General features: G+C 66.7%; 110 protein-coding genes and 1 pseudogene (2 of these 111 only partly in view). 59 read left to right on the top strand and 52 right to left on the bottom strand.

Going from position 1 to position 114138, the window contains the following annotated elements; genetic code table 11:
* Positions 1 to 477, bottom strand: the 5' portion of a protein-coding gene (locus tag IR212_RS13175) for a cyclase family protein (protein WP_194396341.1). The gene continues 222 nt to the left of window position 1, outside the view; 477 of the gene's 699 nt are visible here — the first part of the coding sequence; the start codon lies at positions 475 to 477; its stop codon lies beyond the left edge, outside the window.
* A gap of 239 nt (positions 478 to 716) precedes the next feature.
* Here IR212_RS13175 and IR212_RS13170 point away from each other — a divergent pair, with 239 nt between their 5' ends.
* Positions 717 to 1487, top strand: a complete 771-nt coding sequence (locus IR212_RS13170) for an SDR family NAD(P)-dependent oxidoreductase (protein WP_228479318.1) — start codon at positions 717 to 719, stop codon at positions 1485 to 1487.
* 64 nt (positions 1488 to 1551) lie between these two features.
* On the opposite strand, the gene IR212_RS13165 is transcribed toward IR212_RS13170, so the two are convergent.
* The 11 genes from IR212_RS13165 to IR212_RS13115 all read right to left on the bottom strand — a co-directional run bounded on the left by IR212_RS13165 (position 1552) and on the right by IR212_RS13115 (position 14862).
* Positions 1552 to 2811, bottom strand: a complete 1260-nt coding sequence (locus IR212_RS13165; protein WP_194396339.1) for an alpha/beta fold hydrolase — start codon at positions 2809 to 2811, stop codon at positions 1552 to 1554.
* A 10-nt stretch (positions 2812 to 2821) separates the two neighbouring features.
* Positions 2822 to 3805, bottom strand: a complete 984-nt coding sequence (locus IR212_RS13160; RefSeq protein ID WP_194396338.1) for an amidohydrolase family protein — start codon at positions 3803 to 3805, stop codon at positions 2822 to 2824.
* A 19-nt stretch (positions 3806 to 3824) separates the two neighbouring features.
* The gene (locus IR212_RS13155) at positions 3825 to 5252 is read right to left on the bottom strand and encodes an FAD-binding oxidoreductase (RefSeq protein WP_194396337.1); all 1428 of its coding nucleotides are present in this window, start codon (positions 5250 to 5252) and stop codon (positions 3825 to 3827) included.
* A 117-nt stretch (positions 5253 to 5369) separates the two neighbouring features.
* The gene (locus tag IR212_RS13150; protein WP_194396336.1) at positions 5370 to 7076 is read right to left on the bottom strand and encodes an ABC transporter substrate-binding protein; all 1707 of its coding nucleotides are present in this window, start codon (positions 7074 to 7076) and stop codon (positions 5370 to 5372) included.
* Positions 7073 to 8917 (bottom strand): ABC transporter ATP-binding protein, encoded by a 1845-nt coding sequence (locus tag IR212_RS13145; protein WP_228479317.1) that lies wholly within the window; start codon positions 8915 to 8917, stop codon positions 7073 to 7075. Before IR212_RS13145 ends, IR212_RS13150 begins: the two co-directional genes overlap by 4 nt.
* Positions 8914 to 9726 (bottom strand): ABC transporter permease, encoded by an 813-nt coding sequence (locus IR212_RS13140; protein WP_194396335.1) that lies wholly within the window; start codon positions 9724 to 9726, stop codon positions 8914 to 8916. The genes IR212_RS13145 and IR212_RS13140 overlap by 4 nt, the downstream gene beginning before the upstream one ends.
* Positions 9727 to 9776: 50 nt before the next feature.
* The gene (locus tag IR212_RS13135; RefSeq protein WP_194396334.1) at positions 9777 to 10802 is read right to left on the bottom strand and encodes an ABC transporter permease; all 1026 of its coding nucleotides are present in this window, start codon (positions 10800 to 10802) and stop codon (positions 9777 to 9779) included.
* Between the two features lie 392 nt (positions 10803 to 11194).
* Positions 11195 to 12163 (bottom strand): IS481 family transposase, encoded by a 969-nt coding sequence (locus IR212_RS13130; RefSeq protein WP_194396333.1) that lies wholly within the window; start codon positions 12161 to 12163, stop codon positions 11195 to 11197.
* A gap of 94 nt (positions 12164 to 12257) precedes the next feature.
* A complete protein-coding gene (locus IR212_RS13125) occupies positions 12258 to 13529 on the bottom strand; it encodes a CynX/NimT family MFS transporter (protein ID WP_194396332.1) in 1272 nt (423 codons plus the stop codon).
* A 74-nt stretch (positions 13530 to 13603) separates the two neighbouring features.
* Positions 13604 to 14494 carry an NAD-dependent epimerase/dehydratase family protein gene (locus IR212_RS13120; protein WP_194396331.1) on the bottom strand — a complete coding sequence of 297 codons (891 nt, stop codon included), beginning with the start codon at positions 14492 to 14494 and terminating at the stop codon, positions 13604 to 13606.
* Entirely contained in the window at positions 14491 to 14862 is a 372-nt protein-coding gene (locus tag IR212_RS13115) for a hypothetical protein (RefSeq protein WP_194396330.1), read from the bottom strand. The genes IR212_RS13120 and IR212_RS13115 overlap by 4 nt, the downstream gene beginning before the upstream one ends.
* A gap of 154 nt (positions 14863 to 15016) precedes the next feature.
* Between IR212_RS13115 and IR212_RS13110 the strand changes: the two genes are divergently transcribed.
* The 5 genes from IR212_RS13110 to IR212_RS13090 all read left to right on the top strand — a co-directional run bounded on the left by IR212_RS13110 (position 15017) and on the right by IR212_RS13090 (position 20167).
* Complete coding sequence (locus IR212_RS13110) at positions 15017 to 16633, top strand: aldehyde dehydrogenase (protein ID WP_194396329.1); 1617 nt, start codon at positions 15017 to 15019, stop codon at positions 16631 to 16633.
* 152 nt (positions 16634 to 16785) lie between these two features.
* Positions 16786 to 17772, top strand: coding sequence for a flavin reductase (locus IR212_RS13105; RefSeq protein WP_194396328.1), 987 nt, complete (start codon positions 16786 to 16788; stop codon positions 17770 to 17772).
* 52 nt (positions 17773 to 17824) lie between these two features.
* Complete coding sequence (locus tag IR212_RS13100) at positions 17825 to 18337, top strand: hypothetical protein (RefSeq protein WP_194396327.1); 513 nt, start codon at positions 17825 to 17827, stop codon at positions 18335 to 18337.
* The gene (locus IR212_RS13095) at positions 18334 to 19854 is read left to right on the top strand and encodes an FAD-binding protein (protein WP_337907601.1); all 1521 of its coding nucleotides are present in this window, start codon (positions 18334 to 18336) and stop codon (positions 19852 to 19854) included. The genes IR212_RS13100 and IR212_RS13095 overlap by 4 nt, the downstream gene beginning before the upstream one ends.
* Positions 19754 to 20167 (top strand): (R)-mandelonitrile lyase, encoded by a 414-nt coding sequence (locus tag IR212_RS13090; RefSeq protein ID WP_194396325.1) that lies wholly within the window; start codon positions 19754 to 19756, stop codon positions 20165 to 20167. The genes IR212_RS13095 and IR212_RS13090 overlap by 101 nt, the downstream gene beginning before the upstream one ends.
* A 48-nt stretch (positions 20168 to 20215) precedes the next feature.
* Here IR212_RS13090 and IR212_RS13085 read toward each other — a convergent pair whose 3' ends face one another.
* A complete protein-coding gene (locus IR212_RS13085; protein ID WP_194396324.1) occupies positions 20216 to 20710 on the bottom strand; it encodes a hypothetical protein in 495 nt (164 codons plus the stop codon).
* A gap of 239 nt (positions 20711 to 20949) precedes the next feature.
* Here IR212_RS13085 and IR212_RS13080 point away from each other — a divergent pair, with 239 nt between their 5' ends.
* The 7 genes from IR212_RS13080 (at position 20950) to IR212_RS13050 (ending at position 29408) form a co-directional block, all read left to right on the top strand.
* On the top strand, positions 20950 to 22002 hold the full coding sequence (locus tag IR212_RS13080) for an LLM class flavin-dependent oxidoreductase (protein ID WP_194396323.1): 1053 nt from the start codon (positions 20950 to 20952) through the stop codon (positions 22000 to 22002).
* A complete protein-coding gene (locus tag IR212_RS13075; RefSeq protein WP_194396322.1) occupies positions 21999 to 23648 on the top strand; it encodes an amidohydrolase in 1650 nt (549 codons plus the stop codon). Before IR212_RS13080 ends, IR212_RS13075 begins: the two co-directional genes overlap by 4 nt.
* A gap of 47 nt (positions 23649 to 23695) precedes the next feature.
* On the top strand, positions 23696 to 25273 hold the full coding sequence (locus IR212_RS13070; RefSeq protein WP_194396321.1) for a PucR family transcriptional regulator: 1578 nt from the start codon (positions 23696 to 23698) through the stop codon (positions 25271 to 25273).
* 79 nt (positions 25274 to 25352) lie between these two features.
* Positions 25353 to 26483 carry an amidohydrolase family protein gene (locus tag IR212_RS13065; protein ID WP_194396320.1) on the top strand — a complete coding sequence of 377 codons (1131 nt, stop codon included), beginning with the start codon at positions 25353 to 25355 and terminating at the stop codon, positions 26481 to 26483.
* A 2-nt stretch (positions 26484 to 26485) separates the two neighbouring features.
* Complete coding sequence (locus IR212_RS13060) at positions 26486 to 26884, top strand: metal-sulfur cluster assembly factor (RefSeq protein ID WP_194396319.1); 399 nt, start codon at positions 26486 to 26488, stop codon at positions 26882 to 26884.
* Positions 26885 to 27018: 134 nt separating this feature from the next.
* Complete coding sequence (locus tag IR212_RS13055) at positions 27019 to 28365, top strand: hypothetical protein (RefSeq protein WP_194396318.1); 1347 nt, start codon at positions 27019 to 27021, stop codon at positions 28363 to 28365.
* Entirely contained in the window at positions 28362 to 29408 is a 1047-nt protein-coding gene (locus tag IR212_RS13050; protein ID WP_194396317.1) for a zinc-dependent alcohol dehydrogenase, read from the top strand. The genes IR212_RS13055 and IR212_RS13050 overlap by 4 nt, the downstream gene beginning before the upstream one ends.
* An 86-nt stretch (positions 29409 to 29494) precedes the next feature.
* Here the strand turns inward: IR212_RS13050 and IR212_RS13045 are convergent, their stop codons facing one another.
* The gene (locus tag IR212_RS13045) at positions 29495 to 30196 is read right to left on the bottom strand and encodes an alpha/beta fold hydrolase (protein WP_194396316.1); all 702 of its coding nucleotides are present in this window, start codon (positions 30194 to 30196) and stop codon (positions 29495 to 29497) included.
* Positions 30197 to 30204: 8 nt separating this feature from the next.
* Positions 30205 to 30669 (bottom strand): nuclear transport factor 2 family protein, encoded by a 465-nt coding sequence (locus IR212_RS13040; RefSeq protein ID WP_194396315.1) that lies wholly within the window; start codon positions 30667 to 30669, stop codon positions 30205 to 30207.
* 258 nt (positions 30670 to 30927) lie between these two features.
* Here IR212_RS13040 and IR212_RS13035 point away from each other — a divergent pair, with 258 nt between their 5' ends.
* Positions 30928 to 31347, top strand: coding sequence for a Rid family hydrolase (locus tag IR212_RS13035; RefSeq protein WP_194396314.1), 420 nt, complete (start codon positions 30928 to 30930; stop codon positions 31345 to 31347).
* A 173-nt stretch (positions 31348 to 31520) separates the two neighbouring features.
* Here the strand turns inward: IR212_RS13035 and IR212_RS13030 are convergent, their stop codons facing one another.
* On the bottom strand, positions 31521 to 32459 hold the full coding sequence (locus IR212_RS13030) for an alpha/beta hydrolase (protein WP_228479566.1): 939 nt from the start codon (positions 32457 to 32459) through the stop codon (positions 31521 to 31523).
* 429 nt (positions 32460 to 32888) lie between these two features.
* Here IR212_RS13030 and IR212_RS13025 point away from each other — a divergent pair, with 429 nt between their 5' ends.
* Both IR212_RS13025 and IR212_RS13020 read left to right on the top strand, forming a co-directional pair.
* On the top strand, positions 32889 to 33764 hold the full coding sequence (locus IR212_RS13025) for an IclR family transcriptional regulator (RefSeq protein WP_194396312.1): 876 nt from the start codon (positions 32889 to 32891) through the stop codon (positions 33762 to 33764).
* A 75-nt stretch (positions 33765 to 33839) separates the two neighbouring features.
* Positions 33840 to 34376: a TetR/AcrR family transcriptional regulator gene (locus IR212_RS13020; RefSeq protein WP_194396311.1), complete on the top strand. Its 537-nt coding sequence runs from the start codon at positions 33840 to 33842 to the stop codon at positions 34374 to 34376.
* Between the two features lie 8 nt (positions 34377 to 34384).
* On the opposite strand, the gene IR212_RS13015 is transcribed toward IR212_RS13020, so the two are convergent.
* Positions 34385 to 35191, bottom strand: a complete 807-nt coding sequence (locus IR212_RS13015) for a 2-keto-4-pentenoate hydratase (RefSeq protein ID WP_194396310.1) — start codon at positions 35189 to 35191, stop codon at positions 34385 to 34387.
* A 185-nt stretch (positions 35192 to 35376) separates the two neighbouring features.
* Here IR212_RS13015 and IR212_RS13010 point away from each other — a divergent pair, with 185 nt between their 5' ends.
* From IR212_RS13010 to IR212_RS12955, 12 genes are all read left to right on the top strand, one after another.
* Positions 35377 to 36270 (top strand): VOC family protein, encoded by an 894-nt coding sequence (locus tag IR212_RS13010; protein WP_194396309.1) that lies wholly within the window; start codon positions 35377 to 35379, stop codon positions 36268 to 36270.
* 61 nt (positions 36271 to 36331) lie between these two features.
* Positions 36332 to 37240: an alpha/beta fold hydrolase gene (locus IR212_RS13005; RefSeq protein WP_194396308.1), complete on the top strand. Its 909-nt coding sequence runs from the start codon at positions 36332 to 36334 to the stop codon at positions 37238 to 37240.
* Complete coding sequence (locus tag IR212_RS13000; protein ID WP_194396307.1) at positions 37237 to 38190, top strand: acetaldehyde dehydrogenase (acetylating); 954 nt, start codon at positions 37237 to 37239, stop codon at positions 38188 to 38190. The genes IR212_RS13005 and IR212_RS13000 overlap by 4 nt, the downstream gene beginning before the upstream one ends.
* Before the next feature lies 1 nt (position 38191).
* Positions 38192 to 39208 carry a 4-hydroxy-2-oxovalerate aldolase gene (gene dmpG, locus IR212_RS12995; protein WP_194396306.1) on the top strand — a complete coding sequence of 339 codons (1017 nt, stop codon included), beginning with the start codon at positions 38192 to 38194 and terminating at the stop codon, positions 39206 to 39208.
* 167 nt (positions 39209 to 39375) lie between these two features.
* On the top strand, positions 39376 to 40362 hold the full coding sequence (locus IR212_RS12990) for an amidohydrolase family protein (RefSeq protein ID WP_194396305.1): 987 nt from the start codon (positions 39376 to 39378) through the stop codon (positions 40360 to 40362).
* Positions 40363 to 41424, top strand: a complete 1062-nt coding sequence (locus IR212_RS12985) for an amidohydrolase family protein (RefSeq protein ID WP_194396304.1) — start codon at positions 40363 to 40365, stop codon at positions 41422 to 41424. It abuts the gene before it with no gap.
* Between the two features lie 96 nt (positions 41425 to 41520).
* A complete protein-coding gene (locus tag IR212_RS12980) occupies positions 41521 to 42468 on the top strand; it encodes an alpha/beta fold hydrolase (RefSeq protein WP_194396303.1) in 948 nt (315 codons plus the stop codon).
* Between the two features lie 218 nt (positions 42469 to 42686).
* On the top strand, positions 42687 to 43694 hold the full coding sequence (locus tag IR212_RS12975) for an alpha/beta hydrolase (RefSeq protein WP_194396302.1): 1008 nt from the start codon (positions 42687 to 42689) through the stop codon (positions 43692 to 43694).
* A gap of 521 nt (positions 43695 to 44215) precedes the next feature.
* Complete coding sequence (locus IR212_RS12970; protein WP_194396301.1) at positions 44216 to 45193, top strand: ABC transporter permease; 978 nt, start codon at positions 44216 to 44218, stop codon at positions 45191 to 45193.
* Entirely contained in the window at positions 45190 to 46128 is a 939-nt protein-coding gene (locus IR212_RS12965) for an ABC transporter permease (RefSeq protein WP_194396300.1), read from the top strand. The genes IR212_RS12970 and IR212_RS12965 overlap by 4 nt, the downstream gene beginning before the upstream one ends.
* Positions 46125 to 47063: an ABC transporter ATP-binding protein gene (locus IR212_RS12960; RefSeq protein WP_228479315.1), complete on the top strand. Its 939-nt coding sequence runs from the start codon at positions 46125 to 46127 to the stop codon at positions 47061 to 47063. The genes IR212_RS12965 and IR212_RS12960 overlap by 4 nt, the downstream gene beginning before the upstream one ends.
* The gene (locus IR212_RS12955) at positions 47047 to 47868 is read left to right on the top strand and encodes an ABC transporter ATP-binding protein (protein WP_194396299.1); all 822 of its coding nucleotides are present in this window, start codon (positions 47047 to 47049) and stop codon (positions 47866 to 47868) included. Before IR212_RS12960 ends, IR212_RS12955 begins: the two co-directional genes overlap by 17 nt.
* An 81-nt stretch (positions 47869 to 47949) precedes the next feature.
* On the opposite strand, the gene IR212_RS12950 is transcribed toward IR212_RS12955, so the two are convergent.
* Positions 47950 to 49005 (bottom strand): alpha/beta hydrolase, encoded by a 1056-nt coding sequence (locus IR212_RS12950; protein WP_194396298.1) that lies wholly within the window; start codon positions 49003 to 49005, stop codon positions 47950 to 47952.
* A 247-nt stretch (positions 49006 to 49252) separates the two neighbouring features.
* Here IR212_RS12950 and IR212_RS12945 point away from each other — a divergent pair, with 247 nt between their 5' ends.
* On the top strand, positions 49253 to 50293 hold the full coding sequence (locus IR212_RS12945) for an aldo/keto reductase (RefSeq protein ID WP_194396297.1): 1041 nt from the start codon (positions 49253 to 49255) through the stop codon (positions 50291 to 50293).
* A 66-nt stretch (positions 50294 to 50359) separates the two neighbouring features.
* Here IR212_RS12945 and IR212_RS12940 read toward each other — a convergent pair whose 3' ends face one another.
* Entirely contained in the window at positions 50360 to 51418 is a 1059-nt protein-coding gene (locus IR212_RS12940) for an alpha/beta hydrolase (protein WP_194396296.1), read from the bottom strand.
* A gap of 69 nt (positions 51419 to 51487) precedes the next feature.
* Entirely contained in the window at positions 51488 to 53083 is a 1596-nt protein-coding gene (locus IR212_RS12935) for an ABC transporter substrate-binding protein (RefSeq protein WP_194396295.1), read from the bottom strand.
* A gap of 230 nt (positions 53084 to 53313) precedes the next feature.
* Here IR212_RS12935 and IR212_RS12930 point away from each other — a divergent pair, with 230 nt between their 5' ends.
* The 3 genes from IR212_RS12930 to IR212_RS12920 all read left to right on the top strand — a co-directional run bounded on the left by IR212_RS12930 (position 53314) and on the right by IR212_RS12920 (position 55822).
* Positions 53314 to 53874 (top strand): TetR/AcrR family transcriptional regulator, encoded by a 561-nt coding sequence (locus IR212_RS12930; RefSeq protein WP_194396294.1) that lies wholly within the window; start codon positions 53314 to 53316, stop codon positions 53872 to 53874.
* Positions 53875 to 53994: 120 nt separating this feature from the next.
* Positions 53995 to 54798 carry an aromatic ring-hydroxylating oxygenase subunit alpha gene (locus IR212_RS12925; protein WP_194396293.1) on the top strand — a complete coding sequence of 268 codons (804 nt, stop codon included), beginning with the start codon at positions 53995 to 53997 and terminating at the stop codon, positions 54796 to 54798.
* Positions 54799 to 54823: 25 nt separating this feature from the next.
* Entirely contained in the window at positions 54824 to 55822 is a 999-nt protein-coding gene (locus tag IR212_RS12920; RefSeq protein ID WP_194396292.1) for an SRPBCC family protein, read from the top strand.
* Between the two features lie 115 nt (positions 55823 to 55937).
* Here IR212_RS12920 and IR212_RS12915 read toward each other — a convergent pair whose 3' ends face one another.
* The 6 genes from IR212_RS12915 to IR212_RS12890 form a co-directional block, all read right to left on the bottom strand.
* A complete protein-coding gene (locus IR212_RS12915; protein WP_194396291.1) occupies positions 55938 to 57161 on the bottom strand; it encodes an NAD(P)/FAD-dependent oxidoreductase in 1224 nt (407 codons plus the stop codon).
* Between the two features lie 31 nt (positions 57162 to 57192).
* The gene (locus IR212_RS12910; RefSeq protein ID WP_194396290.1) at positions 57193 to 57570 is read right to left on the bottom strand and encodes a non-heme iron oxygenase ferredoxin subunit; all 378 of its coding nucleotides are present in this window, start codon (positions 57568 to 57570) and stop codon (positions 57193 to 57195) included.
* Between the two features lie 198 nt (positions 57571 to 57768).
* On the bottom strand, positions 57769 to 58290 hold the full coding sequence (locus IR212_RS12905) for a hypothetical protein (RefSeq protein WP_194396289.1): 522 nt from the start codon (positions 58288 to 58290) through the stop codon (positions 57769 to 57771).
* A 36-nt stretch (positions 58291 to 58326) separates the two neighbouring features.
* Positions 58327 to 59304, bottom strand: a complete 978-nt coding sequence (locus IR212_RS12900; RefSeq protein WP_194396288.1) for an aldo/keto reductase — start codon at positions 59302 to 59304, stop codon at positions 58327 to 58329.
* A 45-nt stretch (positions 59305 to 59349) separates the two neighbouring features.
* Positions 59350 to 59934 carry an aromatic-ring-hydroxylating dioxygenase subunit beta gene (locus IR212_RS12895; RefSeq protein ID WP_194396287.1) on the bottom strand — a complete coding sequence of 195 codons (585 nt, stop codon included), beginning with the start codon at positions 59932 to 59934 and terminating at the stop codon, positions 59350 to 59352.
* 29 nt (positions 59935 to 59963) lie between these two features.
* Complete coding sequence (locus IR212_RS12890; RefSeq protein WP_228479314.1) at positions 59964 to 61379, bottom strand: aromatic ring-hydroxylating oxygenase subunit alpha; 1416 nt, start codon at positions 61377 to 61379, stop codon at positions 59964 to 59966.
* Between the two features lie 234 nt (positions 61380 to 61613).
* Between IR212_RS12890 and IR212_RS12885 the strand changes: the two genes are divergently transcribed.
* From IR212_RS12885 to IR212_RS12875, 3 genes are all read left to right on the top strand, one after another.
* Positions 61614 to 61850 (top strand): winged helix-turn-helix domain-containing protein, encoded by a 237-nt coding sequence (locus IR212_RS12885; RefSeq protein ID WP_194396286.1) that lies wholly within the window; start codon positions 61614 to 61616, stop codon positions 61848 to 61850.
* Between the two features lie 751 nt (positions 61851 to 62601).
* The gene (locus IR212_RS12880) at positions 62602 to 62751 is read left to right on the top strand and encodes a hypothetical protein (RefSeq protein WP_194396285.1); all 150 of its coding nucleotides are present in this window, start codon (positions 62602 to 62604) and stop codon (positions 62749 to 62751) included.
* A gap of 214 nt (positions 62752 to 62965) precedes the next feature.
* Positions 62966 to 64402 carry an MFS transporter gene (locus IR212_RS12875; protein WP_337907600.1) on the top strand — a complete coding sequence of 479 codons (1437 nt, stop codon included), beginning with the start codon at positions 62966 to 62968 and terminating at the stop codon, positions 64400 to 64402.
* Positions 64403 to 64433: 31 nt separating this feature from the next.
* On the opposite strand, the gene IR212_RS12870 is transcribed toward IR212_RS12875, so the two are convergent.
* Complete coding sequence (locus tag IR212_RS12870; protein WP_194396284.1) at positions 64434 to 64850, bottom strand: SIP domain-containing protein; 417 nt, start codon at positions 64848 to 64850, stop codon at positions 64434 to 64436.
* 170 nt (positions 64851 to 65020) lie between these two features.
* On the bottom strand, positions 65021 to 67324 hold the full coding sequence (gene katG, locus IR212_RS12865) for a catalase/peroxidase HPI (protein ID WP_228479313.1): 2304 nt from the start codon (positions 67322 to 67324) through the stop codon (positions 65021 to 65023).
* 564 nt (positions 67325 to 67888) lie between these two features.
* Between katG and IR212_RS12860 the strand changes: the two genes are divergently transcribed.
* Positions 67889 to 68101, top strand: a complete 213-nt coding sequence (locus IR212_RS12860; protein ID WP_194396283.1) for a hypothetical protein — start codon at positions 67889 to 67891, stop codon at positions 68099 to 68101.
* Here the strand turns inward: IR212_RS12860 and IR212_RS12855 are convergent.
* A complete protein-coding gene (locus tag IR212_RS12855; protein ID WP_194396282.1) occupies positions 68095 to 68715 on the bottom strand; it encodes an LUD domain-containing protein in 621 nt (206 codons plus the stop codon). The two genes, IR212_RS12860 and IR212_RS12855, sit on opposite strands and share 7 nt — an antisense overlap.
* A gap of 105 nt (positions 68716 to 68820) precedes the next feature.
* Between IR212_RS12855 and IR212_RS12850 the strand changes: the two genes are divergently transcribed.
* On the top strand, positions 68821 to 69441 hold the full coding sequence (locus IR212_RS12850; protein ID WP_194396281.1) for a TetR/AcrR family transcriptional regulator: 621 nt from the start codon (positions 68821 to 68823) through the stop codon (positions 69439 to 69441).
* Positions 69442 to 69594: 153 nt separating this feature from the next.
* On the opposite strand, the gene IR212_RS12845 is transcribed toward IR212_RS12850, so the two are convergent.
* Positions 69595 to 70161, bottom strand: coding sequence for a CGNR zinc finger domain-containing protein (locus tag IR212_RS12845; RefSeq protein ID WP_194396280.1), 567 nt, complete (start codon positions 70159 to 70161; stop codon positions 69595 to 69597).
* A 305-nt stretch (positions 70162 to 70466) separates the two neighbouring features.
* On the opposite strand from IR212_RS12845, the gene IR212_RS12840 reads away from it, so the two are divergent.
* Genes IR212_RS12840 through IR212_RS12830 form a run of 3 tightly spaced genes read left to right on the top strand, consistent with a single transcriptional unit; the run spans position 70467 to position 73085 of the window.
* Positions 70467 to 71399, top strand: a complete 933-nt coding sequence (locus tag IR212_RS12840) for a transporter substrate-binding domain-containing protein (RefSeq protein ID WP_194396279.1) — start codon at positions 70467 to 70469, stop codon at positions 71397 to 71399.
* 14 nt (positions 71400 to 71413) lie between these two features.
* Positions 71414 to 72328 carry an amino acid ABC transporter permease gene (locus IR212_RS12835; protein WP_194396278.1) on the top strand — a complete coding sequence of 305 codons (915 nt, stop codon included), beginning with the start codon at positions 71414 to 71416 and terminating at the stop codon, positions 72326 to 72328.
* Positions 72321 to 73085: an amino acid ABC transporter ATP-binding protein gene (locus tag IR212_RS12830; protein WP_194396277.1), complete on the top strand. Its 765-nt coding sequence runs from the start codon at positions 72321 to 72323 to the stop codon at positions 73083 to 73085. The genes IR212_RS12835 and IR212_RS12830 overlap by 8 nt, the downstream gene beginning before the upstream one ends.
* 66 nt (positions 73086 to 73151) lie before the next feature.
* Here the strand turns inward: IR212_RS12830 and IR212_RS12825 are convergent, their stop codons facing one another.
* Genes IR212_RS12825 through IR212_RS12810 form a run of 4 tightly spaced genes read right to left on the bottom strand, consistent with a single transcriptional unit; the run spans position 73152 to position 76910 of the window.
* The gene (locus IR212_RS12825) at positions 73152 to 73952 is read right to left on the bottom strand and encodes a cyclase family protein (RefSeq protein ID WP_194396276.1); all 801 of its coding nucleotides are present in this window, start codon (positions 73950 to 73952) and stop codon (positions 73152 to 73154) included.
* Entirely contained in the window at positions 73949 to 74722 is a 774-nt protein-coding gene (locus IR212_RS12820) for an SDR family NAD(P)-dependent oxidoreductase (protein WP_194396275.1), read from the bottom strand. The genes IR212_RS12825 and IR212_RS12820 overlap by 4 nt, the downstream gene beginning before the upstream one ends.
* Positions 74719 to 75588, bottom strand: coding sequence for an NAD(P)-dependent oxidoreductase (locus IR212_RS12815; protein ID WP_194396274.1), 870 nt, complete (start codon positions 75586 to 75588; stop codon positions 74719 to 74721). The genes IR212_RS12820 and IR212_RS12815 overlap by 4 nt, the downstream gene beginning before the upstream one ends.
* Positions 75585 to 76910, bottom strand: coding sequence for a four-carbon acid sugar kinase family protein (locus tag IR212_RS12810; RefSeq protein WP_194396273.1), 1326 nt, complete (start codon positions 76908 to 76910; stop codon positions 75585 to 75587). The genes IR212_RS12815 and IR212_RS12810 overlap by 4 nt, the downstream gene beginning before the upstream one ends.
* A gap of 188 nt (positions 76911 to 77098) precedes the next feature.
* On the opposite strand from IR212_RS12810, the gene IR212_RS17130 reads away from it, so the two are divergent.
* From IR212_RS17130 to IR212_RS12800, 3 genes are all read left to right on the top strand, one after another.
* Positions 77099 to 78388: a flavin-containing monooxygenase gene (locus tag IR212_RS17130; protein ID WP_228479312.1), complete on the top strand. Its 1290-nt coding sequence runs from the start codon at positions 77099 to 77101 to the stop codon at positions 78386 to 78388.
* 19 nt (positions 78389 to 78407) lie between these two features.
* Entirely contained in the window at positions 78408 to 79679 is a 1272-nt protein-coding gene (locus IR212_RS12805; protein WP_228479311.1) for a Glu/Leu/Phe/Val family dehydrogenase, read from the top strand.
* Positions 79680 to 79751: 72 nt separating this feature from the next.
* Positions 79752 to 80183 (top strand): RidA family protein, encoded by a 432-nt coding sequence (locus IR212_RS12800; RefSeq protein WP_194396271.1) that lies wholly within the window; start codon positions 79752 to 79754, stop codon positions 80181 to 80183.
* A 3-nt stretch (positions 80184 to 80186) separates the two neighbouring features.
* Here IR212_RS12800 and IR212_RS17190 read toward each other — a convergent pair whose 3' ends face one another.
* On the bottom strand, positions 80187 to 80360 hold the full coding sequence (locus tag IR212_RS17190) for an SIP domain-containing protein (RefSeq protein WP_237684548.1): 174 nt from the start codon (positions 80358 to 80360) through the stop codon (positions 80187 to 80189).
* A 582-nt stretch (positions 80361 to 80942) separates the two neighbouring features.
* On the opposite strand from IR212_RS17190, the gene IR212_RS12790 reads away from it, so the two are divergent.
* From IR212_RS12790 to IR212_RS12770, 5 genes are all read left to right on the top strand, one after another.
* On the top strand, positions 80943 to 82214 hold the full coding sequence (locus IR212_RS12790; RefSeq protein ID WP_194396270.1) for an extracellular solute-binding protein: 1272 nt from the start codon (positions 80943 to 80945) through the stop codon (positions 82212 to 82214).
* 78 nt (positions 82215 to 82292) lie between these two features.
* Complete coding sequence (locus tag IR212_RS12785; protein WP_194396269.1) at positions 82293 to 83264, top strand: carbohydrate ABC transporter permease; 972 nt, start codon at positions 82293 to 82295, stop codon at positions 83262 to 83264.
* A gap of 1 nt (position 83265) precedes the next feature.
* Positions 83266 to 84102, top strand: a complete 837-nt coding sequence (locus tag IR212_RS12780; RefSeq protein ID WP_194396268.1) for a carbohydrate ABC transporter permease — start codon at positions 83266 to 83268, stop codon at positions 84100 to 84102.
* A 7-nt stretch (positions 84103 to 84109) separates the two neighbouring features.
* Complete coding sequence (locus tag IR212_RS12775) at positions 84110 to 85114, top strand: LacI family DNA-binding transcriptional regulator (RefSeq protein WP_194396267.1); 1005 nt, start codon at positions 84110 to 84112, stop codon at positions 85112 to 85114.
* Between the two features lie 17 nt (positions 85115 to 85131).
* A complete protein-coding gene (locus IR212_RS12770) occupies positions 85132 to 86691 on the top strand; it encodes a glycoside hydrolase family 43 protein (RefSeq protein WP_194396266.1) in 1560 nt (519 codons plus the stop codon).
* Between the two features lie 406 nt (positions 86692 to 87097).
* Here IR212_RS12770 and IR212_RS12765 read toward each other — a convergent pair whose 3' ends face one another.
* Positions 87098 to 88111 carry a LacI family DNA-binding transcriptional regulator gene (locus IR212_RS12765; RefSeq protein ID WP_194396265.1) on the bottom strand — a complete coding sequence of 338 codons (1014 nt, stop codon included), beginning with the start codon at positions 88109 to 88111 and terminating at the stop codon, positions 87098 to 87100.
* Between the two features lie 124 nt (positions 88112 to 88235).
* Between IR212_RS12765 and IR212_RS12760 the strand changes: the two genes are divergently transcribed.
* From IR212_RS12760 to IR212_RS12710, 11 genes are all read left to right on the top strand, one after another.
* Entirely contained in the window at positions 88236 to 89156 is a 921-nt protein-coding gene (locus tag IR212_RS12760) for a ribokinase (protein WP_194396264.1), read from the top strand.
* Positions 89157 to 89218: 62 nt separating this feature from the next.
* Complete coding sequence (locus IR212_RS12755; RefSeq protein ID WP_194396263.1) at positions 89219 to 90538, top strand: ABC transporter substrate-binding protein; 1320 nt, start codon at positions 89219 to 89221, stop codon at positions 90536 to 90538.
* An 8-nt stretch (positions 90539 to 90546) separates the two neighbouring features.
* Positions 90547 to 91494 (top strand): carbohydrate ABC transporter permease, encoded by a 948-nt coding sequence (locus IR212_RS12750; RefSeq protein ID WP_194396262.1) that lies wholly within the window; start codon positions 90547 to 90549, stop codon positions 91492 to 91494.
* Position 91495: 1 nt separating this feature from the next.
* Positions 91496 to 92407, top strand: coding sequence for a carbohydrate ABC transporter permease (locus IR212_RS12745; protein WP_194396261.1), 912 nt, complete (start codon positions 91496 to 91498; stop codon positions 92405 to 92407).
* Between the two features lies 1 nt (position 92408).
* Positions 92409 to 92900: a ribose 5-phosphate isomerase B gene (gene rpiB, locus IR212_RS12740; RefSeq protein ID WP_194396260.1), complete on the top strand. Its 492-nt coding sequence runs from the start codon at positions 92409 to 92411 to the stop codon at positions 92898 to 92900.
* Between the two features lie 62 nt (positions 92901 to 92962).
* A complete protein-coding gene (locus IR212_RS12735) occupies positions 92963 to 93739 on the top strand; it encodes an RraA family protein (RefSeq protein WP_194396259.1) in 777 nt (258 codons plus the stop codon).
* A 61-nt stretch (positions 93740 to 93800) separates the two neighbouring features.
* On the top strand, positions 93801 to 94793 hold the full coding sequence (locus tag IR212_RS12730; RefSeq protein WP_194396258.1) for a LacI family DNA-binding transcriptional regulator: 993 nt from the start codon (positions 93801 to 93803) through the stop codon (positions 94791 to 94793).
* Positions 94794 to 94830: 37 nt separating this feature from the next.
* A complete protein-coding gene (locus IR212_RS12725; protein ID WP_194396257.1) occupies positions 94831 to 95598 on the top strand; it encodes an SDR family oxidoreductase in 768 nt (255 codons plus the stop codon).
* Between the two features lie 49 nt (positions 95599 to 95647).
* Positions 95648 to 96661, top strand: a complete 1014-nt coding sequence (locus tag IR212_RS12720; RefSeq protein WP_194396256.1) for a sugar phosphate isomerase/epimerase family protein — start codon at positions 95648 to 95650, stop codon at positions 96659 to 96661.
* Between the two features lie 71 nt (positions 96662 to 96732).
* Positions 96733 to 98145, top strand: a complete 1413-nt coding sequence (locus tag IR212_RS12715) for an MFS transporter (protein ID WP_194396255.1) — start codon at positions 96733 to 96735, stop codon at positions 98143 to 98145.
* 24 nt (positions 98146 to 98169) lie between these two features.
* A complete protein-coding gene (locus IR212_RS12710) occupies positions 98170 to 99204 on the top strand; it encodes a zinc-dependent alcohol dehydrogenase family protein (protein WP_194396254.1) in 1035 nt (344 codons plus the stop codon).
* On the opposite strand, the gene IR212_RS17125 is transcribed toward IR212_RS12710, so the two are convergent.
* From IR212_RS17125 to IR212_RS12625, 16 genes and pseudogenes are all read right to left on the bottom strand, one after another.
* Complete coding sequence (locus tag IR212_RS17125) at positions 99194 to 99784, bottom strand: transposase (RefSeq protein ID WP_273542098.1); 591 nt, start codon at positions 99782 to 99784, stop codon at positions 99194 to 99196. The two genes, IR212_RS12710 and IR212_RS17125, sit on opposite strands and share 11 nt — an antisense overlap.
* A 401-nt stretch (positions 99785 to 100185) precedes the next feature.
* Positions 100186 to 100773 (bottom strand): hypothetical protein, encoded by a 588-nt coding sequence (locus IR212_RS12695; RefSeq protein WP_228479309.1) that lies wholly within the window; start codon positions 100771 to 100773, stop codon positions 100186 to 100188.
* Between the two features lie 8 nt (positions 100774 to 100781).
* Positions 100782 to 101228 carry a single-stranded DNA-binding protein gene (locus IR212_RS12690; protein ID WP_194396252.1) on the bottom strand — a complete coding sequence of 149 codons (447 nt, stop codon included), beginning with the start codon at positions 101226 to 101228 and terminating at the stop codon, positions 100782 to 100784.
* A 128-nt stretch (positions 101229 to 101356) separates the two neighbouring features.
* Positions 101357 to 103054 (bottom strand): type IV secretory system conjugative DNA transfer family protein, encoded by a 1698-nt coding sequence (locus IR212_RS12685; protein WP_228479308.1) that lies wholly within the window; start codon positions 103052 to 103054, stop codon positions 101357 to 101359.
* Between the two features lie 163 nt (positions 103055 to 103217).
* Positions 103218 to 104216 carry a DNA-processing protein DprA gene (gene dprA / locus IR212_RS12680; RefSeq protein ID WP_194396250.1) on the bottom strand — a complete coding sequence of 333 codons (999 nt, stop codon included), beginning with the start codon at positions 104214 to 104216 and terminating at the stop codon, positions 103218 to 103220.
* 44 nt (positions 104217 to 104260) lie between these two features.
* Positions 104261 to 105742 (bottom strand): ATP-binding protein, encoded by a 1482-nt coding sequence (locus IR212_RS12675; protein WP_194396249.1) that lies wholly within the window; start codon positions 105740 to 105742, stop codon positions 104261 to 104263.
* The gene (locus IR212_RS12670; protein ID WP_194396248.1) at positions 105739 to 106452 is read right to left on the bottom strand and encodes a hypothetical protein; all 714 of its coding nucleotides are present in this window, start codon (positions 106450 to 106452) and stop codon (positions 105739 to 105741) included. Before IR212_RS12670 ends, IR212_RS12675 begins: the two co-directional genes overlap by 4 nt.
* 89 nt (positions 106453 to 106541) lie before the next feature.
* Positions 106542 to 108006 (bottom strand): annotated as a pseudogene (locus tag IR212_RS12665) (SCO6880 family protein).
* Positions 108003 to 109316, bottom strand: a complete 1314-nt coding sequence (locus IR212_RS12660; RefSeq protein ID WP_194396247.1) for a TrbL/VirB6 family protein — start codon at positions 109314 to 109316, stop codon at positions 108003 to 108005. The pseudogene IR212_RS12665 and the gene IR212_RS12660 overlap by 4 nt, the downstream one beginning before the upstream one ends.
* Positions 109317 to 109343: 27 nt before the next feature.
* Positions 109344 to 109613, bottom strand: coding sequence for a DUF6112 family protein (locus IR212_RS12655; protein ID WP_194396246.1), 270 nt, complete (start codon positions 109611 to 109613; stop codon positions 109344 to 109346).
* A gap of 68 nt (positions 109614 to 109681) precedes the next feature.
* Entirely contained in the window at positions 109682 to 109954 is a 273-nt protein-coding gene (locus IR212_RS12650) for a DUF6112 family protein (RefSeq protein ID WP_194396245.1), read from the bottom strand.
* Complete coding sequence (locus tag IR212_RS12645) at positions 109951 to 111114, bottom strand: M23 family metallopeptidase (RefSeq protein ID WP_194396244.1); 1164 nt, start codon at positions 111112 to 111114, stop codon at positions 109951 to 109953. Before IR212_RS12645 ends, IR212_RS12650 begins: the two co-directional genes overlap by 4 nt.
* A gap of 4 nt (positions 111115 to 111118) precedes the next feature.
* The gene (locus IR212_RS12640; RefSeq protein WP_228479307.1) at positions 111119 to 111769 is read right to left on the bottom strand and encodes a hypothetical protein; all 651 of its coding nucleotides are present in this window, start codon (positions 111767 to 111769) and stop codon (positions 111119 to 111121) included.
* 66 nt (positions 111770 to 111835) lie between these two features.
* Positions 111836 to 112891 (bottom strand): ParB N-terminal domain-containing protein, encoded by a 1056-nt coding sequence (locus IR212_RS12635; RefSeq protein WP_194396243.1) that lies wholly within the window; start codon positions 112889 to 112891, stop codon positions 111836 to 111838.
* Positions 112888 to 113709: a hypothetical protein gene (locus tag IR212_RS12630; RefSeq protein ID WP_194396242.1), complete on the bottom strand. Its 822-nt coding sequence runs from the start codon at positions 113707 to 113709 to the stop codon at positions 112888 to 112890. Before IR212_RS12630 ends, IR212_RS12635 begins: the two co-directional genes overlap by 4 nt.
* 90 nt (positions 113710 to 113799) lie before the next feature.
* On the bottom strand, positions 113800 to 114138 hold the 3' portion of the coding sequence (locus tag IR212_RS12625) for a hypothetical protein (RefSeq protein WP_194396241.1). 69 nt of this gene lie beyond the right edge of the window; 339 of the gene's 408 nt are visible here — the last part of the coding sequence; its start codon lies off the right edge, out of view; it ends in the stop codon at positions 113800 to 113802.

Below are 114138 nucleotides of genomic sequence, written 5' to 3'. Positions count from 1 at the left end.
CGTGTCAAGGCCGAGGAACGTGATCCCGAGTTCGGCGAGGTGAGCGGCGGTCGCGGGGGACACCTGGGGCCACGGCTCCCAGTAGTCCGCCGTCCCGACCAGCCCGTCCCAGCCGGTCCGCAGGATGACTCGTCCGGCGGCGCGGATTCGATCGTCGTGAGCGGCGATGTCCTCGTGGGCGATCACACCGCCCGGACTGTCGACCGTCACGTCGAGGACGACGACGGGACCGATCATCGAGCGGAGCGGGAGCTTCTCGCTGGTGTCGCCCCCGCGGATGAAATGCGCGGGCGCGTCGACGTGGGTTCCCAGGTGGCTGAAGAGCTTCAGCTCCCACATCTCGAACCCGTCGGCCTCATGAGTGGAGATCGGCCGGAACCGTGGCACCGGCTCGCCCGGATACACCTCCATGCCATCGGGGACCGGCATCGAGAGGTCGATGATCCTTGCGGTTTTCAGCGTATCCGTGCTGATCATCGGCTCCTCGTTCGCTGGGTGGTCGGTCCGGTGGGTGGTCCTGGAAAAACCTAGGACAGCCGAGGGACAGGGACGATGGACAAACGCGCAAAGCGACACCGCTCCGAACGGCCAAACTGCCCGGCGGGTCATCCGCCGTCTGGCGATACCCCGCCGGCGCGGCGGAGTGCACAGTAAGAGAAGCCCGCCCGCGACGGCGTGACTCGCGTCGAAGCGAAGATCTGACGGAAGGACCACCGATGTCCACCAGCTCACCCCGGAGCGCCTTCATCACAGGAGCTGCATCAGGAATGGGGCGCGCGACCGCCCTCGAACTCGCGAGCCGTGGCACGCGCGTCACATTGTTCGACCTCAATGCCGCGGGTCTGGAGGAGACGAAAGCGCTCGTCGAGGTGACGTTGGGCGGCTCCGCTGTCGCCTACCCGGGAGATGTGACGTCGCTCGACGATCTCACGGCGGCCACTGCTGCTGGCGTGGAGGCGTTCGGCAGCCTGGATGCGGTGGCGGCGTGCGCCGGTATCGAGGTCATCAAGCCGTTCCTCGAGCAGAGCGTCGACGAGTGGACGCGGTGCCTCGACATCAACCTCACCGGCGTCATGCTGACCGCCCGGGCGGCGCTGCCCCACCTTCTCGACGCCGGGAAGGCCTCCATCGTCGCCGTCGCCAGCGATTGCGGGACGCACGGCTACCCGGACTGGTCGGCGTACTGCGCCGCCAAGCACGGTGTGGTGGGTCTCATCAAGTCGCTCGCGATGGAGTTCGGCGCGCGCGGCGTGCGCAGCAACGTCGTGACCCCGGGGTGGATCATCACGCCGATGCACGAGCGCATTCTCGAGGGCGTGTCGGAGGAGGAACGGAAGGAAGCCGCCAAGGGCAATCCGATGGGCCGCTTCGCACAGGCGTCCGAGGTGGCGACCGTTCTGGCGCATCTGCTCTCCGACGAGGCGAGCTACACGAATGGTCTGGTCTACCCCATCGACGGCGGAACCACCGCGGGCTATCTCGAATGATCGAGCGCTGATGGATGAGGGGCCCCACCGCTGAACGGTGTGGGCCCCTCTTCGTGCCTGTGTGTCAGTCGTGGGACACAGGATCGACCGGGGCCGGACCGCTGCCCTGGTAGGAGTCGGACTGCGTGATGACATTGCTCTGCCGGCGGTGGATCCGCCACCCCGCAGGCGTGCGCTTGTACTGCACGTCGTAGTAGCCGTGGTACAGCTGGGACGCCTGGTGGGTTCCGTACTCGCCGACACCGATCGACACCATCGGGATCCGGGCGGCCGCGCGGTCGCCCTCGATCGTGAAGTACGGGATGCCGAAGATGTGCTGCGTCCGCTCCGGAAAGGCCTTCGCGAATGCGATGAGAGCCTCGCGCCCCTGACCGGCGACCGGAACATCGTGCGGAGTGCGGGCGAAGTACGCGGGTGTGTACGAGCCGTCCTCCGTGAAGAGATCGGCCCAGGCCTCGACATCCTTCGTGTCGAATCGAACCGTGTAGCTCGCTTCGAGGTGCATCAGCTCCAGCCGATCAGACTGTTCTTGCGCGTCCATTCGTTCTCCTTTCGTACGGACAGGAGCGGGAAGCTCCGGGTCGGCTATTTTTGAGGTGCGCCGTTGCCCGACCTCAGTCGCGATGTCGTGCAGGCGATCGATCAGGGGGCCTGCGGCCGAGTAGAACAGCGAATGGTCGCAGTCGAACTCCGTGTGATCACGCACGCGGTCGAGCAGCGAGCGCTGGAATGAGGCGCCGAACGCGCGGTCGTCGCCGCAGACGATGTAGCTTGTCGGAACATGTCGCCACGCGGCCTTCGTCAGGCGCTCGTCGAAGGATGCAGCAGGCATGGGACGCATCCGTTCCCCGGCGCGGCAGGCTTGCTCGGGTGAGGAACGATGGAAGAAGCCCGCCGCGGCGCGGACGGGGTCGAGTGTGAACATGCCGTCCGGCAGGAACACATCCGCCGGAGTGACCTCGGGCGTCGCTGCCCGGGGATCGTCGACGATCTCGCCGATGTCTGGAAGCGGACCGGCGCAGATCACCAGGTGGTCGGCCGCTTCACCGCCCTGCGTGATCACGGCGCCGCCGTAGCTGTGGCCGACCACTACGACGCGTTCCCCCCGATGCTTCGCCGCCGCGATCTCCCTGCGAACGGCCTCCGCATCGTCGAAGAAGGAGGTGAACGGCAGATCGGGCGCGCTGACGACCCAGCCGCGCTCCTGGAGTGGACCGACCACCTCTTCCCAGCACCATGCGCCGTGGCACGACCCGTGGACCAGCACGAGCCGCACGGGAGGGGGTGGATCGACCGAGCCGACCATCTCGTGGACTCCTCTCACGGCAGCATCATCACCGACGGATGCCGGAGACCAGCGCATCCCAGTTCTTGTGAGCGATCAGCTCGATCTGGTCGGCGGGCAGTCCCGATTCCGTGAGGAACCGCCGGGCGCCGCCGTTGCGGGTCGCGCCATCAGCGCGGACCCATGGATAATCCGTGGCGAACATCACCCGATCGGCGCCCACGGCCTCGATGCTCCAGCGGAGCGCGCGGTGACTGCGGATGCCGCTGCCGGTGACATACACGTTCTCGCGCAGGTACCGCTCGATCGGCTTGCGCAGGCCGAGTTGAAGAGGGTCCGGCATCGACACCGGGTCGGCGAGCAGCACCGCGGCGTCCCCCCAGTGCCCGATGATCACCTGCAGGTCGGGATATCGGTCGAACAGGCCCGAGAAGATCAGGCGGAAGAGCTGGATGCCCGACTCGTAGTACCAGCCCACCCCCCAGATTTCGAACGCCTCGGTGACCGCCTGTACGCCGCGGTAGTACAGCGATTCCACCGCAGGGTGCGGCTGCCGCGGGTGCAGGTACAGCGGAACCCGCAACTCCGCCGCGGTGGCGAAGATGCCCTCGAATGCCGCGTGGTCGTGCATGCGGTCGCCCGCCGCGCGACCATTGAGAAGCGCGCCGACGAGGCCCTGCTCGCTCACCGCGCGACGCAGCTCCGCGGCCGCGGCATCCGGATCCGTGACCGGCAGCGCTGCGAACCCTTGGAAGCGATCGGGATGGGCGGCGACGGCATCCGCGATCACATCGTTGGTCGAGCGAGCCAGTTCCACCCCCAGCCGGGGCTCAAGATCCTGCATGCCCGGTGTACCGAGCGAGAGCACCTGCACATCGACGCCTTCGTCATCCATGCGACGCAGGCGCTCTTCCCCGATGTCGTTCAGCAGTGCGGCGATGTCATCGCCGTCGGCGCTCGTGATCGACAGTCCACCCCACGCATCCTGCAGGGCGGGCGTCGCCATGTGCTCTTCGAGAGCGACGAGCTTCATCGCGGGTCTCCTGCCGCGCTCATGGCACGATGTTGAAGTTGACGCGGAAGAAGTTCGTCGGGTCGTACTTCCGCTTGACCTCTCGGAGCCGGGCATACGACTCTTCGCCGTATGCCTTGCGAACCGCATCCTCATCGGCATATGTCGTGTAGTTGAGGTACTGGGTCTCGTCCGCGAAATGCGGCCGCAGCGTGTTCCAGTATTCGCGCGACCAGGTGATGTTCGCCTCGGCGTCGCCACCGTCCGGCCAGATGGTCTCGCATACCGCACGCCAGGGGGCGGTGCCTCGGGCCAGCGCGTTCGGCTCGGTTGCGGGGCGCGCCATGGCACCGCCCCAGTAGCCGAAGGAGATGAGCGTGTTCCGCGACGGCGTCTCGAGGAAGCCGGCGATCGTGGAGTCGATCAGCTCGGGAGTGAGCTCGGGCAGCACACCGTACGTGTGCACCATGCTGAGGCCGTGGTGGATCGTCTCGTCGTACTGCTTCTGCACGATGAGGTACGTGGTCGGCGCCACGTCGTCGAACAGCGGCCCGCCAAACGCCCGGATCGGGGCGAGGATCTCGTCGAGATCGCCCGAGCCGGTGTAGACGATCGACAGCGCGACGACGGGCACGTCGGTGGGCTCGCCGTCGTCGCCTGGCTGGAACCACACCAGCGCCTCGCTGTAGAGGTCGTCGGGCGTCGTCGGCGCCCACTCGTTGAACAGGCCGAAGAACTCGGCGGCCCGATCGATCGGGAATGCGATGGCACCCGCCTGGATGTTCTGGTCGAGGTCGAAGAGCTCGTACTCGAAGCTCACGGCGACTCCGAAGTTGGCGCCCGCGCCCCGTACGGCCCAGAAGAGGTCGGGATTGACGTCTCGGGATGCCGTGCGCAGCTGTCCGTCTGCGGTGACGAGCTGCACGGACCGCACCGTGTCTGCGGTATAGCCGTGACGGCGCGACAGGTAGCCGAAGCCGCCGTGCAGGGAGAGGCCGGCGACCCCGGTCGTGGAGTTCGTCCCGCCGACAGCGGCCAGGCCGAACGGTGCGCACTGGTGGTCGAGCTCACCCAGCAGGACACCGGCCTCGACGCGGGCGACCTTGTTCTCGGGGTCGATGAAGATGCCGCGCATCGGGGAGAGGTCGAGCACGATGCCGTCATCGACGGTGCTGTAGCCGGAGCTGGCGTGGCCTCCGCCACGGACCGCGAGTGGGATGCCGTTCTCGCGAGCGAAGTTCACGGTCGCGATGACGTCGGCGACTCCGGTCACCTGCACGATCGCGATCGGACGCTTGTCGATGTGCGAACTCCAGACGCGGCGGACGATCTCGTAGTCGGCGTCAGCGGGGACGATGACGCGGGATCCCGGGCGCGAGAGACCCGGAAACAGTGCCTTCTGCGGCAGCAGAGCGTCGCGGAGTGGTGCGAAGTCGACAGCGGTGAGGGCGGAAACGGCGGTGTTCATCTGGTCATGTTCTCTCGTGCAATGGCGGGATCCCTCGCCGCCGGTTCGCTGGGTGATCACGGAACCTGGATCAGGGGTCCGCGTGGCGGGTCCACGCAGACCCCTGATCCGGGTGTTCTACTCCTCGATCCAGGCGTTCTGGAAGGCGAAATTGTTCAGCGCGACGGACGAGCCCGCGGCGAGCAGGCCCCGGATGTTCGGGGCGACGGCATCGACCTCATTCGCGTTGCCCATGCCGATCGTCCCGCCCTCGTCGAACTGCTGCTGCTGCACCTGCGCCCACAGGTCCGCTGCCGCGGTCGGGTCGGTCTCCGCCATAGCCTGCGCAAGAAGCGTCGCAGACTCGGGATGCGTGTCCGGCCACTTGGTCAGGTCGGCGAGGGCACCGGGCGCGAAGAACGTCTGGTAGTGAGCGGTCAGCGACGGGTAGGCGAGCGTCGCCTCCTGGCCCATCGACAGTTCGCCGTAACCGGCGGCGGGGGTGAAGTACGTCGCCGGGTCGATCTGGTTCACCGTCACCTCGAGCCCCGCAGCGCGAGCCTGCTCCGCGAACAGGGTCGCCGCCTCCACGAACCCGGCGATCACCGGCGCCGTGGTGATCTCGATCGACGTGCCCTCCAGGCCGGCCTCCTCGATCAGCTCGCGGGCGCCCTCAGGGTCGTACTCGCGCTCGAGGTCGCTTGCGAAGTTCAGGGTTCCCACGCCGAGCAGATCGTTGCTCACGGTCGCGAAGCCACCGAAAGCGTTCTGCACGAGCGTCTCACGATCCACGAGCATGCGCAGCGCCTCGACGAGCCGCGGATCGGTGAACGGCTCCTCGTCGAGACGCACATAGATGAAGTGCGTGTTGCCGGAGGGCACATTCAGGATCTTGATCTGGTCGTTGTTCAGGTTCGCCGCGGCCAGGGAGAACGAGTAGTTCGGCACGACATCGAGCGCACCGCTGAGCAGTGCGTTGGAACGTGCGCCCTCATCGTCGAAGGAGACGAACGTGAGGCGGTCGAGGTACGGCTTCCCCTCGTCCCAGTAGTTCTCGTTCGCGACGAACTCCGTGCGCTCGCCCGGGGAGAACGATTCGAGCACGAAGGGGCCTGTGCCGATGGGGTCGGTGCCCAGATCTTCGAAGGCGATGCCGTTCTTCGAGATCGCGGCGCCTGAGAGCGTGAGCAGCGAGGGGAACTCCGCCACTCCGGTGGCGAGCGGGATCTCGACCGTCAGCGGGTCGACCGCACGCACGTTGGCGAAGTCGATGAGCGGAGCAGCGTATGGGTAGAAGTAGCTCTGCTCGCTGGCCCAGACGTTCTGAATCGTCCAGACCACGTCGTCGGCAGTGAACGGAGTGCCATCCTGCCAGAGCACGCCCTCCCGCAAGCTGATCGTCCAGAGCGTCGCGTCGGGGGTCGAGCTCGCGTCTGTGGCGAGGCCGGGGCCGTAGTCGATCTGGAATTCGGGCGTGCCGGGATCGGTCACGTCCTGAACGAACAGCCGCTCGTATACGGCCAGCGCCCGGGCGTGGTCGCCATAGTTGTTGGTGATCCCGGGGTTGATCGACTCAGCCGGCCCGCCCGAGATGAAGCCGACGCGAAGCTCGCCGCCCTCGACCGGCGTGCCGTCGCCGGAGCTGGCGAGGAACGGTGCAGCCGCCCCGGGTGTCGGGGCGGTACTCGCGCCGGAGGACGTGCAACCGGCCAGCAGCGCAGCGACGGCGGCGGCGGCGAGGGCCGCGCCCGCGAACCTGCCGGGGCGTCGACGGTGGACGACTTCTTGTTTCATCTTGCGAACCTCACTCTTGCTGTGGATGGGACGGGGACTGGTGCGGGTCATGCCGACGCCCGCGTTGTCGGATCGAGGGCCCGGACGATCTGCTCGTCCTTCCAGTGCCGCATGGTGGCCTGGATCGACGGAGCCGCTTCCAGCAGGGTGCGGGTGTAGGGATGCTGGGGATCACGAAGCACCTGTGACGCGCTGCCGTGCTCGGCGACGCTGCCGCCGCGCAGCACGAGCACCTCGTCGGCCACCGTCGCAACGACGCCCAGGTCGTGCGTGATGAACAGCAGGCTGAGACCCAGCTCGCCGCGCAGGTCGTTCAAGAGCTGGAGTACGGCGGCCTGCACCGAGACGTCGAGCGCCGAGGTGACTTCGTCGCACAGCAGCAGCTGCGGGTCTGCGGCGAGGCCTCGCGCGATGGCGACGCGCTGGCGCTCTCCGCCCGAGAGCTCGAGGGGATAGCGTCCGGCAAGACGCTGCGGCAGGCGAACCAGGTCGAGAAGCCGTGCCACTTCGTCAGAAGCCCGCTTGCCGCGCATCCCGCGCAGGAGTCGCAGCGTGCGGCCGATCGACTGTGCAACCGTGTGGCGCGGATTGAGCGCCTCGGCCGGATTCTGGAAGACCATCTGCACCATGCGGCGCTGTGCGACGGGGCGCTGATGAACCGCGGGGCGCATGGGTGTGCCGTCGAGCAGGATCTGCCCGCTGGCGTCTGAGTGGAGGCCGGCGATGGTTCGGGCGATCGTGGTCTTCCCGCTCCCCGACTCGCCGACCAGCGCTACCGACGCCCCGCGTTCGATGACGAAGTTGATGTCGCGGGCGACAGTGATCTTCTCACCTGCCGAACGGTGGTGTGCGGACAGTGCGGAGACCGCCAGCACCGGAACGCGCGCGGTGGGCGTATCGGCCGGTCGGTTCGCGAGTTCCAGCGGGATGTTCTCCACCGGCGGGGTCCGCTCCCACTCGAAGCACCGCACCGCTTCACCCGCCGGGACCAGGGTCAGCGCCGGCTTATCCGTCTCACACCGCTGGGTCTTCTGGCCGCAGCGAGGAGCGAAGTGGCAGCCGCTGGGGCGCTCGCCGACCGCGACCGACACACCAGGCAACGGCTGCAGGCGTCGGGGCGACACGTGATCGGGGATCGAGGCCAGCAGGCCGCGCGTATATGGGTGCCGTGGACGCGCGAGCACGTCCCGCGCAGGCCCGTCCTCGACGAGCTCTCCGGCGTACATGACGGCGAGTCGGTCGGCCACCTCGGCAGCCACGCCGAGATCGTGGGTCACGTAAATCATGGCGACACCCTTTTCGTCGCGGACACGACGCAGTTCGTCGAGGATCTTCGCCTGCGTGACGACGTCGAGACCGGTCGTCGGCTCGTCCAGCACGATCACCGCCGGATCGCACGCCAGCGCGGCCGCGATCGACACACGCTGCAGCTGGCCCCCCGACAGTTGATGCGGATAGCGTCGCTCGAAGGCCTGGGTCGACGGGAGTCCGACGGATGCAAGCAGTCGTTCGGCGAGTCCTCCGGTCGCAATCCCGTGCGCACGGGCTACGTCGCGCAGCGAGTCTCCGATGCGCAGCGCCGGATTGAGCGCCCGCTTAGGATCCTGTGGCACGTAGGCGATGACCGATCCACGGCTGGAGCGCATGGAGTCGTCCATGCGCATCGGCGTTCCCGCGATCTCGAGGCTTCCCGCGGTGATCGTGAGGCCGTCTCCGCAGTGGCCGAGGAGAGACAGGGCGACCGTCGTCTTCCCCGATCCCGATTCGCCGGCGAGCACCATGACCTCGCCTTCGTGGAGCCGGAGGTCGACGCCGTCGACGATCGCGGCGCCTTCCCGGTTTCGGATGACGAGACCTGCGAGGTCGAGGACGACAGGGCGTTCGGGGTTCAAAGTCTCGACCTTCCGAGGCTGCGGACATATGCCTCGCTCAGCAGGTTCACCGAGATGACGAGCAACGCGAGGAGGATGGAGGGAACGAGGACAGCCCAGACATTGGTGCCGATGTAGTCGCGGTTCTCGGCCACCAGCAGTCCCCAGTTCGCGGCAGGCGGCTGAGCCCCGAGTCCCAGGAAGTTCACGCTGGCCGAGAGGATCACGGCGCTCGAGAATCGAACGCCGAGGTCAGCGAAGACGACATGGGAGATATTCGGGAAGACCTCGCGGGCAGCCACCCAGATCCAGTTCTCGCCACGCGTCCACGCCGCCTCGATGTAGCTGCGCGTCGCGATCTCCATTGTCGCGGTACGCACAATGCGCGCCACGCCGGGGAACAGCACCAGCACCATGCCGAGCACGAGCACCCACGTCTCACTTCCCATGCCGCTGATGAGCACGAGGATCAGCAGGAGCGAGGGGATGGACATGATGATGTCGATCGTGCGCATCGTGACGGCCCCGAACAGGGGGTGCAGCAGGCCGGAGGCCATGCCTACCGCGACGCCGATAAGGTACGTCAGCACGATCGTGATCGAGACGACAGCGAGCACTGATGCACCGCCGTACAGGACCCGGCTCAGCACGTCGCGCCCGATGAAGTCGGTGCCGAGGGGGAAGGCAGCGCTCGGCGGCGCCCCCGGAATGCCGACCGGCGCATCGAGCGGGTAGGGGGCGACGAGCGGGCCGAGCACGGCGATCGCCACGATGAGCACGAGAAGGATCGTCCCGACGAGTCCCTCGCCCGAGCGCAGCGTGCGCGGCATCCGTACTCGGCGCCTCCGGTCGTCAAGCCGCGGTGGAGAGATCAGAGCGGTCATCGTCCGGCCGTCCTCAGCGTCGGGACCAGCAGCATCACCAGCAGGTCAGCGAGAATGTTGATGATGATGTACGTCGCTGCGAGGATGAGCGCGATGGCTTGCACCAGCGCGATGTCGCGTAGGGAGATGGCGTTGACGAGCGTCTGTCCGATGCCGGGATAGGCGAAGAGTGCCTCGACGACGATGATGCCGCCGACCAGATACTGCATCGACTGTGCGATGGCCTGTACTCCGGGCGCCAGGGAGTTGCGCAGTGCGTACGCGCGCACGACGCGACCTTCACGGATGCCCGAAAGACGGGCCATGGTGACGTACTCCTGGCGGAGCGACTCGATCACACCGGCGCGGATCTGCCGAGCCACGAATGCGACGAGCACTCCCAGGAGCGTGAGGATCGGCAGGATCAGCGCACTGGGATCGGCCAGCGGTCCTGCGGGGCCGACCATCGCGAGCGGCGGCAGCACGTGCAGCCAGGCGAAGAAGATCGCGATGAGGAACGTGCCGAGGACGAACTCAGGCAGCGATCCCAGAACGAGCATCGTCTGGGAGGCGACGCGATCACCGAGTCGGCCGGCGCGAAGTCCCATCCAGGTGCCAAGAGCGAGGCAGAGCGGGATGAGGATGACGAGAGTGGTCACGGCGAGGATCAGGCTGTTGGTCAGCGGCCCGGCGATCTGGTCGGCGACATACACGGTGTTGCCCTGTGCGAGGGCTGCGGTCGATACGCCGAGGTCCCCGGCGAGGGCGGCGGTGAACCAGTTCCACCAGCCCTCCAGCAGCGACTGGTCCAATCCGAGCCGGCTGCGCAACTCGGCGACCAGTTCGGGGGTGGCGTTGCGGCCGAGGATGATCTCGACGGCATCCCCAGGAAGGGCTCGTGTCGCCGCGTAAATCACAAACGACACGATCACGAGTGTCCCGAGGCCGGCGAGGACGCGGGTCACCAGGAACCGCACCACCGGATGCCGACGGAACGCGCGGAATCGGGAGGTCGGTGGCCGTTCCACGAGGAATGCGCTCACCGTATCGGGGGCGAGTGGAGCAGATTGCTGATCGATCACAGGGTCCTTCGGTGTGATGGGCGCGACGGAGTGGACCTCGGAAACACGCCGGAAACACTGCGCTGGAATCCGGTCTGGCCGGCCGAGTTCGGGTGAAGCGGCTCTGGCTGGCCAAGGTAGTGACCCGGTCCAGCGTCACGGTATGTTCGATTGGCCAAATCGGTCCGGACCACTCGGACACCTGTATCACTGGGCGGACCACCCGCGCTGGGTGGAAAGACTGGCATCGCCGATCACCGGGCGTCGGTGCAGAAGCGGCTCGCCCGGTGACCGTACACTGCCGGCGCACGACCGGACCGTCGGGTCATGCGCCTGGCTTCACCGGCCACGATCGACGAATCGTCGCGTGGGCCCTAGCTGTACTGACCTCGACCGTTGTTGATTCGGTCGATGGGGATGCCTCTGATGCCGAGGTGGTGCCTGTCTAGGTTGTAGTGGTCGAGCCAGGAGGGCAAGGTTGCTGCTCGTTCCGCGTTCGAGGTGAAGGCGCGGGCGTAGGCCCATTCGGTGGCGAGGGTACGGTTGAGTCGCTCGATCTTCCCGTTTGTCCAGGGGCAGTGCGGGCGGATGAACTTCTGGGTGATGTCGTGCGCTTCGAGCACGGCGCGGAACGCGTGGGAGCGGCGGTAGACGGTCGCGTTGTCGGTGATCACTCGCTCGACGCGGACGCCGACGGAGCGGTAGAAGCCGATCGCGCGCTCCAGGAACCCGGCGGTGGTGTTTGCGCGTTCGTCGGCGTGGATCTCTGCATACGCGACCCTCGAGTGGTCATCGATCGCGGCGTGGACGTAGTCGTAGCCGATCCCGCGTCCCCGGACCTCCTCGCTGCGGCCGTGCGCCCGCCAGCCGCCGCCATCAGGGATGCGGCCGAGCTTCTTCACGTCAACGTGGATCAGCGACCCGGGATGGTCGTGCTCGTAGCGATTCGCGGAGCGACGTGTCGCACGAATCACCGTCCCGGTCACCGGGTCCAGCTCGCGCAGCAGCGGCGTCCGATGCCGACGTAGCACCCTGCCGACCGTGGAAGCGTGCATCCCTAGCCTGCCGGCGATGAACACCGGGCCGCGGCGAGTGAGATGGCGCATGATCCGCACCCGCGCTTCCACACACGGTTTGGTTCGCGACGGATGCGACCTCGCGACGCTGGAGCGGTCCACGAGCCCCGCAGAGCCGTGCTCCCTGAACCGGCGCCACCACCGCCATGCCGCCGTCCGAGATATCCCCATCTCAGCCGCGACGTGCGCAACGGCACGCCCCGACTGGATGCGCTGGACCATGATCAACCTGCCGGCCGGAGTCAGCCGGGCATTAGCGTGGGACACGAGAAGCCTCCGTGTGCTCGAGCTGCAGAACTAGACAGCTCCAACTCGACACCGGAGGCTTCTCCTACGTCAACAACGATCCGGGTCAGTACACCTAGCGCGGCCCAGACTCGCCCGGAGCAACGAGAATGTGCCTCTCGCGGCTGGCGACAGCGCCCGCGATGAGCTGCGCCGTGAGAAGTGCGCACAAGGCCGCGATCGGTCCGACCCAGTCATCCGTCACGGCGTGCAGGGCTCCGAGGCTGAGCGGACCGAGGCTCGCCAGCAGGTACCCGAAGCCCTGCGCCATGGTCGACAGTTGTCCCGTGTGGTGCACGTCGGGCGAGCGCCACACGATGTAGCTGAGGCCTAGGCTGAGGGACGCGCCCTGGCCGATTCCGAGGAGAGCCATCCACAGATACGCGCCAGAGACCGCATGGGTAACGAGCCCCGCATACGCGGTCGCGGTCATCGCCCCCGCGAGGAGCATCGGCAGCCATACCGGGCGTATGCGCCGCGCGATGACAGGGGTGATCAGCGAAGCCACCGTGCCCGGGACAGCGGTGAACGCCAGCATCCAGCCGGCCTCGGCCGCCGTCATGCCGGCGTCCTGCAGGAGGGCTGGGAGCCAGGCCAGGGTCGCGTAGTACGCCGTCGACTGCGCGCCCATGAAGATCGTCACCGCAATCGCCGTGGGATCGGTCAGGAGAGCGCGGAACTCAGGCTCACCCGCCCCTCGCGGTGCCGCGACGCGACCCCGGCCGGTGTTGCCGGGACGCCGCAGCATCTGGGGCATCCAGACGACGGCGGCCACCGCGACGGGGATCGACCAGCACGCCAGCGCCGTTCTCCAGTCGCCGCCGGTGGCAGTTGCGAGCGGTACGGTCAGCCCGGACGCCAAGGCGGCGCCGACGAATAGGGCGGTCGAGTACAGCCCCATCATGAGCCCGGTCCGTTGCGGAAAACCTTCCTTCACCGCTGCGGGCATGATGACGTTGCTCACGGCGATCGCCGCGCCGACGAGCACTGTGCCGGCGAACAGGGCGAGGATCGACGGATGCAGGCGGAGAAGGATGCCGCCGAGCAGCACGAGCATGGCCAACCCCAGCAGCCGGTGCAGACCCGTGCGCCGGATGAGCGTCGGCGCAGCGAAGGCGAACAGTCCGAACGCGAGGACGGGGATCGACGTGAGTGCGCCCACGGCGATGGGCCCCACGCCGATGTGATCCTGGATGTCTGCGACCACCGGCCCGACCGAAGCCACACCGACGCGCAGATTGCTCGCCACGAGCAGAAGACCGGTGGCCAGCAACACTGGTCGGGCTGCCGGAGGCGTGCTGAGTCGGGAGGGTGGGGCCGATTCTTCAAGATGATCGACGGCGGACATGACTCCTTCAGTGCGGGGTGGATCGGTGAAACCCGGCGGCGGTGCCCCACGGACAGCGTGGGACACCGCGGCGCTCAGGACGCGTACACGGCGGTGTCCGCGATGTCGGCCAGCAGCGTGGGGCCGGTGGGTGCCCAGCCGGTGCGGGCGCGGGTCAGCGCACTCGACGTGGGATTGTGAAGCGTCGCGAACCGCGCCAGGGGACCGAAGTGCTCGGCCGCGGCCGCGAGGTCGAGAGATACCGTCGGCACCCCGGCGCGTGCACCGATCGCCTCGGCGATCCGGCGGAACGGCACGCCCTCCTCGCCGACGGCGTGCAGCACAGCCGGGGCCTCTTCGGTCTCGACGGCCGCGCGGTAGACACGCACGGCGTCGTCCTTGTGAACGGCAGGCCAGAGGAATTCGCCATCACCGACATAGGCCGAGCGGCCCGACGCCTGCGCGAGCGCCAGCAGTCGCGTCACGAAGCCGCGGACGTCGTCGGGTCCGTGCACCGACGGAGGAAGGCGAACGAGTGTGGCACCGACGCCCGATGCCCGCACGGCACCCGTCTCCTCTTCGCTGCCGACGCGCGGCGCGGCGGGATCGGCAAGATCGTCCTCTGTGCCGGCCGACGCGGCAGGCAGCGACGCCGTCGCACCCGTTGTGGCGAGGCGTCCTCCGGGGCTCAACGATTCCGCGAGAATCCGGATGGTGCGACGGTCGATCGCCACGGCCTCGGAGTAGTCGGCCAGATCGTGGCGGAATGCGAGGTGCAGTACGGCGTCGGACTCCGCGGCATGACGGCGGAGCACGTCGATGTCGTCGAGCCCGCCGTGGGCGACCGTCGCGCCGGCACGACGCACCGTTTCGGCGTCGGCATCGGTGTGAGCGAGGCCCGTCACCCTCCAGCCATTCTCGGAGAGCTCGGTGACCAGGCGGGATCCGACGTAGCCGCCCGCTCCGGTGACGAACGCCTTCTTCATGGCGCCACCGGCGACGACGTCGCGATGTTCGCCGCGTAGGAGCCTGCTGCGAAGATCCGGACGAACGCGCCGACATCCGGCGTCAGCCCGCGTGAAACGAGGTGATCGGCCACGGTCCGGACGAGAAGGTCGGCGAGTCCGGGCAGCAGCGCGGCGCGCTCGCCGGCCGGGTCTGGCGAACTGTCGAACACGATCGAGACGGAACGCTGATGCAGCGTCAGTTCCGACGGCGGGCGCACCTCGACCCCGAGATCGGTCGGGAGGAGTCCGAGATGGTCAGCCGTGACACGCGCGATGGGCGTCAGGGCATCGCGCAGGTCATCGAGGGATACGGTGTCGGGCGAATAGGTGATGGTGATCAGCGGCATGCGCGGGCGAATCCTGTTCTGTGGCCGTGCGGCGGGCAAGTCGACGCTAATCATCGGGGGACGCCCGCGCGTCATACATCGGGCCAGTCCTCCCCGTGTGCGGCGGGCCGCCTGGCGCGTTCCATGCGGACCTTATGGCGCATGGGCGGCAGCGATGTTCGGACAAGCGTCCATACGCCGCGTGCGGGCGTGCCGAGTAGTTTTCAAGTTCACTCCGGCATGCCGCATCTGGTGCGGCGCTACCCGTGCCGGGGCCCACCACGAAAGGGAGACGTTGAGCACCACGACCCTGCCGACATACGACATCTTCATCGATGGCGAGTACGTCACTCCGGCCGACGGCCGCTATCTCGACAGCATCAACCCGGCAACCGGGAAGGCCTGGTATCAGGTCGCCTCCGCTGGTGCTGTCGATGTCGATCGTGCCGTTCGCGCGGCGCGCGCCGCCCTGACCTCGCCCGCGTGGGCGGGGCTCACCCCATCCGCTCGGGGTCGCCTTCTTCGCCGCGTCGCAGACGGGCTTGCCGCCCGCGCCGAAGACCTCGCTCTGCTCGAGACCAACGACAACGGCAAACTCATCCGCGATACTCGTGCGCTGTATGGCAACCTCCCGCTGATCTGGGAGTACTTCGCCGGCTGGGCCGACAAGGTGAGCGGCGAGGTTGTGCCCACCGTGGGGACCAACCTCACATACCTCCGGCGCGAGCCGATCGGAGTCGTGGCGGCCATCGTGCCATGGAACGCCCCGATCAATCTGGCGAGCCACAAGATCGCCGCCGCGCTCGCAATGGGGAACACCGTGGTCGTCAAGCCCTCGGAGATCACGTCTGCGGGCATTCTCGAGATGATGAAGGTCCTCGATGAGGCCGGCGTTCCCCGCGGTGTCGTCAATGTCGTGACCGGCACGGGTGCCGATGTCGGTGAGGCGCTCGTCGCCCACCCGGGCGTCGATCTCATCGCGTTCACCGGTGGCACCGCCACCGGCACCGCGATCGCCAAGAAGGCGGCGGAACGTCACGTGCCGGTGCTGCTCGAACTCGGCGGCAAGTCTCCGAACATCGTCTTCGACGACGCGAACACGTCGAACGCCGCGAATGGCATCATCTCTGGGATCTTCGCCGCCGGCGGACAGGCGTGCACAGCAGGATCGCGCGTGTACCTGCACAACGCGGTATACGACGAGGTACTCGACAAGGTGAAGGCGCGGATGTCCGACATCCGCCTCGGTAATCCGCTCGCGGATGAGACGGAGATCGGACCGATCGCGTACGAGGCGCACATGAACCGAATCCTGGACTACATCCGCATCGGTCAGGAGGAGGGTGCCGACCTCACCTTCGGCGGCGGACGGGTCTCCGATGGCGAGCTGGGCTCAGGCTTCTACGTCGCGCCGACGATCTTTGAGAACGTCACCTCCCAGATGACGATCACGCGCGAGGAGATCTTCGGACCCGTCCTCTCGGTCATCCGTTTCGACAGCGACGAAGAGGTCGTCCGCCAGGCCAATGATTCTGCATTCGGGCTTGTCGCGGGGGTGTGGACGCAGAACGTCAACCGTGCGCATCGCATCGCTCACCAGCTCGATGCCGGCACGGTGTGGGTCAACACCTACCGCGCGCTGAGTCCGGTCGCACCCTTCGGGGGTTTCAAGGCGAGTGGCCACGGCAAGGAGGGCGGTGAGTCGGGTGTTCTCGAGATGACGCGCCTCAAGACCGTCTGGGTGAACCTCTCCGACGCGCCGACGAACGATCCCTTCATCATTCAGAAGTAGTCTCGACGACAGCGGAGGGACGGTGCATCGCGCACCGTCCCTCCGCTGTTTCGTCTGGCGGAACGGTTCTTGGCCATTCGTCCCAGTGTCTCGCGTCGGGATGCGATCCTTGTCCGTGGACGTCGCGGAAGGGCGGCTCTTACGGTGGGAACATGGCCGGTCAGGCGGTGTCGAAGCCCGCTTGGTCGGCCCTCAAGCACAGAGAAGGTGACAAGTTGAGCGATCCCCAGGAACAGTACCTCGAGGCCTATCTGCGGGCCTGGAACCTCGGCGAGATCGATGCGCTCGACAGCGTGGTGTCTCCGCACTACCGTCGGCGCAGCAACTCCGGGGGCGAGTCGACCCTCCATGAGCTCAAGGAATCCATCGCCACCACGCGCGCGGCTTTCCCCGACCTCAACACCGCGATCGAGAGCGTGGTTCGCGAGGAAGCACGTCTCGTTATCAGCTGGTCGAGCACCGGGACTCACCGCGGCGAGTTCCTCGGCGTACCCGCCACCGCCCGATCGGTCGACGTGTCGGGCATCTCGATCCTTCGCTTCGAAGACGGGCTCGTCACGGAAGAGCGTGCCTCATGGAACCCCGTCGAGCTCCTCCGGGCCGTCGGCTATTCGTCGCTCGGCAAGACGGCTGTTGACGACCTGTCACAGGTAGCCGAGTTGTCCGACGCTGTGCGTGCGGTGCATCGCAAGTTCATCACCGGCGTGACCGTGGTCACGACGATCGCGGACGGTCAGCCCAAAGGCCTGGCGCTCAACGCGTTCGTGAGTGTGTCACTGAACCCGCCGCTCATCATGGTGTGCATCGCCACCAAATCCTCCACGCATGCCGCGCTGATGGCGGCCGACCATCTGGCGGTGAACATCCTTTCCAACGAGCAGGTGGACGTCGCCGGGGCGTTCGCCCGGTCGGGTGGCGACAAGTTCCAGGGCATCACCTGGTCGCCCGGTTCCACCGGTGCGCCTGTCCTGGCGGGTGCTGCCGGAGTGTTCGAAGCCCGCATCCACGAGCGGGTTCATGCCTCCACACACACGATGTTCATCGCGGAGGTCGTCGCGGCTCGCGCGAGTGAGGAAGAACCGCTGGTGTACAAGGGTGGCGCGATGTTCGACTCGTCGGCGCTCGTCCGCGTCAGCTGACCGACACCCTCCCGACTACCCGAAGGAGCCGCATCCCATGGTCCGTTCGTCTTTGCTCACCGCCGAACTCTGCGATGCTGCGTTCGAACTCGTGCGGCCGGCGATCGAACAGCATTTCGCTGCTGACGGCCTGTTCGAGTCGCCGTTCGGTGAGCTGGTCGTGCTCGACCCTACCCGTGAGTACAGTGCGGAGTACGCCGGCGGTGCAGAGGATCCCCTGTTCAAGCGGGACGTGGTGCTCTGGAGTCGTTCCTTCGGCGACCGCGCAGCGTGGGAGTTCGAATACGATGTGGTCGCGCGATCGAAGGCGTATATCTCGTTCAAGTACCGCCTGCCCTCGCAGACAGTAGTGCGCGACCTTCCGTACCTGCTCGAGCCGGGAATGACCAAGTACGGCGGTGGCTCGATCGACGAGTCAGGGCGGCTGGTCGTCGCGTGCGCCGGCGCCGAGCAGTCTCATCTGGACGTCTACGTGTGCGATCTCATGCTGGCAGCCATCCGCGCGCTCACCCTCTCGGCGCAGCATGAGGTCGACGCCCAGGACGACGTGCACACGATGCCGTGATCGCTGCGTCACGCCTCCCGCCGGCTCGCAGCGGCGGCGACCAACACGGAACTGCGCGTGTGCTGCGTCACGGGGAGCCAGGCTACGCAGCGCACCCCTGGGGGCGTGAAGGTTCGCTGGCGATCGTCAGCTGCCGTTCGGCGAACGATGTCGTGTCGGCGGTGAACCTCGCAAAGAGCGCGGGTGTCCGGCTTGTCGCGCCGGGATCCGGCTATCGTCGCGGTGACGGCGAGGCGCAAGGCAGCATTCTCGTGGATCTCCGACCACTCAACGGGGTTCGTCGCTCACACGATCGTCGCGTTCTTTCGGTGCGCGCTGGTGCGGTCGTCGCGTCGGTGCAGGCTGCTGCTGCCCGTAGCGGGCGCGGCGCGGTGACGGGGATCAGCGCCCGCGGAGGAATGGCGACACTACTGAGCGGCGATCTCGGGTTCCTTACGGCACGCCACGGATGGAGTTGCGACGGCGTCCTCTCCGCCGAGGTCGTCACGGCTTCCGGGCGGATCGTGCGGGCTTCGCCAGAGGAGAACGCAGACCTTTTCTGGGCGGTGCGCGGCGCGGCGTCCGACGTCGGCATCGTGACCGCGATCGATGTCGCGACTCACGCCGTCGGCAAGACCGTACTCGCGGGGGAGATGATCTGGTCAGGCGCACGCGCGGTGCGCGACGCGCTGCGCATGCTCCGGGACTTCGAGCAGGTGTGCTCATCTGATCTGTCCTTCTTCCTCACGCTGGAGACGGCTCGCCCCCATGGTCGAACCGGACGGGCAGGTGAGGTGGCGCTGCGAGCGATCGTTTGCCACGTCGGCGCCCGTGGCGCGGCGGAAGCTGAGCTTGCGGCGCTCCGTGCGCTGTCCTCCCCATGGAGGGACACGGTCGACTCGATCACGTTCCCCCGCGCCCATGAGATCTACGACGCGATGGTGGCCGACCACGGCCCCTTCAGCGTCGGAGACGACGAGATCGTTCGCGCGCTGAGCGACGAAGTCATCGACCTGCTGCTCGACGAAGCTGCTGTTCTCGGCGAGCAGGACGCGTCGACCGCGCGGATGCTGCAGCTCTCTCCCGCGCACAAGGGCATCAACGAGCACCGTGGGTTCGGCGGGCCGCTCGCGGTGCGCTCCGGTGGGCAATGGGACGTGTGTGCGGTTGCGATGTACGCGCTGCCAGAGCGTTCCGCCTCGGAGCAGGCCTGGGTCGCGAAGGTGTGTGCCGCGGTGCGCGGCAGTCGGGACGGAGTCGGGTCGCCGGTCGCCGCCAGCTGGGCCGGCGATCTCGGTGAGCGACGCGCGCGAGCCCTGTTCACTGACACGTACGATGCGCTCGCACGAGTGAAAGCCCACTGGGATCCGACCAACGTGTTTCGTTCGAATGCCAACATCATCCCTGCGCGTCGCGCGGGGCGGAAGGAAGGTCAATATGAAGGTCATCCGCAGCGGACAGCGTCCGACACAGGTCTCACGCCCGACGTGGTTCACGGGCGATGTGAGCTGGGACCGAGTGGATGCGTTCCCGCCTGAAGCGCGCATCGAAGCCGCATACGTGCACTTCGCCCCCGGCGCGCGCACGGCCTGGCACACTCACGAGCTGGGTCAGTCGATCTGGGTGACCGAGGGCGAGGGGCTCTGCCAGCGTGACGGCCAGCCGATAGAGCGGATCTTCCCGGGCGACTGCGTGTACTTCGAGCCCGGTGAGCGGCACTGGCACGGCGCCGCACCGGATCGCCTCATGGTGCACCTGGCCATCAAGCCGACAGACGCCGATGGTGTCACGTTCGAGCTCGACGACCTGGTCACCGATGAGGAGTACGGCGGTCCTCGCGCAGGCGCGTGAAGAGTGAGTGCGCGTGGCCGGAGGCCCGCGCACTCACTGGTGCGCTGTTCAGGCCTGCGTCCGCACCCCGATGAAGCGCGCAGCGGCCGCGGTCCAGTCGCCGGACAGCGTCGACGCCGTGCGCGCCGTCTGACCCGCGCGGCGCCGGTGCTCCGACTCGAGAACCTCGACGTCGTCGAGGTCGTGCACGATCAGGCGCGAGAACGTGGAATTCTCCAAAGCGAGAAGTCGTGCCCGACGCCACCGCGGGTCGCTCAAGAGGAGGGGGGCATGCTCCTGCGCGAACCATTCATCGAACTCGTCGCACCGCTGCGAAGGAACCGGGAAAGCGATCACGAAGATCGCTGTGCCTTCGACGGGCTCGCCGGCGTCGAGCAACACCGTGCCGTCGAACGACTGCACGGAGACATCGGCAGCCGCCGGCTCCACGTGAGACACGCGAATTCCACGGCCGGACTCGTCGATCAGCCGGTAGTCGAGATCGACCGACCCTTCGATGGCGCGGGTCAGGTCGACGTACAAGTGTGGTCGCGAACTCGTCATGGGGGCAGGCTACGGGCGGCTCGCCGGCCGCGCCCATGGACCGATGCCCCACGCATGCGCGTGCCCCTGGTGATCTGGCCAACGTCCCGTTCGCCTGTCCAATCGACCGTCGGCATCCACATACTCATGGCCAATGCGCCCGGCGGAACCGTCATCTAGCGTCGTCCCAGTTGCTCCGGCGAGATGCGTGATCCGCCCCATCGACCGGCGCCGCCGAACCCGCTTCGCAAAGGACCGACATGGACTTCTCGATCTTCTTCTCATCGCAGCGCATTCACGAGCCGAAGGACTACTCGCGCACGCTCCTCGACGAGAAGCGCGACGAGGCGGTCCTCGCCGACAAGCTCGGGTACAAGCGAATCTGGGTGCCCGAGCATCACCTCATCCACTTCATGCAGACGCCGAACGCGCTCATGTTCGCCCAGCACGTCGGACACGGGCTGGACATCCGCGTCGGCACGATGGCCATTCTGCTGACCACCCGGCACCCCCTCATCTCGGCGGCTGAGATCGCGATGGCAGACAACTCGCTGGGCGGGCGGCTCGACGTCGGCGTGGGGCGCGGTGCCTACGAGTACGAGTTCGAGCGACTGGGCGTGCCCTACTCGGAGAACAAGGAGCGATTCGCCGAGGCGCTGGAGGTTCTTGAGCAGATCTGGGCGGACCCCAACTACAACGTCACGCACCACGGCAAGTACTACGACATCGACAACGCAGCGGTGTGGCCGCATCCGGTGCAGACGCCGCATCCGCCGTTCTGGATGACCGCGATGACCAGCCCCACCATCGAGTGGGCGGCCGAACGCGGCTACAACGTCTCCAACTGGCCGTTCATCCGGCCGATGTCGGCGGTCGAAGAGACGGCGGCCACATTCCACCGCGGTCGCGCCAAGCGCGCCGACGGCGGCGTGGACCAGCAGCTGACGATCCTCCGCGGCGTGGCGCCGAGCTATGACGAGGCGGCGATCGAGAAGCGGGTCGACGAGGCGCTCATCAACCACCGGATCAACCAGCGCCTGCACTACTTCACCCAGACCGCTGACCCGCGCGGCTATGTCGCTCCCGAGCCCCTCGAGAAGGAGCCCTCGCGTGCGGAGGTGCGCGAGAACCTCATCTTCGGCACCCCTGAGGAATGCCTCCGCAAGGTTCAGGCGTACGCCGACCTCGGGGTCACCGAGCTCATGCTCATGTTCGACTTCGGTCCGACCCACGAAGAGGTCATGGAAGGAATGGAGCTCTTCGCGAAGGAAGTCATGGCGCCGTTCAACGCGACCGTAGGCGCTGCCGCGTGATTGCCGGGACTTCGCACATCGATGGCGTCCTCGGCGACGTCCGCACCATCGACTCGGCGAGCTCCACAGCTCGCGCTGTGAGCATCTCGGACGGACGTGTTTCCGGTGTCGCCGGCGCCGATCCTCGTGGGCGGGTGCTCGACTTCGGCGGGCGCGTGGTCATGCCGGCGTTCGTCGATCCGCATGCGCACACCGAGGTCTCGTCGCTGGCTTTGTCGACCATGGTCGATTGTCGCGTACCCCGGTGCCGCACCGTCGCCGATGTGCTCGACGCGCTTCGCGACGGGCTGCGCGACTTCCCGACCGGACAGGGCTACTGGCTGACCGCGCAGGCCAACCTCTTCTTCAACCAGAAGCTCGCCGACGGTCGCTATCCGACGAAGGAAGAGCTGGACTCCGTCTCTCGCACCGTCCCGATCATCATCCACGCCGGCGGGCACACGTCGTTGCTGAACTCGGCCGCGATCGAGGTCTCCGACCTCGGCCGATTCACCGGGAACGCCGCCGGCGCGATGGGCGGCGCGATCGTCGAGATCGGCTCCGACGGCACGCCGACCGGGCTGGTCAGCGAGATCGACTCCATGCTTCCCATCGTGGCACCCCCGTTCGACATGGCCGACGTCCTCCAGACCGGCGTCGAGCAGATGTTCACGCGGTTCGGCGTCAGCGTCGTCGGCGACATCGCGGGTTCCATCGACGGCGTGCAGGCATACGCCGGACTCGTAGCCGACGGTCGCATCCCTCAGCGCGTGCTGACGTTCCTCTGCGCCCCGGGAACCGTCTCCTTCGAGGATGCCTTCCGCGGGGATGACAATCTCGAGCGCCCTTCTGACCGGTTCCGAGTCGCTGGGGTGAAGGTCTTCGCCGACGGCGGGTTCTCCTCCAAGAACGCCGCGACCTGGGTCGCCTATCGCAAAGAGGTGGCCATCCGCCCGGGCTCGCGGGGGAGGATCAACCTGACGAGTGCGCGCGTCGCGACGCTCGTCCGTGAAGCCGCGCAGGCCGGACTCGACCTCGCCGTGCACGGCAATGGCGAGCGGGCGCAGGACGCGATCATCCGAGGCGTCCTCAAGTCAGGAGTGCGAAACGGGCCGAGGGTCCGCATCGAACATCTCGGCAATCTGCTCACGCGTCCCGAGGCGGTCGATGCATGGCTGGAGTCGGGAGTGATCCCCATGCCGCAGCCGGGCTTCCTCTACAACTTCGGCGACTACTTCCCGGTCTATCTCGGAAAGACGGCCGAGCGCGGACGCTTCCCCTTCAAGAGCCTGCACGCGCGTGGTCTCGAACTCAACGGCAGTTCGGATGTCTACACGGGCGCTGAAGAGCGGCAGACCAACCCGTTCTTCGGGATGTGGTGCTCGCTGAAGCGCACGAGCTTCTCGGGAGCGGTCATCGAAGCCGAGGAAGCCATCGACCTGGACACCGCGGTGCGAATGCATACGATCAACGCCGCGCGCTCCCTCGGGCTGGGGGATCAGTACGGCTCCGTCGAGGTCGGCAAGCAGGCCGACCTGATCGTCCTCGACCGCGATCCGTGGAAGACGGACGCGGCAGATCTGCCCGACATCAAAGTCGACCACATGATCGTCGGAGGGCGACTGGCCTACTCGCGCGAAGGAGCCGAATCGCCGTCGGTCACGTGAGCGGACCGAGGACTTTGGCTCGCTGCACGCAAAGGTGATAGTGAAGCGTGACCATCCTGCAGGAACTTCTCGACCATCCCGACTTCGGCGCCACCGTCGTCGCGGGGCATGAGTTCATGGCCGGTCGCCGTGAGGCGCGAGCCGTCACGATGACGGAATTGCTCGACCCTACCCCGTGGCTTCGGGGCGGCGAGCTGGTGCTGACCACGGGAATGACGCTGATCTCGGCCACTCCCGACGAGCAGGCCGGGTTCATCAGACGCCTCGCCGGCATCAGCTGCAACGCCCTCGGCTACAGCGGCGTCGATGGCAAACCCCCGCCTGAGCCTCTCCTGTCCGCGGCGAGCGCAGCCGGCATTCCCGTATTCACGCTCGACTACGACGTTCCTCTGAGCGAGGTGACGATGTTCGTGACCTCGCGCGTGATCGATCAGCACTACTCCCGCGTGCGAGCCGGTATGGAAGTGCACCGTCGGATCATGCGCGAGGTCGCACGCAATGCGAGTCTCAGCGCGATCCTCAAGGTGGTGGTGGACGCCGTGCCGGGGATCTCGCTCAGCGTGCTCGACTGGTTCGGCCGCGTCGTCGCCAAGCGTGGCGATCGCGTCGTGACACTTCCGAACGCGGAACTGAGTGTCTGTCGCGATTCGCCCACGTTGCCAGGTGTGTACCGCGATCTGGACCTGTCCGGCGTTCACACTCGGGTGTGGACGCTGGCGATCGACGGGGAGGCGGAGGGCTTCTTCGCGTGCACCGGGGCAGACACCCTCGACGAGATCGATCAGCTCACCCTCGAGCATGCGATCGCCGGCGCGGTCTTCGTGCTCTCGCGCGACATGTCCAGTCGGCGGTTGCGGCGGGCGGCCGCGAGCGACTTCGTGCTTCGTCTGAAGCGCGGCACGATAAACCAGAAGCGGTTCGCAGAGAGAGTGGGCGAGTCGGGGATGAGCGCGGACGCCCCGCTGACCGTGCTGAGCATCGTGACCGCGAACGGCGTGCCCGTCTCCGAGCTGTGCCGACTCGTCGAGGACAACCTGCCGCCGCAGTCGATCATCGGAATCGAGGACTCATCGGTGATCGCGGTCGTGGGGGATTCTCCCGCCATCGCGAACGAGCTCCACTCGACTCTCGTCGGCGTGGTCGGCCGGGCACGCGTGGGCGTGAGCTCGGGGCGGCCCGGAATGGCCGGACTCGCGGCGAGCATCCGTGAAGCTCAGGCTGCTGCGAGCATGACGACCCTCAACTCGGGCGTGTTCGGTCTCGAGGACGTGCCCGTTCCGGCGATGTTCGGGTCGGAGCATCCTGAACTGCGCAATCTCGTCGTCCATCGCACCATCGGACCGCTCCTCGAGGCCGACGCCCGGGAGTCGTCGCATCTGGTGGACACACTCCGTGCCTTCATCGAGCACGGCTGTCGTCCAGGGCCCGCGTCGGCGAGCCTGTATATCCATCGGCACACCCTCGCGTACCGGCTGAGCAAGATCACCAAGCTCACAGGGCGCGATCCGCGCGCCGGTGAGAACCTCCTCGAGTATTCGCTCGCCCTGGCGTTGTACGCCGAGACGTCGCCGCCGTCGGGTAACCGTCCGTCGGCGGCGGCTGTCCGAACTTCCCCGATCTCGTAGGCCCTTTGTCTAGTGTGCGGTCGCTGCGCCGCTGGACAGGATGAATGAAACAGCGCGACTAGAGCAGGAGTGTTCTCGAATGGCATATAAAGACGTGTTCGTCGTCGACTCGGTGATCCACGCGCTCGACAACCGGCGGGTGGATTCCGCCAGTACTCCCGAGACCGTGAAGTACGTTCAGCCGGTTGTCGAAGGCGACTACTACTACGAGCTCGGCGTCATGCCCCAGGAGTATCAGCGAGGTGAGTGGTTTCACTCGCTGCCCGACCCCGAGACGGTGATCTCGGCGGTGTTCCCTGAGAGCTACACCGACATCGGCGTCTTCCACGGAGTCCCGATGCCCGGCATCTTCAAGGGCTACTCGCCGATCGAGATCGGCTACGAGGTCAAGCGCCGGTACCCGAACCGCACGCTGCTGTACGGTCCCATCAGCACCTTCGACGGTCCGTCGGCAACGATCGACGAGATCGACCGTCAGCACGAGCTGTACGGCCTCTCCGGGATCAAGTTCTACCCGACAGACTTCATCGACGGGGAGTTCAAGTCGATGTCGCTGGCCGACAAGGACGAACTTTATCCCGTGCTGCAGCACATCGAGGATCTCGGCATCAAGACGGTGGCCGTGCACAAGGCAGCGCCTCTCGGGGTCACTCCGATGGATCCCTACCGCGTCGGAGACATCGACTACGCGGCGCGCGACTTCCCGAACCTGAAGTTCGAGGTCGTCCACGGCGGCATGGCCTTTCTCGACGAGTGCGCCTTCCAGATCGCGCGCTACCCCAACGTCTACATCAACATGGAGTCGACCGCGCACTACGCGCTCGGCCAGAAGCGCAAGTTCGCGCAGATCATGGGCGAGCTGCTGCTCATGGGCGGGGAGGACAAAGTGCTGTTCGCGACTGGCTGCACCTTCACCCACGGGCGCCCGGTGATCGAAGCCTTCATGGAGTTCGAGATGCCGGCCGACATGGTCGACGGCGGGTACCCGGAGTTCACGGACGAGATCAAGCGCAAGATCATCGGCCAGAACATGCTCGACATCCACGGGATCGACGTCGAGGAGCGCCGTGCGCTGCTCGCCGACGACGACGTGGAGCAGGAGCGCCGTAATGGCCTGCGTGCGCCGTGGAGCACGGTCACCGGCGGCACCCGCGACGGCGATCCCGCTCCTCTCGTCGGACCGGGAACCGCACCTCTCCTGCCGGTGTGATCATGAGCGACCTGATGGAGCGGCGGCGGGCGGAGGTGCGTGTCGCGATCAACGACATCAAGGATCCGTGCAGCGTCGCCGCAGCGGTTCCCACCGGACTCAACGACATGGGACTCGTGGAGAAGATCGACATCGCAGACGACGGCCACGTCAGCGTCGAACTCACGGTGACCGCCCCGCATTGCATGTACGTGGGGCACTTCATCCTTTACGTCACTGAGCACGTCGAGAAGCTTCCCTGGGTGAACGGCGTCGATGTGAGCTTCGACCACCTCCTCGCATGGGATGAGTCGCGGATGGCAGAGCACGCACGCGAACTCATGCACGCGAAGCATCGCAAGCGCCTCCCGTTGGTTTTCGACAGCACTCCTGGCGGTGCGGCGGCGATGGACGTGTCCTGACGATCGAGCCACTGCGCGGGCGGCTCGTCGTCGGCATCATCCATTACGACGCGTCCGTGCCATGTTCCCGTCCCTTCGCTGGTCCACCGTTCGGTGACCAGAAGCATTTTGAGAAGAGAGAAGAAGTTGTGAGTTTGGATCAGAGTGAGAATCTGGCGGATGCGATCGCGCAGGCGGAGTATTTGGCGGATCAGCCGGAGTTCCTGCATTTGTATGCGAAGACGAATGTGCCGGGTTATCAGGGGTATGGGGAGACCAAGCCTGGTGACAAGGTGATGATCGCGATTGATTCGACGGTGCATCTGGCGGCGCCGTTGGCGATCGCGAAGGTGTTGCGGGAGCGGGGGGCGAAGGTCGACATCATCATCGCTGATGGTGGGGTGGATCGTCCGATCACGGAGACCGATGAGCTGGATGCGAACATTCGCCGGGAGCCGTGGAAGGGCCATGAGGACACGTATCGGCCGCGCCGGTATCTGGAGATGCCGTGGGTGCGCAAGGTGGTCGAGTGGCGCAACTATGACCTGCTGATCCAGGGGCGGGCGTTCCCGATCGCGGCGGACTTCCGGTGGGAGGGGCATGCGTGGCAGTTGGAGGAGCAGTTCCTCGACAAGTCGAACAACTTCCCGCGGCCGTTGCATGACCTGATCAACCAGAAGGCGTGGGATCCGGTGTGGTCGCGCGGCAAGGGCGCGAAGGTGCGGATCACCGACAAGGAGGGCACCGACTTCTCGTACACGCTGCTGCCGGACTACTGGACCACGGAGGGCACCTGGTTCGCGGAGGACCCGTGCATCGGGCATCTGATGTATCACCCGGGTCCGCCGATCAACGCGCTGCAGGACGCGGAGGGTGTGATCAAGGGCACGCTCACGCACTTCTCCAAGCCGTTCCCGCAGCTGACCGCGACGCTCGAGGCGGGGAAGATCACCCGGGTCGAGGGGGGCGGCGCGTACGGCGAGGGGTGGCGTGCGCTGCTGGAGGAGACCGAGGAGCTGCAGTACGACCAGTTCCCCGGGAAGGGGCTGTTCTGGCTGTGGGAGGTCGCCGTGGGCACGAACCCGTGGGTGCGGCGCCCGTCGCGGATCGACATGGTCTCCACCGGCGGCACGGAGTGGGAACGGTACCGGTCCGGGGTGATCCACCTCGGGTTCGGGACCGCGGGCCCGTCGGAGGCGGAGAACAAGGCCGGTGAGCTGGGCTGGCCGTACGGGCACGTGCACATGCACCTGATGTGGCCGACCGTGGAGATCACCCACGACGACGGCACCGTCGAGGTCCCGATCCGGGACGGTCGCCTCGCCGCGCTGGACGACCCCGAGGTCCGCGCGCTGGCCGCCGAGTACGGCGACCCCGAAGAACTCCTCGACCGCCAATGGGAACCCCAGATCCCCGGCATCAGCATCCCCGGCGACTACACCGCCTACGCCCAGAACCCCGCCCCCTGGCACCTCGGCACCCACACGCAGGACGAAAAGTGAGAGCGATCCTGCACCACTCCCTCGGGGGAGAGGTCACGATCGGGGAGATCGAGGCGCCCGTCCCCGGCGCGCACGACGTGATCGTGCGGCCGAAGGCGGTGCAGATCGGAACCGATTCGACGCGCACGATGGTCGTCGGATCACCGCGCGTGAAGCCGGAGGACTGGGTCTTCCCGCATGTCTCCGGCCGTCGTGCGGCAGGCATCGTGGAGGCGGTCGGTTCTGAGGTCACGCGCTTCGAGGTGGGAGACCGGGTCATCATCAAGAGCCCGATCACCTGCAACGCCTGCGAATGGTGCCAGCGCGGCATCAGCAACATGTGCCCGAACAATAAGCTCTACGGCAACGACGTCGGTTCACGCGGTGCGCTGGCGGAACTCACATCGGCGCCGGAGTGGAGCATGGTGCGGTTGCACGACGACATCTCGTTCGTCGAGGCAACCCTCCTTCCTGATGTGGCTCTGATGGTGCACATGTACGAGCGTGCCCAGGTGATTCCGGGATTCACCACTGTGATCTACGGGACAGGGCGTGTCGGACTGTGTGCCGTCCTTGCTGCCAAGGCGTTCGGCGCATCCCGGATCGTGGCTGTGGACACCCGCCAGACATCGCTCGACCTCGCCCGCAAACTCGGCGCCACCGACACGATTCTCGCGGGCGCGGGGGACACGGTCGCGTCGCTGTACGAGATCCTGCCGGACGGGGCCGAGGTCGTGGTCGAGCTCGCCGGTCACGCGAGCGTCATCGCACAGGCCTTCTCATCCGCTGCGCGGCGGGGGCGCATCATGGTGCTCTCCGGGCTGATGGGGCTCGACCTCTCGATGCCGGACTGGTTCGGCTCGGTGATCGAGCGGGAGGTGGATATCCGGGGCATCTACGGGCTTGTGAACGACGACTACCTCCACGCGATGCGGATGGTCAGCGCCGGCCTCATCGACCTGCAGGCGCAGACCATCGTGGAGTACGAGTTCGATGATTTCGCCTCTGCGTTCGCCGCGTCGGGGTCGCCGACCGACATCGATCTGCACGTGGTCGTGTCCTGACGCCGGCTCTGCACTGAGATCACAGAGAGCGGATGCTGCGGCCCTCGGGCACGGCATCCGCTCTCTGTTTGCCGAGGTCGGCCCGTTCAGCGACTGGCGACCTCAGCCGCGATCTCCTCGAGTCGCCTCACGAGACCGTCCGTGGCCGAGTAGTACATCGAGTGATCGCAATCGAGCTCGATGACATCGCGCACGCGCGCGGCGAGAACGCGCTGGAAGTCGGTGGCGAACGAACGGTCGTCGGTGGCCACGATGTAGCTCGAGGGTACGTGCCGCCAGGCTGCTTCCGTGAGGGGCTCTTCGAAGCAGAGGACTGGTTGCGGGCGCAGTCGCTCGACCGCGCGACGGGCCAGGTCGGGGTCGGTGCGCTGCAGGAAAGAGGCGGCGGCGTGCTGCGGGTCCATCGACAGCACGGTGTTGTTCTCGAGCATCACGGCCGCGCGAAGCGCCTCGGGTGTGATCGTACGCTCGTCGTCCGTCGGCTCGCCGACGTCGGGGACCGCGGCCGCCGCGTACACGAGATGATCCGCCTCCGCGCCGCCTTGTGTGATCGGACCGCCCCCGTAGCTGTGACCGACGAGAATCACCCGTTCGCCACGCTCTCTCGCTGCGGCGACAGCGTCGCGCACCACGCGCGCATCCTCATGCATCGAGGTGAAGGGCAGCTCAGGGGCGGTCACCAGCCAGCCGTGCGCCTCGAGGCGCGGAGCAACCGTCTCCCAGGTCCACGCACCGTGGCAGGCGCCGTGGACGAGCACGAAGCGGATTCGGACGTCGCTTGTCGTCATCGTCGCCCTCAGACCGTCGGCAGTGCGGGCACCGCGTCGCCGCGATAGTGCTCCTGGAGCGTGACGGTGTAGCTGACGCGGTGCGAGATCCGCCACCCCTGCGGGGTGCGGGCGTATCTGACGTCGTAATAGCCGTGGTAGAGCATCGTGCGAGTTGCGCCGTCCTGGTCCTGCATGACGACAGAGATGGAGGGCACGCGGCCGACTGCGATGTCGCCGTCCACCGTGAGGATGGGCAGTCCGAGCGAGTGCCACGTCGTGCCGTCGTGCTCGATGCAGAGCCGGATGAGCTCGTCGCGGCCGGTTGCCAGCGGATCGCCGGGACTCCGGCGGAAGAAGCCGCCCTGGTAGGAGCCGTCGGCGGTGAACAAGTCGGCCCACGCCTCGGCGGAGCGGCTGTCGAACAGCGCGGAGTACCTGGCCTCGAGCTGCATCAGCTCGACGAGATCGGTGTTCGTGCGCGTGAGGTCCACGCGGATCTCCTTTCAGAGAGCGGCAGGTTTGCGGCTCACGCTAGTCGGAGGACCACGCGGTGCGGACGCGACAATCGGCCCAAGTGACGCGGATGGCTTCGCCGTTCGTCGATACCGATCGGTTCGGAGGGGAGGCGCCCGATGCTGACGGGACCGCGAGTCGGACCGGCGATGTGGTTCGGGAGCGGGCTGCACGCTAGCGTCGCGATGCCGGCGGAGCACCGTTCGGGTGCTTCCACGACCAGGAGGTCTTGTCTCATGTCCGAACCGCAGTACATCGATCCGCAGAGCGGCGGTGGTGCCCGACTCGGCGCCGCCTACGGGTACTCCAAGGCAGTGCGCGTGGGGGACCTTATCTTCACCGCTGGGCAGGGGGGGTATTCCGACCCCGACGGAAAGGTGTTCCCGGAGTCGCTTGAGGACGAGATCGCCCAGTGCTTCGACAACATCGGCGGGATCCTCGAGGCGTCCGGCTCCAACTGGCCGAGTGTCATCTCGGTCCGCGCCTTCCATGGCGGCGAGGACGGGTTCACCGATGAAGCGGACGGATTGGTGGGTGCGCAACTCCTCCAGCGCATGGAGGGCCGGCGTCCCACGTGGACAGGCGTCGGGGCGCAGCTCGCCGGTCGGATGCGCATCGAGATTGAGGTCGTCGCCGTCGCCACCCGCCCTGCCTGAGCGGCGCGAGCCTGGCCGGAGGCCTCACGATCATCCGTGCCCGGCCCGCACTGTGCCGGGGCTCACAACCGCGGCGAGGGCAACGAGTCCGCCCGCGGACGCGAGCAGAGTGATGGCGGCCAGCATCCGGCGGCAGAGGTGAACTCCTCCCGACCGGTGCCGGCCGCCATCCCTCAAGCCAGGTCGCGCACGCGTTCGACGATCGCGTCCCACAGCTCGGTTCCGGGGTCGCCGAGGGCGAAGTGATTGGCATCCGCGAAGAAGACGAGCGTGACCTCGTCGCCGGCTTGCTCGGCTTGCGCAGCGAACTCTCGGATGACGTCCGGCGGAGTAGGGTCGCTCTCCCCGTTGATCATCGTGCGTGCCACGCCGACCGGGCCCATGCGCGCGGGTGAGATCTGGGGGAGTATCTCGGCCAGCGCCTCATCGGAATCCGTGCCGCTCAACGCGTAGAGCAGGTCTTGGATGGGCGGGTACACGTCGCGGACGAGGTCGTAGAACCGCTGAAGATCGGGGATGGGCGACAGCTCGACAACCCCCCGGATCGCAAGCGGATCGGCCTGGTAGACCGGGCTCGAGTGGGCGAGGTTGTGGCGTGCGCCGATCCAGGCTGCGAGGTGCGCGCCGGCGGAGTGGCCCACGACGACGACCCGGCTGAGATCGAGTGGGAAGTCCTTCGCCAGCTCGCGAACGTGGTCGACGGCCGCAGCGACATCGAGGAACGTGCCTGGGAAGCCGCCTCCAGTGTTGCCGATTCGGCGGTACTCGATGTTCCAGGCCGCGAATCCCGCATCGCTGAAGGCCTCAGCCATCCGATCGCAGTGCTCGTGCGTCCATTCCGACATCCATAGGCCGCCATGAATCGAGATCACCACCGGATAGCCATTGGGGTCGGGGGAGCTGCTGCGGGGCAGCCAGAGGTCACCGAACTGCGCGGCCTCGGGTCCGTACGCGATGCGGTGGTCGACCCTCCGTGTCGGCAGCCACGTAGCGATCTCGTCTTCGCCTGGATTGCGGCATCCTCGTGCCTCACGGATTTCTGTGACCATCGGCATGCGCCCCTTCCTGCGTCGCTCGGTGCGACGTTTCGGGGGATGCTCCCAGCGGATCATCTTCACCGTCAAGCGCCCGGTCCGGTGGATGGACGCAGGTTCGTAGAAGAAATCACTAGCAATTGTCCAGATGGACAGTTAGGCTCTATGCCAGATGGCCATAGGGTGCGGTGCACGCCGCAACTAGCCTTTCAAAATCTCCATCGCGCGAAGTCGCTCGGTGGAGGAGATGATCGGGCCTCTCACAGACCCCGTGAGACGCGCGATCGAGGAGCACTCGAACACGACGCTGCTCCCGCTGTTCCCTCGACGAACGGCGCTCCAGGACACCCGAAAAATGGCCGACGAGAGGGCATTAATCGGCGCGCCTGCGCGGCGGATCGCTCGAAATGGGAACGTAACAGAACCGGTCATTTCACGCTCGTTCTCGCAACATGAGCGGGCTAGTCTCGCAATTGCCCAAGCGGACAGTAAGAGGGGAATCGTCAGATGTCTTCGATCGCCACCATCGTCAACTCACCGATCGACGCAACGCCTGCAAGTAGGCTGCGCCCGGTCGCAGACGGCTTCCCGGAGCCGCTTCTGGATGAACTCATCGAAGAGGCCAGCGAGTACCCGAAGTCGGTTCTGGGCAAGGCGCACCTCATTCTGGAAGCCTTCGACGGCGGTACCTACCGAGTGAAGCTGAGCGAACTGAGCCGCCGCGCGGGACTGCCGAAGCCGACAACGCACCGCCTCGCCCAGGAGCTCGTGCAATGGGGGCTGCTGGAGAAGTATGGTGAGTGGTACGAGCTCGGGATGCGCGTCTTCGATCTCGGGCGCCGCACTCCACTGTCGGTGATCCTGCAAGACGCGGCCCGTCCACACCTCGTTGACCTGTTCGCCAAGACCGGCCTCACGGCCCACCTGGTCATCCGCAGTGGCGACATGGCGTACTTCGTCGACCGGATCGCGGGCGGCGGCGACCGCAACAGCACGACAGCTGCCGGCCAGAGCCTGCCGCTCGCCGCGACGGCTGCGGGCAAGCTCTTTCTCGCCTTCCACTATTCGGACGCCGACCTCATCCACTGGCTCGAAGACAACCCGCTCCGCCGGCTGACTCCCCGCACGATCATGTCGAATGACCGACTGCTCAGCGAGATCCGTGCCATTCGCGACGCCGGGTTCGCGCTGGATTTCGAGGAGAACACCCCTGGACACTCGTCAATCGCGGTCCTGGTTCCGGGCCGCGACGGCCAGAAGCGCGCGGTGGTGACGCTCACGCGCCGATCGACGCTCATCCAGATCTCTGAGGTGCTTCCGCCGCTCCGCGACGCTGCCACCCGGATCGCGATGTCGGTGAACGGGGTCTCGCGAGTCCGCTGATCATCGCCCTGATAGTTTTCTGGGATGTCGAACGCTGGAGCCCATCGCCGCGACGCTGAAGCGACACGGATCAGGATGCTTGAGGCCGCCGTCGACATCGCGGCGCGCGACGGTCAGGCGGCGGTGACCTTACGGTCCGTCGCCGACGCCGCGGGCGTGGCGCACAGCCTGGTGCGCCATCACTTCGGCACGCGTCACGCGCTGATGACCGAGGCGCTGCTCATGCGCTCGAAGAAGGACATCGCCGGACTCGTCGCCGACAACGAGTCGATCGAAGGCTTCTTCGGCAACCTTGAGCATCAGCTGACGGACGAGCGGCGGCGCGGTGACCTCTCTCGCCTGCTCATCTACGATTACATCCTCGCGGGGATCCGCGGCGAGTACGAGATCGAGCCGGTCCGCGAGCAGCAGGAGGTGTCGGTCGAGGGGATCGGTGCCCAGCTTGCAGCATTGGGCGTGAGCGATGGCGACTTGTCGCTCGCGCGGCTGGTCATCGCCGTGGCCGACGGCTTGGCGCTGCAGCACATGCTGCTGGATTCGCCGGAGACCACCACCGGCATCCTCGCGCGTCTGCGCGAGGTGCTCCAACTCGTCGCCGACGCGCAGCGCTGAGCGGCGCGTCAGTCGAACGAGATCTCGACCGAGCCGAGTCCCGACAGCTCGGCTCGCACGACCGAGCCGGCGATGACAGGGCGCATTGCGCCGAGAGCGCCGGACAGCACGACCTGGCCGGCCCGCAGCGGGTCGCCGAGATCCCGCGCGGTGCGCGCGAGCCATGCCAACGCTGCGAGCGGGTCGCCCATGCAGTCGGCCCCGCTGCCCGTCGAGACGATCTCGCCGTCGACGGTCATCGTCATCTGCACCGAGGTCGTGTCGAGCTCATCAAGTGGGACGCGCGCGGCACCGATGACGAATCCGCCCGCGGAAGCGTTGTCGGCGACGGTGTCAGTCAAGCGGATGTCCCAGTTCTGGATGCGGCTTCCGCAGATCTCGATCGCCGGGGCCGCGTAGTCGACGGCCGCACGCACCTGGTCATCATCGAGCGGGCCTTCGGCCAGGTCGCGAGCGAGCACGAAGGCGAGTTCGGCCTCGACGCGTGGCTGGAGGATGTCGCCGAACCGGATCTTCCCGCCGTCCTCCACGTCCATGTCATCGAAGAGGTAGCCGAAGTCGGGCTGGTCCACGCCGAGCTGCTGCTGGACCGCGATCGAGGTGAGGCCGACCTTGCGGCCGACTACGCGCGCGCCCGCCGCCTCGCGACGCGTCCGGAGGAGATGTTGTACGGCATATGCGCGCTCGATGTCGGCTGGTCCGAGCAGGTCGCGCACGGGAGCGCTGAGCTCGCCCGATGCGGATGCGCGTTCGAGGCGATCGGCGGCGGCGATGACGTCGCGGTCGTCCGCGAGAGGATGCTGAAGCGTTGGCATGATCGACATCCTGCGCCATCACGCCGGTGCCGCGCAGGATCCGGGTCCGCTCAGTGAAGCGTCGATCCGCGGTCCGCTGGTCGGACTGCTGAGACATGTCCTGCGGCTCAGCGTCTGTAGCGTCGTGACACCGAACGACGGGCTGCGGCGGGCTTTCCCCTCCGCCGATGAAGGGACACTGCTCCATGGTGCGAGTCATCGCAAACGGCTACATCGGGTTGACCGCCACCGATCTCGACGAATGGCGCACGTTCGCCACCGAGGTCCTCGGAATGGCGATCTCCTCCAGCTCGACCGACGACGAGCTGCGTCTGCGCATCGATGAGCGCGACTGGCGCGTCTCGATCGAGAAGGGCGAGGGCGGTCACGCCTACAGCGGCTGGGAAGTGGCGAACAAGGACGATTTCGCGGCGATGGCTGCGAAGCTCGAGGAGTTCGGCGTCGAGTATGTCGACGACAAGGAACTCGCCGACCGCCGAGGCGTGCGCGGCCTGCTGAGGTGCCAGGACCCGGGTGGAACCCAGGTGGAGATCTTCTACGGCGCCTTCAGCCCGCGGGATCCCTTCGTGTCGCCGACGGGAGCCAAGTTCGTCACCTCCGACAAGAGCCCGGGGGACCTCGGCTATGGTCACCACGGCATCCTCTTCCCCGACTACGACGCAGCGGACCGCTTCTACCTCGACATCCTGGGCCTGCGGATCAGCGACACCGTCGCCGTCCGCGGCGGCAAGGGCGACACATTCGTACGAGCCAACGGACGTCATCACAGCTTCGCGTATGGGCTGAGCCACAACGAAGGCCACACCACCTGGTTCGATCACTTCATGGTGCAGGTGGAGACGCTGGAGATGGTGGGGCTAGCCCTCGACCGTGTCAAGGAGCGTGGCATCGAGATCGTGACTGACCTCGGAAAGCACATCAACGACCACGTCACGTCGTTCTACATCGTGAACCCCTCGGGCACGGCCATGGAGTACGGCGCGCTCGGGCGTCTCGTCGACGAGGACAACTGGATCGTCGGCCACTACGACTGGCCCGACATCTGGGGCCACCAGATCGTCGGCAACTACTACGGCTGATGCCGGGACCGGGCGGGCTCCCGAGGGAGCGCGCCCGGTCGCATGTCTGAGGGATGCTGCTATGACCTTGAATCCGGAGCTCGAGCGAGCAACCGCGCACATCGTGGTGATCGACGGAGTGAGCGTGCACTTCCACGACCACGGATCCGGTGAGCCGGTGCTGCTGTTCCCCGGGTGGGGCCCGCAACCCGGAATGACGGCGTGGATCACGTGGCGCGACGTCATCAGCGAGCTCGCACAGTACTACCGGGTGATCGCGATCGATCTGCCCAATTACGGCCGCACGGGCCCTGTGATCGAAGAGGGCTTCGCCTACCGGCTCGGATCAGATCTCGCCGCGGGGCTCCTGCGGTACCTCGACATCGGCTCGGTCCACGTCGTGGGCACCTCCACGGGGGGAAGCTCCGCCTTCGTCTTCGCGCAGGATCATCCCGAGCTCACGCGCAGCCTCGTAATCGGCTCATCGCACGTGCCGGATCCGACTTTCCGCAACCTTCTCGCGCCTGCCCCGGAAGAAGGCGTGTGGGCGGGCATCGCCTACGAACTGGCCCCCACCGCGGACAACCTGCGGATGTTCGTCCGCACTCTCTTCCATGATCCCACTCACGCCTCCGACGAACTCATCGCCGAGCTGGAGAGGGTGGCGGATGCTGCCCCCGACCACCTCGCGGCGTTCCAGGCTTCGACCGGATTCGCGAAAGAGCCCCGGCTGGCGCGAACGATCTCGGTTCCCGCCCTCGTCATCTCGGGTCGCGAGGACCGCGTCGTGCCGATCGAGCACACGCTCGGGTTCCTCGCCCACCTCGACGATGCGGAGGCCGTGATCCTCAAGGGAGTCGGCCACCTTCCCACGATCGAGGCACCGGATCGATACGCATCGCACCTGCTGCGATTCCTGCGTCATGTCGATCGGCCGCACACCCCGCAAACGTCCGGCATCACAGCCGGAGATGGAGGAATCGACGGATGAGCAAGACGAAGGTCGCGATCATCGGGTCCGGAAACATCGGAACCGATCTGATGTTCAAGGTGCTCCGAGGCGCGGAGAACCTGGAGATGGGTGCCATGGTCGGCATCGATGCCGCCTCGGACGGCCTGGCACGGGCGAGCCGACTTGGAGTGCCGATCACGCACGAGGGCGTGGAGGGGCTCATCGCGATGCCGGGCTTCGATGAGATCGAGATCGTGTTCGACGCGACGAGCGCCAAGGCGCATGTGCACAACGCCGGCGCCCTCGCTCCGTACGGCAAGCGACTGATCGATCTGACACCGGCGGCGATCGGTCCCTACGTTGTGCCCGCGGTCAACCTCGACGAGCATTCTGACGCGCCCAACATCAACATGGTGACGTGCGGCGGACAGGCGACCATTCCCGTCGTCGCGGCGATCAGCCGCGTGGTGCCCGTCGCATACGCGGAGATCGTCGCCTCGATCGCTTCGCGCAGTGCCGGGCCGGGCACGCGCGCGAACATCGACGAGTTCACCGACACCACCTCTGCCGCCATCGAGCAGGTGGGCGGTGCGGGCCGAGGTCGCGCGATCATCATCCTCAATCCGGCCGAGCCTCCGCTCATGATGCGCGACACCGTTCTGGCCCTCGTGCGCGTCGACCACGAGAGGGACCTCGCGCGTATCGTCACGAGCATCCAAGAGATGCTCGCCGCGGTGGCCGCCTACGTGCCGGGCTATCGCTTGAAGCAGGACGTCGTCATCGCGCCGATACCCGACGATCAGCCCGTCGAGACCCTCCTGGCGGAGGGCGATGCGAGCGCCCGCCCGAGCCACCAGGTAACGGTGATGCTCGAGGTCGAAGGCGCCGCCCATTATCTGCCCGCCTATGCGGGAAACCTCGACATCATGACTTCCGCCGCGGTGCAAACGGCTGAGCGGATCGCGACAGCAGCAAAGGCCGGTGTGTGACATGACCCCCAAGATCTTCGTGCAGGACGTCACGCTTCGCGACGGTATGCACGCCGTCCGTCATCGGATCACGCCTGCCGATGTGAAGACGATCGTCTCCGCGCTCGACGCCGCGGGGGTCGACGCGATCGAAGTGGCGCATGGCGACGGCCTTGCCGGAGGCTCGCTCAACTACGGCCCCGGATCGCACAGTGATTGGGAGTGGATCGAAGCCGCGGCATCCGTGCTCCAACGCGCGCGACTGACGACGCTCCTGCTTCCGGGCGTGGGGACGATCCACGACCTGAAGCGCGCCTACGATCTCGGCGTTCGCTCTGTCCGCGTCGCCACTCACTGCACCGAAGCCGACATCTCGGCGCAGCACATCGCGGCCGCGCGCGAACTCGGCATGGACGTCTCGGGATTCCTGATGCTGTCGCACATGCTCCCGCCGCAGGAGCTTGCGGCCCAGGCGCGGCTGATGGAGTCGTACGGCGCCCACTGCGTCTACGTCACCGACTCCGGCGGTCGCCTCACGATGGACGATGTGGCGGCCCGCGTGCGGGCGTACCGGGACGCCCTCGCCAACGATGCCACCGAGATCGGCATCCACGCGCACGAGAACCTCTCGCTGTCGGTCGCCAACTCGGTCGTCGCCGTGCAGAACGGTGTCTACCGGGTCGACGCGTCGCTCGCCGGACACGGCGCCGGCGCCGGGAACTGCCCTATCGAGGCGTTCGTCGCCGTGGCGGATCTGTACGGGTTCGAGCATGGCTGCGACCTCTTCGCGCTCCAAGATGCCGCGGAGGACCTCGTGCGCCCGCTGCAGGATCGGCCGGTCCGCGTCGATCGCGAAACTCTCACGCTCGGTTACGGAGGGGTTTACTCCAGCTTCCTGCGGCACGCCGAGACGGCCGCGCGCACCTATCAGCTCGACGTGCGCCAGATCCTCCTCGAGTGCGGGCGGCGCGGTCTGGTCGGGGGTCAGGAAGACATGATCGTGGACGTGTCGCTCGACCTCGTCGCGGCGCGAGACTGACAGGGTCGGCGGCGACCTCGCGAGGCCGCCGCCGATCTCGGCCAGCGGACCGCGGATGCGGGTAGCCGGAAACATCGGTCGTAGGTTCTCAACGCGGGCAATCTGCCGCAGTCCGAGGGAGAATCGCGGCGGGGACCCGACCTTGCGAGACGAAAGAGCCCCAACCCTTGAGCACACCAGTCATCATCGACGGCTTCGTCGAGTTGCCGGACTACGGCGCGGACCGCCGCGGAGAAGCCTCGGCCGCCGCGGCGCTCGACCGCGAATGGCGTCTGCAGCGGGAGCTGTACGCGTCCGAATGGCGTTCGACGCCGGAGCAGCTGGCCGCGCCGCTCAACTACGACGACCTGGCGACCCGCCTTTTCGGGGACGCGGGCGTCGACATCGCCGTCGTGCACTCCCCGGCCACCGCTACCGTTCGTTGGGAGGTCGCCGCATTTCGGGAGCGCTTCCCCGGTCGCGTGCTCGTGATGGCGGGGATCGATCCGTTCTTCGGCATCGCCCGCGCGCTCGATGATCTCGACCGGGCTGCCGAGTCCGGGGCTGTCGGCATCAGCCTGGACCAGTACCGTTTGATCGACGGCGTGGACCGCAGCTACTCGCTCGCCGACGAGGCGGAGATCTACCCCCTCCTCGAGAGGTGCGGCGCACTGGGGCTGAAGGTGGTCTCGGTGCGCAAGGGCAATCCCCGTGGACTGGACCCGATGGATCCCTATCGCGTCGCCGACCTCGACTACGCCGCTCGCGACTTCCCGCAGCTGTCGTTCGAGGTCGTGCACGCGGGACTGACGTTCCTCGACGAATTCGCTCTGCAGATGGCACGCTTCACGAACGTGTGGGCGAACCTCGCCACCACCAACCATTTCGCGATGCGTCAGCCGCGGCGGCTCGCGGAGGTGCTCGGCGAGTTCGGGCTCCACGGCGCGGCGGACCGAGTCGTGTTCGGAAGCGGCGCACTCGGGCACCCCAGACCGCTCCTCGACGCCTTACGGACCTTCCGCATGCCGACAGACATGGTGGACGAGGGCTACTTCGAGATGACCGACGCACTGCGCACCGGTCTCCTCGGCGGAAACGCCGCGCGGCTGCACGGACTGGATCTGCGCGGGGGCGCGGACTCGTTCGCGATCGTGGATGCTGGGCTGGTGCGCTGAATGCTGCACGATGACGTCTTCATCGCCGACGGACTCTCCCTCGCCATCGACTACGGCGGGGAGGCGCGTGAGCAGAGCGAGTTGACGCAAGCGATGGCGGATAAGGACCTCAGTGTCGTTGAGGGGCTCGTGCCGAGCGAATTCCTGCTCGAGCGGGATCGCTACCAGCAGGCGTTCTCGCTCGAGGCGCTCATCGACACGCTGTTCCTCGAGAGCCCGGTCGACATCACGTGCTTCCACAGCGCGGAGCTGTACGGGCGCGAGTACTCGCCGATCGGCATCGGCGCCGAACTTCGTCGTCGCCATCCCGACCGCACACTTCTCTACGGTGCGCTGACGTCAGAGCCCGATGCCGACGCTCGCATCGCCGAGCTCGAACGGCAGGTGGACGAGTTCGGCATCGTCGGTCTCGGCGTGCGACCGTGGGACTTCATCGATGGGTCGCCGCGCGAGCTGCCGCTGCATGACCGGGAGCTCATGTATCCCGTGTTGGAGCGCTGCGGTGAACTGGGCGTCACGGTCATCGCGGTGCACAAGGGGCTGCCCGAAGGGCTCGCCCCGATGGATCCCTACCGGCCCGGCGATCTCGACTACGCGGCTCGCGACTTCCCCGACCTGCAGTTCGAAGTGGTGCACGGCGGCTACGGCATGCTGGAGGAGACCGCCTCTCAGATGGACCGGTATCCCAACGTCTGGGTCAATCTCGAGGCATCTATGCTCTACGTCATGCGTCGCCCGGGAAAGTTCGGACGCATCGTCGGCGCCCTGGCCCGAGCCGGGGGAGCGGACCGACTGCTGTTCGGCAGCGGGGTCCCGTCCGCCCACCCACGCCCGGTGATCGAGGCGATGTGGGATTTCGAGATGCCCGCCGGCCTCACGCGACGCGGCTATCCCGAGCTCAGCGAACAGACGAAACGCGGCATCCTCGGGCTGAACTTCGCGCGGCTGCACGGCATCGACGTTCCGGAGCGGCTCTCCGTGATCCGCGACGATGACATCGCGCACATCGTGCGCGCCGAGGGCCTGCGTGCGCCATGGAGTCATGGACGTGTACCAGCGTGAGGACGACGCATCTCCGGTCCGGTCGGCGGGCCATCCGCACATTCGACACCGATCGCCGATCCACTGTGGGCGCGGTCTGAGCAAGAGAGGGCCGCTGTGGCTACTGAACTCATCCTGAAGAACACACCGATCCCCAAGCCGCTCGACGAGTGGAAGTCGATCGCTGTGGAGCTCCTCGGCACGCAGACCCGGTTCGTGCAAGGCGAGAAGTGGCGCCACCGGATCATCGAGTCCGGGTTCGACAACGATGCCGCGGAACCACTGATCCTCATCCACGGGATGGGTGGGCATGCGGAGACCTTCGCGCGGAACATGCACAACCTCGCCGCGCATGGCTTCCACGTGGTCGCGATCGACGCGCTCTTCCACGGCTACACCGACAAGGAGCCATGGAACCCCGACACCGAGCTCGACCTGCAGGCCGACGCGCTCGCCGATCTCGTGCGCGCGCTCGGCTACGAGAAGGCCCACATCGAGGGCGAGTCGCTCGGGGCTTCGATCCTGTTCGAGTTCGGCCTCCGCTACCCCGAGCTGTGCGGCAAGCTCATCCTTAACACGGCCGTCGGGCGTGTGAAGCTCGACAAGTCCGACTTCGTCATCCGTGCGGGGGAGGGGGATGAGTTCAAGCGCATCTCGCAGCAGTCGGTGACGGATCCGTCGTTCGAGGCGATGCAGCCGCGGATGAGCTGGCTCGTAGGCGAACCCTCACGCATGACGGACGAGATGGTCGAAGTCCGACTGAGGCTCTACCAGGACCCCGCGATCCATCAGGCGATGAAGCGGGTCTACCGACTCGACGGCGGTGAATACGGACCGCAGTTCCAGCCTCGCCACGACGAGAGCACGCTCGCCTCGTTCCCTCACGAGGTGCTCGTGTTCTGGACGGAGCTCAACCCCGGGTACGGACCCGACTACGCAGAGTATGTCGCGCACCGGATCCCCGGCGCGCAGTACTACATCATGAAGGATGCCGCGCACTGGCCGCAGTGGGAGAAGCCCGAAGAGCACGACCAGGTGCTCATCGAATTCATCAAGGGCGCCTGAGGAACTCGAGAGACCGGCCTCGGGGGCGTTCGCACTGAGGGTGACCGCGATCCCGGTCTCCCCGTCGGCGTCTGATGGCGGTCCTCCCGGGCCGGTTGTGAGACGTTCAGTCCGTCAGATGAAACCGCGTGTTGTAGACACTGTCTGAACCGCTCAGTATCGGTTTCACGAGTCGACCGTTCCCGATTGCGGCTCGATCATGATCCCGGAGGACCTCGATGGAACCCATCGTCATTCAAGAGCAGGGCAGCTTCATGTTCGGCGGTGCCGTCGAACAGCGCGGCGACGGCACGACCATGCACGGCGACCACGGCTACGTGCACTATCAGATCCCCGCCGGCGCTACGAAGGTGCCTCTCATCCTCTGGCACGGTTTCGGCCAGTCCGGAAAAACGTGGGAGCAGACGCCTGACGGCCGCGAGGGCTTCCAGAACATCTTTCTGCGCCGCGGCCACCCGGTCTATATCGTCGACCAGCCCCGCCGTGGGCGCGCCGGCCAGACCGTAACCGGCAAGGTCGTTCCGGACGCCACCGACGAAGGCAACTTCTTCAACGATCAGGCGGTCTTCGAAGCGTTCCGCCTCGGCACCTGGGCGCCGGGCGGCCAGCCGGAGTTCTTCGAGAATCTGGCATTTCCCCGCGACGAGGAGTCCTTGTCCCAGTTCCTGCGCTGGGGGACTCCCAACACGGGCCCTGAGGACTTCAGCGACGAGGTGCGAGAAGTGCAGGCGAGTGCGATGGCTGCCCTGTTCGACAGGATCGGGCCGGCAGTGCTCGTCATCCATTCGAACGGCGGCCAGTACGGCTGGCTCGGGGCGATCAAGTCGTCCAACGTCCGCGCGATCGCCGCGTACGAGACCGGCGGCGGTCAGATCCTGCCGGAGAGTGCCGAGCCCGAGTACCTGGACATCAGTGAGGAACCGTGGCTCGAACCGTGGGTGAAGCCCAACATCGTTCCCGATGAGCAGTTCGATCGGCTCACCAGGATTCCGATCCAGATCATCTGGGGGGACAACTGGGACAAGCTCCTGGAGCAGCGGCTGTACATCCGCCGGGTGAAACAGCTGGTCTCCGAGCTCAAGACGCGCGGCGGTGACGCCGAACTGGTGGAGCTGCCCAAGATCGGCATCGTGGGCAATTCCCACTTCCCGTTCTCGGATCTCAACAACATCGAGGTTGCTGACGCGCTCAGCGCATGGTTGGAGGCGAAGGGGCTCTCCGCATAAGGCGAGTGACTGAGACGGCCCGGCTGCGAGGAGCCCGATGCTCCTCGCAGCCGGGTCGTCGCCGTCTCTGGGATGCTTCGTCGTCGCGAGATCAGCTGGAGCGCTGTGGATCTCGTCACGTCGTGCGCAGGAGTCCAGACACCCCGCGGTGGATGCCGCGGCCCGTTGAGATCATCGATCACCCCCGCATCGTGCCCGCACTGTCCGCCCACTCGCGCAATGGGACCACTCAGCGAAACGCGCGGTCGTCCGGTTCTGCGGCTGTCCGTAGCTTTCTTAGCAACTCGGCACCCGCCGGGCACACCCGACAGATTTCTCGGCGATCCGACCCATTTCCGAGGCAACTGCGTCGGTGAGGCACCGTCAGCACGGCGATCTTCCTCGTAAGACCTCCGGCGCCGAACCGCAGCAAGACGCTATACAGCAAGATCGGCGCTCGGCGGCATCGCCCCTCCCCAGTCAGGCAAGGAAGACAAGATGACCACTCAACGACTCGAGTCTCACGAGAGGCAGCGGCGAGAATGAACAGCAGGCTGATCCATTACGCCAAGCTCATTGGCTCCTCACTGATCCTTCTGCTCGTCACGATCGTGCTGGTATTTCTCCTACTGGAGTTGGCGCCGGGCAACGTCGTCGACACGATGATCGGCCAGACGGCGGTCAGCCCGGAGTTCCGCGCAGCGCTCGAGGCGCGCTACGGGCTGAACGAGCCGGTGTTCCAGCGGCTGCTGATCTACCTCGGCAATGTGCTGACGGGCAATTTGGGGACATCCGCGGTCTCGAACCAGCCCGTGCTGGAGATCATTCTCGGGCGCTTCGTGAACACGCTGTATCTCGTCGTTCCGGCGCTGATCCTCTCGACTGTCCTGGGCATCTCGCTCGGTGCGATCGCAGCGCGCACGCGCTCCAAGCTGCTCGACAACACGATCTCGTACACCTCGCTCGCGGCATTCTCCATCCCGACGTTTTGGCTCGGAATGATGCTCGTGCTCGTCTTCTCGATCGGGCTCGGGTGGCTTCCCGCGCAAGGAATGAAGGACTACACGACCAGCGCGCCGGTCTCCATCACGCATCTTGTGCTTCCGGTCACCGCTCTCGCGCTCTCACAGATCGCCTTCACGGTGCGCGTGATGCGTACGACGACGATCGAGGTGCTCGGTCAGGACTACATCGACACCGCGCGGTCGAAGGGCCTGAGCCGCAGCCAGGTCGTTCGAAACCACGCCATCCTCAACTCGATGCTCCCGATGATCAGCATCATCGGCTACAACGCTGCGTGGGCGGTGACAGGCGTGATCTTCGTCGAGCGCGTATTCGGGTGGCCGGGCATGGGACTCCTCGTGTACGACGCGATCAACTCGCGCGACACGATGCTCGTGATGGGGATCGTCATCTTCAGCGCGGCGCTCGTCATCATCATCAACATCATCACCGACGTGGCCTACGGATGGGCCGACCCGCGGCTGCGCGCACCGCGGCGAGTGGAGGCACGAGCATGACCATCGAAAGCGTTATCCTCGACGGTGCGCCGCAGCAGCCCGTCGACCATGCGACGACGGTGAACGGTGGCGACCCCGGTCGCCCGTCTCGCCGCCGCAGCGGACCGACCTGGGTGCGGCGCCTCTTCCGCACCCCCTCGGCGATCATCAGCCTCGTTTTCATGGCGCTGATCGTGCTCGGCTCGACCATCGGCCCGCTGATCTACCCGCGCAATCCCATCGCGGCGATCTATCCTCCGCTGCTTCCGCCGAGTGTGGCGTTTCCGCTCGGAACCGACCAGCTCGGACGCGACTTCCTTGCGCGCGTCCTCGCCGGCGGTTCCGTCACCGTGTTCGTCGGAATCGCGGTTGCCCTCCTGTGTCTGACGATCGGTCTGGTGATCGGTGCGATCGCCGGCTTCTACGGCGGACCCGTGGACATGGTCCTCACCAAAGTGGTGGAGTTCTTCCAGGTGATCCCGGCGCTCATCATCGCACTCGTCGCGTCATACCTCCTCGGCGCGAGCGTGCCGCTGGTCGTCGGGGTGCTGGCGATCACGATGTGGCCCCAGGTCGCCCGCATCGCCCGGGCCGAAGCGCGCCGCATCAGCACGCTCGGCTATGTCGAATCGGCCCGAGCCGCCGGATTCTCGCAGTGGCGGGTGCTGGTCTCCGAAGCCGTGCCCAACATGCTCCCCCCAGTGATCGTCTCGGCGACCATGACCGCGGCACTGGCGATCCTCACCGAATCCGGTCTGTCATTCATCGGCCTGACGGACCCGCAGACCCCCAGCTGGGGTTCGCTGCTCAGCTCGGCGCAACCGTATATGCAGACCGCGTGGTGGCTCGCCGTCGTGCCGGGCCTGCTCATCTTCCTCATCGTGCTCGCCGTCAACGGCCTGGGAGAGACAATGAACGACATCCTCAACCCCACGCTGAGCCGGGTGAAGTCGTGAGCGGCGTCGTGACGCGCTCCGCGACGCGCACGAACGGCGCAGCCCCGGCAGACGCCCAAACGCCTCTGGTCGAGATCCGCGACTTGAGTGTGCACCTTCCCACCGGCCCCCGCTCGGAGGTGCACGCGGTCAAGCAGATGGACATCGTCGTGCGCCCGGGCGAGCGGGTCGGGATCGTGGGCGAGTCGGGATCGGGGAAGTCGATCACCGCCCGCGCGATGTCGGGGCTTCTTCCTGAGAACCGGCGGGTTCGGGTATCGGGCTCGATCCGGCTCGACGGAAAGGAGTTCGTCCACGCGGGCGTGAGCGAGTGGGATCGTGCCCGCCGCTTCGACATCTCGATGATCTTCCAGGATCCGCTGAGCTTCCTGAATCCGACCATGCCCATCGGGCGGCAGGTGCGCGAGGCGCTGCCTTACAGGCCCGGCGCGATCTCGGCGGCGGCGGCGCGCGAGAAGGTCGCTCACTACATGGACATGGCGGGACTGCCGAACGCCGATCAGCTTCAGCGTGCCTACCCGCACGAGCTGAGCGGCGGCATGCGTCAGCGTGTTCTCATCGCGATGGCTCTTGCCAAGGAGCCGCGTCTGATCATCGCCGACGAGCCCACGACGGCGCTCGACGTCACGGTGCAGGAACGCGTGCTCACCTCGCTCGAAAGATCCGTTTCGGAACTCGGAGCATCGCTGGTCATGATCACCCACGACCTCGCGGTCGTCGCCCGGATGTGCGAAAGGCTCTACGTCATGCGCCAGGGCGTCCTGGTCGAGACGGGCACCACCGCACAGGTGCTGACCGATCCCCAGGAGGCTTACACGCGCGAGCTCGTCGCACACGTGCGCCGCCTCTCGGACGACACGCCGCTCCGCGGTTCCATCGAGGCGATGCTCCACCCCGTCGGATGGAAGGAAGAAGACGATGCTCCGGGCCAGTGATGTCACCAAGTCCTACGCTGCGCGCCACGGGCGGGGGTCCGTGATCGCGGTGGACCACGCGACCGTCGAGGTGGCTCCGGGCCAGTTCGTGGCGGTGGTGGGCGAGAGCGGCAGCGGCAAGTCCACATTGTCGCGCATCCTGCTCGGCCTCATCCGCGCCGACAGCGGCACCGTCACGCTCGGTGGCGAGAGCCTGCGCGACATCCATCGCCGTGACCGGCTCGAGTTCTCGCGCACGGTCCAGTGCGTGCTTCAGGATCCGTCCGGTTCGCTCAACCCGCGCAAGACGATCCGCCGAACACTCACCGACGTGATCAGACTCCACCGCGTTGCTCAGGGGCGCGAGGCGATCGACGCAAAGATCGAAGAAGTCCTGTCGTTGGTTCGTCTGCCCACCGACGCCGGCTTCATCGATCGACTGCCCAACCAGCTGTCGGGCGGGCAACGACAGCGGGTGCTGATCGCGAGGGCCCTCGTCGTCGGCCCTCAGCTGATCGTCGCGGACGAGGCCGTCTCGGCGCTCGACGCAGTGGTCAAGGCGGGCGTGCTCGAGGTGATGGACGAGATGCGCGAGCGCCTGGGTGTCGGCTACCTCTTCATCACCCACGATCTGCCGGTGGTCAAGAAAGTCGCGACCTACGTTTACGTGATGAAGTCGGGCGTGATCGTCGAGGAGGGGCCCACGGCCGAGATCTTCGAGAATCCGCAGAACGACTACACACGGATGCTGCTCGCCGCAAGCCCTGACCTCGACCAGGCCCTGGCGCGGTTCCACGCGTCTCCTGTGACGGCTCCCACCGGGTAGCAACGACGAGAGCAGAGAGGGGGGTCGGCCATCGTCGCGATGGCCGACCCCCGTCATCTGTTTCGTGGGGCGTGGGTACCGTCAGCCGTCGAGACCCTTGCGGGCAAGCCAGGCGCTGAGCTGGTCGGCGATCTCGAGGCTGTTGAGATCGGAGAACGGGAAGTGCGTGTTCCCATGGATGCCGATCTCCGGCAGGAAGAGGTTCTCAGCGTCGCCTCCTCGCTCGCGCAGCGCCGCCACGAACTGCTTCGAGCGTGCGACGTATGGAGCCCACTCGTACGCGTGCTCCTGCAGGAAGTCGCCCCACACGATCTGGATCGGGATCCGCGCCAGTCGGTCGAAGCTTTCATCGGGGATCAGGTCGGCCGCGACCCAGGGCTCCAGTTCCGGGATGTCGAACGGCACGGCGGCGGGCGGCTCGGAGATCGGGTACGAGTAGGGTCCGATTTCGTACCCGACGACGGCCTTGACGTTCTCAGACTTCGACGCCGCCCGCCAGCCGAATGCACCGCACGTCGAATGGATGAGCAGGATCGCCGGCCCGATGCGATCGAACAGCGCGGCGACCGCGTCGCTGAACACCTCGCGCGTGGCGTCGTCGAAGCCGTCCGGGCCCACCGACGCAGCGCCGGACCGGAGGTACTGCGAGATCGACTCCGGATCCTGGGGAAACTGCACTCCTGCGTGGAAACGGGGCTGTTCGCCGCGATCCCACTCGCCGATGCGGAAGGCGTCCCAGAACGCCTGGTCGGTGAAGAAGAACTCCTCGTCGTTCGCGCCCGGGACGTAGATCCCCTCGCTCGAGGTGGAGGCGCGCCCGCGACGCGGCTGGTCGATGAGGTACACCGGATAGCCGCGGCGCAGGAAGAGCGTCTGGAAGCCCTCGCGGCCGTCGGGCGTGGTCTCCCACGTGCGCGCGGATTGCCCGTAGCCGTGCCACATGACGATCGGGAGCTTCTTGGCGTTCACGGGGATCTGGTACTGGACATATCCGTGATCGGTGTGCACCGTCGCTCCATCGGGGCGCTCCACGACCGTTCCACCGAACGCGAAGGATCCCTGTTCCTGAATGAGCAGTGCCTCCGTGGGCGCTGCCGGGGACGATTCCGCGGGGATGCTCGTCGTGCTGTCGGTCATTCTGTCTGCCCTTCCAGGAGGTCTTCCGGGCTCGGGTCTGCCCAGTTCTCGCTGAATCGTCCTATCCCAGCCGTGCAGCTGGTTCAGCAATGTTTCGTCAGGCGAACCCGCATACAGCGTGGTCCACCTGGCGAGATGCACCTTACCGAGGTCGTCGCGCCCGTCCCTATCCTGATCCGGGCCGTGCCGGCGTGACCGCGCTCGCGACCCGGCGCGCCACCGCGATCATGATCGGAGATCTGTCCTGATGAAGTACGTGAAGCTCGGTTCCAGCGGCGTGGAGGTGTCGCCGATCGCTGTCGGCGGCCTGACGTTCGGACAACCGGACCGTGGGCACCCTCGGTGGTCTCTCGACGAGGATGAGGCGCGGCCACTGATCCGCCGCGCGATCGAGGCGGGGGTTAACTTCTTCGACACGGCGAACATGTACTCGAACGGGTCGAGCGAGGAGATCCTCGGGCGCGCGCTGCGAGATTTCGGCATCCGCGACGAACTCGTGATCGCGACCAAGGTCCTGCATCCCATGCGGTCAGGGCCCAACGCCGAAGGACTGTCGCGGAAGAGCATCATGGCCGAGATCGATCACTCCCTGCGCCGTCTGGGAACGGATCACGTGGATATCTACCAGATCCATCGCATCGATCGAGCGACGCCCTGGGAGGAGACTCTGGAGGCTCTCCATGACATCGTCAAGGCCGGCAAGGTGCGGTACCTCGGCGCGTCGTCGATGCGCGCGTGGGAGTTCGCGAAGGCGCTCCGCCTCCAGCGCGAGAACGGGTGGGCGCGGTTCGTCTCGATGCAGGACCATTACAACCTCCTGCAGCGCGAGGAGGAGCGCGAAATGATCCCGCTCTGCCTCGACGAGGGCGTGGGGACGCTCGCGTGGAGCCCGCTCGCGCGCGGACGACTCGCGCGTCCCTGGGGAGAGAAGAAGTCGACGGAGCGCGGCGCGAGCGACGAGTACGCTGACATCCTTTATGGCTCGCGGACCGACGACTCCGACAGTGCGATCATCGACGCGGTGGGGCGCGTCGCCGATGGCCGCGGCATCCCCCGGGCGCAAGTCGCGCTCGCGTGGCTCCATGCCCAGCCGGTGGTGACAGCGCCCATCACCGGTGTCAGCCGGCTTTCGCAGCTGGATGATGCCATCGCGTCGATCGACGTCATTCTGACCGCGGACGAGATCCGCGAGCTGGAAGCGGACTACACACCGCGCCATGATTTCCAGGCTGCGGACGAGAAGGAGCTGATGGCGAGTCTGCCCCAATTCCGTCTCGCGCCGCACTGATCGCGGGCACGAGGAAGGCCCGGGCGCACGCGATGTGCACCCGGGCCTTTCCCGTGTTCGGAACGGTCAGTCGCTGAAGCCGTGAGCGTCCAGCCACTCACTCATGAGGTCCGCGATCGCGAGGTTGTTGAGGTCAGAGAACACGAAGTGCGTGTTTCCGGTGATTCCTCGCTCAGGCAGATCGAGCAGTTCCGCTTGTCCGCCGCGCGCGCGCAGCGCGTCGATGAACTGCAGCGCCCGCTTTCGCTGCGTCCCGTACTCCGCGTGCTCCAGGATGTAGTCGCCATAGACGACTTGAATAGCGACGTCCTTCAGCCGGTCGAACTCCTCGTCGGGAATCAGGTCCGGGTCGATCCATGCGGTCTCGAACCCGTCGTAAGGCAGCGCGGCGGGCGGCGCGGCTGCGGAGAACGTGAACGGCGAGGTCTCGTAGGCGATGACCCCTTTGACGTTCGCCGACCGTGCAGCTGCGCGCCAGCCGAACGCTCCGGCAGTCGAGTGGAGGACGAGGATGCTGTCGCCGATCTCGTCGATCAGCTCGGCCACGGCATCTGCCATGAGGTTGCGGACCTCGTCCGAGAATCCGTCCTCGGTGCCGTCCGGGCCGTTGCTGGGTGTTGTCATGCTCAGGTACTGGCGGTAGCTCTCGGCTCCAGGCGGGAAGGCAGAGCCGGCGTTCGGCTGCGGGCCGTCGGCGGTCCAGATGCCCAGTCGGAAGGCTTCGTAGATGTTCTGCTCGGTGAAGTAGAAGTCCTCGTCGAGCGCGGCGGGAATGCGTGTGCCGGGGCCGGAGACGCTCGCGCGCCCTCGACGCGGCTGGTCGATGACGAATACCGGGTGCCCGCGGCGCAGCCAGATGTTCTGGTAACCCTCCCTGCCGTCGGGGGTGGTCTCCCACGTGCGCCCGGTCTCGCCATAGCCGTGCCACAGGACGATGGCGTGCTTCTTCGCGCCTGCGGGGATCTGATACTGGACATATCCGGCGTCGACGAGGACGTTGCCCCCGTCGGATCGCTGGATCCATCGGCCGCCGAAGGCGAAGCTGCCCTGCTCCTGCAGGACGATCGGCTCGGTTGGGTCCGTCGCGTGTGCCCTGGTATAGCGGGTCTGCGTGGTCGTGGTCATTGACTGCCTTTGCTCTGCTGATCGCGGTTGGAGGTCGTTGGGGGAGCGGACGACCGCTCCCCCAACGGATCACTTGGTTCCGAGCGCTGCCCAGTTCCAGTTGGTGCTGCTGTAGAAGTCCTCGAGGCCGGTCACGTTCGCGGCTGCGACGACCGGAGACGCCGTGACCACGATCGGCAACGAGCTGTAGAGCGTGTCCACGATCGCGGCGTCCGCCTCGCGGAAGAGCTCACCCCGCTCGTCCTGATCGCTCAGGGCGGCGGCCTGCGTGAAGAGTGCGTCGATGTCCTCGTCGCAGATCCCGGTCGCGTTCGAGTAGGGGATGTCATTCGGATTGCAGGTGTAGAGCGTCGACAGCAGGACCGACGGGTCGGCCTCGGTCGAGGTCTGCACGAGGTAGATGTCGAAGTCGTACGGTGCCGTCCAGACATCCGAGATGACTGCCTGGAAGTCGGTGAGTTGCACCTGCAGGTCGATTCCGATCTTGTCGAGGTCGCTCGCGAGGAGTTCGGCAGTGGTGGACGCCGGCTGCTGCGACGGCTCGACGACCAGCTTGAGGCTGAACCGCGTTCCGTCGGCGCCGGCCGGGTATCCGGCTTCGTCGAGGAGCTTGCCTGCGGCTTCGATGTCGAGCGGGTACTGAGTCGACAGATCCACGTCTTCGTTCGTTGCCCACGCGATCTTGCGCGGGATGGCGCTCGGAGCGGCCTCAGCCGCGCCGAAGTAGGCGCGCTCGATGATCGGGTCGCGGTCGATGGCCTGCATGATCGCCTCACGCACCTTAAAGTCGGCGAGCGGCCGGCCCTCGCGCTGGTTGAGGATCGTGATGAGCTCTTCCGGCGCGCCGACCATGGGTGCCACCTGAAAAGCGTCGTTGGCCTCGAAGGTGGGCAGCTGGGACGGATCGACGGCGTCCCGGAACTCGAGGTTCACGTCGCCGTTGGTGAGGGCGACGTTGCGGGCGTTGCGGTCGGGAATGACCGGGTTGACGATGCGGTCCGCCTGCACCTCGCCGTCCCAGTAGTCCTCGTTCTTCACACCGGTGATCTGCTGGCCCTCTTCGAAGGACTCGAACTTGAAGGGACCAGTGCCGACCGGGGTGTTCCACGCGGGGTTGGCCATGATGTCGGTACCCGCATAGATGTGCGCCGGGCTGATGTACAGGTTGGCGAGCCCAGAGAGGAAGTATCCGGCCGGAGAAGACAACGACACGACAGCAGTGTTCTCGTCGGGTGTCTGTACATCGCTGATGAGCGCGTACGTGGTCGCCAGTGGGGAGTAGTACTGCATGGCCTCGGTCAGGTTGTACTTGACATCCTCGGAGGTGAAGGGCTCACCGTCGTGCCAGGACACGCCTTCCTGAAGGCGGAAGGTGTAGGTCAGACCGTCGTCGCTGGCTTCCCACGACTTTGCAAGGCCGGGCTCCACGGACAGGTCGGTAGCGTTGAGGCGCACGAGAGTGTCGTAGAACTGTCCGCGGAGCATGTACGCCGCGGTCTCATTGGCGAGCGGGTTCAGCGAAGGCGGGTTGACGACGACGGGTGAGATGATGACCGACTCACCCTCGGTGGTGTCGGTGCTCGACGCGCCGCATGCGGTCAACGTCAGCGCGACGGCCGCGGCGGCCGCCGCCGCCCAGAGGACTTTTCGTTGCTTGAATACCACGGTGATGCTCCCTGCTGTGTGTTCGGGCCTGGCTTGCTCGGCTGCGAGGTGCGACCACCCCCGCTAGCGCGGAGACACGTGGACTGTGCTCTCCCGGCCTCTCGGCCGTTGCGAGTAATTTCGGGTGTGCGCCGCTCTCGCGGAGTTGAGCCGAAAGTATGGGTTCCCGATGACGTGATCGACCGCTGGGTCCGCTGAGCGATCCGGCGCAGGCGTGCGAGACTGAGGGGATGACCGTGCGTCGTCCCCCCGACCCCGATCGGCCGCGGAAAATCACCGAGGCTACGCTCGCTGTGATCGCCCGGGATGGGATCGGAGCCCTCTCGCATCGCGCGGTCGCGGCGATGGCCGACGTGCCGCTCGGTGCCACCACGTACTACTTCAAGACGCGCGACCACTTGATCGAAGCTGCGACGGAGTATGCGGCGGCGGCGCTTCATTCTGAAGTCACAGCATGGTTCGACGTGCCGCCCACGCGAACGACGCTTTCGCGTCGCCTCGCCGAACTCACGGAGTTTCAGACTGCGCACGGACCGCGCCGCGATCAGCTCGCCTTGGAGTACGAGTTGTATCTGGCTGGGGGCCGGATCGCTTCTCTCCGGGAGATCAACATGCGCTGGGACGGCGTGCTGCGCGCGATCATGGTCCCGCTCATCCCTGAACGCGCCGTGCGTGCGGTCGGGGCGCTGATGACCGGGCTACACGTCCAGGCGGTCGTCTATGGTGTGCGCTTCGACGCGGATGATGTCGAGGAGTTGATCGAGACGACGATCAGAGCTTTCGAGGAGTGATCAGCGGTGCCAGATCGGTCCGTTCAGTGGACCGATCTGGCACCGCGCCCTGTTGTGCGCAGGGCGCCCGGCGTACAGTCTCCCTATTGGACGATCGTCCACTAAGGGGAAGAGGTCGGAATGGAGACGACGGAGACGCTCGATCGGGTAGCGGCCGAAGACGTGGGAGGTGCCGCCGAGGTCGAGTTCGCTCGCGCTGTGGAGTCCGTGTGGCGGCCGCGGTGGCTGCTCGCCGGGCACATCGACCAGCTTGCGAAGCCCGGCGCGTTCCTGACCATAGCGCTCGGCGATCGCGACGCCGTGATCCGGAAAGACGCCGACGGTCAGGTGCACGCGTTCTACAACGTGTGCCCGCACCGCGGTGCCAGGCTTTGCGAAGGTCGCACTGGCGCCCAGTCGCCGCGGGCCATCATGTGCCCCTACCACGGCTGGACGTTCACTCCGGCAGGGGGCGAGCTCATGAAGGCCCCATACATGCACGACGACTTCGATCTTGCCGGCTGGAAGCTCTATCCGGTGCACGCGCGGCTGTTCCACGGCCTCGTCATGGTGTCGTTCGCCGACGACCGGCCCGCATCGACGGAATCCGAGGCCGCCGGAGACGCCGTCGCGGTGTTCGGGCGCGGGTCTTGGTCGCTCGCGCAGTTCTCGAGCGAGGAGGTTGCCGTGGCATGGCCTGAGGTCGTCGAGGGCGACGCGCTGCATCTCGACGCTCCCGGCCTCGACGGTGCCCACGTGTCGCGGTGGGAGCCGGCGTCGATCGTGGCCGTGGGCGCCGAGCAGGCCGCGATCCGCACAGCACGCCCCACGGGTGCAGGAACGACACAGATCGAGGAGTACTGGTTCGTGCGTGAGAGCGAGGGGAACCACGATCAGGGCGAGGTCATCGGCTGCGCGAATCCCCGACCTACCCCCCACCCATGACCCCACGGAATCGAAAGGAAACGAAATGAGCACGAGTCTTCAGCTCCGGTCGTCGGAGAGCGAGTTCACCGGCCCGCCGCGCGAATGGTTCTTCGGCGAAGAGTGGCTGCAGCGCGACATCGCCGCGGTGTTCGACCCGCGGTGGCTGGTCGCCGCTCACGTCGACCAGCTGATCGCACCCGGATCGGCCGTGTCGATGACTCTCGGAAGCCGCGTGTGCGAGGTACGTCGCACCGCCGGTGGCGACTACATCGCCACCGAGCTCGGCAGCGGACGTCGACTGCACGCCGAGGTCTGGGTCGGGTTCGTCTTCGTGTCGTTCGCGACGGAGCGTCCGGCATCGCTTGCGGACGAGCTCGACAAGAGCGGGCTCGGGGGGTATGACACGACTCGTTTCAAGCTCGCCGCGTTCAAGACCCACGAGGTCGAGGCGAACTGGAAGATCGTGTTCGAGAACAACAACGAGTGCTATCACTGCGAGCTCAATCACCCCGAGCTCGTCACCCAGATCGATTGGAAGGTCACCGAGGCGGCGGACTTCGACCAGTACATGCTCGATCGGGCCGCCGGCCGCGAGATCGAGACGTCGAACAAGATCGGCAGCTACAGCACCCTCAACAATGAGCCCGTCTCGCAGCGACTGCTCGCCCGCCAGCCCGGGATCGGCCCCGCGAACGGCTCGTGGACGGTGTTCTGGGAGCCCGGCTCGGGTCTCGCCTTCGCGCCGGATCACGCGTGGATGCAGGCGCCGCGTCCGACAGGTGCCGGCACGACTCAGGTCGACCAGTACTGGCTGGTGGATGTGGATGCCGTGGAGGGTGTCGACTATGACCTCGAGAACCTGAAGTTCTTCTGGGACACCACGCTCGTACAGGACAAGCACCTGTGCGAGAGCGTACAGAAGGGGATGCGCAACCCGGTCTACCAGGCGGGACCGCTCAACCGTCGCTTCCAGGGCGGCAACGCCGGCTTCTACAGCTGGTATGGCGCCCAGGTGAAGGCGACTTACCCCGAGCTGTTCTGACAACTGCCGGAAAGGCGAAGGGCCACCCGCTCGAACCCAGCGGGTGGCCCTTCGTGGCGCCTCCTCCGCTGACCAAGGGAGGCGCACAGGCGCAAACGAGTCGCTCGCGCCGGTCTCAGCGGCTGGACCGTGCCAGCCGACGCAGGTCTACGCTCGGGTCGGCGAGCGCCTCTGTGCTGACCGCGACATCTGCGGCGATCAATGACATCGCGCCGCGCACGTCGCGGCCCTGGTTGATCGCGAAAGCCCCCACGAGGCGCCCGTCACTCACGTGGAACGCGCTGAAGGCATCGCTGTCGGGGTCGCCACGGAGAATGATCTCAGCCTCGCTCTGCACTTCTCCGGTGACCTGGATGTTCATGTCGAACTGATCGCTCCAGAACCACGGGACTTCACGGACGGGTGCCGGGCACCCGAGCATGGCAGCAGCGACCGCCGCGCCCTGCTGCTCAGCGTTGTGGAAGGATTCGTAGCGCACGAGGCCTTCGCCGCGCCACGCCGGCTGCACGGCGACATCCCCGGCCGCGAAGATCGCCGGATTCGAGGTCGCCCCGAGCGCATCCACGACGATGCCACCGGCGACGGTGAGGCCGATCTGCTCCGCGAGTTCGGTGCGTGGTGTCATGCCCACACCGACGATGACGAGATCGGCAGGCAGCACGGTGCCGTCGTCGAGCGCGACGGCGGTCACGCGCGAGGTGCCGTGCAGCTCCGCGATCCCGACACCGGTGCGCATGACAACCCCTTCCCTCTCGTGCCGGCGGCCGATGAGGGTCCCCCAGCGGGCGCCCAGCGAGCGCTCCATGGGGATGCGAGTCAGCGAGACCACTGTCACGTTCGCGCCGCATGCACGTGCCGATGCAGCCACCTCGAGGCCGATGAAGCCGTTCCCGATGATCACGACGTTCTCGGCCGCATGCAACTCGGCGCGGAGCGCATGGGCATCCTCGAGGTCGCGGACCGAGTGGACACCGGTGAGTCGCTCACCGGGCGCCTGAAGGTCACGTGCGGCGCCGCCGGTGGCCAGCAGCACTCGGTCGGCGATCACCTCGCGGCCGCTCTGCATGACCACGCGGCGCCCAGGGGTATCGAGCTCGACGACATGCTCGTCGGTGATGAGGTCGAGCGCGAGCGAGTCCCATTCCTGCCTCAGCGCGAGGTCTGCGTGCGCGGTCGACTCCAGAAGCACGCGCTTGGACAGCGGCGGGCGCTCGTAAGGCTCGTGGGATTCGCCGCCGATGAGGTGGATCGCTCCGTCGTACCCCTGGCTGCGGAGCGCCTCAGCGGCACGGGTGCCCGTCAGGCTCGCGCCCACGATGGCGATGCTCGAAACAGTCACGCTCTGGTCTTCCTGCCGTGGCTAGTGAGGGTCAAGGGCGGAGGGCCGCGATGGCGCAGCCGCGGTGCTCGCTCAGGTCGACGTACACGATGTCGTCGACGATCTGCACGGGATAGGTCCCGATCGGGCGGTTGGCGGGCGGAGCCATGACGGCTCCGGTCTTGATGTTGAACTTCGCATAGTGGAGCTCGCACTCCACCCAACCCTCCTCGATGTAGCCATCAGCAAGGGAGGACTCTGCATGGCTACATGTGTCATCGGTCGCGTAGAAGCCGTCCTCGATGTGATAGACCGCGACGGGGGGCTTGACGTCGACGATGAACGCGGTGTCGATATCGATGTCGCTTGTTGGACAGGCTCGCACCCAGCCGGGTCCGAGGCCGGTCTCGTCGGTGTCGATGCTGGTCATTTGCAATCCAATGAAGGTGAGGTGAGGGCGCCGATTCCGCTGTCGGGTTGACGCCGATGCGGCGACTCTAACCAGAGCTTCCTCGATCGGACTCATCGCGGGTCCGCTGAGCAGTCCAAGTGGACAGTTGGCGTGAAGACTCCATCGCGCCGAACGCCGCGGGCGTCCGGCGCGATGGACGGGGATTGATCCTGACCCCTACTTTCCGGAGAGGGCGAGGAACTCTCGCACCTCTCCTGTCCAGGCGGCGTCGAGCACATCGTCGGCGCGCGGCGTGCGCACAGACAGCGTGCGTTCGTCTGATTCCATCGCAAGCGGGTTGGCGATATAGTGCACGGCGACGCGAGTGACCGGACCGTCCTCCGGCGCGAACAGCCGCGTGCGGAGCCAACCCCGCGCGCCCAGGAGGACGGGCGTGTGCTCCTGCGCAAACCAGGAGTCGAACTCAGACAGCCTGTCGGCGGGGACGGGGTAGAGCACGACGTACAGCGCGCCCTCGGCATTCTCTGCCCACGTGTCGAAGACCACCGGGCCGGTGAGACGGATGTCGGGATCGTTGTCGTCGGGCACCGGCGTCTCGTCGAACTCCAGGAAGCCTTCGTCATCGTTGAGCAGCTGATACTCGAACGGGCGTTGATCGAGGTTCTTGCCGAAGCGCACGTCAAGGTAAACATGGGCGGTATCGCGCCCGCCGGGATCGATCAGATCTCCAAGGGACATGGTGTGTGCGGACCTTTCCTAGGACGGACAACTGGCTCAGGGGAAGCGGATGGCGTCGATCGCGGCGACCTGTTCGGGCGTGAGATCGATGTCGACAGCGGCGCAGGCGGTCGACAGATGCCGCACCGAGGTCGAGCCGACGATCACGCTGAGCACGGGACGCTTGCGCAGCAACCAGGCGATAGCGAGGTCGGCCGGCTCGTGGCCGAACTGCGCTGCGGCATCCTCGAACGCACCGGCGGCCTCCACCTGCGCGTCGGTGAACCCCGGTCCGCCCCAGCGACGATGCCCGCCCCAGTCTCGCTTCGCGGCCGCACGGCCCGCCAGCAGACCCATGCCCAGAGGGCTGTACGCGTACATCGGGATGCCGGCCGACTCGAGCGAGGGGATGACGTCTTCTGCGCGGTCGCGACGGGCGACGCTGTACGAGCACTGGTGCACGATGGGTGCACGAAGGCCGGTGCGCTTGACCGCGTCCAGTATCGCCTCGGTGTCGGCGTGTGTGAAGTTCGAGATCGCCCACGCGCGGATATCGCCGCGATCGATCAGGTCATTGAAGACACCGACGATCTCCTCGGCGGGCGTCTCGGGGTCGGGCTGATGCGCGTAGTAGATATCGAGATGGTCACGCCCGAGTCGCTTGAGACTGAGCGCCGCCTGCTCGAGCACGTGATCGCGTCCGAGATGACCGACGAACGGGCCGTCGATGCGCGCCTGCCCCAAAGGCTCTCCGACCTTAGATGCGACCAGGATCTCGTCGGTGGCATCGGCGAGCGCCTTGCCGAGAAGCTCTTCCGACGACGCGCGTTCCTGCCACGGGGTAGCCCCCGGCCACGAGTAATCCGGCTGGTTCCCGTAGGAGTTCGACGTATCGAACAGAGTGACCCCTGAATCGATCGCATGGCCGACGAGCTCGTCGACGGCTGCGCCCTCTGGCGAAATGCCGAACGTCGCCGTTCCCAAGATGACCTGGGACACGTTCATTCCGGAATCGCCGAGTTGGTTGTACTTCACAAATGGTCCCGTCGTGTGATGGTTTCCGTTCGCGCTCGGGAGCGCTCAGAACGGGATCGAGAGGTTCTTGGAGAGGATGACGTTCTGATCGAGCAGGATCGTGCGGTTCGCGATCTTGAAGCCGGTCTCCGGATCGCGGCGCAGCACGTCCTGGCGCTGTCCGGCCCACACGTCGACATCCACTTCGGAACGGTTGCGGTAGACGATGAAGTACGTGCGCACCGAGAGCTCCTCGATGCCGTCGTCGTTGGTCTCGACCTGCTCGACCCACACGTTGGACACCACGTGACGCGTGCGGCTGGGTGGTTGCTCCGACCAGTGCGTGCTGCTCTCGAGCTGCTTGACGCGCATGCTCAGTTCGTGGTGGTTCTCGTCCATGTGCGACATCCCGATACGCGTCGGGATCTCCTGGTCGAACGAGCGCGTGCGAAGCCGGTTACGACGCAGCGGCATCCAGTAGCGGATGTCCTGGGCGAAGAGCGCGAGCCACTTCGACCAGCGCCACTCGTCGAGCAGGCGAGCCTCGTGGTAGTAGAACTGCGTCACCTGGTGCTGCAGTTCGGGCGACACGTGGATGTACGGAAACGCCTCGTCCTGGTGGACGGCGGTCTCCTCATAAGACAGGGTCATCGGTCAATCTCTCTCGAGTCGCGGATGGATCAGGCGTCAGCCGAGGTCTCGGGGACCCACGTGGCGCGGTCTCGGATGACGGTCGGAGACGCCTTCGCGCGCTCCTTCGCCCGCTCGACGAACTCGGGGACGCGCGGGTCGCTCTGCACGACAGGCCACTCCTCACTCGTCATGAACTCCAGCCAGCGGCGATAGATCGCGCGAGCGGGCAGCTCGCCGAAGCCCTGATTCTGGATGTGTCCGGGGTACTCGTCGTGCTCCCAGACCTCGGTGCCCATGCCCATCTGCATGTTCCACGAGATCTTGCGGGCCTGATAGCCGTTCTCGAGGATGTCGCGCACGTAGGCCCAGTTCTCGCCGTCGTCCATCTCGACGACGCCGGCCGCGCCCTCGGCGAACGAGACGCGCGTGATGAGCTCATCTTTCAGCTCCTGCGGCATGCTCTTGTCGACCGCGACGAACTCCCACGCCTCGAATTCGTTGGGGCCCTTGGGGTGCCACACGCGGAAGATCGTGCGCGCCGACGTGGTCGGCTCGTTCGAGAGGTTCGGAAGGCCGCCGAAGTTCGGGAAGATCGTGAAGTTGCCGCCGATGGGACGCCCCCTACCGTGCTTCTCCTCCATCTTGCGCACACGGTTGTCGAGCCATTCGGTGACCTCGGGGCCCATTCCGGCGGCCTTGCCGCCCGCCATCTCGGAGAAGAAGGCGAAGCCGTGGCCCTGTCGCGATCCGACGAGGTGACCGTACTCGTTCTCGAGTGCGGGGTCGTACGCCATGAGCAGACCGAGCGATGACGCGTGGGTCACCGCGGCGTGGTAGGCATCGCCGCCGGACTGCTCGGCGATGATCTTCCAGTTGCCGGGGACACGCCACTTGATGATTCCGGGCAGGAACTCCATGCCGCCGTCGGAGGCGTCGAGCCACGTGTCCATGTAGTACGTGAAGTCGCCGAGGTAGTCCACCAGCGGCGGTGCGTCGTCGTCGAAGTTGCCGAAGTACAGGCCCTTGTACTCCTCGACGCGGATGGAGCGTAGGCCCCACTTCGACTTGTCGAGCTTTCCGTGGTAGACCTCTTCTTCGTACGGAGCCGAGGTGAGCTCGCCCGCCAGATTGTAGACCCAGCCGTGGTAGGGGCAGGTGAACTGCTTCATGTTGCCCTCTTCGGCGCGGCACACCATCATGCCGCGGTGGCGGCACGAGTTGAGCATCGCCTTTACCGAGCCGTCTCGCTGGCGTGCGACGATCACGGGGTCAGCACCCATGTAGGTCGTGAAGAAGTCGCCGGGCTTGGGGATCAGTGAATCGTGGGCGAGGAAGAGCCACGTACGGCCGAAGACCTTCTCGAGCTCCCGGCGGTAGATCTCCTCGTTGGTGAAGATCTCAGGGGAGAGACTGCCGTTCTGCCAATCGACCATCTCTTCGAGGTCGTGGTTGGTAAGGGTCATGAGTACCTCTCGGGTCCTACCGGTCCATGTGATGGAGGGATGCTGCGGCGTACCGCGTCGATTACCTGACGCTAGGCACTGCCGCACGCCGCTCCAAGAAATCGGTCCACTGTGCGAAATCGTTGGCGCGTCGGGTTCATGGTCGATGTTCCGTTCACCGATACGCCGACTGGCGCAGCCGTCCTCGGAGCTGAATAGTTTGCGGGACACCGATGCCAACATCAGGAGGTTCGCATGAGCAATACCTTCACAGTCCTCGCCGATAGAGGCGAAGCGGTCCCCGGCGTGCTTGAGGCGAAGCTCGTGCGGATGCTGAGCGAAGCCCCGGGTTACCCGCAGGACATCGCTCGAGCGCTCGGGGTGGCCGTCGACCGGGTCGCATCGGCACTCGGCGTCATGGCCGAGGCCGGTCTGATCGAGGCCCGAGACGGCTCGTACGGGTCGTGGTATCTGCCTCGCCAGGCAGCATGAGCGTTCACCGCCACCGCGGCGTGTCACTGTGTGATCGGGACACGGTCGACTCAAGATGTGGGCGGCCTTCGCAATCGCGCACATTGAACCCCCGGCGCCCGCGTCGCTCCACACGACGTGATTCACGATGGCGCTGAGGCGAGTCCTCCACCAGTTGGCGGCTCACGTTCTTGTCATTCTGAAGGCAGCGACCTCAGGCCCGGCGCCGCATGGCCGAGAGTGGATCGCCGTGGACGGGCTCACCTGGGCGTACATGAGCACAATTGCGGATGGCGGGACGAACAGGCAGGCCGTGGATGAGAACCCCCGTGACGCAGGGGCCGACGTCGAGTCACCCGGGGATCTTCCTAGGGGTGAAAGGTGACTCGGTGCTCTACTTCGCCCGGCAACCAATAGTTCGGGCACGCCCGGTCGAACCCTGCAATGCGGACCAATAGTTGATCACGGGTGATTTGTCATGACCTATCCGTACAGCCGCGTCCCCGGCCTGCGTGGAAATCACTTGGGCTGGTCCAATTGGGCGAAGTTCGAGGCTGATGAGAGCGACGGTTCAGCGGCGCTCGGAGCTCCCGAGGGCACTCAACCAGACATCGCGCACGTGGGAGCTCGGCGTCGTGTGGGCGACACCTATGAGCTCCGTCTCACCCCCGCGGGTTTGGCAAGACACTGGAGTGAGCTTCTCGAAGTCGACGGTGCGCGAGTCGACTGTCCTCGCCCCTTCCAGAGCGTCCGGGCTCGGTCGCCGATCGAGGTGGGCACCCCGATCAGCGTGAGTGCGCTCGTGCTCGAGGTGAACAAGGTGCCCAGCGGGTACGAACTGACGGTGGAGCACGACGTCCTCGTGCAGGACGGCCTCCGCCAAGTAATGTCGGCGCGCGCCGTGTACCTCGTTCACAACTGAGGGTCGCGTCTCTCGTGCGCTTGCCGAAAGGGGTAGCTGCGTCCATGTGTCACTGACCGAACCACGATCGGCGTCGGATCGGCCGGCGGGGATTAGCGTCGGCAGGGTGTCGCCCGATGTCGGTTCCCAGGTCACAAGCACCACGACCGCCTCCGGGACGGGCGTCGCGCTCAGCGTACGACGACGGTGGCTCGCATACTGGACCGCAGTGTCAGTGGCGGCGCTGACGATTCTCGATCTCACCAAGGTGAACGTGGCGGTGCCGTCGATACAAGCGGCGTTCGAGGCAAGCTCGACCCACCTGCAGCTCATCGTCTCCGGGTACGTGCTCGCATTCGGCCTCGTGCTTGTCCCCGCCGGAAGGCTCGGCGACCAGCGGTCGCGAAAAGCGCTATTCATCGTAGGTCTCTCGCTCTTCCTGGTGGCCAGCGTTGCGTGTGCGCTCGCGCCGAGTGCGACCGCGTTGATGATTTCGCGCATCGTGCAGGGTGCGGCTGCGGGACTCCAGATGCCGCAGGTGCTGGGGCTCATCCAGCAGCTGTTCACGGGTGCTGAACGCGGGAGCGCCTTCGGCCTGTTCGGGGCAACGATCGGGGTTGCGACGGCGTTCGGACCGACTCTTGGCGGTCTGCTTATCGCAATTGGTGGCGAGGCAGACGGATGGCGCCTCATCTTCTGGATGAATGTGCCGCTGTCGCTCCTGGTGATCGTGCTGGCCGCATGGTTGCTGCCCGGTGCCCGGGGACGATCACAGAGACGGCTCGAACTGGATCCAGTCGGTGTCTTGCTCTTTGCGCTCACCGTGCTGGCTTTCCTGTGGCCGTTCTTGTTCACCACCGGATCGCCGAATGACGATCCGCGACGGTGGTGGCTGCTGGGTGCGGCGTTGCTGCTGCTTTCTGCCTTGATCTGGTGGGAGAGGCACTACGCGGCGCGGAGCCGGCTGCCCTTGATGCCGTTCCGGATGTTCAGGACGATCTCGTTTCGCAACGGCGTGCTGCTGTCGACGACGGTGTTCGCGTCTCTGTCCGGGATGCTGATCGTGACGACTCTGTTTCTCCAGGAAGGATTGGCGCTCAGCCCGGTCGTCTCGGGGATGGTGTTGATCGGCTTCGCGGTTGCCGAAGCGATCTCGTCCTGGATCGGCGGGCTTCTCGTTGCCCGGATCGGGCGGAAACTTGTCGTCGCCGGACTCCTGGGACTTGTCCTCAGTGAGGCGGGTATCGTGGCCGCCGCTGTGCTCGCGGCCCCGGCTGCCGCTATATGGTTCATGGCCTGTGCGTTGACGTGCGGTGGTGTCTTCGTCGGCATCGTGCTCGCACCGAATCAGACGCTCATGCTCGGTGAGATCGCCCCGCATGAGGGAGGGCTGGCTGGCTCCATCGGCCAACTGGGGCAACGCATCGGGACCGCCGTGGGCAGCGCCGTTGCGCTTGCCCTGTTCTACGCATCGATCAACGGGGCGAACGGCGACGGGTCCGATGGGGCGGCGTACCCGGGCGCGTACACAGCCGGGATGATCGCTTCCCTCGTCTTCGTCTCTCTAGCGGCCCTCGTAGGCGCAGTGGATCTCATTCGGCACCGCACGGCAGTCCCGCAGCAGTTTCCTCCGCTTCGAAATCTGGTTGTTGGCTCTCGCGCGAACGAGTGAGCACATGCCGCACAGGCGCGAGTCGGTTGCGTCAGCCGTGATAGCCGTGAAGCGGATGCATCAGACCGGCGCGGTCGCCCAGGCGTTGGCGCAGGTGGCGGGTCACGGCTGGTGTGAAGCATCCGATCAGCCGAGGATATGAATCGTGGTCGTGCGCGAGATCGTCCGGCATCCACTCGGACATCCAGGCCGCGACGGCGCGCGCAGCACGCGCCCCCCGCGCGCCCGAGTCGGACGAAGTCCCCACAAGCCAGGTCACGCCGATCCGGCCCGGTCCGTCCAGAATGGCCGACGCGGAGGTGCCGTCGGTCTCAAGAAACACCTGGCCGTAGGCGCCAGCGGGAAGGCGCCTCATAAGTCGCGCGATCATTGCGATGTCGGCGAGGTCTCCTGCCGCGACGAAGTGCGTGTGCGTCTCGGACGGCTCTCCAATGTGGGCTTTTGCCATAAGACCACCCTACTTAGGTTAACCTAACTTGCAACCACTGACTGCAATGCGACGACGTCCGCTGCAACGCTGAAACGTAGCGGACGAGGACGGCGCGGCGTCGCACGTGCAAGGCGCTCGGTCGAGTTACCCCCGGCCGAGCGCCATGCAATGATCCTTCGCGGCTGGCGTCAGACGAGGTCGAACCGGTCGAGCTCGGTGACCTTGCCCCACGCCTTCACGAAGTCGCGCACGAACTTCTCGTTGGCATCATCCGAGGCGTACACCTCGGCGACGGCGCGCAGCTCCGAGTTCGACGAGAACAGCAGATCGACTCGCGTGCCGATGCCGACGGACGCACCGGAGCCGTCCTTCGAGCCGGCGAACGCGTGCGAGCCCCGGTCGAGCGGCTTCCACGTGGTGCCGAGGTCGAGCAGGTTCACGAAGAAGTCGTTCGTGAGCACGCCCTTGCGGTCGGTGAAGACACCGTAGTCCGAGTCGTCCCAGTTCGTGCCGAGTACGCGCAGGCCGCCGACGAGCACCGTCAGCTCCGGCGCGCTCAGGGTGAGCAGGTTCGCACGGTCGATGAGGTGGTGCTCCTCGGGCATGAACGCCTGCGGTCCGTAGTAGTTGCGGAATCCGTCGGTGATCGGCTCGAGGAACGCGAACGAGTGCACATCGGTCTGCTCCTGCGTGGCGTCGGTGCGGCCCGGGTGGAAGACGACCTCCGCCTCGACACCGGCGTCCTTCGCCGCCTTCTCGACCGCCGCGTTGCCGGCGAGCACGATGAGGTCGGCCAGCGACACCTTCTTGCCGTCGGTGCGGCCGTCGCTGAACGAGGCCTGGATCTCCTCGAGCTTCGCGATGACCGTCGCGAGCTGGGCGGGCTTGTTGACCTCCCAGTCCTTCTGCGGGGCGAGGCGGATGCGGGCGCCGTTCACGCCGCCGCGCTTGTCGCTGCCGCGGAACGAGGATGCCGCCGCCCACGTGGTCTCGACGAGCTGCGACACGGTGAGACCGGACTCGAGGACCCGCGCCTTGAGCGCAGCCGCGTCGGCCGCGTCGATGAGCTCGTGGTCGACCGCGGGGACGCGGTCCTGCCACAGCAGCTCCTCCGCCGGGACCTCGGGGCCGAGGTAGCGCTCGATCGGGCCCATGTCGCGGTGGGTGAGCTTGAACCACGCACGCGCGAACGCGTCGGCGAAGGCCTCGGGGTCGTCCTTGAACTTCCGCGAGATCTTGTCGTACGCGGGGTCGGTGCGAAGCGCCAGGTCGCTCGTGAGCATGCGCGGCTCGCGACGGCCGTTCGAGTGCGCCAGCGGCACCATGTCGGCGCCGCCGCCGTTGATCGGGCGCCACTGGTGGCCGCCGCCGGGGCTGCGCATGAGCTCCCACTCATACGCGTAGAGGATGTGGAAGAACTCGTTGTCCCAGCGGGTCGGGTGGTAGGTCCAGGTGACCTCGAGACCCGAGGTGATGGTGTCGTCGCCGTGACCGGTGCCGTGGTTGTTCTTCCAGCCCAGGCCCTGCTCCTCGATGCCCGCGGCCTCGGGGTTGTGGCCGACGTTCGTGTCGGGCGCCGCGCCGTGGGTCTTGCCGAAGGTGTGGCCACCGGCGATGAGCGCGACGGTCTCCTCGTCGTCCATCGCCATGCGGCCGAAGGTCTCGCGGATGTCGCGCGCCGACGCCAGCGGGTCGGGCTCGCCATTGGGGCCCTCCGGGTTGACGTAGATGAGACCCATCTGCACGGCGGCCAGCGGTCGCTCCAGCTCGCGGTCGCCCGAGTAGCGCTCGTCGTCGAGCCATGTGGTCTCGGGACCCCAGTACACGTCGGCGTCGGGCTCCCATACGTCGGCGCGGCCTCCGGCGTAGCCGAACGTCTGGAAGCCCATCGACTCGAGCGCGACATTGCCGGCGAGGATCATGAGGTCGGCCCACGACAGCGACTGGCCGTACTTCTTCTTGACCGGCCAGAGCAGGCGGCGGGCCTTGTCGAGGTTGACGTTGTCGGGCCAGCTGTTCAGCGGCGCGAAGCGCTGCTGTCCGGCCCCGCCGCCGCCGCGGCCGTCGGTCACGCGGTACGTGCCGGCGCTGTGCCACGCCATGCGGATCATGAGCGGGCCGTAGTTGCCGAAGTCGGCCGGCCACCAGTCCTGCGACGTGGTGAGCGTCTCGGCGATGTCCGCCTTGACCGCGGCCAGGTCGAGAGCCTCGAAGGCCGCCTTGTAATCGAAGTCCTCACCCAGCGGGTTGGCGACCGCGGGGTTCTTCGCGAGGATCTTGAGGTTCAGCTGGTTGGGCCACCACACGCTGTTCGCGTTGCCGGTGGTGGGGTGCGGCTGGCCGCCGTGGATGACGGGGCAGCCCTCGGACTCGTTCGGGCGCGGACGGGTCTCGCCGTCCTCGCGCTCGTCGACCGGCGTGTCGATCGGGGTGACCGCCTGATCGATGTCAGTGGGATTCTCGCCGAGCTTCGGTGCGTTCTTGTTGGTCATGGCTTCCTTCCAATCGGGATGGGCTGGGGAATCGGACAGGATCAGGATGCTGCGGCCTCGGCCCGTGCGCCGGGCCCGGCGTCGGCGTCGGCCGTGCACGCGGGGCAGATGTCGCGGGTTGACTGAAGATTCGATCGGGATGATCGCCGCAGCGCCGGGTCACAGTGACGAATCGCCAGGCAATGCGATCACGGCCCCCCGTCCCCCGGCACCGCAACGGCTCTATCACTCGGAGAGCCTAGAAGTTCGTTCAACTGCAGCTGAATGTGAGGTTCGTCCTGCGGACCCGGACCGCCGGTTCCGATCTCGGGCTCGTGGAACCGATGCGCCCGCGCAGCGTCGGCGCATCGCTCGCGGACTGTCATGGAGTCGTCGGCGAGCATCACTGTCGCATCCGCCCGGTCACGACGGTATCCACCCGGGTGCAGGGGCAGACGCTTTCAGCGTCGTCCTGGATCGGGGGCCTCCGTCCGGGTCACGGCATTCCGAGACCACGAGGAGGACGGGTCCGCGGTCTCGGCGGCCGTGACCACCACGACCCGCTATTGACTCCGCTGAAACGCGATGAGCGCCGCCGTCCATGTGGTGCGGCGGCGGCGCTCACCTTCGCAGGCGACGTCGGATCAGCACAAACCCTTCAGCATCGACATCGGGCTCGCGATCCTCACGTCGTTCGGCGCGGGTTCGCAGGCGCGATCTCCTCGTCGCCTTGACAGCGATTCTTCTGCCGACGCGGTCGTGTGTGCAGGGCTCCGCCGCGCGGCCGCGTGTCAGTAGCCGACGTTCTGGCGGACGAGAACGACGTGGATGCGGCCGGGCCGCTCCTGGCGGATTTCGAGGATCTTGTTCACCGAGCTCGGCACACCGTAGGCCGCTCGCGCCCGGATGTCCTCCAACGGCAGAGTGTGCTGGTACACACGCTCGTGCGCGGTGGCGAGGTCGGGGACGATCTTCTGCACGCCCACGACGAAGATGACCTGCTCAGCGGTGTACAAATACGCCCCGAGCTGGCTGCCGCTGGCCGACGCGATCATCAGAATGCCATCCTCTGTGACCGCGTGGACACTGCCCAGCGCAACCTGCGCTTTGGCGACGACTGCCTTCTGCTCGTCCCTCTGGGTCTCCCAGTCGAGAGCTGCGAGCGCGGTGCGCGCCGACCCGTAGTGCCCTTCGTCGATCGCGGCGCTGATGCCTGCCTGGTCGACGGTGACAGAGGTGTGTGTCATCACTGAGGCGCCCTCCGGGATGCGGGCGAGCGCGGCATGACGCGCCTCGTCGAGGGTGTCGGTGACCTCGACGCTGAATCCACGGCTCTCGAGAGCGGTGCGGGTGGCATCGATCGTGGCCGTGTCTGGGATCAGTGTGAAGCGGGTCTTCGAGTCTGTGGTCATGGCGGATGGCTGCCTTTCTGAGGGCGATGTCGTGATTGGCCGTCCTACAGAATAACCGGACTTTACCCCGTTTATTCCTTCGGTAGGGTGACTTCGGTGGGGCGTATGGAATTGCGGCTGGGCGACGGGCGGGAAGAGCGCGCCGACGCCGCCCGGAATCGCCGGCGCTTGCTCGCCGTCGCCCGTGAGATCCTCGCTCGCGACGGAATCGACAGGCTCACGATGGACGCACTGGCTCAGCGCTCCGGCCTGGGCAAGGGCACGGTCTACCGACGGTTCGGATCCCGAGCCGGAATCTTCCTGGCACTGCTGGACGAGCGCGAGCGCGAGTTGCAGGCGCAGATGCTGTCAGGGCCACCGCCGCTCGGTCCTGGCGCGGACCCGATTGCGCGGCTGATCGCATACGGTCACGCCCGGATCGGGTTTCTCCTGGAGAACCTCGAGATCGCGCGGGCTTCGCTCGATGGGCGCGCTCCCTCTCCAGGTTCGGAAATCGCCCTCCTGTCGGAGACGCACATTCTCATGCTGTTGCGCCAGATCCCGCTCGGCGACGCGGACCGGGAGATTCTGGCGGTGCAGCTCGTTGGTGCCCTCGAAGGCCCTGAGCTGCTCTTGCTGGCAGCAGCACCGCGCAACCTGCCGGACTACGCGACCCGGCTGCTCACTGGATGGGCGGACCTCATCGCCCGGTTGTGCGGTGGGGCCGAGAGCGGAACTCGCAAATAAGAAGTCGTGGCCAACTCGGGTTCCGGCGCTCGACCATGTCGCACACCCGTGTTGACAACCCGCGGGGCAACTTCGGCGCGGCCGTCACTTCCGGACCGTCGCGCATCTGCCGCCCGCGGCTTGGTGATCGATCGGTCCGACAAGCCCGTGAAGCTAAGCGCTCTGCTCTCCCCGCCGTGCGCGGTAGCGCGCGGCGTGCAGGCGGTTGCCGCACGTCTGGCTGTCGCAGTAGCGACGCGAGGCGTTCTTGGAGACGTCGATGAACGTCTTCTCGCAGTCCTGGCCGTCGCAGATGCGGAAGCGGTCCTCACCCTGCGTGGTGAGGAGGCGAGCCAGGCCGATTCCGGTGAGCGCGGTGAGCTTGGATGAGAAGGTCGCGTCGTCCATCGTGTAGTGGAAGTGGGGGCGCTCGTCGCCCGAGTGGGCTGCCAATTGCGGAGTGCTGCCGGCAGACACGAGCAGTGAGTTGACCAGCGCGATCCGGGCGTCGACGCTCGGGTGGCGGAGGAAATCTTCGAGTCGGCTGCGGAGGAGCCGCACTTCCACCTCCTCGGCCCGTGAGTGCTCCGGCTTGTAAGAAAGGGCGTTGCGAACCGCGATCTGATCGATGGTCGCGGAGTGCTCGAGCAGGTCCTCGCTGCCGCCCGAACGCTGCGCCGAGGTGTTCAGCAGGTCGGTGATCACCCCGAACGCTGCCCTGGCGTCATTATCGAAGAGCATCTTGCTCCTTTTCTTTCTGTGCTGCCTGCGGGGAGGGTCGCCCGCAGAAACCTCGGATTCTCGTGTGCTCTAATTCCCTGATGATACTGACGCTGCCCATCGCAGGGCCCGGCTGTCGACGGGTTTCCTAGGTCAGCATCAGGATCGTCATCTGTGAAATGCATTTCGATCATGTTTCAATTCCGAGAATACTGAGTCGGAACGTGGGTCAACGCTTGCATCGAAGCATCGGTGTCAGTAGCTTTCTCTCAATTGAACATGACTTCCCGAGTCATGGCATTGCATCCCTGAGAAGGAGACACGGCATGAGCATCACCCAGAACCGCTCGGCTCGTCGACGCAGCGCAGGCGCCCTCACTGTGGTGGGCGTCGCCATCCTCGCCCTGGCGGGCTGCGCCTCGGCGAGTGCGGACGCCGACACGGCGGCGGAGTCCGTCGTTCCGGAGAGCGATCGCGGCATCCTCGTCGACAGCGTGCCCGAGGAGTTCGCGGACGGCATCACGGTGGCCACGCAGGCCGATATCGCTCCGCTGACCTACACCACCGACGACGGTGAGGTCGTCGGGTTCGATCAGGATCTGCTCGCCGCGCTCTCGGACGTCGTCGGCGTCGAGTTCACGGTCGAGCCGGTCACGTTCGAGAACCTCATCCTCGGCCTCGAGAGCGGCACATACGACTTCGTCGCCGACACCACCATCAAGAACGAGCGACTCGCGAAGTACGACATGCTCAGCTACATGACCTCGTCGTACAGCGCCGCGGGTCTTGCCGACGCGGATAAGCTCGACGACGACGTGACCGGGCTGTGCGGCCACTCGATGGGCGTCGTCTCGGGCGAGGTCATCATCGACTTCGTCAAGACGCAGATCGACCCGGAGTGCTCCGCCGCCGGGCTCGACGCGGTCTCGCTCACCGAGTACAAGGACTTCGCGTCGACCGTGCTCGCCGTGCGCAGCGAGAACGTCGAGGGCATGATCGTCGACACGATGACCTTCGGGTACTTCCAGTCGGGCGAGGCCGGCGCGGACTTCGCGTACAACGGCCCGACCCGGCTGAACCCGTCGAACTCCGGGTATTCCTTCCTCAAGGGGCAGAACCAGGAGCTCGCCGTCGTAATCCAGGAGGCGCTGAACACCCTCGTGGACGACGGCGTCTACGCAGAGCTGCTGGAGAAGTACGGTCTCACCGAATCCGGTGTCGAGGGCGGGCCCGTCCTCAACCCCGAAGCGAGCATCTGAAAGTAGTAGATCCCATGCCCCTTCTCGAAACGGGGACGACGGACGCGAAGCGCGTGGCCTTGGCCGAGTTGAAGACTCGGCCGAGGCCCGCCATCGGCCGATATGTCGCCGCCACCGTCGCCGTCCTAGCAGCCCTGCTCTTCATTTGGAGTCTCGTTGTCAACGAGGCGATCGACTGGAGCGACGTCGGGCGCTACCTGTTCAACCCGCGCATCCTCGACGGCGTCGTGGTCACGATCCAGATAACGGTGCTGTCGCTGCTCGTCGGGTTCTCCAGCGGCCTCATCATCGCCCTGATGCGGCTCTCGCAGAGTCGCATCATGCAGACGATCGCGGTGGTGTGGGTCTGGTTCTTCCGTGCCGTGCCTGTGCTGGTGATCCTCATCCTGGTCAACAACATCGCGCTGCTGTACCCCGAGCTCGGGATCGGCCTGCCCGGGATGCCGATGCTCATCGGCGTCGACACCAAGACCGTCGTCTCGCCTTTCCTCGCCGCGGTGATCGCCTTCGGCGCGAATGAGGGCGCATACGCCAGCGAGGTGTTCCGAGCGTCGATCAAGAGTGTTCCGACCGGCCAGTTCGAGGCGGCGAAGGCGCTCGGCATGGGCTCGGTGCGGATGTACACGCGCGTCGTACTGCCGCAGGCGATGCGGATCGCCGTCCCACCGCTGTCGAACAACACCATCAACATGCTCAAGGGCACATCCCTGGTGTCCTACATCGGCGTCGCGGATCTGCTGTACACCTCGCAGTCGATCTACGCGCAGAACTACCTCGTGATCCCACTGCTGCTCGTCGCGTGCCTCTGGTACCTGCTGCTGGTCAGCGTGCTCAGCGTCGCCCAGAGCCTGCTCGAGCGCCGCCTCGGATTCGATCGGAAACGGCGCCAGAAGGCGCGACTCGCGGAGGAGACCCTCTCCAATGGCTGACACGATCCTCGACGCCGTCGGCGTCACGAAGCGATTCGGGGAGGACACGGTGCTCGATCGCGTGTCGCTCACCGTCGACAAGGGCGACATCGTCTGTCTCCTCGGGCCGTCCGGCGCCGGCAAGACGACATTCCTGCGCTGCCTCAACCATCTCGAGAAGCCCGACTCGGGGGCCGTGTTCCTCGAGAACGAGCTCCTCGGATACCACCGAGTGGGCGACTCCCTCGTCGAGCTGCCCCAGCGCGCCATCGCCAAGCAGCGTCAGCGCGTGGGCATGGTCTTCCAGTCGTTCAACCTGTTCCCTCACATGACGGCGCTGGAGAACGTGATCGAAGCCCCGGTGAAGATAAAGGGGGTCCGCAAGAGCGAGGCGATCGACCGTGCGCGCGGGCTCCTCGATTCGGTCGGCCTCCTCCATAAGGCGGACTCCACGCCGCAGCAGCTGTCGGGCGGGCAGCAGCAGCGGGTCGCGATCGCACGCGCCCTCGCAATGCAGCCCGAGGTCGTGCTCTTCGACGAGCCGACGTCGGCGCTCGATCCCGAGTTCGTGGGGGAGGTCCTCACGGTGATGCAGAAACTCGCCGACGAGGGCACCACCATGGTCATCGTGACGCACGAGATCGGGTTCGCGCGGGAGGTGGCCGCACGCGCCGTCTTCATGGAGCGCGGCCGCATCCTCGAGGAGGGCACGGTCGAGCAGCTGACCGACTCACCGCAGTACGAGCGCACCCGCGACTTTTTCGCGAAGGTGCTCTGAGAACGCCACCGCACCAATCCGAAGCGCCCTCCCGCATAGCGGGAGGGCGCTTCGGAGTTCAGCCGCTCAGGGCAGAATAGCGACCGCGCGGCCGGGGCCACCGGCGGAGTGGGCCACCTTCACCGGAAGAAAGATGAACTGCGCGCCGCGCGTCGGCAGCTGGTCGAGACCGGCGAGGCACTCGACGAACACCATGCCCCGCGAGAGGCCGGCGACATGGGTGGGCGCCCCGTCGTGCGCCGGGCCCATGCTCGCGCCGTCGGTGCCGACGCAGCGCACGCCGCGGGCCCCCAGGTGCTCCATGGCGGAGACATCCGGGGCAGGCCACGCGTCGGTGTCGGCGCGCTCGAGCGGGCGCCGGATGTACTCGGCGCCGCGGTCGCCGACGACGTAGTGCGCGTCCCAGCCGCTGCGGAACAGCACGATCTCGCCTGGCGCGATCTCGCCGTGCTCGTCCTCCCAGGAGCGAACGACGGAAGCGGTGATGAGGGGGCTGCGCCCCGGCGCCGCCGTGCCGACGAGTCCGGTGATGTCGATGACCGCCGCGGGCCCGATGAACTGCGCGGGATCGACGCGGTCCCCGGTGATGGCCCCCAGTGGATGCGCCATCGGCAGGCCGGAGTCCTCGTGCGCGAGGAAGTGCGCGGGCGCGTCGAAGTGTGTGCCGGTGTGCTCGTCGAGGATCAGCCCGTGCGAGCGGTATGGCGCGTTGTTGCCGCACAGACGGATGCCGGCGTCATCCGCCACCTCCTCGAACCAGTGTTCGACGAAGTGGCGGAACGGCAGTGCTCCCGGCCACGAGGCCGGGAGCTCGGGCGCGAGTGTCAGGGACAGGTCGACGACGCGTCCCCCTGGTGTCCGGCTCATCGGGCGGTGTACCCGCCGTCGGCGGCGAGCACTGCGCCGGTGATGAACGACGAGCGGTCCGACAGGAGGAAGACCACAGGATCGGCGATCTCGACGGGATCGGCGACGCGGGCGATCGGGTGCGCGGCGACGATGTCGGTGCGCGCCTGGGTGGGGTCGGGGAGCCCGCCCAGGTAGTCGTCGAGGAACTCCCCGCCGATGGAACCGGGCGACACCGCGTTGCAGCGGATCCCCTCGGATGCGAGATCGACGGCCAGCTGCTTGGTCAGCATCTTCACGGCGCCCTTGGATGCGCAGTAAGCGACCTGCCCGGGGAGTCCGACCTCCCCGGAGATCGATGTGATGTTGACGATCGCGCCGCCGTCGCCGTGTCTGCGGAAGTGCTCGACGGCGAGCTTCGCGCCGATGAACGCGCCGCGCGCGTTGACGGCCATGGCGCGGTCGAACCCCTCGACGCTGGTTTCGTCGATCGAGCCGACGACCATGAGCCCGGCGTTGTTGACGAGCCCGTCGACGCGGCCCCACTCGTTCTCCGCGACCGCGAATGCCGCGGCGAACGAGTCGGGGTCGGACACGTCGACACGGATGCCGCGGGCCGAGCCACCGGCATCCGTCACGCGTGCGACCGTCTCGTGCGTGCCTTCGACGTCGAGGTCGGCGACGACCACGCGGGCGCCTGCGGCCGCCGCGCGCTCGGCGATCGCACGGCCGGCGCCACGGGCGCCTCCGGTCACGACAACGACGCGTCCCTCCAGCTCTCTTTCGCTCATGCGTGCTCCTCCTGATCGATGCGGGTGTAGGTGGTGATGACGGCGGAGTCGTCCAGGCGCCCGTCGCCGTGCGCGGAGGCAGCGGCGAAGCGCTCGAACGCGGCGTCGACCATCGGCAGCGGCAGGCGCGCTTCGGCGCGCACGAGCCCGAGATCCTTCACGAAGATGTCGATCGCGCTCTTGGGCTCATCGAACTCCTCGGCAACCATCCGCGGCCCCCGGTCGGCGAGCATGAACGATGCTGCGGCACCGCTGGAGAGGATCGCGAGGGCCTGCTCGGGGTCGACCCCGAGCGACTCCGCGTAGGCCAGCCCCTCCGCTGCGACAGCGATGTGCACGCCGCACAGGAGCTGGTTGACGAGCTTCATGCGCTGGCCGTCGCCGACCGCGGCACCCAGCCGATAGACGTTGCCGCCGAGGGCGTCGAGCGTCGCGTCGGCCCGCGCGAACGCGTCGGGTGAGGCGCTGGCCATGATGAGGAGGTCGCCGGTCGCCGCACGGCGCACGCCACCCGACACCGGTGCGTCGACGACGAGTCCGCTGGCGGCCTCGACCTGCGCGGCGATGGCCTGCACCGACTCGAGGCCGACCGTCGCCATCACGATCACGACGGCGCCCGGGCGGAGCCCGGCGAGCACACCGTCAGGGCCGCCGAGCGCGGACTCGGCTTGCGTCGGCGTCGCGACCATCAGCGCGACGACATCGGCGTCGGCCGCCTGGGCGGCGGTGTGGGCGCGCTCGAAGCCGTCGAGCCGGTCGACAGGCGCATACGGGTCAAACCCGGTCACAGTGAAGCCCGAAGCGGCGAGGTGGCGGGCCATCGGCCGCCCCATCGCGCCCAGGCCGATGAAACCGATCGTTGTCATGAGGTCTCCTCGTCGGTGAAGGTCAGCCGGCGCAGGCGCTCGACGGCGATCCGCAGATCGTCGTCGCCGCCCACGTTGCCGGGGAAGATGACATACGGCAGGTCGATGGTGCGGCGCAGCGCCTCGATGGGGCGGATGATCGACACCTTGCCGTCGAACAGCTGCCCGACGACGGACGCGGAACGGATGCCGAGTCCCTGCGCCGCGGTCTCGTGAGAGGTGATCCCGCCCTTGGCGATCACCCAGCCCAGCTCGGCGCGGGCGTGCACGGCCGCGACGATCTCGCAGAGCGAGTCGGACAGTCGGCGCGCGAGATCGCCGCCGGCCGAGGTGTCGCGCACCTCGGCGCGGGGGGTCTCGAGCACGACGTCGTTCGTCTGGAGCGCAGCGACGACGGCCTCGACCAGCGCCGCGCGATCGCCCGGATCCTCGGAGGTGAGCGCGTCGATGCCGGCCTCGAAGCGGGCGAGTCCGGTCACGCCGGTGAGCGATGCGAGCTGGCGGGTGGTCTGCGGCACGTGCGAGCCGACGACCACCAGCCCGTGACCCCGCCGGGCAGGGAACGCCGCCCGCAGCTCGTCATCGGTGAGCGCGGGCAGCGAGTCGCGCCGGGCCAAGGCTCGGACGAGCGACGGCGCGCAGCGCACGACCATAGGGACTCCGGCGGCATGCAGACGCTGCAGCGCTGCGGCGATGGCGTCGATGTGGGCGACGGTGGTCGCGTCGACGACGGTCCAGGATCCCCCACCGTTCGCGATGGCGGAGGCGACGGCATCCGTCCCCTCGGCGACGAGCTCGAGCGGCACGATGTCGACCTCGCCTGCATCGGCGACCGCGCCGACCTCGGCGAGAAAGTCGGGAAGGTCGGACGAAGAGAATCCGAAGCGGGCGTCGGTGGCGAAGGGCGTCTCGCCGACGGGCACCGGCTGGCCCGCGATGTCGACGAAGTGCCGGCCGGCGCGCGTGGTGCGTCCGGCCTCGATGAACGCGGGGACGAACACGCGGCGCACCCCCGCCCCGTCGGGGAGTGCCGCGCGCAGCGCACCGACCTCGACGGCAACGTGGCCCCGCAGCGTCGAGTCCCCACGGCTGACGAGCAGTGGCATGGCGCCCGCCCGCTCTCGCAGGGCGGCCGCGACGCGCTGATTGGCCGAGCGCGCGGCGTCCGCCGAGAGGGCACGGGAGTTGGTGAGCACGCAGACCGCCAGTTCGCCGGCATCGAGGTGACGGTTCAGCAGCGCGGGGTCGACGCCGAAGATCAGGGCGACATCGCGCAGAGTTTGGGCACCGGTGGGATCGTCGTCGACGATGACCGCCGTCATCGCGGAAGCTCCGTGATCAACATGCGTCTCCGATCATGATTGAACTAAAGGAAGCAAATGATTGTGAACGCCACGTTACAGCAAGTAACGATGTCAATCACTAGCAAAAATAATTTGACTACTTAGTTCACGCATGGGTACCGTCATGCCATGCCCGTTCTCCCGGACGGGGCAGGAGAGGATTTCTGATGTCAACGGACAAGGTGCGCGTCTGCGTGGTGGGCGCTGGAGTGACGGGGCTGGTGGCGATCCGCGAGCTCGTCGACGCAGGCTTCGACGTGCAGGCGTACGAGCGCACGGATGACGTCGTGGGCGTGTGGGCCCGGGTGTACGACACCGTCCACCTGCTCACGTCCCGCGAGGCGACGTCGTTCCGTGACTACCCGATGCCCGAGTCGTACCCGTCGTTCCCGACCGGCGAGCAGTACCGGCAGTACATCCGCTGGTTCGCCGACGCCGCGGACCTGCGCCAGTACATCGCCTTCAACACCGACGTGGTCGAAGCCGTGCCGCTCAACGGCGGCACCGACGGCTGGAACGTCACCCTCGGCGACGGCACGGTCGAGCACTTCGACGCTCTCGTCGCCGCGCACGGCCACCTGTGGGCACCCCGGATTCCGAGCTATCCCGGCGCGTTCACCGGCACGCAGCTGCACACATCGGAATACCACAACCCGTCAGACTTCGTCGGCGACCGGGTGCTCGTGGTCGGCTCCGGCAACTCCGCGTGCGACATGGTGACCGATGCGATCGCGTCCGGCCGCAGCCCCATGATGTCGCTCCGCTCCGGCACCTGGTTCGTCCCGCAGTCGTTCTTCGGCACGCCTCGGGGGAACCTCGAATTCCTCAAGCACACACCGGATGGCACCCTCAACGATTTCAACCGGTTCCTCGTCAAGGCGAGCATCGGCACCCCGTCGGCATACGGATTCCCCGAGCCGGAGCACGACGACTGGGCGTCCACGCCGCCGACGTTCAGCACCCTGGTGCCGTACTGGGCGCAGCGCGGGCGCGTGCGCGCGGTGCCGGAGATCAGCCGCTTCGACGGTCAGAGCGTGCACTTCACCGACGGCTCCGTGGAAGAGGTCGACACCATCGTCTGGGCGACCGGATACCGTGCGCCGGTGCCGTTCGTCGCCGAGGGCGTCATCACGGAGACCGCCGGGTACCCGTCGCGCATCGTGGGCGGCCTGGTGTCGTCGGATGCCGACAACCTCTACTACTCCGGGATGTGCAGCCCGCGTGGCGGCGCCCCGCACAATTACGGCCGCGGCGCCCAGACCATCGCGCAGCTCGTCGCCGCCCGCGCCCGCATCGGCCGCCCGCTCGCGGAGACCGTGTTCGCCGACGAGGTGCCCAGCGGCCGCATGGACTGGCTGCTGCCAGCGTGGGTCGAGGAGCTCGAAGCGGCGGAGGCACGCCTCGCGATGGCCGTCGCCGAGTTCGCGGACCGTCCGGACGAGCTCGTCGCCGTCTGACCCGCCGACGACCGCCGCCGTGACCGTGACCGCATCGATCCCCGTCGTCGCCGGCTCCCCGCTGGCGGCCGCCCGTCGGCAGCTGTCCGACGCCGCCACCTACCTGGAGTTGGATCAGGGGCTGTACGACATGCTCTCGCGGCCGCGCCGGGAGATGACGGTGAGCGTTCCGCTGCGCCGCGACGACGGGACGATCACGATCCACACCGGGTTCCGGGTGCAGCACAACCTGTCGCGCGGACCCGCGAAGGGCGGCATCCGGTTCAGGCCCTCGGTCGACATCGACGAGGTGCGCGCCCTGGCGATGTGGATGACGTGGAAGTGCGCACTCGTAGACCTCCCGTACGGCGGGGCGAAGGGCGGGGTCGCCATCGACCCGCGCCTGCACTCCCGCGCGGAGCTGGAGCGGGTGACGCGACGCTACGCCAGCGAGCTGGGGGAGTTCATCGGTCCCGACCGTGACATCCCCGCACCCGACGTCGGCACCGATGCGCAGACCATGGCCTGGATCATGGACACGGTGTCGACCGGGCGCGGCGTCACGCTCCCGGCATCCGTCACGGGCAAGCCGCTCGGACTCGGGGGCTCGCTGGGGCGTGCCGACTCCACGTCGCTCGGTCTCACGATCGTCGCCCTGGAAGCCCTCAGCTCGCACGGCCTGCTGCCGTACCGTCCAACGGCGGCCGTGCAGGGATTCGGCAAGGTCGGCGCGGGGGCGGCGCGTCTGCTCGCCGACGCCGGGGTGCGCGTCGTCGCCGTCAGCGACGAGTACGGCGCGGTGTACGCGGCCGGCGGGCTCGACATCCGCGCGCTCGAGGAACACGTCCGCCTCACGGGTACGGTCACCGGTTTCGGCGGCGGTGAGCCCCTCACCGGCGCCGCCCTCCTCGAGCTGCGGGTCGACGTGCTCGCCCCGTGCGCGATCGAGGGGGTGCTCCACGCCGGCAACGCGCGGCGCGTCCAGGCGCGCATCGTCGTCGAGGGTGCCAACGGTCCGACGACGCCCGAGGCGGACGCGATCCTGCGCGCACGCGATGTGCTGGTGGTGCCGGACATCCTTGCGAACGCCGGCGGGGTCATCGTCAGCTACTTCGAGTGGGCGCAGGCCAATCAGGCGTACCGCTGGACCAGCGCCGAGGTCGAGGAACGCCTGCGCGAGCGGATGACCGAGAGCTGGCGCCAGGTGCACGCCGCGTCCCTGCGCACCGGTCGCTCGCTCCGTGAGACGGCCACGGCCATCGCCGTCGAACGCGTGGCCGAGGCCCACCGGCTCCGCGGCCTCTACCCCTGATCGCGAGGCGTCCGCCCGCGCGGGCGCCTCGCACACACTCGTCTGCACACAGAGAGAAGGCAAGAGCCACCCATGCCAGAAATCACCAAGGTCAGCACCGGCAGCCCGTTCGAGCAGCGCGAGAGCTTCTCGCGGCTCGTGGTCGTCGGCGACTGGATCTTCAGCTCGCTCACCTCAGGCAGGAACTATACGACGAGGGAGATGCCGGACGACGCGGCCACGCAGGCCGTCCAGGCCTTCGCCAATGTGAGGAAGTCGCTCGAGAGCGTCGGTTCTTCTCTCGCGGACGTTGTGCGCTCGCGGGTGTTCGTTCCGGACATCAACGACGTGCCGGCGGTCATGGCGGTCGTCGGCGAGCACTACCGCGGAATCGACCCGGTCAGCACCGTTACCTGCAGTCCACTGGCGGGGGAGTTCAAGGTCGAGATCGAAGTCACCGCATTCCGGGGTGCGTCCGCCTTGCCGCTCAAGCGGCTCGAGGTGGACATTTCTGCGATGAGCTGAATCTCAGGCGTGCGGCAGCGCCGCACCGGACGCCCGGTCGCCGCAGTGCACGAACTCGACCACGACGCCCGCCGGCGCGTGGATCGTGAGCTCGTGCGCGGCATCCATCACCTCCACGACGATGCTCCCGACGGCCGCGGCGTCCATCGCCCGCGTGCATCGGCGGATCGCGGGCACGGCCGTCGTCGCCCGCGAGGAACCCAGCGTCGGGCCGGCCGACGAGCACCTTGGACCCGCGGGGGGCCGCCGATCTCGGCGCGTGCGCCGAGCGGGGGCCGACGCCGCCCTCGCCGCGCAGTTGGAGCGCGAAAGCGGAGGAGGCGGACGACGGCGTGGGGGTGTCCTTTCGTCGTCGCTCCCAGATCGCCAGGGGCCGGCCGTCGACCTCGGCGACATCGGCACGTGTCTCGTGCAGCACCAGGTTCATGAGGGCGACGCAGTGCCGCGCGTCGAGGTCCAGCACCTCGACGGCCCGCTCGACGTGCGCCGATCGTCGGGGGACCGACGACCATGCTCGCCGACACTCGCGGGCGACAGGTCTGGTCGACGCCAGCTGTGCTCCGTCGCCGACCCTCTCGTCGAAACCGTGGCGCCGTTGTCGGCACGTGCTCGTCGGTGGAACCGGCAAGCCAGTCGGCGTCTTCGAAGAGTTTGTTGCGGCGAACAGCAAAGTAGGCCTACGATGCCACTGGAACCGATTCCGGAACCGATTCCGGCCATCTTGCACCGTGGCGGTTTCTCGCAATCAAGGGAGATGAAATGCGCAACAAAGGAGTTGTGGCGCTGGGTCTAGCTCTCGTCGGAACGCTCGCCCTCGGTGGCTGCGCCGCCGGGTCGAGCGATGACGGCGACGACGTGACCATCGAGTGGTGGCACATCCAGACACAGGAGCCCACGCGTGGGGTCTGGCAGGAGCTTGCCGACGAGTTCGAGGCGGCGCACCCCGGGGTCACCATCGACATCACTGTGCAAAACGATCCGGAGTTCAAGACCGGGATCGACGCGCGCGCACAGGCCGGGGACCTTCCCGATATCTACCAGACCTGGGGCGGCGGAGTCCTCGGCGCGCAGGTCGACGCAGGACTCGTGCAGGATCTGTCCGAGTCGACTTCGGGGTGGATCGATAATCTCGCGGCCGGGGCTGTGGCCGGCCTGCAGATCGACGGAAAGCAATACGGCGTTCCCTACGACTCCGGGCTGGTGGGCGTCTGGTACAACAAGGCGCTCTTCGCTCAGGCAGGCATCGACGCGGTGCCGACGACGTGGGAAGAGTTCATGTCCGCGGTCAAGGCCCTTCGGGCTGCCGGAGTAACACCCCTGGCGCTCGGCGCCGGGGACAAGTGGCCGGCGATGTTCTACTGGGCTGAGGGTGGGCTCGCCGAAGGCGGCAGCCAGCCCTTCATCGACGCGGGTGAGACCGGCGACTTCACGGCCGACGCATTTATCAAGGCTGGGGAGCGGATCGACGAACTCGTTGCTGCCAACGCCTTCCAGGACGGGTTCCTTGGTACCGCCTATGCGGAGGCGGGAGGCGCATCAAGCCTGATCGCCAACGGTCAGGCAGCTATGGAGCTGATGGGAAGCTGGAGCCCGGGCACACAGGCGAGTGTCGCCGAGAACGGCGAGGGTCTCGGGGACGACCTCGGCTGGTTCCCCTACCCGCTGGGCACATCGACCGACGAGAAGGTCGGCTTCGGTGGAATCAACGGTTTCGCGGTCGGCAAGGACGCTCCGCCGGAGACCATCGAGTTCCTGGAGTTCATCCTCTCAACTGAGTCGCAGAAGAAGCTCGGTGCGGCGGGTCAGCTTCTCCCCGTCGCGAACGGCGCGGAGGACTCGATCGAGAACCCCTACCAGCGTCAGATCCGTGACGCCCTGGTAGAGCTCGACTACTTGCAGGTGTTCCTCGACCAGGCGTACGCGCCGGCGGTCGGCACGGCGATCAATGACAACGTGCAGGCGATCTTCGCTGGCACGCTCACGCCACAGGCCGCCGCCGAAGCGATCACGCAGGTTGCCCAGGCGCAGTAGCTTTCCTCCGTGTGGCGGTTGGAGGTCCACAAGTCACCGTGCGACCTTCAACCGCCATTCGATCTCGAATAGGGAACCATGATCTCGACCGAATCCGTCAAGACCGGGTCAGTGGCCCTTCCGGGGGAACGGCAACACTCCCAGAGGCGCGTCCGCCGACGTCGCCGCATCGGATTGGTGCTGGCTCTCCTCGCCCCCGCAGTCGCGCTTTATGCGCTGTTCGTTTTTGCGCCGTTGGCACAGGCGGCGTTCTACAGCGTCTTCAAGTGGAACGGTATCGAGCCTCTTACCGACTTCGTCGGCCTCGCGAACTATCTGCGCGCCTGGACCGACTCCGCGTTCCATCGAGCACTCTTCAACAACATCTCGGTTATCGGGGTCTCGCTGCTCGTGCAACTGCCGCTTGCTCTGTGGATCGCGACGCTGCTCACCGGCCGGTTCCGCGGCAGAGCGATCTTTCGTGTCGCCTTCTTCCTGCCGTACATCATCTCGGAGGTGATTGCGGCAGTCCTTTGGGACTTCGTGCTCGCCCCGACTGGTCTCGTCAATGAACTGCTGCGGACGATCGGTCTCGATGCCGTCGCGCACGCCTGGCTGGGTGACCCGGCGACAGTGATGTACGCCATCCTTTGGGTGGTCACCTGGAAGTTCTTCGGCTTCTACACGATCCTCTTCCTCACCGCCCTGCAGGGAGTGCCCCAGGAACACCTGGAGGCCGCTCGAATCGACGGCGCCAACAGGGCGCAGGTATTCCGCTACGTCACCTTCCCCGCGATCGGGCCAACAGTGCGGATATGCATCTTCCTCGCGATCATCGGCTCCCTCCAGCTCTTCGACCTGGTCTGGGTGATGACCCAAGGCGGGCCGGTGGGGGCGTCGTCCACGATGGTGACCTACATGGTGCGCAGCGGGCTGCAGAGCTACGAGTTCGGTTACGCCAGCGCGATCGCCGTCATCGTCGCCGTCATCTCATTCCTGTTCGCGATTGCGTACCAACGATGGGTGCTTTCCCGCGACAACCCCATCGACACGACGGCAAGGGGGCGCTGACATGGCGACTACCAGCAAGCAGGACCGACGTAGTCCGCTCGGCTACACCGTCTTGATCGTGGCAGCCCTGCTGACCCTGGTCCCATTCGTGTACGCCGTGCTCGGCAGTCTGAAGACCTCAGGGCAGATCAGCACCAACCCGCTCGGGCTTCCCGATCCTTGGGTCTGGGAGAACTACGCTGCGGTGCTCGGTGGCGACGTATTCTGGCGACCACTCCTCAATAGCGTGCTTGTTGGACTTCTGACCGTCCTCATCGTGCTGATCTGCGGAACACTCGCGACCTTCGCCCTCTCACGGTTCACCTTCAGGGGCAGAGAGTCGGTCTACGCGTTCTTCACGCTGGGTCTGCTCTTCCCGGCGGCAGTCGCGATCCTTCCGCTCTATCTCATGCTTCGGGAGCTTGACCTGCTCAACACCCCGCTTGGCGTCGCGCTGCCCCAGGCTGCGTTCGCGTTGCCGGTGACGGTGGTGATCCTCCGGCCCTTCTTCCAGTCCATCCCCCAAGAGCTCGAAGAGGCCGCCGCGATGGACGGCGCCGGGCCGATGCGGTTCTTCCTCCGAATCCTGCTGCCGATGTCGGTTCCGGTCCTCATTACCGTTTCGATCCTCGCGTTGGTGACGAGCTGGAACGGATACCTGCTTCCGCTGCTGATCTTGACCGATCCAGAGAGCTGGACGATTCCCCTGGGGCTGTCGCGGTTCGCCGGCTCCTACACGTATGACACGGCGCGCGTTCTCGCCTACTCCGTGGTCGCGATGGTGCCGACGGTCCTGGCGTACGGTGTTGCGGAACGCTACATCGTCCAGGGTCTGACCGCTGGCGCAGTGAAGGGTTGATGCGCTCGTGAGCAGACTGACAATCAAGGACATCGCCGCCCTCGCCGGCGTTTCGCGCACGACGGCGTCACGGGTGCTCAACGGCCGCGGAGAGGTTCGATCGGAGGTGCGCGCGCGCGTAGAGCAGGTTATCGCCGACACCGGGTATCGACCGTTGGCATCGGCCAAGTCGCTGGTCTCACAACGAACCGGAGTCGTTGGATTCGTAGTCCCGCTGGGTGCATCGGCCCTCTTCGACGACCCGTACTTCGGCGTGCTGATCCGCGGCATAACTCGGGCGTCAGCTCAGCACGGGATCACCGTGGCCCTGTTCATCTTCGACGAAGAGGGCGATCAGGACACCCTCATCGACCAAGTTGTCGGTCCACGACGGGTCGATGGGCTCATCGTCTCCGCCTTCCACACCCGCGAGTCGCTCATCGATCGCCTGAGCGAGTTCGACGTACCTGTAGTCACGATGGGACCCAACCCGTACCCAGCAGTCTTTGGCTCGGTCTCCGTCGATAACTTGGAGGGCGGCCGAATCGCCGGGCGCCACATGGCAACGCTCGGACGACTTCAGATCGCGATGATCAACGGCCCTGAGGACACCCCGTCGGGCCGCGAACGGCGCGAGGGCTTCATCGCTGGGCTCGGTGAGAGCGGGATCGTCGTAGACCCGAAGCTGATCCGCGAGGGCGACTACACCCGGCGATCCGGGGAGGTGCGGATGAGAGAACTTCTTCCACTCAGTCCCCGGGCGGTCTTCGTCGCTTCTGACACGATGGCAGTCGGAGCCCTTGCCGTGCTTGCAGAGCACGGAATGCGCGTGCCCGAAGATGTCGCAGTCCTAGGCTTCGACGACCTGCCTTCAGCCTCGGACTCGGGCCTTTCCACGGTACGGCAGCCCATCGTGGAGGTCGCTGACGCGGCGCTCGAGATCCTGCTTCAGCAGGTCTCAGATCCCGAATCAACAAAGCAGATCGTGATGCCGGTTGAGTTGGTCCAGCGCGGATCGACCGCGCTGTCGTGAGCGGGCAGCAGCGACAGATGGCGACCGAACCCGACCGAGCCGCGGCATCCCCGAAGCAGACGCGAGCCACGTTCTCGAACCCAGTCATCCCCGGTTTCTACCCCGATCCGAGTATCTGCCGGGTCGGGGAGACCTTCTACCTTGTGTCAAGCAGCTTCGAGTATTTCCCCGGGATTCCGCTTTTCGAGAGCAGCGACCTCGTTCAATGGAAGCAGATCGGGCACGTTCTCACACGAGAGTCTCAACTCGACCTCCGCGCAGCGGGTCCGTCTCAAGGGATCTACGCCCCCACAATCCGATGGCATGACGGAGTGTTCTTCGTCACGGCAACAAACGTTTCCGGCGGCGGCCACTTCATCGTCCACACAACCGACCCGTATGGGCCGTGGTCCGAACCGGTCTGGGTCGACCAAGACGGAATCGACCCGTCGCTCTACTTCGAAGACGGATTAACTTACTTCCAGTCCAACGTCGAGCCTGAACCCCACGGCGAGCACGCGGTGGACCCGGGATTCGTTCGCGGAATCCAGCAGTGTGTTGTCGACCCTTTCTCCGGCGCGAAGCTCTGCCCGACCCGCTTCCTTTGGGCGGGATCTGGAGGACGCTTTCCGGAGGCCCCGCACCTTTTCCGGCGCGGTGCCTCGTACTACCTGCTTGTGGCGGAAGGCGGCACCGAAGCCGGGCATATGGTCACGATCGCGCGGGCCGAAAGTCCCTGGGGCCCCTTCGAGTCGAACCCCGCGAATCCGATCCTCAGCCATCGCAGCCTCGCGAGTCCCATTCAGTCCACCGGCCACGCCGACTTCGTCGAGCTCGATGACGGCACCTGGTGGGCGGTCCTCCTCGGTACTCGGCCTCACAAGGGTCGACACCACATCGGACGAGAGACCTTCCTCGCACCGGTGTCCTGGGACTCTGAAGGGTGGCCCCGGATCGGTGAGAATGGGAAAGTTCTCGCCGAGCACGTTCGGCCCACGCTGGCCCAGACCACACCGACCTCATCGGGTAGGGATGATTTCGACGAAGCCGAGCTCGCCGTAGAGTGGGCCAGCCTCCGCCGGCCGATCGGCTCGAACTCATCGCTGACTCGAAGGCCGGGATGGTTGACGCTGACAGGGCGTTCGGCGCATACCGGAGATCCTGACCTTTCGTTCCTCGGTCGCCGTCAGCAACATGTGAGGTTTTCGGCATCGACTTTGGTTGAGGCGCAGCCGGCCAGCGGTGAAGTTGGGCTGATAGCGCGGATGGATGAGCGTCATCACTACGAGATGTTCGTCACCGAGCGTTCGGGACAACGGTTTGTGGTCAACCGCAGGGTGGTTGGTGACATGAGCGCAGAGAACTCATTCCCCGTGTCCGACGGGCCATTGATCCTCGCCGTTTCGGGGAACGACGACACCTACTCGTTCAGCTGCCTGTCTACCGATGGGTTGAATGAGCACAATTTCCAGCCTGTGGAAACGCGCTACTTGAGCACGGAGGTCGCTGGGGGGTTCACGGGTGTGTTCATCGGACTCTACGCCGTGGGGGCTGGGGCGACCGGGGAATTCGATTGGTTTGACTACCGTGAAAGCTAGAGGCAAGGACGGGGGTGCCGTCCACCCCGGTGGACTCCATTGTCCTTCCGCGCAGCACCGCCCCGTCACTGAGACGGCCTCCGACCAAGTGGACGAGACAGGGCAATGCCCGAGTTGCGCCTGCGCGCCCTGGGGCGGTTCTTTGATCCTCGGTATCGATTCCGCCTCCGCCTCCGCTTGATCACCCTGCGCGAGCTGATCGCTCGAACACGGCATCGTCATCAATCTTCCCCGCGATCCCACCCCCGCAACTCTGACCGCGGAGATCACCCGCGCCGTCAGTCGGCGTCAAGCGCGATGCCTGGTCAACGAAGTCGCGACTTCGAGCGGTTAGGCTGTCACCCACGCAGCACGTAAATACATCGTTCGCGCGGACGATGGGTGCCCGTCTCGACACGATCCGTGATCATGACGTCCTCTTCCTATCGCGCTGCGACGCAGTCAGCGTCAGATCGACCGGTGCGCCGGAGGATTCTCGAGGGGTCAATGCGAAGTCTGTGCCATCGAGAGTGAGCACGTGATCGTCGCGGGAAGCTGACGTGATCGCGTCGACGGCACATTCGGCGATCTGATCCAACGGCGAGTCGACGGACGTGAGTCGGGGGACGCTGTATTCGGCCGCGCGACCGAATTCGATGGCCACTACCGCAACTTCGGAGGGTATTCGCACGCCGAGGTCTGCGGCCGCGCGGAGGAAGGCCGCCGCATGGAGTGGGGAGTCGATGACCACTCCGTCTGGACGGCCAGGGCTTGTCAGGAGGTCGTGCGCGGCCTTGTAGCCCGCGGACTCCGAGCCGCTCACGCGTAGAAGTCGTGCATCGGCGGGAGCGATGCTGTGTTCACGGAGGACGCGCTCCCAGCCTCGGTCTCTCCGGCGAGTCATCTGACCCTCCGCGTCAGCGCTGAGGCGAGCGATGCGACGGCGGCCGGATGCGATGAGGTGCTCGGTGGCGGCGGCCGTGCCTTCGACGGCGACGATCGGTCGGTCGACGAGCAGTATCGGCATTCCGAGGTCGGCGGCCCAGGTCAAGTCCTGCGCGGGGTCGACGCTCATCAGGATGACTCCGTCGACCCGTCTGCCGGCGAGGTCGGTGAGGTGCTCGCGCTCGACGTCGACATCTCCGTTCGACGTGGCCACGATGACGCTGAGGCCGCGCGCACGCGCGATCTCGGTGATCCGCTGGGTCATCACGGAGAAGTACTCGAGCCTGATCTCGGGGAGCACGAACCCTATCGAGTTGGTCGTGCGGGTGCGCATGGACCGGGCGACGCTGTCCGGCCGGTAGCCCAGTTCGTCGATGGCGGCCAGCACTCGCGCGCGTGCAGCTGTCGAAACCGGGCGGGGCCCGTCGTTGAGCACGTACGAGACGACCGCCGTGGACACCCCGGCGGCGCGAGCGACGTCGTTGCGCGTGACCATGCGGCGATCCTATGACGCGACCGCCACCCGACCTCGCGAGCAGGTTTCTCACAATTGCCCATTGCCAAATTAATCTACTCGTGTAGATTTCTTATCTACACGAGTAGATCAACGGAGACAGAACATGAGCGACGGCGCTGTGAACACCGGCCGGGTGTTCGTATTCGGTTCGGCGAACCACGACCACGTGCTGGTGGTCGAGGAGTTTCCCCGGTCCGGCGAAACGGTGCTGTCAGGCGCATACTCCCTGGGCCTGGGCGGTAAGGGTGCGAACCAGGCGGTGGCCGCCGCCCGTGCAGGCGGACTGGTCGCATTCGTCGGCTCGATCGGTTCTGATCAGCCGGGGGACGACGTGCTCGCCAACTTCGCCGCGCACGGCATCGACACGAGTTCGACTGCCCGCTCCGCCGATGAAGCCACGGGCGTCGCGATCGTCCTCGTCGATGCCCACGGCAGCAACGAGATCATCGTGGCGCCCGGCGCGAATGCCGACCTCGCTGCCACGACTGTGGACGCTGCACTCGATGACATCGCACGGAACGACATCGTCGTCGTCCAGTGCGAGATCCCCATCCCACGCGTCGAGCAGATCATCCGCGGCGCCGCGCGCAGGCAGGCGACCGTCGTGGTCAACCTGGCCCCCTACGCGGAACTCGAGCGCACCACCTTTTCCGACATCAGCCTCCTCGTCGTCAACGAGTCCGAGGCGCGATCGCTCGTCGGCGCGGCCCCGGCCGCGGAGGACCTGGCCACTGCCGTCGTCACGGCCACCGGCTGCGCCTGCGTCGTGACGCTCGGCGAGCGCGGTTCGGTCTTCGCCTCCACGCGCGGCCGAGTCGCCGCGGTCGACGCGGTCATCGTGCGAGACGTCGTCGACACGACGGGAGCCGGCGACGTCTACGTCGGGACGCTGGCCGCCTCGCTGGCGCGGCGCGAGGACATCGTCGCCGCGATGGCGGCTGCATCAGCCGCCGCAGCCGCGTCCGTCTCCAGCCCCGGCGCCCAGTCGCAACCGGACCGCGCCGCCGCAGAGGCGATCGCCTGACCAACCACCCCCGCGATCAACACCAGAACGAACGATCGCATCTCAACGAAGAGGAGCACCACATGTCGAAGAAGTCCATCCGAATGACGACCGCGGTCGCCGCGCTCGCTGCGGGAGCCGTCGCCTTGTCGGCCTGCGGCGGCGGCAGTGGTTCGTCTGACGCCTCGGGCGCCGTCGAAGGCACGATCGCGTACGGATTCTGGGGAACGCCCGCCAGAGCGGAGAAGGTCGACGCTGTCGGCGATCTCTTCAAGGCGGCGTACCCCGAAGCGTCGATCAAGACCGAAGTGGCCGACTACTACGCCTACATCGAGCGTCTCACCGTCCGTGCCGCGGGCAACGATCTGCCGTGTGCCACAGGCACGCAGAGCACGTTCTTCGCGCAGTATGCCGACAAGGGTGTGCTGCGTCCGCTCGACGATCTCATCGAGTCGGGTCAGATCGATGTCAGCGGCATTCCCGATGATGTGCTCGAGGCGGGGCAGATCGGCGGCGAGCAGTTCATGATCCCCACCGGCACCTTCGTCCGCCTGCTCGCTTACAACGCCGACATGGTCGCGGAAGCAGGCCTCGAGAAGCCGAACGACGACATGACGTGGGAGGACTACGCGGCGTGGCTCGAGCAGCTGCAGCCCAAGCTCCCTGCCGGCGTCTATGCCGCGGAGAACGAAGGCGGGCTCATGTTCACCTTCTCCTCCTGGGTGATCGGCCACGGGGGAGAGGTCTTCACCGAGGACAACGAGCTCGGCTTCGACAAGGAGATGCTCGCCGACTACCTGCAGTACTGGCTCGACCTCGCCGACGCCGGCGTGATCCTGCCCCCGTCGTCGATCCCCGAGCAGAACGGCGCGCTCGAGCTCACCCCGATGGCGACCGGCGCCGCCGTCGCCGGCACCCGCGACATCCCACACATCTACATCACCGAGCAGGCGCTCGCCGGTGCGGGCAAGCCCTCGAACATCGAACAGGTCTCGATCCCGAGCGAAGACGAAGACCAGTCCGCGAACATCCTCGGCTCCAACGGCATCTCCATCCCGGAGTCCTGCGACAACGTGCCGACGGCTGGAGCGTGGATCGACTTCTTCGCGAATGACGTGGACGCGGCGCTCGCCTTCCAGTCCGACAACGGCATCCTCACCAACACCGACGCGCAGGATGCGCTGCTCGAGGACGACACGACGCCCGATGGCGTCAAGCAGAACGTCACGATCCTTCGCGGCCTCACCGAAGCCGGCGATCTCACCACCTCGCGGTACCCGGCAGGACTCAACACCATCAGCAACGAGCTGCTGCGCCTGTACCAGTCGGTCGCGTTCGGTGAGATGACCGTCGACGCCGCCGTCGACGCCTTCTTCGCCTCGGCTGAAGACGCACTGAACTGACTCCGACCATGACCACCACCATCGAGCGCCCGGTCGCCCCCGTGCCGACTGCTGTACGCAGCGGCCGGGCGCGCCGGCGGCGCGAGAATCTCGCAGGCTACGCGTTCATGACGCCGTGGCTGCTGGGGTTCGTGTTCATCATCGGCGGCCCGGTCGTCGTCTCGCTCTACCTCTCGTTCACCGACTACGCGGTGATCGGAGACGCCGAATGGATCGGGACAGAGAACTACGTGCGGATGTTCACGTCCGATCCGCGGTTCTGGGCGGCGCTGCGCGTCACGTTCATCTACCTTCTGGTCTCCGTTCCGCTGGTCCAGGTGTTCGCCCTCTTCCTTGCGACGGTCCTCAACCGGGGCATCCGTGCCCTGCCGGTCTATCGAGCGGTGTTCTACGTCCCGTCGCTCATCGGCGGAAGCGTGGCGATCGCGATCCTCTGGCGGTTCATCTTCGAGAGCGACGGCCTGCTCAACAACCTGCTCTCCGTCGTCGGCATCGACACGAGCTACTCCTGGATCGGGACGCCTTCCACCGCGCTGAGCACACTCATCGTCCTGAACATCTGGCAGTTCGGCGCGGCCATGATCATCTACCTCGCCGGACTGAAGAACATCCCGACCGAACTGTACGAGGCGGCCCAGATCGACGGGGCGGGCGCGTGGCGGCAGTTCCGCTCGATCACTCTGCCGATGCTCAGCCCGGTGATCTTCTTCAACGTCCTGATGAACGTCGTCGCGGCGTTCCAGGCTTTCAACTCGGCGTATGTCGTCTCGAACGGCACCGGTGGGCCGGCGGACTCGACCCTCTTCTACACGCTGTACCTCTACCAGCGCGGCTTCGTCGACTTCGACATGGGCTACGCGTCGGCGCTCGGCTGGGTGCTGCTGATCATCAGTGGTGCCGTCGCCGTGCTGCTGTTCACGCTCAGCCGCCGCGTCGTCTACTACGGAGACGAGTGACATGACCACGATCACCGAAACGGAAGCGGTCGTCGTCCCGCCGCTCCACAAGCGCGGGCGCCGCGGTGAGCGTCCCCGTCCCCTCGGCAAGCGGCAGTTCTACCGCCACCTCATGCTCATCGCGATGGCATCCGTGATGTTCTACCCGCTGCTGTGGATGCTGGGAGCGTCTTTCCGCGACGACTCACAGATCAACGATCCCGGCATCTGGCCCGGCCAGTACTTCACGCTCGAGGGTTACGAACAGGGATTCGCCGGGGTTGCAGGGACGCCGTTCTGGCGCTTCATCTTCAACTCGCTGCTGGTGTCGGGACTGTGCGTGCTGGCGAACCTCATCGCGTGCTCGCTCACGGCCTACGCCTTCGCCAGGATCGACTTCAAGTTCAAGAAGGTCTGGTTCGCGGTGATGCTCGCGACGCTGATGCTGCCGCACCACGTGATCCTGATCCCGCAGTACATCCTGTTCCGCGAGTTCGACTGGATCAACACGTACCTGCCGTTCGTCGTCCCGAAGATCCTCGCCACCGACGCGTTCTTCATCTTCCTGCTGGTGCAGTTCTTCCGTGCCATCCCTCGCGAGCTCGACGAAGCGGCCCGTATCGACGGCTGCGGACATTTCGGGATCTTCTTCCGGGTGATCCTCCCGCTGTCCAAGCCGGCGCTCGCGACGACGGCCATCTTCACCTTCATCTACAGCTGGAATGACTTCTTCACACCGCTGATCTACCTCACCGACACCGAGCTGTACACGGTGCCGCTGGCGCTGAGGTCGTTCATCGACGCCACCTCCTACTCCGCCTTCGGCGCCCTGTTCGCGATGAGCATCGTCTCGCTGCTGCCCGTGCTCGGGATATTCATCGCCTTCCAGCGACTGCTCGTCGAAGGCATCGCCACCTCCGGATTGAAGGGCTGACATGCGCATCGCACTCTCCAACGACCACGCCGGTTTCCTGCTGAAGCCGCATGTGAAGGACTTCCTCGAATCGATCGGGCACGAGGTGATCGATGTCGGCACCCTCAACGACGATCCCGTCGACTTCCCGATGATGACGCAGCGCGTGACCGCGCTGGTCGCGTCCGGCGAAGCCGAGCGGGGGATCCTCGTCTGCGGCACCGGGGTCGGCGCGGCGATCGCGGCCAACAAAGTGCCCGGAATACGTGCCGCGGTGATCCACGACACGTATGTCGCCCGGCAGGGCGTCGAGCACGACGACGTCAATGTGGCGTGCCTCGGCGCGTGGATCGTCGGCCGCAAGATCGCCGAGGACGTCATCACGGCCTACCTCGAGGCCGAGTTCAGCACCGACCCAGACTTCCGGCGGCGCGTCGCGCAGCTCGCCGACATGGAAGCGGCCACCCGCGAGGCGCAGAGCCTCGTGGGCGGCCGGCACGAAGGAGCCCGCTAGCTCCTGCGCACGACCCGCGCCGCCTGGCGCAGGCCATCAACAACAACGAAAGGTTACACACCATGGCTCTCTCCGCTGAGCGGAAGAAGGAAGTCCTCGAGATCGTCAAGAACCTTCGGGTGACGGACATCCGTGACGGGATGGACTGGATGGGACGTCACCACTTCGGCACGGTCTCGCCCGAGATCCGTCCGCTGTGGCGCACGAAGGCGGCGGGTTTCGCGCACACCATGCGTCACATCCCGACGCAGCAGGTCGTGCCGACGATGACCCCCGAGCAGTACACCGAGTACGCGTACGAGTACTGGTACGGCAAGGTGTTCGCCAACGATATGGCCGACCTGATCGACGACACCACGTTCCTCGTGGTCGACACCTGCAACACGCAGACGCCGGCCGTGGGATCGATGGACTCGATGATCTGGGCCGCCCTCGGCGCGAAGGGGTGCCTCACCAACGGCGGCGCCCGCGACACCGACGAGACGCTGGAGTCGAAGCACCTTCCGATCTGGTCGCGCTGGGTCGTCCAGCCGATGTACCAGGGCCGCGTCGAGTGGGGCGGGCACAGCATGCCCGTCGAGATCGGCGGCCAGATCATCAACCCCGGCGACCTGATCGTCGCCGACGGCGACGGCGCGATCGTCGTGCCGGAGGACATCATCGACGGCGTGCTGAAGTACGCCATCCAGGAGTCCGAGCAGGACAAGATCGCACGCGGCTATCTGTTCGACGCGCTCGGCATCCCGCGCAACGAGTCGACCCAGTCGAAGTTCGACGTCGAGACGCACCCGTTCGCGCCGACCGCCGAGACGCTCGCCAAGACGCTGCGTCGCGCCTGACGGCAGCACCGAGCACGAGGGGCGGGGTGGGGACACCCCGCCCCTCAGCGAAAGGATTCACGTGGCCGTCACCAGGAACGATGTCGCGCGCGCGGCGGGGGTCTCTGCCGCTGTCGTGTCGTACGTGCTGAACGACGGGCCCCGCCCGGTATCGGATGCCTCGCGCCGCCGCGTGCTCGAAGCGGTCGAGTCGCTCGGCTATCGTCCCGATGGTCTTGCGCGGTCGCTGCGAATGGGTCGTACGAACACCCTTGGACTCGTCCTTCCCGACGCGTCGAACCCCTTCTTCGCCGAACTCGCCCGATCGATCGAGGACGCCGCCTACACGCGGGGCTACGCCGTCATGGTCTGCAACAGCGCTGACGACATCGAACGCGAGCGCACCTACATCGCGTCCCTCGCCGGGCGTCGGATCGACGGCCTCATCCTCGTCTCGGCGACGGCCGATCAAGATCTGACGGACCTCACCGACCTCGCCATCCCCGTCGTCGCATTGGACCGATCGCCTGATGAAGCCCCCATCTCGACGATCCGCGCGGACAATGAGCGCGGAGCCTACGTCGGAACCCAGCACCTCATCGAACACGGGCATCGCGTCATAGCGTTCGTCGGCGGTCCTGATGCCGGAGTCTCCGACGCACGGCAGGACGGCTGGCGGCGCGCGCTCGACGAAGCGCAGCTCGACCCGTCGGTGGCGGAGCGCGCCGCGTTCAGCTTCGCAGGGGGCTTCTCAGCCGCGCGGGCCGTCGCCGCACAGACGCCCGCACCCACCGCCGTCCTGGTGTCTTCGGACATTCAGGCCCTGGGCCTGTTGCGCGGCCTGGACCGGGAGGGGATCGCGGTTCCCGGGGATGTCGCCGTGGTCGCGATCGACGGAACGACAGCCGGCGCGTTCGCCGTCCCGCCACTCAGCTCGATCGCGCAGCCCATCACCGAGATGGGCGCACAGGCGGTCGCCCACCTCATCGAGAGCCCCGCCGAGGTCATCCACCGCGCGCTCGAGAACATGCTCGTCGTCCGACGAAGTTGCGGATGCGATCAGGAGGCGGCATGAAGACGACGAACGCGCAGATCTGCGAGGAACATCAGTGATGTCATCCATCAATTTCGGCTTCAACGGCGCCGTCGCCTTCGTCACGGGTGCGGGAAGCGGAATCGGCCGGGCCATCGCCCTCGAGCTCTCGCGGTCGGGCGCCGCAGTGGGGTGCATCGACGTCACGGCCGCCGGCGCGATCGAGACGGCGGACAGCATCCGCTCGATCGGAGGTCTCGCCCTCGCCGCGACCGCAGACGTCACCGATGCCGACCAACTCGACAGCGCGGTTTTCATCGTGGAGCACGAGCTGGGCCCGCTTGCCCTGGCCGTCAACGCCGCCGGCATCGCGGGTGCGGCTCCTGCGGAGGAGATGACCCCAGGGCAATGGCAGCGTGTGATCGACATCGACCTGACGGGTGTGTTCCTGTCGGCGCAGGCCGAGGGGCGGGCGATGATGCGCAACGGCGGCGGCGCGATCGTCAACATCGCCTCGATGTCGGCGACCATCGCCAACCGAGGGCTGCATCAGGCGCACTACAACACGGCGAAGGCAGGCGTCGTCCACCTCGGCCGGAGCCTGGCCTGGGAATGGGCGCCACACGGGATCCGGGTCAACTCCGTCAGCCCGGGCTACACGGTCACGCCGATGACCGAGCGCCCTGAGCAGGCGGACGCCATGGCGGGGTACGCGGCCGACACGCCACTCGGGCGCAACGCGCAACCCGATGACATCGCGGGGCCGGTCGCGTTCCTGCTCAGCAGCGCCGCGTCCTACATCACCGGAATCGACCTCCTCGTCGATGGCGGCCACGTCATCTGGTGACCCGCGGAACCTGATCACAGCCGACGACGCAGACGCGAGAAGGACGACAATGCAGCACGAACAGCGCTTCGGCGCGGGGATCTGGCACTTCGCCACCTATGTCGACCGCTATGCCACCGACGGATACGGGGACCCTCGTACCATCCTGGACGCGATCGACTTGGCGGGTCGGGTGCGGGACCTCTCCGTCGTCGACCTCAACTATCCGTACTTCGGCGGCGACTTCAGCCACGACCAGATCGAGGGAGCCCTCCGCCGCAACGGCCTCGGCGTGATCGGCATCACCCCGGAGATCTACACCCGCGTCTTCGCGAAAGGCTCGTTCACGAACCCGGATCCGGGACTGCGCCGCCTCGCGCACGAGCTGGTGACCGATTCGGCCGGCGTCGCGCGGCGACTCGGCGCGGAGTACGTCAAGCTGTGGCCGGGCCAAGACGGCTGGGACTACCCGTTCCAGGTCGACCACGGCGCGCTGTGGACCGCGTCGATCGAAGGGGTCGGCCGGCTCGCGTCGGAGAACCCGGACCTGCGATTCGTCATCGAGTACAAGCCACGCGAGCCGCGCGTGCACATGAGCTACCACTCCGTGTCGCGCACCCTGCTGGGGATCGAGCGGATCGGGCTCCCGAACGTCGGCGTCCTCCTCGACTTCGGGCACGCACTGTTCGGAGGCGAGTCGCCGGCGGACTCCGCGCAGCTGGCGATCGACCATGGCCGGCTGTTCGGGATCGACGTCAACGACAACCTCCGCGGGTGGGACGACGACATGATCGCCGGCAGCATCCATCCGATCGAGCTGTTCGAGTTCTTCTACACCCTCCGCAAGAACGACTGGCGGGGTGTGTGGCAGCTCGACCAGTTCCCGTTCCGCGAGGACAGCGTCGACGCGGCCGACGCGGCGATCGACTTCCTCAAGCAGATCTCCCGCGCCCTGGACACGCTCGACGTCGACGCGCTGAGCGCCGCGCAGGCGAAACACGACTCCGTCGCCGCACTGCGACTCGCCAGCTCCGCCCTTTACACTGCGCACGCGGCCGCGTGCGATCGACACCCGAATCCATGACGGTGGCCACGGCGGGAACCACTGCTGATGCAGCGTGTTCCGCAGCGCCCATCGCACTCGAAGGAGAGACGATGACCGAACGAGCATCGACCGAAACCGTATCCGCATCGCAACCGCTCAGGTTCCGCTCGCTCGCCGCGTTCGGATCGGGAACGGCCGGCGTCGCGTTCTTCATGATCCCGACGGCATCGCTGATGCTGTTCTACTTCACGGATGTCGCAGGTATCTCGGCAGCTGTCGCGGGCGTGATCATCCTGCTGATGCGGGGACTGGATGCCGTCGTGGACATCCCACTGGGGCTGATCATCGACAAGTGGAAGCCGGGGCGGTTCGGCAAATTCCGCCGGTGGCTGCTCATCATCCCGATCCCCATCCTCATCACGACGGTCGCGCTGTTCTCCATCCCGCAGTTGGGTCCGGTCGGCACCGTCGCGTGGGCGGTCGTCGCCTACTCCCTGTTCGGGGTGCTCTACAGCTGCCTCGACATCCCGCTGGGATCGATCGGCGCCTCGATGACGCAGCGACCAGCCGACCGCACCAAGCTCTCGAGCGCCCGTTCGATCACGCTCCTCGGCGTTCAGACGCTCGTCGTCGCCCTCGTGCTGCCGATGCTGACCCCGGACCGCGATCTGCGCACCGTGTTCACCGTCACCATCCTCATCCTCGGGGTCATCGGCACGATCCTCGTCGTGACTGCCGCTTTCGGGACCCGCGAGCGTGTGGCACGACCCTCCGGTTCCGTCTCCGCCCGAGACGGCCTGCACATGCTCATCACGAACCGACCCCTCCTGATCATCTCCTTCGCGGCGTTCCTCTGCTTCTCGGCGGCCGCGGTCTTCAACGGGGCGATGATCTACTACATGCGCGACATCCTGGGCGCGCTTCAGCTCGCTCCGATCGTCTCGGGGATCTCTTTCGCGCTCACCGTCACCGCTGCGCTGCTGGCGCCCTGGCTCGTGCGCCGCATCGGCAAGCGGCGGACCTTCTTCGTCGCTGCGACGACGTCGTTCGCGGGCACGATCGTCCTGCTGTTCGCCGATGGCGTCGTCGCCGGCTTCACCGGCATCGGCCTGTTCAACGGTGGACTGGGACTCATCGTCGTGATGTGCTTCGCGATGCAGGCCGACACCGTCGAGTTCGGGCAATGGCGCAGCGGGGTGCGCGCCGAGGCCGTCGCCTTCGCCGTCTTCGCGTTCGTCACGAAATGGGCTGCGTCGCTCGGCGGTGCCGTGGGAGCGTTCGTACTGGCATGGGGCGGCTACGTCGCAGGACAGGCGATCCAATCGGATACGGCGCTTGCCGGTATCCGGATGTCGTTCGCCGCGGTCCCTGCAGTGCTGGTGGCGCTCGGCATCGTGCTCGTCGCCTTCTATCCGCTCACCGACGCCCGCTTCGCCGAGATCGCGCGCGACCTGGAACTCCGTGAGAGCGACGACTCCGGCTCATCGCGTGAAGCCGCGCACGTCGCGGCGTCGGCACAGTAGACGACGGCAGGAAGGGACACACCCATGCGCGCAATCGTCTTCGGCTCCAAGGGAGAGCTCTCGGTACAGGACCGCCCGGTGCCCGCCCCCGGGTACCGCGAGGTCCTCATCGAGACCGCGGCCGTCGGGATCTGCGGTACGGACGTCCACGTGCTGGACGGCGAGTTCGAGGGAACTATCTTCCCGCTGGTGCCCGGTCACGAGGCAACGGGCGTCGTTCGCGCCCTCGGCGAAGGGGCTGCCGGCGGCGTCGCGGACCTTCAGGTGGGTGATCACGTCGTCGTCAACCCCAGCAACGTCTGCGGCGACTGCGAATACTGCCTGAACGGTCATCAGAACCTGTGCAGGTTCTGGGACGGACTCGGCGTCGTCGCCTCCGACGGCGCTTCGCAGCAGTTGTTCACGGCTCCGGTGCGCAACGTCTACAAGCTGAAGCCCGAGACGGATCTGTACGAAGCCGCGCTCATCGAGCCGCTCGCGTGCGCCATCCGAGGGTGGGACGTGCTGCCCCGCCGCCTCGGCGACCACGTCCTCGTCTACGGCTCGGGCACGATGGGCCTGCTCATGGCACAACTCGCCACGCGCGCCGGCGCCGCGTCGGTGACGATCGTCGATCTCAACCAGGACCGGCTCCGGACGGCGGCGGAGTGCGGGATCGAGCTGCGCCACACCTCGGCGGATGACGCCGATCGTGCGCAGTGGGACGTCGTGATCGACTGCACCGGAAACATCCGCGCGATCGAAGACGCGCTCAGCCGGGTCAAGCCGGCCGGGTACTTCCAGGACTTCGGCGTCGCCCCGGCGGATCGCACCGCGCAGTTCTCGCCGTTCCGGGTGTATCGCGACGAGGTGACGATCGTCGGATCGATGGCTGTGCACAACTCATTCGGTCGCGCGGTCGAGCTCTTCGAAGCCGGCGCCATCAACGCGACCGCGATGATCAGCCACTCCTTCACGCTCGATCAGTACGCCGAGGCGCTGGAGATGTTCCGAGCCGGCAACGGGCGCAAGCTACAGATCCGGCCCAACGACACCAAGTCCCGCATACTCATCCGTTAGTGGAAACCTGAACGAAGCAACGGTGACCGTCACGGCGCGCTGGTTGGTGGAGTTTCTCGACCCCGTGCGGGTCAGCTGTTCTGACTATGCCGCGGTCAGTTCCGGGGATGCTCACCTCCTCGGTGTCGGAGTGCAGCAGCGCCATGGACTGCTCGCTGAAGTAGCGGCGGTCCGCGCCGTCCCATTCGTCGTGCTGCTCAAGCAGGACGTGACCGGCCAGGCGCAGCAGCGCGGCCGGGTTGGGGCACGTGCCGACCACGTCGGTGCGTCGTTTGATCTCCTTGTTCACCCGTTCCAGCGGGTTCGTGGACCAGATCTGACGCCAGTGCTGGAACGGGAACTGGCAGAACGCCGAGCAGGTCGTCCTTGGCGTCCTCGAGCATGTCCGCGACTTTCGGGTGCGACCCGGTGAGCATCCGGACGACTTCGTGGAACTGGGCGAACACGTGCTCGGTATCGGGTTGCGCGAAGATCGTGCGGATGATCGACGCGACCATCGGACCGGCCGCTTTCGGTAGGGGGTGAGCACATTCCGCATGAAAAGCACCCGGCATCTCTGCCAACTGGCGCCGGCGAACACGGTGTCGACCGCAGCGATCAGCCCGGTGTGCGTCGCTGATCACGAGCTTCACTCCGCCGAGGCCGCGGGCCTTCAACGAGCGGAGGAACGTGGTCCAGAACGGTTGCGATTCGGTCTCTCCGACCTCGAGCCCCCGGAACTCTCAAGGCGAGTTTCAAATCCCTCCGTCTCCGCCGGTAGTCGTTCGCGCATGAGCAGCGGGCGCCGAGTGGCATCAGGGCACGTTGTGAAACGTCGTGCTCAAACGGGGCGATTTTGCTCCATGGGTCCGTCGCTTCACGCGCGAGCAGCGAGCCTGACAGCACGACCAAGTCGATGACGCGTATGTGTGCACCAATATGTGCACCGAGCACGGCGATGCCAGTGTCCGCAGGGGCCCGACGACGACGGTTCCCGCTTGACTACGGATCAGGATTGGCCGGATGACCTTGCCCCACCGTGGAGTAGAAGAGGCGAGTTGCCTCGCGTCTTCGTTCGATGTCGCTGAGGACGAACTGCACGAAGTCCTCGTCACGATCCGGAATGACAACGTCCTCGATCGCGCCGGCAGGAGGTTCACCCGGCCATGAGGTCTGCCGTGTCGGGCGATCCCTATCGAGCCGCGTACCGCACACACTCACCCACTCGTGCAGGCGGTCGCGGGCGGCGGCGAAGTCGTGTTGCCAGCCGATGGGTGCGGATCCGTGCTGTTCGGGGTCGTACGCGCAGAGCCAGTGGACGTGCAGCGCGGACAGTTCCCAGACCAGTTCGGGATGCCGGTGCCAGAACGGAGGGACAACGGATGCCGGAAGCCCGTACGTGTGGCGCAACCAGTTCACCCATCGGTTGAGATCCACCCACTCGACCTCTGCTTGTTCGGCCGTGAGCAGATTCCAGTTCACGGGGCGAGGCGGTTCGGACTTCGTGGGCCCGTCGATTTCGTCCGACGACGCCCCGTCGACCTGCGGATCGTGTTCGCCGTCGCCAAGGCCCCCGAATGTGGCTGACATTGCGATCGTCAGAGCCCCAGCGCGCTTGCGGCAGTAGCCTTCGACCCGCTCGGAGATACGGGACGGGTCGGCGCTTCCCGTTCGGCCGCGGTGAACCGGCGACTGCGGTCGACGGCGTAGTTCGTGCGGGCGAGGTCGTGTCCGAGCTTCTTTGCGACGAATTCCTCTGCTTCGACGACCTTCCCGTCGCGCTCGGCGGTGTAGGTGCGCGTGTATCCCTCTGCGATGAAGCTGTCGCCTTTGGCGAGGAGGGCGAGTGCTCGTTCGGCGGTGGCGCGGTAGGCGACCATGTCGTGGAAGGTGGGTTCCGTCTCGGTGAAGGTGCCGTCGTCGTTGCGACGGAAGTGCGGCTGACCGATCCGGACGTAGAGACGGGTGTCTCCGTTCTCGGTAATCGACTGCTGCGGCTCCGAGGCGATGAAGCCGGAGATGGACTGCTGGGTGTGTAGAGCCATCGGACTGATCCTTGAGTAGGGGCGAACTGGTAAGTCCGCTCTACCGAGAAGGTGTGCATGTCGTGCCATCCGATGAGGTGCATCGTGTCGGGCGCGCAGCACGGACCCAACTGCTGGGTCCGTGGAGACTACCCCCACTCCGTCGGATCATCCTCGGCCGGAGCGGGATCCGCGATGAGTACCGGATGCTGTTGTAGGAGCGTCTCCAGGCCCGATCGGTCGGCGAGCAGCGCCTTGGCATCGCGGCGCGAGGTCCACGTCCGCAGTCGCGTCACGATGGGTGGTGCTGCGCGGAACATCACGAGGCCGGTGCCGAAGGGCAAGGTGCGGATGACGTCAGGCGGCATGATCGCGACGCGGCGGATGGAGCGTTGCGAGGATCGGGAGCCGCGGTCGCCGACGGTCACCGAGTCTGTGGTCTCGTCACGCTCGCCGATAAGCGTGGACAGGTCCTGGAGGTCGCGGGAGTTGGACGCCCCACCGAGGATGACCTTCACGATCGAGGCATCCCAAATTGCGCCGGCGGCGTTGTCGCTCCACTTCGAGCGTGCTTGGGTCAGCGATTGGAGCACCGGCATCGTGGTGATTCCGGTGCCGCCGCCTTCAGCCATGAGTGTTGGCAGTGAGGGAAGCGGGGCGAGGTTTCCGATCTCGTCGAGCGCGAGCAGGAGCGGAGGATCAAGCCGTGCTCCGGGATTGCGGGCCGCGATCCGGCGCGCCGATTCGACGACATCCTCGACGAACGCGGCGACAAGGGCGGCGGAGTTGTTGGCGCCGGCGCCGGTGGCGAGAAGGTACAGGGTGCCGTTGCTGCGGAGGAAGGACTCGGGGTCGAACGATTCGCCCTCGGCGGGTGACACGGCGGCCAGAACGCGGGGATCCGCGAGCGCTCCGAGTGCGAGAGAGACGCCCTGCCAGATGGAGTCTCGGGTTCGGGGATCGGACTCGAGCATCGCTTGCAGTGAGTCCGCCCACCCGGTCGCCGCGCGCGAGTCGTTGATCAGTATCGCGACCGCGTCGGATGCGGCTGCGGGGTCGAGTGTCCAGCGGAAGAGTTCGCCGGGTGGTCGATGCGCGAGTGCGGCCGCGTGAAGGAGCGACTGCAGAGCAGTGCGGGTCTTCGCCTCCCAGAATCCGCCAGACTCGACACCGCCGGCGCCCAAGCCGGTGCCGGCGGCGAGCCCGGCGGCGCGGATCATCGCGGTGAGTGGGTTTTCGCAGCCGCGGATCGGCGACCATCGCAGCCCCGCAGGAACCCCATCGGCGAGTTGCTGCGGGTCGAACACAGCGACAGGCCCGAGTCGCTCGCGCGCGCGGAGTGTGGCGGTGAGATTGTCCGGACGGGTGGAGGTGGTGACGACGGCGCCGGGGGCATCGAGGATCGCGTTGATGACGATGTGCGCGCCCTTGCCGGATCGTGGTGGGCCGATCACGAGGATCGAGTCCTCAACGCTCGCCCAGATCGCGGCCGACGGGGCGTGGCCTATGAGGTAGCCGACGTCGGTCGCCTTCGCGTTCGTCATGGAGGGTCGCAGGTGGGCGGCTCGGTGCATGAGCGCGGTTCGGGACGCGGCCTTGGCGACGTCCGCGCGGCCGGCGATTCCCTCGATGCGGTGCGGGTCGACTGTTCTGAGGGTTCTTCCGCGTACGACTCGCCAGATCAGGATGCTGGCGCCGACCGCCATGGTGATGAGCAGGCCGGCGCACACCCAGTAGACGACCGGATCGAGGCCCGACGCCTCCAGGGCGGCGCTGGGGTCGCTGGGGTTGAGCAGCACAGCCAGCCCAGCGGCAATCCCGCCGGCGGGCTGGGTCAGACCGGTCATCCAGGTGGCGATTGAGCCTGCCGCGCGGAGCAGCGCCGCGATAGCGGCTCCGGCGATCAGTAGGCCGAGGCTCAAGTTCGTCAGCGCGTCGCCGTAGCTGGCCGGGGCCCCTGGCGGTCTCACGGGCGGGCCCCGCAGGAAAGTGGGAGGGGGAGGAAGGCGCTCACAGGCTGCGGTCGGTTTCGGTGCGAAGGGGCAGGCGCGTCGCTGTGGCGAAGTTGAAGGGGCGGTCGGTTCCGCTGCTATTCGTGGAGTCCAGGAGATCGATCGCGTCGCGGGCGTCGGTGACGATGGTCGCGATCCCTTCCTGGAGCAGGCGGTGACAGCCGGCGCTGGCGGGGCTCGTGATAGGCCCGGGGACGGCACCGATCGGCCTGCCCAGGGCGTGTGCCTGGCCGGCGACGTTGAGGGATCCGGACCGAAACCCTGCCTCGACGACGACGGTGGCGCCGGTGAGGGCCGCGAGGATGCGGTTGCGCTGCAGGAACCGCCACCGTGTGGGGGACGAGCCCGGGGGGAGTTCGCTGATCAGGAGTCCGTGGGATTCCCTGATGCGCTCGAACAGCTGCTGGTTGCCAACGGGGTAGGCACGGTCGAGCCCTGTCGCGAGGACGGCGATCGTCGATCCGGGGTGCGCCATCGTGGCGGCTCGGTGTGCGGCACCGTCGATGCCGTAGGCGCCGCCGGAGTAGATGATCCGACCCTGGGAGGCGAGGTCGGAGGCGAGCTCCATGGTGATGTGTTCACCGTAGCTTGTAGCCGCACGGGCACCCACGAGCGTGATGCGGCTCGCGGTGGCGCCTTCGAGGCAGCTCGGTTCTCCGCTGAGCCACAGGGCGAGTGGAGCCTGGAACCCCAGTTGTTGGAGTTCCGCCGGCCAGCCGAGATCCTCCGTCGTCAGCATCGTGAGCGCTCGGCGTTCCATCTCAGCGAGGATGCGATCGACCAGGCCCGGATCGAGTCGAGGCGCGAGCCTTCGCCGCCAGAGGCTTCCTTCGGCGGGATCGATCGGGGTAGGGAGCGGTGCGCCTGACGTGATGAGCGCGAGAGTTTCGACCGCGCCAACCCGCGCGATCAGGGTGCCGGTGACGGTGTCGCCGGGCTCGGAGGCGGCGGCGAGGCTGATTCGGGCGAGGCGGTCTTCGGAGAACGAGTGGGACATGGTGCCTCCTTGTGTCAGGCAGGTGCGTCGGGGAGCGCCTGCGGTCAGGCCGCCGTCATTCGGGCGGTGGTGTCGAACAGAGCAAGTTCGTCGGGATGCAACTGGTGCTGGACGACGAAGCTGCGGTCTGTGATTCGCCAGAGTCCCTGACCGGTGCCGAGGGACGGGAGCAGGTTCATCTCCGTGCGAGTCAGGCCGAGCGCAGCCGCAGTGGCGCCGAGCTGATCGGGTTCCTGCCGGTAGACGACGCGGGTTTCGGCGTTGGCAAGGAGCGACGAGGCGAGGGCGCGCATCGCCGAACCGGAGTCACCGACATTGTCAAGGTCGGAGAGCTTGTGGAAGACGAGCATGTTTGCGATGCCGAAGTGTCGTGCCAGGCGCCATTGGGCATCCATCCGGCGCAGCAACGCCGGATAGGCCATCAGGCGCCACGCCTCGTCGTAGATGACCCAACGCTGCCCGCCGGACGGATCCGCCAATGCCGACTCCATCCATGCGGATGAGCAGGTCATCAGTACAGAGACGAGGGTGGAGTTCTCTGCGACGCGGGACAGGTCGAGCGACACCATCGGCAGGGATGGATCGAAGCGAACAGTCGACGGACCATCGAACAGCCCCGCCAAGTCGCCGGCGACGAGTCGACGGAGCGCATGCCCAACGAGTCGGCCATCTTCAACAAGCCGCCGCTCGCGATCCTCGGCGATGCTGGGGGAGAGGATGCGTTCGACGACCATGGGCAGGATCGGCACCTCCGCGCTGCGGACGGTGTCCGTGAGGGCGAGATCAATCGCAGTGTGCTCCAGGGGTGTGAGGGAGCGCTCGAGCACGGTCTCCGCCAGAGCCCCGATCAGATCTCGGCGTCGAGAAGCGATCTGAGCGGCCCACTCCGCGTCGGATAGGGCCGACGCGCGGTGTCCTTCGTCGAGGGGGTTGAGACGGTTGCGGAGTCCGTGACCGAGGATGATCGCACGGCCCCCGACCGCCTCTGCGACCGCAGTATGTTCACCCTTCGGATCGCCCGGGACGTAGACGCGGCGTCCGAACGGGAGGGAGCGCGTGTATAGCGATTTGGCGAGAGATGACTTCCCAGACCCGACGATGCCGGCGAGCACCACGTTCGGCGCCGTGATGAGGCCGCGCTGGTAGAGCACCCACGGGTCATAGACGAACGAGCCACCGGAGTAGAGGTTCTGGCCGACAAAGACCCCGGCCGAGCCCAGCCCCGCTTCGGCCAGGAACGGGTAGTGGCCGGCCAGCGTGGCGGACGTGTCTTGATGCTGAGGAAGGCGAAGGCGGCCCGGCATTCGCAATGCTGCCCGCCCCGGCTCACCCGCGGCCGGCAAGTAAGCTGCGGCCCGGGCTTCAGCGCGCTGGGCTGCCCAGCGTTCTTTCGAATCGAGGGCGCGAGTCTTTCGAGCATCGGCCTCGAGCCGAGCGGCGTCGCGCTCGCGGCTGCGTCGCAGATGGCGACGTTCGCCGTGCGGGTTGATCAGGGTGCTGGCGTGCAGCTGTTCATCTTCTTTCACAGCGAGACGCTCCTCGCGCCTGCTCGGTGGACGCTGGGACGCGACGAGATCCAATGCGGCGTGGCGCGCGATGGTGACGGCTCCGCTGGAGCTTTGGTGGCTGGGGACGCATCGCCGAGGTCATCTGCGCCGGAGCGGAAGCGACGCACGAGCGAGACGTAGCCAAGCGTCGGATTATGGATGAGCGCGTACCCGGAAGCCGGGTCCTCGGCGGTATGGTCGGTCGGGCAGTGGGGGATCCCCTCATAGACGTACCCGTTGGCGAGGGCAGCCTCCGTCGTTTCGTCGCCGTAGTCCCAGCGCGAGAGGTGTCGGATAGCTGCCTGGGCACCTGACCGCTCGAGGATGTCCAGCGCTTCGTGAGCGTCGATACCTTGCTGGAACACGACGTTCACCCATCGCTCGCTCTTCTCGATGGGGGCCCATGCGATTTGGCCCGAGTCCTGGGAAGCGAGGTCGGTGGCGCCCTGGGCTGCGTGGAGGAGCTCGCGGGTTCGCACGAGTGCCCACGTGGCGCCGTCTGCTTCGTGTGCGCCCAGGGCTGCATCACCGTCATGGGTGCGCGCGCGTCCACGATGGTGCATGTGCGCATGAGCGAGCTGGTCGGCGACTTGAACGAGTGACCGGAGCGAACCGAGAAGTTCGTCGACGACCAGGTGGAGATCGGCAGGGTTGTCGATGGCGATTGTCGCCTGAGCGAGATCCTTCATCGCACTCGACGCGGCGGCCGCGGTTTGACGGGTAGTCCCGTGAGGTTCCATGACCTTCTCCAATCACTTTTTGACGCGGGGAAGCGGATTTATGTGGGTCGGCACAGCGGGAGCGCGGCAGCTGCGAATGCTTGTGCCTGCTGACCGACCAGCCGACGGGTTTCGCAGGACGCTTGGATCGCCGCCTGCTCGACGGTGGCGACAGCGACGTCGAGTTCCTCCCGGCTGGGAGCAGAAATGCTCATCAGTCCAATGGTTCGGAGCACGCCGTGTCCCGCGGTCAAGTCGGCTTCCTGCTGCAACACGTCCTCGTATTCAGCCGTTGCGGCAGCATCCTCGGTCTGTCCAATGCGGTGCCGTTGGTGAGCGTCGCTGAGAAGCTCCGTCTTCTTCCGGCGGATGTCGCGGGCGGCGCGATCCGATCGCACAGGAATGTAGTGAATGGACAGACTCCGGAGGACGCCGTTGGACAGCACGATGGGCGAAAGGAACCCGGGGTACACCTGCGACCGCGGCCACTCGCTGATCCACAGAACGACGTGATGCGCCGTGTCGCTGCGGAGCCCGTCCCAGCTTTCGGCGATGGCAACGGGGCCGGCGTCGCTAAGCGATCGTCCGATCGACGGATGCCGTTCCAGGCTGAGACTGGTCGCCGGATCGTAAGCCGACCTCAGCACCGCGGCGAGCTGTCCCGGACCCAGCCATTCGCCGACTACAAGATCCGCGGCGCGAAGTGCTGCGGTCACGGCGGCCATCTCCTGGCGGAGGACGCTCGCCGATCCGCGCATGCCTCCACCGCCGGCACGGATCTGTCGGGCGGCTGCTCGGAGATCGACGGCGATGGTGATCGTCGTGGCGTGACGCTCGCCCGCCGGACCAGCGCGATCTATAAGCTCTCGATACGTCGACGCAGCCCAGCCCGCATCGTCCACGCCGTGCCGGTCCCACCAGTCGTCGAGCCCGGTGCCCGAGTCGAGCAGGGTCCGCTCGGAGACCTGCAACCGCGCGATTCGCCCTGATCGGCATGCGCCCGCAAGTACACGACCCCATCCGGTGACGCGCCGATGCTGCTGCTCCGCGGGGTCCAGCAGCGCGAACGCGGGATGGGACACCGTGAGAACCGCAGCCAGGGTCTGCGCGTGCGGATCGTGGATCATCACCGCACCGGACTCGGTGTCGACCCATTCGCGAAGGCGCGCGGCATCGCCGGGGCGCGAGGGTGCCCGCAGGGCGTGGCTGTTCGATCCGCTTGCGGTAGGTGAGTTGTCGGGAGAGCACGCGCCGACACCACCGGGCAATGACGGGCGTCCATTCGACGACCTTGCGACCGCCAACAGGGAGGGTCGCACCAACCACAGCCGAAACCCAAATCGGCGCCGTCCACATGACTGCCTCGGCTCCCGAGATGTAGAGCGCGAGAACGATCGTGAGCAACGCGGATGAGACGGCGAGGAGCTGTGGAAGGGTGAGGCCGAGCAGGATGCCGCGGCGACTGAGCCGCGAGAATTGCACTGGCACGGGTTGGAAGCTCGAGCTCGGTTCCGATCGGGTCATGGTCGCATCTCTCCCCGTCGCGGTGGGACTCTCACGGGTGGGCGGGGTGCAGAGTTGTGGTGTCCTGGCACTGCTACTCCGGCAGGAGCCTCATGCGGGCGGCCGATGGCGCCGGGGTTTTGTGATGCCGACCCCGAGAGGCTGGCCGCGTGACTCTGGGCTGCGGCGGAGCTGCCGACGGCGCTCCCCGCTCTTTGCCCCGCGGTAGCTGCGCCGTGAACGACAGCCGCGCCTGCCGCGATGCCCGCTCCGACTGCGCCGGCCGCGGAGGCTCCCGTGCCGGCGGAACCGCGCGCGGCCGCTGCGGCTTCGCCGGCCGACGCGGTGCCTCGCTTTCCGGTCGCGCTGAGAATCTGCGCGGCGTTGCCCGTCACGGGTCCGGTCGGGATCGGAACGGGGCGGTTCAGGGAGGATTTCGCCTCCTGCTCGCTCGACATGGCGTGGTACATGTCGAAGCCCACGAAGCTGAGGAATTTGTACGTGATGTACGGCGCGAAGGCGGCCACGAACATCAGCACGATCCCTGCGATCGGGTCACTGATCGACGCTAGATCGGCGTCTATCGGCGCGGCGACCTGAGCGACCGCGACCAGGAAGATGACGACAAGCACGAGCTTCGAGAGGATCAGCGCCACGACGAACGCAGTCCATTTGCCAAGCCATCCCTTCGTCGCATCCCAGGTCGACCCTGCGAGTGCGATGGGGCCGAAGACGATGGCGACAAGCAGGAGTGCCTTGCGGATGAGCAACGAGAACCAGACGATCGCTGCGGCACTGATCGCGAGACCTGCCAGAAAGATCGTGACGATCGCGCCAACTCCGGGCGTCGTGATGTTCATCGTCGCAAGGCCTCCGACGAGCAATGCGATTCGATCGCCCATGCCGGCCATCGTGTTCCCCGTCGCCTGAACAATGCCGATCGCGAGTTGGTCCGTGACTTCCAGCAGCAGACCCGTCAGCGAGATCACAACGAACGAGCCGAGGATCGATTTGCCCAGCCCGAGTCCTGCTCGTGAGAGCGCGCTGGGGTCGCGGCGGACCAGTCCCGCGATGAGCTGGAAGCAGAAGAAGATGAGGGTGACGAAGACGGCGACCCCAAAGAGCACATTGAACACGTCGACGTATCCGGGCGCCTTCACATCGACGAGCGTTGTGCTGTCGAATGCGCTCCAGACCGCCTCGAACATCCATGAAGCGGCCGATCCCATCGCAAAGGCGAGCCAATTGAAGGGTGCGGTGATGAGAGATGCGCTTCCCTCACCCACCGCGTCGCATACGGTGGCGATGATCGGCACATCGCAGACGCTCATGGTGGGGGCCTGGTCTTTTCAGCTCGGTCAGACCGTCTGACCGACACCCCAGAAGAAGTTGACGAGGGTGACCGCGGCGCCGCAGACGATCGCTGCGCCACACGAGACGAGAACGCCGAGCTTGCCCCGCGAGGACAGGTGAGGATTGGACGAGTTCGCGCCGAACCCCCACACGATCGCCGCGACGATCAGCGCGAGAACGCTCAGGATGAGGCCGATCGTCATTACTGCACCGACGATGACGCGGAGCTGCTCGATGCCGGGCAGTCCAGTGGCGTTCGGGTCGATGTCGATCACGGCGTGCTCCTCGCTTGACGGATGCTGTCGTGGGGAAGGAGCGCCAGGACTGCCCGTCGGAAGCCCGGTTAGAGACTCGCGCCGATGCCGAGAAGGAAGTTGACGAGAGCGACGGCTGCGCCGGCGAAGACGGCGGTCGCGCAGCTGAGCCACACGCCGAGTCGCGCCCGCGCCGCGGTCTGAAAGTGGCCATGGCCCGCGGCAAGTGCCCATGCGACGGCGCACACGATCAGCATGAGCACGGAGGTGATTAGCGCGAACATCATCAGTGCGCCCACGATGTCGCGAAGCTGGGCTGCGCCGCCGACAGCGCCGAAATCAGGGAAGACCTGAGTGCTCATGATCCGCTCGCGACGCAATCTGCGGGGACGATCCGCCCGCCTGACGCGCCATCGGCGTTGTGTTTCGTGAGCCACTCGATGGCGTTCACCGGGGGATGGTCGCTTCCGTCCGGGTGGATCTCGAGATGGAGATGGGTGCCCGACGAGCGGCCGGACGATCCGACGTCGCCGATGTGCTGGCCGGCGGTGACGGTGCTGCCGGCGATGACGTGCACGCCGGATTCCCACATGTGTGCGTAGTAGGACGCGACGCGCTCGCCATCAACTGTGTGCTCGACGATGATCAGGTTTCCGAAGCCGCCGCTGCGACCGGCGAACGTGACCACACCGTCGGCAATCGCGAGGATGGGAGTCCCGCCCGCGGCGGCGAGGTCGCTGCCTTCGTGAAAGGTCCGGTTGCCCGTGAACGGGTCGGTACGCCATCCGTAACTGGAGGTGTCGGTGTAGGTGCCAGAGGGCAGTGGGAACGCGATTCGAGTCGTCTCCGGGACACGGACCTCGCCTTGCGCTCCCGCGCTCGAAGGTCTTGCAGTGAGGGCGTCGACGATCGCCTCGGCGACTGGCTGGTAGTTCTGATACCGGGCGGGGTACGCACTGACTTCGACCCGCTGCGCAGCGACGCCCGGGTCGATCAACTGCCAGCCGGCGATATCGAGGAGTCCGCCTGGAGACCCTCCATTGGGTCCCGATGCGCCGCCGAAGAACGCGCGCGCTTGGTAGGTCGCGTCCATCAGCTCGGCCACAGTTCCCCATCCGGACGCGGGCCGCATTTGGAAGAGCCCGAGCGAATCATGGTCAGAGGCGTCGCCGTCGTTCGGGTAGGCGGCCGACGCCGGATACGCGGTTGTGTTCGACAGCATGCGAAGCGTCGACTCGGTGAGTGCAGCCATCACAGCGATGACAACTCCGGAGCGACCGACGCCGACAGTCTGCGCGCCGACGGTCATGATTGTGGCGGCGTGGCTGAGCTGCTGCCTGTTGAGAGTGATCGCATGACCGTCGCGCGTCCGGGCCGTCAGCGACTCCGGAATCGAACCGACGACCAAGTTGCTGAGCGAGCACGACATGACCACCGGGCTGAGAAGCGTCGCGACCACGATCAACCCGACCGACGGGAACACGAGCACGAGGACGATGAGACTGCCGACGAACTTCGCCATCTTGTCACTCGAGCGGCTCGTTCAATCGCGAGAGACGCAACAGACGACATTCGCCCGCGCGTGGACACGCCAGGAAGACGGTGAACCTGACATCGCTGGAAGTCGCGATCACCTCGTCATCCCAGATGCCTTCGCGATGCCGCACACCGCTGATCGTGTATGCCGTCGCACCCGGAGGCAGCTGGCCGGGGGCTGCCTGCGCCACGGCCGCCGCCCACGCTTTGGGAATTTCAGCGGAATCGATGGTGAGCCATTGCCGTGTCCCGTAGAGCTTGAGTTGCTCCCACTGCTCACTCGAGGGCATGTACGCACGCACGTCCGAGGCGAGCCCTGCCGCCTCCTCAGGATCTGCGACTTCGACGAGCGCCTGCGCCCAATCCGACGGTCCCATCGAGCCGCGCGTGTCCCAGCGGAACAGCGTGAGCGCCACCGAGTGTCCGAATGTCGCTGCGCTGGTCGTCGCGGGCAGCGCCCGTGGTTGACCGATCGAGGGCGAGACGGATGCGCTCGTCGCGCTTGCCGTCGGCGAATCCGTCCGAGCGGATGCTGGTCCCCGAAGAAGCCCGTACACGCCGACCGTGATCAGGAGAGCCAGGATGAAGGCGCCGACTATCACAGTCACGATGACCATCCGGCGGCGGCGCTGAACGTGCATGAGATATCCCGTCGGCTCGGTTCAGTAGTCGACGGAGAGGTGCGCGCGGGAAGCCCCGGTCCGGGATCAGCTCGCGCGTTGCGACGTTGTCGAGCGATCGTCGCGTAGCTCGCGGATGCGGTGGGCAAAGCTCAGACTGCCCTCGAGTGTCGCCTCGAACCGGTGCCACTCCTCCTGCGTGAGCCCCGCGGCGATCACCGTCGGATCGAATCTCTCCCACCAGCCCGCGAGGTCATCCCAGGTGAAGACAAAGCGCTTGAGTTCAGCGGTCGCGACCCGCCGAGGAGAGCTATTCGGTGCACTGGTGCCCTGTGAACGGGTCAGCGCCCTTACGGCGAACTGTTTCGGGTCTTCACCCCACGACGGCTGTTCGCCGGCCCGAATCTTTGCCGCGGCCTGGACAGCGGCTTTCTGCGCTTCGGGAGATTCCGCCTGCGATTGGGCAACCCCATCCAGTTCCGTGAGGACCTGTTCCTCGCTCACGCGACGGAAGGCCGGAAGGACAGGTGCGCCGTTTGCGACCGCGTCGAGTTCCTCTTCCGCGTGCCGGCGCACCTGAGCGGGGAGCGACGAGTCATCGGCGATGTCCTGCAGCCGGCCGATGCGATCCAGCGTTGTGAACGAGCGTCGACCAGTGACGAGGAGGGCGGCCTGGGTTCTCGTGTCGCTGTCGTTCCTTTTCGACGGTGCCGTTAGCGTAACGGCGCCGTCAGGATGTTCTGGCTTCGCCGGGGCACCGAATCGAGATGCGATCTGTCGGCGTGTCGCGTCTTCCGCGAGAAGTGCCTTGCACTCGCGGTACAGCGCGGCCGCCTCGGTAGGTGACAGCGGTTTGTGCAGAGCATTCTCGTCCTGCTCGGCGAGCAGTTGGGTCAGGCGGTCTGAGATGCCAGCGCGCACCCAGACGCTGACGGTGCGGACACCGAGCTGCCGGAGCGCAGCGAGTCGGCGTGCGCCGCAGACGAGAACTCCTTCAGGTGTGACTGTGATGGGCTGCAGCAGTCCTTGCCGCTCGATCGATTCGGCCAGCGTATCGATGTCACCGAGGTCGACGCGGTGTCGCGATCCGACGCGGATGGAGTCGACGGATCGTTCGAGCTCGATGTGCCCCTGCTGCTTCATGGTCGTCGGCGGGGCAGGTTCTCGAGAAGTCCAGCGAGCAGGCGGTCATCGTGGAGCAGCGACTCCAGGGATTCGCCGACGAGGAGACGCAGCAAGATGCCACGGCCAGCCGCCGTGTTTTGCTGCGCGGGGTCGGGGGACCCGAGCAGCGCACGGAGCATCGCGCGCCATGCCGTCTGGGGAACGTCTAGCAACGCTCGAGCGGCGTGGTCGCGGCGGAGCTGCTCGAACGCAGTTGCGCGAGATGCGGCATCGGCGAGTCGTGCGCACACGTATTCGACGCCGGCGCGAGCGGTATCGGCGTACCAGCCCACCAGCGCGAAGAGGGCTATCGCGTCTTCCATCGCCGATTCAACGGCGACCGTCTCCTCCGAAACGTGGTAATCGGGTGGCTGAACCCGGAAGGCGGGGTGGTAGTCGACCAGGGCATTCTCTCGATCGCTGAACCGTTCGGCGTCGTGGAAGACCGAGTAGCGGGGCCGCCGCGCCTGGTGGACGGAGCACATCAATCCGCGCGCCCGTTCCTCGGCGATGCACGTCACCTGCACCGCCCGTGTCACAAGGGCCCACGGGTCCTCTGCGTGCCGCGTCGACGTGACCCGCATGGCATCGAACGCTGCGGCCGCCGCTTCCCACGGGTCGAGTCCGTGCTTGCGAGCGAGCGCCGCGTATCGGGAGGCCGCGTAGCTCATGAGATCGGCGACCTCACGGTCCGATTGCCATGCCCCGCCTCCTTCGCTGCTCATGCGGTCGAGCACCGCTCGAAGACCTTCCGAGTCTTTGAACGTCAAGTTCTTGGCGTGGCTGGATTCCGGCATGCTGGCACCTCCTGGTTGGAAGGTGCGCAAGCTATGCAGTTCTCCGGCGGAGGATGAGCGGCCGTGCGCATTGGAGAAGGGCATCATCGATCAACTCCGGCCGAGCGCGTCTCGATCGGCGCGCGACCGACTCCGCCCGAATGCATCGAGCGGCGCAAGCGAAGCCCTGCGATTGCGGATGGCCTGTCGAGTGGCGTCTACTGGATGCCTCAGCCGCCGCGCGAGGTCGGCCTCGAGGTCAATGCCGCGACCCGCGATGCGTCCGCTGCCGGAACTGATGAGGTCCGACATGCGAACCCATGTCACGCCGTTGCCTGACGTGACGACGTTCGCTCGGAGTCGCTGTTCGACGGCGGCGCGATCGAATCCGGCTCGGTTCGCAGGCACGCGGTGGGGGTCGATGTCGGGGGTATGGGAGGTTGCGACCAA

The sequence above is a fragment of the Microbacterium atlanticum genome, assembly GCF_015277815.1.
Lineage (GTDB): Bacteria > Actinomycetota > Actinomycetes > Actinomycetales > Microbacteriaceae > Microbacterium > Microbacterium atlanticum.
Note: the sequence above shows the minus strand (reverse complement) of the source record. Positions and strands in the feature narration are given on the sequence as shown.

Excerpts from the sequence above, each read along its gene's own strand:
- IR212_RS13170 (WP_228479318.1), top strand. The coding sequence starts at position 717 with ATGTCCACCAGCTCACCCCGGAGCGCCTTCATCACAGGAGCTGCATCA.
- IR212_RS13160 (WP_194396338.1), bottom strand. The coding sequence starts at position 3,805 with ATGAAGCTCGTCGCTCTCGAAGAGCACATGGCGACGCCCGCCCTGCAG.
- IR212_RS13155 (WP_194396337.1), bottom strand. The coding sequence starts at position 5,252 with ATGAACACCGCCGTTTCCGCCCTCACCGCTGTCGACTTCGCACCACTC.
- IR212_RS13150 (WP_194396336.1), bottom strand. The coding sequence starts at position 7,076 with ATGACCCGCACCAGTCCCCGTCCCATCCACAGCAAGAGTGAGGTTCGC.
- IR212_RS13140 (WP_194396335.1), bottom strand. The coding sequence starts at position 9,726 with ATGCCGCGCACGCTGCGCTCGGGCGAGGGACTCGTCGGGACGATCCTT.
- IR212_RS13125 (WP_194396332.1), bottom strand. The coding sequence starts at position 13,529 with ATGTCCGCCGTCGATCATCTTGAAGAATCGGCCCCACCCTCCCGACTC.
- IR212_RS13120 (WP_194396331.1), bottom strand. The coding sequence starts at position 14,494 with ATGAAGAAGGCGTTCGTCACCGGAGCGGGCGGCTACGTCGGATCCCGC.
- IR212_RS13115 (WP_194396330.1), bottom strand. The coding sequence starts at position 14,862 with ATGCCGCTGATCACCATCACCTATTCGCCCGACACCGTATCCCTCGAT.
- IR212_RS13110 (WP_194396329.1), top strand. The coding sequence starts at position 15,017 with ATGTTCGGACAAGCGTCCATACGCCGCGTGCGGGCGTGCCGAGTAGTT.
- IR212_RS13105 (WP_194396328.1), top strand. The coding sequence starts at position 16,786 with ATGGCCGGTCAGGCGGTGTCGAAGCCCGCTTGGTCGGCCCTCAAGCAC.
- IR212_RS13090 (WP_194396325.1), top strand. The coding sequence starts at position 19,754 with ATGAAGGTCATCCGCAGCGGACAGCGTCCGACACAGGTCTCACGCCCG.
- IR212_RS13085 (WP_194396324.1), bottom strand. The coding sequence starts at position 20,710 with ATGACGAGTTCGCGACCACACTTGTACGTCGACCTGACCCGCGCCATC.
- IR212_RS13080 (WP_194396323.1), top strand. The coding sequence starts at position 20,950 with ATGGACTTCTCGATCTTCTTCTCATCGCAGCGCATTCACGAGCCGAAG.
- IR212_RS13065 (WP_194396320.1), top strand. The coding sequence starts at position 25,353 with ATGGCATATAAAGACGTGTTCGTCGTCGACTCGGTGATCCACGCGCTC.
- IR212_RS13060 (WP_194396319.1), top strand. The coding sequence starts at position 26,486 with ATGAGCGACCTGATGGAGCGGCGGCGGGCGGAGGTGCGTGTCGCGATC.
- IR212_RS13045 (WP_194396316.1), bottom strand. The coding sequence starts at position 30,196 with ATGACGACAAGCGACGTCCGAATCCGCTTCGTGCTCGTCCACGGCGCC.
- IR212_RS13035 (WP_194396314.1), top strand. The coding sequence starts at position 30,928 with ATGTCCGAACCGCAGTACATCGATCCGCAGAGCGGCGGTGGTGCCCGA.
- IR212_RS13030 (WP_228479566.1), bottom strand. The coding sequence starts at position 32,459 with ATGATCCGCTGGGAGCATCCCCCGAAACGTCGCACCGAGCGACGCAGG.
- IR212_RS13025 (WP_194396312.1), top strand. The coding sequence starts at position 32,889 with ATGTCTTCGATCGCCACCATCGTCAACTCACCGATCGACGCAACGCCT.
- IR212_RS13020 (WP_194396311.1), top strand. The coding sequence starts at position 33,840 with ATGCTTGAGGCCGCCGTCGACATCGCGGCGCGCGACGGTCAGGCGGCG.
- IR212_RS13015 (WP_194396310.1), bottom strand. The coding sequence starts at position 35,191 with ATGCCAACGCTTCAGCATCCTCTCGCGGACGACCGCGACGTCATCGCC.
- IR212_RS13010 (WP_194396309.1), top strand. The coding sequence starts at position 35,377 with ATGGTGCGAGTCATCGCAAACGGCTACATCGGGTTGACCGCCACCGAT.
- IR212_RS13005 (WP_194396308.1), top strand. The coding sequence starts at position 36,332 with ATGACCTTGAATCCGGAGCTCGAGCGAGCAACCGCGCACATCGTGGTG.
- IR212_RS13000 (WP_194396307.1), top strand. The coding sequence starts at position 37,237 with ATGAGCAAGACGAAGGTCGCGATCATCGGGTCCGGAAACATCGGAACC.
- dmpG (WP_194396306.1), top strand. The coding sequence starts at position 38,192 with ATGACCCCCAAGATCTTCGTGCAGGACGTCACGCTTCGCGACGGTATG.
- IR212_RS12985 (WP_194396304.1), top strand. The coding sequence starts at position 40,363 with ATGCTGCACGATGACGTCTTCATCGCCGACGGACTCTCCCTCGCCATC.
- IR212_RS12975 (WP_194396302.1), top strand. The coding sequence starts at position 42,687 with ATGGAACCCATCGTCATTCAAGAGCAGGGCAGCTTCATGTTCGGCGGT.
- IR212_RS12970 (WP_194396301.1), top strand. The coding sequence starts at position 44,216 with ATGAACAGCAGGCTGATCCATTACGCCAAGCTCATTGGCTCCTCACTG.
- IR212_RS12965 (WP_194396300.1), top strand. The coding sequence starts at position 45,190 with ATGACCATCGAAAGCGTTATCCTCGACGGTGCGCCGCAGCAGCCCGTC.
- IR212_RS12955 (WP_194396299.1), top strand. The coding sequence starts at position 47,047 with ATGCTCCGGGCCAGTGATGTCACCAAGTCCTACGCTGCGCGCCACGGG.
- IR212_RS12950 (WP_194396298.1), bottom strand. The coding sequence starts at position 49,005 with ATGACCGACAGCACGACGAGCATCCCCGCGGAATCGTCCCCGGCAGCG.
- IR212_RS12945 (WP_194396297.1), top strand. The coding sequence starts at position 49,253 with ATGAAGTACGTGAAGCTCGGTTCCAGCGGCGTGGAGGTGTCGCCGATC.
- IR212_RS12940 (WP_194396296.1), bottom strand. The coding sequence starts at position 51,418 with ATGACCACGACCACGCAGACCCGCTATACCAGGGCACACGCGACGGAC.
- IR212_RS12930 (WP_194396294.1), top strand. The coding sequence starts at position 53,314 with ATGACCGTGCGTCGTCCCCCCGACCCCGATCGGCCGCGGAAAATCACC.
- IR212_RS12925 (WP_194396293.1), top strand. The coding sequence starts at position 53,995 with ATGGAGACGACGGAGACGCTCGATCGGGTAGCGGCCGAAGACGTGGGA.
- IR212_RS12920 (WP_194396292.1), top strand. The coding sequence starts at position 54,824 with ATGAGCACGAGTCTTCAGCTCCGGTCGTCGGAGAGCGAGTTCACCGGC.
- IR212_RS12910 (WP_194396290.1), bottom strand. The coding sequence starts at position 57,570 with ATGACCAGCATCGACACCGACGAGACCGGCCTCGGACCCGGCTGGGTG.
- IR212_RS12905 (WP_194396289.1), bottom strand. The coding sequence starts at position 58,290 with ATGTCCCTTGGAGATCTGATCGATCCCGGCGGGCGCGATACCGCCCAT.
- IR212_RS12895 (WP_194396287.1), bottom strand. The coding sequence starts at position 59,934 with ATGACCCTGTCTTATGAGGAGACCGCCGTCCACCAGGACGAGGCGTTT.
- IR212_RS12890 (WP_228479314.1), bottom strand. The coding sequence starts at position 61,379 with ATGACCCTTACCAACCACGACCTCGAAGAGATGGTCGATTGGCAGAAC.
- IR212_RS12885 (WP_194396286.1), top strand. The coding sequence starts at position 61,614 with ATGAGCAATACCTTCACAGTCCTCGCCGATAGAGGCGAAGCGGTCCCC.
- IR212_RS12870 (WP_194396284.1), bottom strand. The coding sequence starts at position 64,850 with ATGGCAAAAGCCCACATTGGAGAGCCGTCCGAGACGCACACGCACTTC.
- katG (WP_228479313.1), bottom strand. The coding sequence starts at position 67,324 with ATGACCAACAAGAACGCACCGAAGCTCGGCGAGAATCCCACTGACATC.
- IR212_RS12860 (WP_194396283.1), top strand. The coding sequence starts at position 67,889 with ATGAGCGCCGCCGTCCATGTGGTGCGGCGGCGGCGCTCACCTTCGCAG.
- IR212_RS12855 (WP_194396282.1), bottom strand. The coding sequence starts at position 68,715 with ATGACCACAGACTCGAAGACCCGCTTCACACTGATCCCAGACACGGCC.
- IR212_RS12850 (WP_194396281.1), top strand. The coding sequence starts at position 68,821 with ATGGAATTGCGGCTGGGCGACGGGCGGGAAGAGCGCGCCGACGCCGCC.
- IR212_RS12845 (WP_194396280.1), bottom strand. The coding sequence starts at position 70,161 with ATGCTCTTCGATAATGACGCCAGGGCAGCGTTCGGGGTGATCACCGAC.
- IR212_RS12840 (WP_194396279.1), top strand. The coding sequence starts at position 70,467 with ATGAGCATCACCCAGAACCGCTCGGCTCGTCGACGCAGCGCAGGCGCC.
- IR212_RS12835 (WP_194396278.1), top strand. The coding sequence starts at position 71,414 with ATGCCCCTTCTCGAAACGGGGACGACGGACGCGAAGCGCGTGGCCTTG.
- IR212_RS12830 (WP_194396277.1), top strand. The coding sequence starts at position 72,321 with ATGGCTGACACGATCCTCGACGCCGTCGGCGTCACGAAGCGATTCGGG.
- IR212_RS12825 (WP_194396276.1), bottom strand. The coding sequence starts at position 73,952 with ATGAGCCGGACACCAGGGGGACGCGTCGTCGACCTGTCCCTGACACTC.
- IR212_RS12820 (WP_194396275.1), bottom strand. The coding sequence starts at position 74,722 with ATGAGCGAAAGAGAGCTGGAGGGACGCGTCGTTGTCGTGACCGGAGGC.
- IR212_RS12815 (WP_194396274.1), bottom strand. The coding sequence starts at position 75,588 with ATGACAACGATCGGTTTCATCGGCCTGGGCGCGATGGGGCGGCCGATG.
- IR212_RS12810 (WP_194396273.1), bottom strand. The coding sequence starts at position 76,910 with ATGACGGCGGTCATCGTCGACGACGATCCCACCGGTGCCCAAACTCTG.
- IR212_RS17130 (WP_228479312.1), top strand. The coding sequence starts at position 77,099 with ATGTCAACGGACAAGGTGCGCGTCTGCGTGGTGGGCGCTGGAGTGACG.
- IR212_RS12800 (WP_194396271.1), top strand. The coding sequence starts at position 79,752 with ATGCCAGAAATCACCAAGGTCAGCACCGGCAGCCCGTTCGAGCAGCGC.
- IR212_RS12790 (WP_194396270.1), top strand. The coding sequence starts at position 80,943 with ATGCGCAACAAAGGAGTTGTGGCGCTGGGTCTAGCTCTCGTCGGAACG.
- IR212_RS12785 (WP_194396269.1), top strand. The coding sequence starts at position 82,293 with ATGATCTCGACCGAATCCGTCAAGACCGGGTCAGTGGCCCTTCCGGGG.
- IR212_RS12780 (WP_194396268.1), top strand. The coding sequence starts at position 83,266 with ATGGCGACTACCAGCAAGCAGGACCGACGTAGTCCGCTCGGCTACACC.
- IR212_RS12770 (WP_194396266.1), top strand. The coding sequence starts at position 85,132 with ATGGCGACCGAACCCGACCGAGCCGCGGCATCCCCGAAGCAGACGCGA.
- IR212_RS12765 (WP_194396265.1), bottom strand. The coding sequence starts at position 88,111 with ATGGTCACGCGCAACGACGTCGCTCGCGCCGCCGGGGTGTCCACGGCG.
- IR212_RS12760 (WP_194396264.1), top strand. The coding sequence starts at position 88,236 with ATGAGCGACGGCGCTGTGAACACCGGCCGGGTGTTCGTATTCGGTTCG.
- IR212_RS12755 (WP_194396263.1), top strand. The coding sequence starts at position 89,219 with ATGTCGAAGAAGTCCATCCGAATGACGACCGCGGTCGCCGCGCTCGCT.
- IR212_RS12750 (WP_194396262.1), top strand. The coding sequence starts at position 90,547 with ATGACCACCACCATCGAGCGCCCGGTCGCCCCCGTGCCGACTGCTGTA.
- IR212_RS12745 (WP_194396261.1), top strand. The coding sequence starts at position 91,496 with ATGACCACGATCACCGAAACGGAAGCGGTCGTCGTCCCGCCGCTCCAC.
- rpiB (WP_194396260.1), top strand. The coding sequence starts at position 92,409 with ATGCGCATCGCACTCTCCAACGACCACGCCGGTTTCCTGCTGAAGCCG.
- IR212_RS12735 (WP_194396259.1), top strand. The coding sequence starts at position 92,963 with ATGGCTCTCTCCGCTGAGCGGAAGAAGGAAGTCCTCGAGATCGTCAAG.
- IR212_RS12725 (WP_194396257.1), top strand. The coding sequence starts at position 94,831 with ATGTCATCCATCAATTTCGGCTTCAACGGCGCCGTCGCCTTCGTCACG.
- IR212_RS12720 (WP_194396256.1), top strand. The coding sequence starts at position 95,648 with ATGCAGCACGAACAGCGCTTCGGCGCGGGGATCTGGCACTTCGCCACC.
- IR212_RS12715 (WP_194396255.1), top strand. The coding sequence starts at position 96,733 with ATGACCGAACGAGCATCGACCGAAACCGTATCCGCATCGCAACCGCTC.
- IR212_RS12710 (WP_194396254.1), top strand. The coding sequence starts at position 98,170 with ATGCGCGCAATCGTCTTCGGCTCCAAGGGAGAGCTCTCGGTACAGGAC.
- IR212_RS12695 (WP_228479309.1), bottom strand. The coding sequence starts at position 100,773 with ATGTCAGCCACATTCGGGGGCCTTGGCGACGGCGAACACGATCCGCAG.
- IR212_RS12690 (WP_194396252.1), bottom strand. The coding sequence starts at position 101,228 with ATGGCTCTACACACCCAGCAGTCCATCTCCGGCTTCATCGCCTCGGAG.
- IR212_RS12685 (WP_228479308.1), bottom strand. The coding sequence starts at position 103,054 with ATGACCGGTCTGACCCAGCCCGCCGGCGGGATTGCCGCTGGGCTGGCT.
- dprA (WP_194396250.1), bottom strand. The coding sequence starts at position 104,216 with ATGTCCCACTCGTTCTCCGAAGACCGCCTCGCCCGAATCAGCCTCGCC.
- IR212_RS12670 (WP_194396248.1), bottom strand. The coding sequence starts at position 106,452 with ATGAAGGATCTCGCTCAGGCGACAATCGCCATCGACAACCCTGCCGAT.
- IR212_RS12660 (WP_194396247.1), bottom strand. The coding sequence starts at position 109,316 with ATGAGCGTCTGCGATGTGCCGATCATCGCCACCGTATGCGACGCGGTG.
- IR212_RS12650 (WP_194396245.1), bottom strand. The coding sequence starts at position 109,954 with ATGAGCACTCAGGTCTTCCCTGATTTCGGCGCTGTCGGCGGCGCAGCC.
- IR212_RS12645 (WP_194396244.1), bottom strand. The coding sequence starts at position 111,114 with ATGGCGAAGTTCGTCGGCAGTCTCATCGTCCTCGTGCTCGTGTTCCCG.
- IR212_RS12640 (WP_228479307.1), bottom strand. The coding sequence starts at position 111,769 with ATGCACGTTCAGCGCCGCCGCCGGATGGTCATCGTGACTGTGATAGTC.
- IR212_RS12635 (WP_194396243.1), bottom strand. The coding sequence starts at position 112,891 with ATGAAGCAGCAGGGGCACATCGAGCTCGAACGATCCGTCGACTCCATC.
- IR212_RS12630 (WP_194396242.1), bottom strand. The coding sequence starts at position 113,709 with ATGCCGGAATCCAGCCACGCCAAGAACTTGACGTTCAAAGACTCGGAA.